This window comes from Castellaniella denitrificans (genome assembly GCF_042653765.1).
Lineage (GTDB): Bacteria > Pseudomonadota > Gammaproteobacteria > Burkholderiales > Burkholderiaceae_B > Castellaniella > Castellaniella denitrificans.
Genome location: NZ_JBHSEZ010000028.1, coordinates 1 through 115,343, shown reverse-complemented (window position 1 = coordinate 115,343; position 115,343 = coordinate 1). Strand labels below are relative to the sequence as shown.

96 protein-coding genes and 1 riboswitch (1 of these 97 running past the window's edge) are annotated in these 115,343 nt (G+C 67.8%); of the genes, 35 read left to right on the top strand and 61 right to left on the bottom strand.

The annotated features are described in order from the left end of the window. Positions 1–732 carry the 3' portion of an MFS transporter gene (locus tag ACFO27_RS12645; RefSeq protein WP_376817646.1) on the top strand. The gene continues 489 nt to the left of window position 1, outside the view, so only the last 732 of its 1,221 coding nucleotides appear in the window; its start codon lies off the left edge, out of view; the stop codon is at positions 730–732. Positions 733–755: 23 nt separating this feature from the next. Here the strand turns inward: ACFO27_RS12645 and yghU are convergent, their stop codons facing one another. Further along, entirely contained in the window at positions 756–1,622 is an 867-nt protein-coding gene (gene yghU, locus ACFO27_RS12640) for a glutathione-dependent disulfide-bond oxidoreductase (RefSeq protein WP_376817645.1), read from the bottom strand. Positions 1,623–1,808: 186 nt separating this feature from the next. Here yghU and ACFO27_RS12635 point away from each other — a divergent pair, with 186 nt between their 5' ends. Next, complete coding sequence (locus tag ACFO27_RS12635; RefSeq protein WP_376817644.1) at positions 1,809–2,057, top strand: GlsB/YeaQ/YmgE family stress response membrane protein; 249 nt, start codon at positions 1,809–1,811, stop codon at positions 2,055–2,057. A 77-nt stretch (positions 2,058–2,134) separates the two neighbouring features. On the opposite strand, the gene ACFO27_RS12630 is transcribed toward ACFO27_RS12635, so the two are convergent. The 5 genes from ACFO27_RS12630 to ACFO27_RS12610 form a co-directional block, all read right to left on the bottom strand. Further along, complete coding sequence (locus tag ACFO27_RS12630) at positions 2,135–2,365, bottom strand: SlyX family protein (protein ID WP_376817643.1); 231 nt, start codon at positions 2,363–2,365, stop codon at positions 2,135–2,137. 28 nt (positions 2,366–2,393) lie between these two features. Then, entirely contained in the window at positions 2,394–3,635 is a 1,242-nt protein-coding gene (locus tag ACFO27_RS12625) for a M20/M25/M40 family metallo-hydrolase (protein ID WP_376817642.1), read from the bottom strand. 2 nt (positions 3,636–3,637) lie between these two features. Then, complete coding sequence (gene alc, locus ACFO27_RS12620) at positions 3,638–4,678, bottom strand: allantoicase (RefSeq protein ID WP_376817641.1); 1,041 nt, start codon at positions 4,676–4,678, stop codon at positions 3,638–3,640. Between the two features lie 79 nt (positions 4,679–4,757). Then, the gene (gene puuE / locus ACFO27_RS12615) at positions 4,758–5,687 is read right to left on the bottom strand and encodes an allantoinase PuuE (RefSeq protein ID WP_376817640.1); all 930 of its coding nucleotides are present in this window, start codon (positions 5,685–5,687) and stop codon (positions 4,758–4,760) included. A gap of 24 nt (positions 5,688–5,711) precedes the next feature. Next, on the bottom strand, positions 5,712–6,488 hold the full coding sequence (locus ACFO27_RS12610) for a GntR family transcriptional regulator (protein WP_376817639.1): 777 nt from the start codon (positions 6,486–6,488) through the stop codon (positions 5,712–5,714). A gap of 227 nt (positions 6,489–6,715) precedes the next feature. On the opposite strand from ACFO27_RS12610, the gene uraH reads away from it, so the two are divergent. From uraH to ribB, 3 genes are all read left to right on the top strand, one after another. Beyond that, positions 6,716–7,069: a hydroxyisourate hydrolase gene (uraH, locus tag ACFO27_RS12605; protein WP_376817638.1), complete on the top strand. Its 354-nt coding sequence runs from the start codon at positions 6,716–6,718 to the stop codon at positions 7,067–7,069. Positions 7,070–7,124: 55 nt separating this feature from the next. Beyond that, positions 7,125–8,372 (top strand): urate hydroxylase PuuD, encoded by a 1,248-nt coding sequence (locus ACFO27_RS12600; protein ID WP_376817637.1) that lies wholly within the window; start codon positions 7,125–7,127, stop codon positions 8,370–8,372. Between the two features lie 99 nt (positions 8,373–8,471). Next, a riboswitch (FMN riboswitch) is annotated at positions 8,472–8,641 on the top strand. 104 nt (positions 8,642–8,745) lie between these two features. Beyond that, a complete protein-coding gene (gene ribB, locus ACFO27_RS12595) occupies positions 8,746–9,426 on the top strand; it encodes a 3,4-dihydroxy-2-butanone-4-phosphate synthase (protein WP_376817636.1) in 681 nt (226 codons plus the stop codon). Between the two features lie 32 nt (positions 9,427–9,458). Here the strand turns inward: ribB and prpF are convergent, their stop codons facing one another. From prpF to ACFO27_RS12525, 14 genes are all read right to left on the bottom strand, one after another. Then, complete coding sequence (prpF, locus tag ACFO27_RS12590) at positions 9,459–10,640, bottom strand: 2-methylaconitate cis-trans isomerase PrpF (RefSeq protein ID WP_376817635.1); 1,182 nt, start codon at positions 10,638–10,640, stop codon at positions 9,459–9,461. A 188-nt stretch (positions 10,641–10,828) separates the two neighbouring features. Beyond that, positions 10,829–11,848: a hypothetical protein gene (locus ACFO27_RS12585; protein ID WP_376817634.1), complete on the bottom strand. Its 1,020-nt coding sequence runs from the start codon at positions 11,846–11,848 to the stop codon at positions 10,829–10,831. 97 nt (positions 11,849–11,945) lie between these two features. After that, on the bottom strand, positions 11,946–12,521 hold the full coding sequence (locus tag ACFO27_RS12580) for a type 4 pilus major pilin (protein WP_376817633.1): 576 nt from the start codon (positions 12,519–12,521) through the stop codon (positions 11,946–11,948). 44 nt (positions 12,522–12,565) lie between these two features. Continuing rightward, positions 12,566–13,681, bottom strand: coding sequence for a hypothetical protein (locus tag ACFO27_RS12575; protein ID WP_376817632.1), 1,116 nt, complete (start codon positions 13,679–13,681; stop codon positions 12,566–12,568). Continuing rightward, entirely contained in the window at positions 13,678–15,372 is a 1,695-nt protein-coding gene (locus ACFO27_RS12570; RefSeq protein WP_376817631.1) for an ATPase, T2SS/T4P/T4SS family, read from the bottom strand. Before ACFO27_RS12570 ends, ACFO27_RS12575 begins: the two co-directional genes overlap by 4 nt. Continuing rightward, the gene (locus ACFO27_RS12565) at positions 15,369–15,749 is read right to left on the bottom strand and encodes a hypothetical protein (protein WP_376817630.1); all 381 of its coding nucleotides are present in this window, start codon (positions 15,747–15,749) and stop codon (positions 15,369–15,371) included. Before ACFO27_RS12565 ends, ACFO27_RS12570 begins: the two co-directional genes overlap by 4 nt. A gap of 184 nt (positions 15,750–15,933) precedes the next feature. Continuing rightward, positions 15,934–17,202, bottom strand: coding sequence for a hypothetical protein (locus ACFO27_RS12560; protein ID WP_376817629.1), 1,269 nt, complete (start codon positions 17,200–17,202; stop codon positions 15,934–15,936). Between the two features lies 1 nt (position 17,203). Then, positions 17,204–18,802, bottom strand: coding sequence for a hypothetical protein (locus ACFO27_RS12555; RefSeq protein WP_376817628.1), 1,599 nt, complete (start codon positions 18,800–18,802; stop codon positions 17,204–17,206). After that, entirely contained in the window at positions 18,799–19,761 is a 963-nt protein-coding gene (locus ACFO27_RS12550) for a TrbG/VirB9 family P-type conjugative transfer protein (RefSeq protein WP_376817627.1), read from the bottom strand. Before ACFO27_RS12550 ends, ACFO27_RS12555 begins: the two co-directional genes overlap by 4 nt. A 235-nt stretch (positions 19,762–19,996) precedes the next feature. Further along, positions 19,997–21,310 (bottom strand): extracellular solute-binding protein, encoded by a 1,314-nt coding sequence (locus ACFO27_RS12545; protein ID WP_376817626.1) that lies wholly within the window; start codon positions 21,308–21,310, stop codon positions 19,997–19,999. A gap of 6 nt (positions 21,311–21,316) precedes the next feature. Then, positions 21,317–22,570: a D-amino acid dehydrogenase gene (locus ACFO27_RS12540; RefSeq protein ID WP_376817625.1), complete on the bottom strand. Its 1,254-nt coding sequence runs from the start codon at positions 22,568–22,570 to the stop codon at positions 21,317–21,319. 31 nt (positions 22,571–22,601) lie between these two features. Further along, positions 22,602–23,648, bottom strand: coding sequence for a CDP-6-deoxy-delta-3,4-glucoseen reductase (locus tag ACFO27_RS12535; RefSeq protein ID WP_376817624.1), 1,047 nt, complete (start codon positions 23,646–23,648; stop codon positions 22,602–22,604). A gap of 42 nt (positions 23,649–23,690) precedes the next feature. Further along, complete coding sequence (gene parC / locus ACFO27_RS12530; protein WP_376817623.1) at positions 23,691–25,997, bottom strand: DNA topoisomerase IV subunit A; 2,307 nt, start codon at positions 25,995–25,997, stop codon at positions 23,691–23,693. A gap of 9 nt (positions 25,998–26,006) precedes the next feature. Beyond that, positions 26,007–27,968: a DNA topoisomerase IV subunit B gene (locus tag ACFO27_RS12525; protein WP_376817622.1), complete on the bottom strand. Its 1,962-nt coding sequence runs from the start codon at positions 27,966–27,968 to the stop codon at positions 26,007–26,009. A gap of 220 nt (positions 27,969–28,188) precedes the next feature. Between ACFO27_RS12525 and trxA the strand changes: the two genes are divergently transcribed. The 3 genes from trxA to gdhA all read left to right on the top strand — a co-directional run bounded on the left by trxA (position 28,189) and on the right by gdhA (position 31,231). Then, positions 28,189–28,515 carry a thioredoxin TrxA gene (gene trxA / locus ACFO27_RS12520; protein WP_376817621.1) on the top strand — a complete coding sequence of 109 codons (327 nt, stop codon included), beginning with the start codon at positions 28,189–28,191 and terminating at the stop codon, positions 28,513–28,515. A 99-nt stretch (positions 28,516–28,614) separates the two neighbouring features. Beyond that, positions 28,615–29,871, top strand: coding sequence for a transcription termination factor Rho (gene rho, locus ACFO27_RS12515; protein ID WP_323023794.1), 1,257 nt, complete (start codon positions 28,615–28,617; stop codon positions 29,869–29,871). A 19-nt stretch (positions 29,872–29,890) separates the two neighbouring features. Then, a complete protein-coding gene (gdhA, locus tag ACFO27_RS12510; RefSeq protein WP_376817620.1) occupies positions 29,891–31,231 on the top strand; it encodes an NADP-specific glutamate dehydrogenase in 1,341 nt (446 codons plus the stop codon). Positions 31,232–31,325: 94 nt separating this feature from the next. Here gdhA and ACFO27_RS12505 read toward each other — a convergent pair whose 3' ends face one another. Continuing rightward, complete coding sequence (locus ACFO27_RS12505) at positions 31,326–34,940, bottom strand: YhdP family protein (RefSeq protein ID WP_376817619.1); 3,615 nt, start codon at positions 34,938–34,940, stop codon at positions 31,326–31,328. Between the two features lie 89 nt (positions 34,941–35,029). On the opposite strand from ACFO27_RS12505, the gene glnE reads away from it, so the two are divergent. Then, entirely contained in the window at positions 35,030–37,789 is a 2,760-nt protein-coding gene (gene glnE, locus ACFO27_RS12500) for a bifunctional [glutamate--ammonia ligase]-adenylyl-L-tyrosine phosphorylase/[glutamate--ammonia-ligase] adenylyltransferase (protein WP_376817618.1), read from the top strand. Positions 37,790–37,850: 61 nt separating this feature from the next. On the opposite strand, the gene ACFO27_RS12495 is transcribed toward glnE, so the two are convergent. Then, a complete protein-coding gene (locus tag ACFO27_RS12495) occupies positions 37,851–39,191 on the bottom strand; it encodes an aminotransferase-like domain-containing protein (RefSeq protein ID WP_376817617.1) in 1,341 nt (446 codons plus the stop codon). A 126-nt stretch (positions 39,192–39,317) separates the two neighbouring features. On the opposite strand from ACFO27_RS12495, the gene ACFO27_RS12490 reads away from it, so the two are divergent. Then, positions 39,318–40,553, top strand: coding sequence for an MFS transporter (locus ACFO27_RS12490; protein ID WP_376817616.1), 1,236 nt, complete (start codon positions 39,318–39,320; stop codon positions 40,551–40,553). 35 nt (positions 40,554–40,588) lie between these two features. Here ACFO27_RS12490 and ACFO27_RS12485 read toward each other — a convergent pair whose 3' ends face one another. Beyond that, on the bottom strand, positions 40,589–41,437 hold the full coding sequence (locus tag ACFO27_RS12485; protein ID WP_376817615.1) for an SDR family oxidoreductase: 849 nt from the start codon (positions 41,435–41,437) through the stop codon (positions 40,589–40,591). Positions 41,438–41,533: 96 nt separating this feature from the next. Here ACFO27_RS12485 and ACFO27_RS12480 point away from each other — a divergent pair, with 96 nt between their 5' ends. The 3 genes from ACFO27_RS12480 (at position 41,534) to ACFO27_RS12470 (ending at position 43,527) form a co-directional block, all read left to right on the top strand. Then, a complete protein-coding gene (locus tag ACFO27_RS12480; RefSeq protein WP_376817614.1) occupies positions 41,534–41,941 on the top strand; it encodes a winged helix-turn-helix transcriptional regulator in 408 nt (135 codons plus the stop codon). Next, positions 41,938–42,789 (top strand): AraC family transcriptional regulator, encoded by an 852-nt coding sequence (locus ACFO27_RS12475; protein ID WP_376817613.1) that lies wholly within the window; start codon positions 41,938–41,940, stop codon positions 42,787–42,789. The genes ACFO27_RS12480 and ACFO27_RS12475 overlap by 4 nt, the downstream gene beginning before the upstream one ends. Positions 42,790–42,891: 102 nt before the next feature. Then, positions 42,892–43,527 carry a LysE family translocator gene (locus ACFO27_RS12470; protein ID WP_376817612.1) on the top strand — a complete coding sequence of 212 codons (636 nt, stop codon included), beginning with the start codon at positions 42,892–42,894 and terminating at the stop codon, positions 43,525–43,527. A gap of 130 nt (positions 43,528–43,657) precedes the next feature. On the opposite strand, the gene clpB is transcribed toward ACFO27_RS12470, so the two are convergent. The 18 genes from clpB to ACFO27_RS12380 form a co-directional block, all read right to left on the bottom strand. Further along, complete coding sequence (clpB, locus tag ACFO27_RS12465; protein ID WP_376817611.1) at positions 43,658–46,249, bottom strand: ATP-dependent chaperone ClpB; 2,592 nt, start codon at positions 46,247–46,249, stop codon at positions 43,658–43,660. Positions 46,250–46,322: 73 nt separating this feature from the next. Further along, the gene (locus ACFO27_RS12460) at positions 46,323–46,616 is read right to left on the bottom strand and encodes a HigA family addiction module antitoxin (protein ID WP_043681776.1); all 294 of its coding nucleotides are present in this window, start codon (positions 46,614–46,616) and stop codon (positions 46,323–46,325) included. Beyond that, positions 46,616–46,846 (bottom strand): type II toxin-antitoxin system RelE/ParE family toxin, encoded by a 231-nt coding sequence (locus ACFO27_RS12455; protein ID WP_376818052.1) that lies wholly within the window; start codon positions 46,844–46,846, stop codon positions 46,616–46,618. The genes ACFO27_RS12460 and ACFO27_RS12455 overlap by 1 nt, the downstream gene beginning before the upstream one ends. A gap of 52 nt (positions 46,847–46,898) precedes the next feature. Continuing rightward, positions 46,899–48,488 carry an LTA synthase family protein gene (locus tag ACFO27_RS12450; protein ID WP_376817610.1) on the bottom strand — a complete coding sequence of 530 codons (1,590 nt, stop codon included), beginning with the start codon at positions 48,486–48,488 and terminating at the stop codon, positions 46,899–46,901. After that, positions 48,478–49,227 carry an SDR family NAD(P)-dependent oxidoreductase gene (locus ACFO27_RS12445; protein WP_376817609.1) on the bottom strand — a complete coding sequence of 250 codons (750 nt, stop codon included), beginning with the start codon at positions 49,225–49,227 and terminating at the stop codon, positions 48,478–48,480. The genes ACFO27_RS12450 and ACFO27_RS12445 overlap by 11 nt, the downstream gene beginning before the upstream one ends. Then, positions 49,227–50,420, bottom strand: coding sequence for a capsule biosynthesis protein (locus ACFO27_RS12440; RefSeq protein ID WP_376817608.1), 1,194 nt, complete (start codon positions 50,418–50,420; stop codon positions 49,227–49,229). Before ACFO27_RS12440 ends, ACFO27_RS12445 begins: the two co-directional genes overlap by 1 nt. Positions 50,421–50,443: 23 nt before the next feature. Beyond that, on the bottom strand, positions 50,444–52,546 hold the full coding sequence (locus ACFO27_RS12435; RefSeq protein ID WP_376817607.1) for a capsular polysaccharide biosynthesis protein: 2,103 nt from the start codon (positions 52,544–52,546) through the stop codon (positions 50,444–50,446). Then, complete coding sequence (locus ACFO27_RS12430; RefSeq protein ID WP_376817606.1) at positions 52,533–53,657, bottom strand: hypothetical protein; 1,125 nt, start codon at positions 53,655–53,657, stop codon at positions 52,533–52,535. Before ACFO27_RS12430 ends, ACFO27_RS12435 begins: the two co-directional genes overlap by 14 nt. 2 nt (positions 53,658–53,659) lie before the next feature. Further along, entirely contained in the window at positions 53,660–55,033 is a 1,374-nt protein-coding gene (locus tag ACFO27_RS12425; protein ID WP_376817605.1) for a D-ribitol-5-phosphate cytidylyltransferase, read from the bottom strand. 20 nt (positions 55,034–55,053) lie between these two features. Further along, positions 55,054–56,280 carry a CDP-glycerol glycerophosphotransferase family protein gene (locus ACFO27_RS12420; protein WP_376817604.1) on the bottom strand — a complete coding sequence of 409 codons (1,227 nt, stop codon included), beginning with the start codon at positions 56,278–56,280 and terminating at the stop codon, positions 55,054–55,056. Between the two features lie 7 nt (positions 56,281–56,287). Next, entirely contained in the window at positions 56,288–56,926 is a 639-nt protein-coding gene (locus tag ACFO27_RS12415) for an acyltransferase (protein WP_376817603.1), read from the bottom strand. Between the two features lie 150 nt (positions 56,927–57,076). After that, on the bottom strand, positions 57,077–58,339 hold the full coding sequence (locus ACFO27_RS12410) for a polysaccharide pyruvyl transferase family protein (protein WP_376817602.1): 1,263 nt from the start codon (positions 58,337–58,339) through the stop codon (positions 57,077–57,079). Positions 58,340–58,408: 69 nt separating this feature from the next. Further along, a complete protein-coding gene (locus ACFO27_RS12405) occupies positions 58,409–59,071 on the bottom strand; it encodes an ABC transporter ATP-binding protein (RefSeq protein ID WP_376818051.1) in 663 nt (220 codons plus the stop codon). After that, entirely contained in the window at positions 59,071–59,865 is a 795-nt protein-coding gene (locus ACFO27_RS12400) for an ABC transporter permease (RefSeq protein ID WP_376817601.1), read from the bottom strand. Before ACFO27_RS12400 ends, ACFO27_RS12405 begins: the two co-directional genes overlap by 1 nt. Positions 59,866–59,868: 3 nt before the next feature. After that, positions 59,869–60,993: a polysaccharide biosynthesis/export family protein gene (locus ACFO27_RS12395; protein WP_376817600.1), complete on the bottom strand. Its 1,125-nt coding sequence runs from the start codon at positions 60,991–60,993 to the stop codon at positions 59,869–59,871. Further along, on the bottom strand, positions 60,986–62,122 hold the full coding sequence (locus ACFO27_RS12390; RefSeq protein ID WP_376817599.1) for a KpsE/RkpR family capsule polysaccharide export protein: 1,137 nt from the start codon (positions 62,120–62,122) through the stop codon (positions 60,986–60,988). The genes ACFO27_RS12395 and ACFO27_RS12390 overlap by 8 nt, the downstream gene beginning before the upstream one ends. Positions 62,123–62,223: 101 nt before the next feature. Next, a complete protein-coding gene (locus tag ACFO27_RS12385; RefSeq protein ID WP_376817598.1) occupies positions 62,224–63,549 on the bottom strand; it encodes an aminotransferase class I/II-fold pyridoxal phosphate-dependent enzyme in 1,326 nt (441 codons plus the stop codon). Beyond that, on the bottom strand, positions 63,546–71,219 hold the full coding sequence (locus ACFO27_RS12380; protein WP_376817597.1) for an SDR family NAD(P)-dependent oxidoreductase: 7,674 nt from the start codon (positions 71,217–71,219) through the stop codon (positions 63,546–63,548). The genes ACFO27_RS12385 and ACFO27_RS12380 overlap by 4 nt, the downstream gene beginning before the upstream one ends. 287 nt (positions 71,220–71,506) lie before the next feature. Between ACFO27_RS12380 and ACFO27_RS12375 the strand changes: the two genes are divergently transcribed. From ACFO27_RS12375 to ACFO27_RS12360, 4 genes are all read left to right on the top strand, one after another. Next, positions 71,507–72,661, top strand: a complete 1,155-nt coding sequence (locus tag ACFO27_RS12375) for a cytochrome P450 (RefSeq protein ID WP_376817596.1) — start codon at positions 71,507–71,509, stop codon at positions 72,659–72,661. Positions 72,662–72,851: 190 nt separating this feature from the next. Further along, complete coding sequence (locus tag ACFO27_RS12370) at positions 72,852–73,682, top strand: class II glutamine amidotransferase (protein WP_043681767.1); 831 nt, start codon at positions 72,852–72,854, stop codon at positions 73,680–73,682. Between the two features lie 10 nt (positions 73,683–73,692). Continuing rightward, the gene (locus ACFO27_RS12365; RefSeq protein ID WP_376817595.1) at positions 73,693–73,890 is read left to right on the top strand and encodes an oxidoreductase-like domain-containing protein; all 198 of its coding nucleotides are present in this window, start codon (positions 73,693–73,695) and stop codon (positions 73,888–73,890) included. Between the two features lie 185 nt (positions 73,891–74,075). After that, positions 74,076–74,315, top strand: coding sequence for a DUF2249 domain-containing protein (locus tag ACFO27_RS12360; protein ID WP_043681763.1), 240 nt, complete (start codon positions 74,076–74,078; stop codon positions 74,313–74,315). A 132-nt stretch (positions 74,316–74,447) separates the two neighbouring features. Here ACFO27_RS12360 and ACFO27_RS12355 read toward each other — a convergent pair whose 3' ends face one another. Beyond that, complete coding sequence (locus ACFO27_RS12355) at positions 74,448–75,134, bottom strand: hypothetical protein (RefSeq protein WP_376817594.1); 687 nt, start codon at positions 75,132–75,134, stop codon at positions 74,448–74,450. 244 nt (positions 75,135–75,378) lie between these two features. On the opposite strand from ACFO27_RS12355, the gene ACFO27_RS12350 reads away from it, so the two are divergent. The 4 genes from ACFO27_RS12350 to ACFO27_RS12335 are packed head-to-tail and all read left to right on the top strand — an operon-like array spanning position 75,379 to position 78,666. Next, the gene (locus ACFO27_RS12350) at positions 75,379–77,163 is read left to right on the top strand and encodes a ribonucleoside triphosphate reductase (protein WP_376817593.1); all 1,785 of its coding nucleotides are present in this window, start codon (positions 75,379–75,381) and stop codon (positions 77,161–77,163) included. A 52-nt stretch (positions 77,164–77,215) separates the two neighbouring features. Next, positions 77,216–77,398: an anaerobic ribonucleoside-triphosphate reductase gene (gene nrdD, locus ACFO27_RS12345; protein ID WP_323025828.1), complete on the top strand. Its 183-nt coding sequence runs from the start codon at positions 77,216–77,218 to the stop codon at positions 77,396–77,398. A 42-nt stretch (positions 77,399–77,440) separates the two neighbouring features. Next, a complete protein-coding gene (locus tag ACFO27_RS12340) occupies positions 77,441–78,214 on the top strand; it encodes an anaerobic ribonucleoside-triphosphate reductase activating protein (protein WP_376817592.1) in 774 nt (257 codons plus the stop codon). A 59-nt stretch (positions 78,215–78,273) separates the two neighbouring features. After that, positions 78,274–78,666 (top strand): type II toxin-antitoxin system HicB family antitoxin, encoded by a 393-nt coding sequence (locus tag ACFO27_RS12335; RefSeq protein WP_376817591.1) that lies wholly within the window; start codon positions 78,274–78,276, stop codon positions 78,664–78,666. Between the two features lie 102 nt (positions 78,667–78,768). Here the strand turns inward: ACFO27_RS12335 and ACFO27_RS12330 are convergent, their stop codons facing one another. The 5 genes from ACFO27_RS12330 to ACFO27_RS12310 all read right to left on the bottom strand — a co-directional run bounded on the left by ACFO27_RS12330 (position 78,769) and on the right by ACFO27_RS12310 (position 85,053). Beyond that, positions 78,769–79,362: a sarcosine oxidase subunit gamma gene (locus ACFO27_RS12330; RefSeq protein ID WP_376817590.1), complete on the bottom strand. Its 594-nt coding sequence runs from the start codon at positions 79,360–79,362 to the stop codon at positions 78,769–78,771. Then, positions 79,352–82,351: a sarcosine oxidase subunit alpha family protein gene (locus tag ACFO27_RS12325; RefSeq protein ID WP_376817589.1), complete on the bottom strand. Its 3,000-nt coding sequence runs from the start codon at positions 82,349–82,351 to the stop codon at positions 79,352–79,354. The genes ACFO27_RS12330 and ACFO27_RS12325 overlap by 11 nt, the downstream gene beginning before the upstream one ends. Continuing rightward, positions 82,348–82,623 (bottom strand): sarcosine oxidase subunit delta, encoded by a 276-nt coding sequence (locus tag ACFO27_RS12320; RefSeq protein ID WP_376817588.1) that lies wholly within the window; start codon positions 82,621–82,623, stop codon positions 82,348–82,350. Before ACFO27_RS12320 ends, ACFO27_RS12325 begins: the two co-directional genes overlap by 4 nt. 9 nt (positions 82,624–82,632) lie before the next feature. Further along, on the bottom strand, positions 82,633–83,880 hold the full coding sequence (locus ACFO27_RS12315) for a sarcosine oxidase subunit beta family protein (protein ID WP_376817587.1): 1,248 nt from the start codon (positions 83,878–83,880) through the stop codon (positions 82,633–82,635). A gap of 120 nt (positions 83,881–84,000) precedes the next feature. Continuing rightward, positions 84,001–85,053: a GlxA family transcriptional regulator gene (locus ACFO27_RS12310; RefSeq protein WP_376817586.1), complete on the bottom strand. Its 1,053-nt coding sequence runs from the start codon at positions 85,051–85,053 to the stop codon at positions 84,001–84,003. A 159-nt stretch (positions 85,054–85,212) separates the two neighbouring features. Between ACFO27_RS12310 and purU the strand changes: the two genes are divergently transcribed. Continuing rightward, entirely contained in the window at positions 85,213–86,100 is an 888-nt protein-coding gene (purU, locus tag ACFO27_RS12305) for a formyltetrahydrofolate deformylase (RefSeq protein WP_376817585.1), read from the top strand. A gap of 74 nt (positions 86,101–86,174) precedes the next feature. Here the strand turns inward: purU and ACFO27_RS12300 are convergent, their stop codons facing one another. From ACFO27_RS12300 to ACFO27_RS12275, 6 genes are all read right to left on the bottom strand, one after another. Continuing rightward, entirely contained in the window at positions 86,175–87,185 is a 1,011-nt protein-coding gene (locus tag ACFO27_RS12300; protein WP_376817584.1) for a YkvI family membrane protein, read from the bottom strand. A gap of 261 nt (positions 87,186–87,446) precedes the next feature. Then, positions 87,447–88,277, bottom strand: a complete 831-nt coding sequence (gene folE2, locus ACFO27_RS12295; protein ID WP_376817583.1) for a GTP cyclohydrolase FolE2 — start codon at positions 88,275–88,277, stop codon at positions 87,447–87,449. Between the two features lie 12 nt (positions 88,278–88,289). Beyond that, positions 88,290–89,603, bottom strand: coding sequence for an MFS transporter (locus tag ACFO27_RS12290; RefSeq protein ID WP_376817582.1), 1,314 nt, complete (start codon positions 89,601–89,603; stop codon positions 88,290–88,292). Between the two features lie 291 nt (positions 89,604–89,894). Continuing rightward, on the bottom strand, positions 89,895–90,662 hold the full coding sequence (locus ACFO27_RS12285; protein WP_376817581.1) for a creatininase: 768 nt from the start codon (positions 90,660–90,662) through the stop codon (positions 89,895–89,897). 106 nt (positions 90,663–90,768) lie between these two features. Further along, complete coding sequence (locus ACFO27_RS12280; RefSeq protein ID WP_376817580.1) at positions 90,769–92,139, bottom strand: purine-cytosine permease family protein; 1,371 nt, start codon at positions 92,137–92,139, stop codon at positions 90,769–90,771. A gap of 212 nt (positions 92,140–92,351) precedes the next feature. Beyond that, the gene (locus ACFO27_RS12275) at positions 92,352–93,605 is read right to left on the bottom strand and encodes a M24 family metallopeptidase (RefSeq protein ID WP_462936694.1); all 1,254 of its coding nucleotides are present in this window, start codon (positions 93,603–93,605) and stop codon (positions 92,352–92,354) included. Between the two features lie 214 nt (positions 93,606–93,819). On the opposite strand from ACFO27_RS12275, the gene ACFO27_RS12270 reads away from it, so the two are divergent. The 3 genes from ACFO27_RS12270 (at position 93,820) to ACFO27_RS12260 (ending at position 97,480) form a co-directional block, all read left to right on the top strand. After that, positions 93,820–94,827: a GlxA family transcriptional regulator gene (locus tag ACFO27_RS12270; protein ID WP_376817579.1), complete on the top strand. Its 1,008-nt coding sequence runs from the start codon at positions 93,820–93,822 to the stop codon at positions 94,825–94,827. Between the two features lie 99 nt (positions 94,828–94,926). Further along, the gene (glyA, locus tag ACFO27_RS12265; RefSeq protein WP_376817578.1) at positions 94,927–96,180 is read left to right on the top strand and encodes a serine hydroxymethyltransferase; all 1,254 of its coding nucleotides are present in this window, start codon (positions 94,927–94,929) and stop codon (positions 96,178–96,180) included. Positions 96,181–96,262: 82 nt separating this feature from the next. Further along, positions 96,263–97,480, top strand: a complete 1,218-nt coding sequence (locus ACFO27_RS12260) for an MFS transporter (protein ID WP_376817577.1) — start codon at positions 96,263–96,265, stop codon at positions 97,478–97,480. 84 nt (positions 97,481–97,564) lie between these two features. Here ACFO27_RS12260 and ubiT read toward each other — a convergent pair whose 3' ends face one another. The 3 genes from ubiT to ubiU all read right to left on the bottom strand — a co-directional run bounded on the left by ubiT (position 97,565) and on the right by ubiU (position 100,215). After that, on the bottom strand, positions 97,565–98,089 hold the full coding sequence (ubiT, locus tag ACFO27_RS12255; protein ID WP_376817576.1) for a ubiquinone anaerobic biosynthesis accessory factor UbiT: 525 nt from the start codon (positions 98,087–98,089) through the stop codon (positions 97,565–97,567). A 39-nt stretch (positions 98,090–98,128) separates the two neighbouring features. Then, entirely contained in the window at positions 98,129–99,082 is a 954-nt protein-coding gene (gene ubiV, locus ACFO27_RS12250; protein ID WP_376817575.1) for a ubiquinone anaerobic biosynthesis protein UbiV, read from the bottom strand. A gap of 77 nt (positions 99,083–99,159) precedes the next feature. After that, positions 99,160–100,215 (bottom strand): ubiquinone anaerobic biosynthesis protein UbiU, encoded by a 1,056-nt coding sequence (gene ubiU, locus ACFO27_RS12245; RefSeq protein ID WP_376817574.1) that lies wholly within the window; start codon positions 100,213–100,215, stop codon positions 99,160–99,162. Between the two features lie 266 nt (positions 100,216–100,481). Between ubiU and ACFO27_RS12240 the strand changes: the two genes are divergently transcribed. Together ACFO27_RS12240 and ACFO27_RS12235 are read left to right on the top strand one after the other, a co-directional pair. Continuing rightward, positions 100,482–100,709: a DUF2249 domain-containing protein gene (locus ACFO27_RS12240; protein ID WP_376817573.1), complete on the top strand. Its 228-nt coding sequence runs from the start codon at positions 100,482–100,484 to the stop codon at positions 100,707–100,709. 4 nt (positions 100,710–100,713) lie between these two features. Beyond that, on the top strand, positions 100,714–102,054 hold the full coding sequence (locus tag ACFO27_RS12235; RefSeq protein ID WP_376817572.1) for a hypothetical protein: 1,341 nt from the start codon (positions 100,714–100,716) through the stop codon (positions 102,052–102,054). Positions 102,055–102,137: 83 nt separating this feature from the next. Here the strand turns inward: ACFO27_RS12235 and ACFO27_RS12230 are convergent, their stop codons facing one another. After that, positions 102,138–102,797 (bottom strand): Crp/Fnr family transcriptional regulator, encoded by a 660-nt coding sequence (locus tag ACFO27_RS12230; protein ID WP_323025811.1) that lies wholly within the window; start codon positions 102,795–102,797, stop codon positions 102,138–102,140. Positions 102,798–102,866: 69 nt separating this feature from the next. On the opposite strand from ACFO27_RS12230, the gene ACFO27_RS12225 reads away from it, so the two are divergent. Further along, on the top strand, positions 102,867–103,292 hold the full coding sequence (locus ACFO27_RS12225; protein WP_376817571.1) for a YbaN family protein: 426 nt from the start codon (positions 102,867–102,869) through the stop codon (positions 103,290–103,292). Here ACFO27_RS12225 and hemN read toward each other — a convergent pair. Continuing rightward, complete coding sequence (gene hemN, locus ACFO27_RS12220; RefSeq protein ID WP_323025809.1) at positions 103,274–104,704, bottom strand: oxygen-independent coproporphyrinogen III oxidase; 1,431 nt, start codon at positions 104,702–104,704, stop codon at positions 103,274–103,276. The genes ACFO27_RS12225 and hemN overlap by 19 nt on opposite strands. A 248-nt stretch (positions 104,705–104,952) precedes the next feature. Here hemN and ACFO27_RS12215 point away from each other — a divergent pair, with 248 nt between their 5' ends. The 7 genes from ACFO27_RS12215 to ACFO27_RS12185 all read left to right on the top strand — a co-directional run bounded on the left by ACFO27_RS12215 (position 104,953) and on the right by ACFO27_RS12185 (position 111,476). Continuing rightward, a complete protein-coding gene (locus ACFO27_RS12215) occupies positions 104,953–107,850 on the top strand; it encodes a monovalent cation/H+ antiporter subunit A (RefSeq protein ID WP_376817570.1) in 2,898 nt (965 codons plus the stop codon). A 2-nt stretch (positions 107,851–107,852) separates the two neighbouring features. Beyond that, positions 107,853–108,194: a Na+/H+ antiporter subunit C gene (locus tag ACFO27_RS12210; RefSeq protein WP_323025807.1), complete on the top strand. Its 342-nt coding sequence runs from the start codon at positions 107,853–107,855 to the stop codon at positions 108,192–108,194. Continuing rightward, positions 108,191–109,840, top strand: coding sequence for a monovalent cation/H+ antiporter subunit D (locus tag ACFO27_RS12205; RefSeq protein WP_376817569.1), 1,650 nt, complete (start codon positions 108,191–108,193; stop codon positions 109,838–109,840). Before ACFO27_RS12210 ends, ACFO27_RS12205 begins: the two co-directional genes overlap by 4 nt. Continuing rightward, positions 109,837–110,325 carry a Na+/H+ antiporter subunit E gene (locus ACFO27_RS12200; protein ID WP_376817568.1) on the top strand — a complete coding sequence of 163 codons (489 nt, stop codon included), beginning with the start codon at positions 109,837–109,839 and terminating at the stop codon, positions 110,323–110,325. The genes ACFO27_RS12205 and ACFO27_RS12200 overlap by 4 nt, the downstream gene beginning before the upstream one ends. Continuing rightward, positions 110,322–110,606 (top strand): K+/H+ antiporter subunit F, encoded by a 285-nt coding sequence (locus tag ACFO27_RS12195; protein WP_323025804.1) that lies wholly within the window; start codon positions 110,322–110,324, stop codon positions 110,604–110,606. Before ACFO27_RS12200 ends, ACFO27_RS12195 begins: the two co-directional genes overlap by 4 nt. Next, positions 110,603–110,926, top strand: a complete 324-nt coding sequence (gene mnhG, locus ACFO27_RS12190; RefSeq protein WP_376817567.1) for a monovalent cation/H(+) antiporter subunit G — start codon at positions 110,603–110,605, stop codon at positions 110,924–110,926. Before ACFO27_RS12195 ends, mnhG begins: the two co-directional genes overlap by 4 nt. Positions 110,927–111,068: 142 nt before the next feature. Further along, on the top strand, positions 111,069–111,476 hold the full coding sequence (locus ACFO27_RS12185) for a hypothetical protein (protein WP_376817566.1): 408 nt from the start codon (positions 111,069–111,071) through the stop codon (positions 111,474–111,476). Here ACFO27_RS12185 and ACFO27_RS12180 read toward each other — a convergent pair whose 3' ends face one another. From ACFO27_RS12180 to ACFO27_RS12170, 3 genes are read right to left on the bottom strand one after another with little or no spacing between them, the layout of a single operon-like run. Then, the gene (locus tag ACFO27_RS12180; RefSeq protein ID WP_376817565.1) at positions 111,477–113,351 is read right to left on the bottom strand and encodes a potassium transporter Kup; all 1,875 of its coding nucleotides are present in this window, start codon (positions 113,349–113,351) and stop codon (positions 111,477–111,479) included. It abuts the gene before it with no gap. Positions 113,352–113,359: 8 nt separating this feature from the next. Beyond that, the gene (locus ACFO27_RS12175) at positions 113,360–114,466 is read right to left on the bottom strand and encodes a sensor histidine kinase (protein ID WP_376817564.1); all 1,107 of its coding nucleotides are present in this window, start codon (positions 114,464–114,466) and stop codon (positions 113,360–113,362) included. 7 nt (positions 114,467–114,473) lie between these two features. Continuing rightward, positions 114,474–115,148: a response regulator gene (locus ACFO27_RS12170; protein ID WP_376817563.1), complete on the bottom strand. Its 675-nt coding sequence runs from the start codon at positions 115,146–115,148 to the stop codon at positions 114,474–114,476. Positions 115,149–115,343 lie beyond the last annotated feature (195 nt).

The following is a 115,343-nucleotide window of genomic DNA, read 5'->3' as shown; positions in this document are numbered from 1 at the left end:
GGGCACGCGCTGGACTGGCGCTGGGGCTTCGGGCTGGTGAGCCTGTCCGGCCTGCTGACCATGGGACTGGTCGCCTGGCTGGCGCCCTACAGCCCGCCCGAGCCGGGCGCCAGCCCCTGGCGCGAACTGGGCGCCCTGCGCCACCTGCAGGTCTGGCTGACCCTGGCGGTCGGCGCCATCGGCTTCGGCGGCCTGTTCGCCGTCTACACCTACCTGGCCGACGTGCTGCTGGAAGTGACCGGCGTGTCCCCTTCCGTCGTTCCCCTGGTGCTGGCGGTCTTCGGCGTCGGCCTGACCGTGGGCAACATCCTGGTGCCCTGGCTGGCCGACCGCGCCCCGATGCCGACGGCGGCGGGGCTGCTGCTCTGGAGCGCGGCCATGACCGCGCTGTTCCCTCTGGCGGCCGGCAACGTCTGGGCGCTGTCGGCCAATGTGTTCTTCATCGGCTTCGGCGGCGCGCTGGGCACGATCCTGCAGACCCGGCTGATGGACGTGGCCCGGCACGCGCAGGGCCTGGCCGCCGCGCTGAACCATTCCGCCTTCAACTTCGCCAACGCCCTGGGACCCCTGCTGGGCGGCCTGGCCATCGCGCGCGGCTACGGCTGGACCTCGCCCGGCTGGGTCGGCACCGGTCTGGCGCTGGCCGGCCTGGCGGTCCTGGGGCTGTCGGTCCGAATCGACCGGCGGCGCGACCGGACGGGCGCGGCCGCGTCCCGGGCCCAGGAGTCCTGAGCCCCGGCGTCTTCAGCCCCGGCTCAGGCGATCTTGTCCTGGGTGCGGGTGTCGAAATCCGACGCGTCGTGGCGTTCCCAGAGCTGCTCGGACGGATCGCCGGACGTGCGGTTCACCATCCGCCCGCGCCGCACCGCCGGGCGCTCGCCGATGGCCCGGGCCCAGCGCAGCACGTGGCGGTAGTCGCCGGCCGACAGGAATTCCGCCGCCCCGTAGACCTGGTTCAGGACGAGCCCGCCGTACCAGGGCCAGATCGCCATGTCGGCGATGGTGTAGTCGTCCCCCGCCACGAATTCGTGATCGGCCAGGCGCTGGTCGAGCACGTCCAGCTGGCGCTTGGCCTCCATGGCGAAGCGGTTGATGGCGTATTCGATCTTGACGGGGGCGTAGGCGTAAAAATGGCCGAAGCCGCCGCCCACGTACGGCGCGCTGCCGACCTGCCAGAACAGCCAGGACAGGCATTCGGCCCGGGCGGCGGGTTCGGTCGGCAGGAAGGCGCCGAACTTTTCCGCCAGGTGCGTCAGGATCGCCCCGGACTCGAAGACCCGGATGGGCGACGGGCCGCTGCGGTCCACCAGCGCCGGGATCTTGGAGTTGGGATTGACGCCGACGAAGCCGCTGCCGAACTGGTCGCCCTCGCCGATGCGGATCAGCCAGGCGTCGTATTCCGCCCCCGAATGGCCCCGCGCCAGCAGTTCTTCCAGCAGGATCGTGACCTTGACCCCGTTGGGCGTGGCCTGGGAGTAGAGCTGCAGCGGATGCTTGCCGACCGGCAGCTCGCGCTCGTGCGTCGGCCCCGACACGGGGCGGTTGATGTTGGCGAACCGGCCGCCGCTGGGCTGGTCCCAGGTCCAGACCCTGGGCGGCTGGTATTCGGACGTCTGATTCATGCTGCATGCTCCTGGTGAGCCGCCTCCGGCAGGCGGTGCGGCGGCAAAAGCATCTACGGTACCAGCATCGGCCGATGCTGTGAACCGGATCCGATCACGGCGCGCGCCGGGCGCGCTTCCGCTGGACGAACCCCCCGCCTGGCCCTATGATGGACCGACTTCATTCAACCTTAAAAGGAGTAGCGGATGGGTATCATCAGCATGATTGTCGTCGGGTTCATCGTCGGCCTGATCGCGCGGGCGATCATGCCCGGCGAACAGAAGCTGGGCTGGATCCTGACCACGGTCCTGGGGATCGTCGGCTCCATCGTGGCCGGCTACCTGGGCGCCGCGCTGGGCTTCTACCAGGCAGGCCAAGGCGCGGGCTGGATCGGCTCCATCATCGGGGCCCTGATCGTGCTGGGCGTGTACGGGTTCATCGCCAAGCGATCCTGACGTCTCCGCGCACCGCCCGCGTGCGGCGCCGGGACCGGCGGCGGAAGCGGCCGGTCCCGGCGCCCCATGCGGAGCGCTCAGTAATGCGGCGGCCGCTCGTCACCGCCGCCGCCCGGGCCGGGCGCGCCGCCGACCGCGATCTGCTGGCGCAGGGCCAGCAATTCGCGCGCCAGGGATTCGATCTGCTGTTGCTGGCGGAACACCGTGCGGTTCAACTGGTCCAGGAGGTCGTCGGCATACGCCGCCTTGACCTCCAGGTCCACCAGGCGTTTTTCCAGGGCGGCGGGGTCGATATCGGCTTCGTTCATGTCTCTTGTCCTACCGGAATTCCAGGGTTCAGGCGGCGGGCGTCAAAAAATCGACCAGCAGGCTGGCCACGACCCGGGTGGCGCCGCGCAAGTCCTCCAGCATAACGTGTTCGTCGGCCTGCTTGGCGCGCGATTCCATGACGGTGCGCGGTCCCGCCCCGTACATGACGGTCGGCACACCGTGCTCCGCGTACAGGCGCGCGTCGGCGTACAGCGGCGTGCCCACGGCCGGGATGTCCTCGCCGAACACCGCGCGCGCATGCCGCCGCAGGCTGGCGACGAGCTTCTCGTGGCCGGGCAGCGGCCGCAGCGCCCGCGCCAGCAGGATGCGGCGCACCTCGACCGTGATCCCCGGCAGGCCGGCCACGGCGGCGGCGATGAAGGCGCGCACCCCGGCCTCGACCTCGGCGGGATCCTCTTCGGGAATCAGGCGGCGGTCCAGCTTCAGCACCACCTTGCCCGGCACCACGTTGGTGTGGGTGCCGCCGTCGATGCGGCCCACGATCATGGTGGGATGCGTGATGCCCTCGATCCGCGACTCGATGCCGTCGAGCGCGTCGGCCTGGCGGTAGATCTCGTCCAGAACGCGGCTGGCCGCCCGCAGGGCGTCGTGCCCGGTCTTCGGCGCGGACCCGTGCGTGGCCTTGCCGTGGACGGTGATCTCGAACTGCAGGCAACCGTTGTGCGCCGTGACCACGGCATGGCTGAAACTGGCGCAGACCGCGTAGTCCGGCTTCGTCAGGCCGCGCTCCAGCAGCCAGCCCGGCCCCTTGAGCCCGCCGAATTCCTCGTCGTAGGTGAAATGCAGCTCCACGGCGCCCTTCAGGGGCGCGCCGCTGGACTCCAGCGCGCGCACCGCGTGCAGATAGGTGGTGAAGTCGCTCTTGGACACGGCCGAGGCGCGGCCGTAGAGGCGCCCGTCCACGACTTCGCCGCCGTAGGGATCGTGGGTCCAGCCCTCGCCCGGCGGCACCACGTCGCCATGGGCGTTGAGCGCCAGCACGGGGCCGCCCGCGCCGTAGCGGCGGCGCACGATCAGGTTGGTGATGCTGCGCATGCCGTAGGCCCGCGTTTCCTCGTCGGGCACGCGGTGGCGCTCCACTTCCCAGCCCCAGCCTTCGAGGAGGGCGGCCACGACCTCGGCGTGCGGGGCGTTGTCGCCCGGCGGCGTGTCGGTGGGCACGGCCACCAGGCGCCGCAGCAGCGCCACCTGCTCGTCGAAATGGGCGTCCACCCAGGCGTGCAAGGCGGCGTGGAGGGTCTTTTCCATCGTCAGCGGACCAGGCGGCCCCAGATGCGCACGCGGCTGATGCCGCCATCGGGGAACATGTTCACGCGCACGTGGGACACGGGACCGACCTTGCGGATGACGTCGCCTTCGTAGAAGTGCTGCTTGTCCATCTCGGTCTTCTGCTCGCCCAGCAATTCGGGCCAGAACATGGCCTGGGTCACCAGGGACTGGTCGGTCGACTCGGCCACCAGCGCGCCCTGCACCGAGACGCGGTCGGGATAGTTGCCCTTGAAGTGCGCCGTGTCGATCTCGATCTTTTCCACTTCGACCGGGTGGCCCAGTTCCAGGATCAGCCAGTCGTTGCCCGGCTCGCGGCGGCGGCGGGTTTCCCAGCCGTCGCCCATGTTGACGCCGCGGCCCGCCTTGATCACGCTGGTGGGCATGCCGAAGTGGGCGTCGCTGTAGGCGACGACGCGCCCGCCGCTGGCCAGGGCCGACACTTCGACCAGGGCATCCGGGTCGCGCCGGTCCCAGTCGCAGGCCGGCTGGCCGTAGACGCGCAGGCGTGCCACGCCGCCGTCCGGGAAGATGTTCAGGCGCAGGTGGGTCCAGACGCGGCCGTCGCCGATCTCGACGAAATGGTGGGAATTGCCCTGCAGCGACTTGGCCGCGACGAGCTCGACCCACTCGGTCCCGGCGTCGGGCTCGCCTTCGCAGGACGCGGCCTGGACGGACGCGGCGGGCGGGAAATTGCCGGTGAAGTGGCTGGTGTTGATGTCCAGGCCCTTGATCGTGCCCGGCAGGCCCAGCTTGACGATGGCATGGTCGTTGCCGCCGTTGCGGCGGCGGCGGGTCTCCCAGCCGTCCATCCACTTGCCGTGGTCGTCGAACTTGCCGACGATGAAGACGGGCTCGGAATCCTGCAGCATGCGCTGCGCGCAGGCGAAGAACTCGTCCGAGCAGGACAGCACCCGGGCGCCCAGGCTTTCGCTGGCGAGGTTCGGGTGGCGGGTGGCGAAGGCGGGCAGATCGACCGCGGGGGCGTCGATGACGGTGCCGACGGGCAGATTGGGAGAAGCCATGGGATATGCTCCAAAGAGGCTGTGAGACCCGCCGGGGCTCTTCGGCGCCCGGTCCGGGAATGGGATGGAACCGCCGGAATCAGGCGGGTTTGTAGGGGTGTTCCTTCACCCAGTGGCGGGCGATGTCGGCGCGGGTGGCGATCCAGACGCGGTCGTGCTTCTGGATGTGGTCCAGGAAGCGCTGCAGGCCCGCGAACCGGCCCGGACGGCCGATCAGGCGGCAGTGCAGGCCGACCGACATCATCTTCGGCGCGGCCTCGCCTTCGGCGTAGAGCACGTCGAAGGCGTCGCGCAGGTAGGTGAAGAAATGATCAGCGGTGTTGAAGCCCTGCGGCGAGGCGAAGCGCATGTCGTTCGTGTCCAGGGTGTAGGGCACGATGAGCTGCGGATGGACCTTGCCGTTGCCCAGGTCCACCTCGGTCCAGAACGGCAGGTCGTCGCCGTAGTAGTCGGCGTCGTACAGGAACCGGCCTTCCTCGGCGACGATGCGCAGGGTGTTGGGGCTGTCGCGCCCGGTGTACCAGCCTTCGGGGTGGCGGCCGAGCAGCTTCGTGACGATTTCCACACAGCGCAGGAAGTGCTCGCGCTCGACGTCCTCGGGCACGTCCTGATAGTGGATCCAGCGGTAGCCGTGGCAGGCGACCTCGTGGCCCAGCTCGACGAAGGCGCGCGCGACCTCGGGATTGCGCTCCAGCGCCATGCCCACGCCGAAGACCGTCAGAGGCAGGCCGCGGCGCTCGAATTCGCGCAGGATGCGCCAGACGCCCGCGCGCGAACCGTATTCGTAGATGGATTCCATCGACAGGTGGCGGGCGGGATAGGCCGCCGCGCCGATGATCTCGGACAGGAACTGCTCCGACCCCGGATCGCCGTGCAGCACGCAGTTCTCGCCGCCCTCCTCGTAGTTGACGACGAACTGCACGGCCACGCGCGCCTGGCCCGGCCAGTTGGCGTGCGGGGGGGTGCGGCCATAGCCTGCCAGGTCGCGGGGGTAGTGCTTGTCTGTCATGGGAGGGTCTCCTGTTGAATGAGTTCAGGTCGATGGGGTCAGGGTCTGACGCTGGAGCGTGGACCAGGGATCGGCGCCGGAGCCGGGCGCCGCGTCCATCCGCTGTTCGCAGTCCTTGAGGTGATGGTCCATGGCGGCGCGCGCGCCCGGGGCGTCGCGCCGCGCGATGCGGTCCAGGATGTCCCTGTGCTCCAGGTACGAGCAGGTGCTGTCCTCGGGCGCGTCCCCCAGGGCGATGATCAGCGTGGTGCGGGCGCACAGGCCGGCCAGCATTTCCGTCAGCACCTGGTTGTCCAGCAGGCGGGCGAGCTCGACGTGGAAGGCGTTGGACAGGCGCAGCCAGCTGATGCGGTCGCCCTGCTCGAAGGCGCGCTGCTCGCGCTCGACCATTCCGTGCAGGGGCGCCAGCCGGTCGGCCACGTCGTCCAGCGCCGTCAGCATGTCGATCACGATGCATTCGAGCGCGCGGCGCATGGCGAACACGTCGCGCACTTCCTTGGGCTCGGCCTGCCAGACGTAGGCGCCGCGATTGGGCTCGATCGCCACGATCTTGTCGTGCGCCAGCCGCGCCAGCGCCGCCCGCACCGTGCCGCGCGAGCAGTCGAAGGCCGCGCACAGCGCGGATTCGGTCAGCTTGGCCCCTGGCAGCAGCCGGCGGTCCATGGCGGCGTCGAAGATTTCCCCATAGACGCGATCGACGTCCGACGGCTCGCCGGCCGGCTTGGGGTCGCGCAGGGTCGAGGCGCGCGGCGCCTTCAGGTCCTGGGCGGCGCGGGAGGGCTTCAGCTGGAGCATGGCCATAGGTGAAAACGACAGGATGGATTGACGACGAAAATTGTTGACAATTATTGTGTATCGGACCAGAATCGTCAACACAAATTGTTGACAATCATTCGTCTACAATCATTCGTACCCGTCCTGCCCCGAAATCCGCCGGCCCGCGCCGGCGCTTCGCGAACCGGCGAACCATTCGCCGGGTCCGGCCATACCGGGGGCCTATTGGCAGGATACTGACCGGCGTAAATCCCATGGGAAAACTCTCCACCCATGTCCTGGACACCGTGCACGGTGTGCCAGCCCAGGGCGTCGCCCTCGAACTCTATCGCCTCGACGGCGATTCCCGCACCCTGCTCGCACGGACGGCCACCAACCAGGACGGCCGCTGTGACGCGCCCCTGCTCAGCGGTCCCGCGCTGACCCGGGGCGTGTACGAGCTGGTCTTCCATGCCGGTGACTACTTCGCCCGCAAGGGAGTGCCGCTGCCCGAACCCCGTTTCGTCGACCAGGTCGTGCTGCGCTTCGGCGTGGCCAATCCGGACGAGAACTATCACGTCCCCCTGGTCGTGACGCCGTGGACCTGGTCCACCTATCGCGGCAGCTGAGCGCCACGCTCATCCCGGCAATCCCCACGAACGAAGAAACCAAGAGGAGACTCTCATGGAAGGCTTTTTCCTTGAGTACGGCAACCTGCTGCTGCGCTGGCTGCACGTCATCGCCGCCATCGCCTGGATCGGCGAATCCATTTATTTCGTCATGCTCGACCTGAGCCTGCACGCCCCCAGGGGCGAGCACGCCAGGAAGCTGGGCGTGTACGGCGAAATGTGGGCCGTGCACGGCGGCGGCTTCTACCACAACCAGAAATACCTGACCAACCCGGCCGAACTGCCCGACGACCTGCACTGGTCGTTCTGGAAGTCCTACACCACCTGGCTGTCGGGCTTCGGCCTGTTCATGCTGCTGTACCTGCTGCGCGCCGACATCTACCTGGTCAATCCGGCCAGCCCCTGGGAATGGGCGCGCAACATGAACGGCACCGAGGCCGGCATCCTGGCCGTGGCGTTCCTGGTGATCGGCTACAACGTCTATTCGCGCCTGTGCCGCATCATCAGCCCCACCGTCGAGCGCGACGGCCTGCTGAGCGTGGCCGTGGGCGTGATGATGGTGATCGTGTCCTGGTTGACCACGCAGATCTTCCCGGGCCGCGCCGCGTTCCTGATCACCGGCGCGCTGATGGCGACCTGCATGTCGGCCAGCGTGCTCTTCTGGATCATCCCCGGCCAGCGCCGCATGGTCAAGGCCCTGAAGGCCGGCGAAAAGCCGAATCCGCTGGACGGCCTGCTGGGCAAGCAGCGCTCGGTGCACAACACCTACTTCACCCTGCCGGTGATCTTCCTGATGCTCAGCAACCACTATTCGTTCACCTATACGAACGAATACGCCTGGGTCATCATGAGCCTGTTCATCTTCGCCGGCGCGGTGATCCGCCAGTACTTCGTGCTGCGCCACACCGGCAAGAACGACCTGCGCTACCCGCTGGCCGGCATCGCGATGCTGGCGATCATCGGCTGGATCGCCGCCCCGTCGCCCGCGCCGGCCGCGGCCTCCGCTCCCGCCGCCCAGGCCGGTCAGGCAAGCGGCGCGGCCGCCCCGTCGCAGGCCGCCGTCACGGTGGAACAGGTCCACGGCATCGTCATGGCCCGCTGCACGGAATGCCACTCGGCCAAGCCCACGCAGGCCGGCTTCGCCGCCGCGCCGGCCGGGATCATGCTGGACACCAACGAGCAGACCCTGCAGCACGCCGACCAGATCAAGCAGGTCGTCGCCAGCAAGTACATGCCGCTGGCCAACCTGACGCAGATGACGGACGAGGAACGCGCCGTGATCGCCGCCTGGAACGGCAAGTAGGACCTAGTGCGGACCGTCCCGCGCCCGCTGTCGGGAAACGCGGATTGATCGACAGCGCCGCCTTTCTATAAAATCCTTGTGCCGGCATCCCGCCGGCACAAGCGTCTTCAGGGCGGGGCGGAATTCCCCACCGGCGGTAGGCGAGGCTGCGGCGCAATGCCGCAAGGCCCTCGCGAGCCCGCGAGCGCCCGCCGCCCCGTGCGGCGGGGTCAGCAGACCTGGCAGCACACCAGGGCCGACGGTCACAGTCCGGATGGAAGAAGATGGGCAGACCCGCGTCTGCGGCATGCGTACGGCCTGCGGCCGTGCCGGTCGCGGGCGCGGCTGCGCGCCCCGAAAACGTCTTCTCAACTCTTGATCGAGGAGCGTTTGAATGTTTCAAACCCAACCCGCCGGACGCACCGCGCCGGCCACGCCTTTCCCCTCTTCCGCCACGCAGTCCGCGCGGCGCCGCGTGCTCGCGGCGCTGGACGCCGTGCGCCAGGGGATCCCGGTCCTGCTGACGGACGACAACGACCGCGAGGACGAGGCCGACCTGATCCTGGCCGCCGAACGCCTGACCGAGCGCACCATGGCCCAGCTGATCCGCGACGGCAGCGGCATCGTATGCCTGTGCCTGACGGACGAGGACATCGACCGCCTTCGTCTGCCGCCGATGGTGGAGGACAACCAGAGTCCGTACGGCACGGCCTTCACCGTGACGATCGAGGCCCGTTCGGGCGTGACCACCGGGGTCAGCGCGCGCGACCGGCTCACGACCATCCTGACCGCCATCGACCCCAAGGCCGGTCCGGGGGACCTGGTGCGGCCCGGCCACGTATTCCCGCTGCGCGCGCATCCCGGCGGCGTGCTGGCGCGCCGCGGCCATACGGAAGGATCGGTCTGCCTCGCCAGGCTGGCGGGCCTGCGGCCGATCGGCGTGCTGTGCGAACTGATGAATCCCGACGGGACCATGATGCGGGGGCGCGACATGCTCGATTACGCCGGCCGGCACGGCCTGCCCGTGCTTTCCATCGCCGACCTGGCGGCGTATGTCCTGGACCGGGACGCCTGACGCGGGAGCATGAGGCGCCCGGACGGGCGACCTCAGCCCGCGTCCGGCAGCGGCGCCGGATGCACCATGCCCGTCATCAGGCGGCGCGCGCTGCGGCTGGCGACGACCTTCGAGATCCGCCAGCCGCCTTCGGCGCGTTCCGCCTCGGCGCCGGCCGCCAGGATGCCGGAGGCATGCCCGATGCGGACGCGGCCGTCCGCGCCGGGCCGCCGCAGCCGCGCCACCAGGGTGCCGGGGATCGCGGCGGCCGACGCGATCGCAACCGCCCCGGTCCCGGTCATGGCGTGGTGCAGCCTGCCCATCGACAGGATCCGGGCCAGCAGGTCGATCTCGCCGGCGGCGATCCGCCGGCCGTCCGCCGCCGTGAAATCCGCGGGCGGCGCCAGGAAGGCCAGCTTGGGGGTGTGGGGCCGGTCGCGCGTGGCTTCCCGGACGCCGGCCGCCAGGCCCATGACCACCGCGCCATGCGCCCGGACGGCCTCCAGCCGGGCCAGCAGGCCGGTGTCGGCGTTGACCTCGGCCTGGGTCTCGTCGCCGCGCAGTCCCAGGCTGGCGGCCGTGACGAAGATCGAGGGAATCCCCGAATCGATCAGCGTGGCCTCGATCCGGCCGACGCCCGGCACGTCCAGTTCGTCCACGACGCGCCCGGTCGGCAGCAGCGCGTCGCCGGCGCCGGGATCGAGGAATTCGAGCCGGATCTCCGCGCCCGGAAACGCGACCCCGTCCAGCACGAACGAACCGGACTCGACGACCCGGCCGCGCGACACGGGCACGTGGGCGACGATCTTCTTGCCGATGTTGGCCTGCCAGATGCGCACCGCGACGACGCCGTCCGCCGGCGCGTCCACCAGGCCCCGGGCGATGGCGAACGGGCCGACGGCGGCGGTCAGGTTGCCGCAATTGCCGCTCCAGTCGATCACGGGCGTACCGATGGACACCGCGCCGTACAGGTAGTCGACGTCGCAATCGCCGCGCGCGCTGCGCGACACCAGCACCACCTTGCTGGTGCTGGACGTGCCGCCGCCCATGCCGTCGATCTGCTGGCCGTAGGGGTCGGGGCTGCCGATCACGCGCAGCAGCAGGCCGTCGCGCGCCGCGCCGGGCGCGCGCGCCGCCGGCGGCAGGTCGGCGGGCGTGAAGAACACGCCCTTGCTGGTGCCGCCGCGCATGTAGGTGGCCTGGATCGGCGCGTCGGGGTCGAAGGCATCGCTCATCACGGGTATCCCTGGAATCGGTTCGGGCACGCGCCCGGGCGCGCGGCCTTCGGCGTGGAACGGGGCGCGGCGCCGAAAGCCCGGCCGGGCGCCGGGCGCGGGCCGGGAGGCCATTCTACCGCTCTCCCCGGCCCGGCCGCCGAGGAACGCCGATCGCGCGCAGGCGCCGCATCCACGATCCGCCCGGCTCATTTCTGCGACAGGCACAGATACCCCACGGTCAGGCCCTCCGGAGCCGTGAGGGAGCCGCTTTCGGCCACCTGCGTCATGGCGTATCCGGTCGGGCACGAGCAGGCGCCGGTGACCGGATTGACCGAGGGGACGCCCATGGCGCTGAGGCAGCCCCGGCGGCTGTTCAGCATGTAGCCGCCGCCGGCCGGCCGCGCCGCCAGGGCCCAGTACCCTTGCCGGCAGGCCAGCACGCCCGCGCCCTCCCTGGGCCGTCCCAGCGCGCCCTCCGGCGCGCAGGGCTCGCCGACGCCCCAGCCCCGCTCCAGATGCAGGCTGTCGCGCGCGGCCAGGCGCGTCCCGCTGCGCACCACGCCCTGGACCGTGGCATCGCCCTGGAAATCCGGATCGCGGGCGTCCCGCACCCGGAGATAGGCTTCATCGTCACCCCCGGCCCCCGCACCGCCCCCCGGCCCCGCGGACGTACGGGCGGCGAGCGCCACGACCCCGGCCGCCCAGTCCGCGGCGCCCTCTTCCGGCACCGGAATGCGCAGGCCGGCGCCGCCCAGGAAGCCGGGCTGGCGCGGCCAGACCACCAGCCCGCGCCCCTCGGCGGCCTGGAGCCATTCCGCCACCAGCGCCTCGTCCACCCCGCCGGCGGCGGTCCGCAGGGCGGGCCGCGCATGCACCAGCGCCCACACGCGGCAGGCCGCCTCGGGACACTCGCCCTCGCGCGCCACCCGCAGTCCCAGGGTCCGGCGCAACGGCCCCGCGGCCTGCCAGCCGCCGGCGAGCAGGCCCGCCGCCCGCAGTTCTTCCCAGCGCGGCGCCGTCCAGTCGGCGTAGCCCTGCCCGGCCAGGGCATCGGCGGCCGCGGCGCCGGCGAGGTCGGCCGCGTGGCGCGCCAGGAAGGCTTCGGCCGCGTCGCGGGCGACGCCCATCCAGGCGGCCAGGGAACGGGCCTGCAGCGCCCGGGCGCGCTGCGCCCATTCCTGGCCGGCCCAGATCGCCAGGACCAGGCCCAGGACCGCGACGGCCATGAATTCCAGCAGCAGGGAACCCCGCTGGGCGCGCGGCGAAGGCCGCGGCCCCGCCTGGCCTCGTCCCGAAGGGCGAGGCGTGCGCCCGGACGCGCGATCAACTGACATGGAACACGAACTGGTTGACGTCCCCCTTGGCGCAGGCCGATTCCGCCGACAGCGCGTTGTAGGTCGTGGCCTCGTCCTTGACCGTGCGGGCGGCGGCGCCATCGGCCTCCACCGTGATGCGGTCGGCCACCCGCTGCAGCACCGACGCGATCGAGGGGCAGGCCACGTGGTTCACCCGCTTCAGGCGCAGCAGGAACGCCGCGCCGGCATCCGCCGATTCGATCTCGACCGTGCCGCCGCCCCCCAGCCCGTGCAGCACCGCGCCGTCGCTCGCCAGGGTCAGCACGGTGGAGTCCGCCACCATGGCCGCCAGGTTGGCCGTGCCGATGTCCTCATAAGGCGCGTCGCCGGAGGTCCCGGCGTTGACGCGCACGTGCATGACGAAGCGGGCCAGTTCCTGGCCGACCTTGGGCACCTTGTTCTCCATCACGTAGCCGCCGATCGCGGGAATGCCGATGACCGCGATCAGCAGCACGATGGCGGTGACGATCGAGACCTCGACCAGGGAAAAGCCCGCCTGTCCCGTCCGGCGGCGCGCGGCGCGCGATTGTTCCAACCCATGCATGAAGCCTCCTTTGCCGGATGCCCGGCGTGCGAATGAACCGGCTCTCAGGAGCCGGCATGAAACATCATCCAGCCGCGCCGCAGCTCGTCGAGCGCGGCGTAGTGCCACAGGCCGATCCCCAGCACGACCGCCGCCCCCAGCAGCAGCGCCGCCCAGCGCAATGCCAGGGCCTGGTTCCGGACGCGGTCCAGCCAGCGGCCGGCCATCCGCCGATGGGCCGCCTGCAACCCGGCCTGCAGGCCGCGCGCGGCGGCCATGTCCTCCAGGTACCAGTACAGGTCGCGGTCCAGCAGCCCCGTATCGAAGGCCGACGCGCCGGCCAGCCCCTGGTCGATGCGGTCGGCGATGCGTTCCAGGTGGCCGCCCAGCCAGGGGCCGGCGTCCTCCAGGAACAGCAGGATCATCGGCCGCAGCTGGGTCGAACCGCCCGCTCCCGGCTGCAGCAGGATCGAGACCAGGGCCAGCAGGCGCAAGGCCTGGACCTGGCGGTACAGGCGCCAGGGGCCATGGCGGTCCAGCCGCCGGCGCAGCGGCCCGCGCCAGCGCGGCAGGGAATGCAGGCCGGCGGCCAGCAGCGCGCAGATCCCGGCCGGCAGCCAGGCGCCCCAGGCGCGCAGCCAATCCGCACCGGCGAACAGCGCCCGCGACCAGTCGCCCAGATAAGCGGCCGGCAGGCCCTGGAAAGCCTGCCGCAAGGCCGGCACCGTCCACTGCGGCAAAGCCAGCAACAGCAGGCTGGCCACCAGCAGGGCCGCGGCGGCCGAGCCCAGCGTGGCCCAGAGCATGCGCCGCGCCTGGATCAGCAGCGCCAGATGGCCGGACAGAGCCTGGAAGCAGGCCAGCAGCCGGGCGTTGCCATAGGCCTGGGCCGCCCGCACCAGGGCCAGCTCGTCCGCCGGGAAGCAGCCCAGCCAGGTGGCGTGCAGATCGCCGCCGCTGGCCTCGCAGGCCCGCGCCCAGGCCCGCGACAGGCGCCCGCGCACCGTGCCGGGGCCATGGCGCGCGGCATCCCGGTCGAAGAGCTCGCGCACGGTCAGGCGGCCCTGCGCGCCCAGCAGCACCGCCTGGAGATAGTCGAAGTAGTCCGCCCGGACGCCGGCGAACCGCCAGGCATCCAGGCGCAGGCGCAGCCGCGCCAGCATCGCGCGCCCCCGCGTCATCGGCCCGCCCCCGTCCGGCGCGGCGCGGCGTCGCCGGATGGCAGCCGGCCCTGGCGCAGCAGCAGGGTTTCGAAGGCCATGAAACGCACCTCGACGTCGCGTGGATCCACCAGGCCGGCGACGGCTTTTTCCATGGCGTGCGCCATGGCGCTGGTCCGCGGGTCCGGCACGTGGCCGTTGCCGCCGTCCGCGCCGGGCAGGCCGGGTTCCAGGCATTCCGCGGCCACGGTCCGCCCGTCATAGCCGAAGAGTTCCGGCAGCACGGCCCGGCGGCAATGCGCGCAACCGTCCGGGTTGCGCAGGCGCAGCGCCGCCGGATCGACATCCCAGGCCAGTCCGATCCAGTCCAGCCAGCGCCGCCAGTGGCCGACGCCCCCGCCCGGCTGCTGGCGCACGAGTTCGGCGGGGCTGGCCGGCACCGCGCAATCCGGGCACAACCGGGGCAGCAGCGCCTGGTAGACGAGCAGTTTGAGGATGCCGGGCGTGGCCAGGAAATCGCGCGGCACGGCGATGAAATCGGAGGCCAGCCGGTCGACGATGGCACGCGCCGAGGGCGCGTGCACGGTGGTGTAGACATTGACGCCGGACCCCGCCAGGTCCATGAAGGCCAGCCCGCTTTCGGCATCGCGGATTTCCCCCAGCAGCACGTCGGTCATGGCCGAGCGCTTCAGGGTGCGCAGCTTGGCGGCGTAGCGGCCATGCGCCTGCTGGTCCAGGTCGCGGCCGATAGTGTTCTGCACCGCCCGGTCGATCCGGTATTCCACCGGTTCTTCCAGCGTGATGATCTTGCGGTGCGCCGGCAGCCCGCGGATCAGGGTCGCCAGCGTGGTCGACTTGCCCGAGCCCACGGTGCCCGCGAACACCAGGGCGCCACCCTCGGATTTCAGCACCCGCTCGAAACAGGCCACCTGGTCGGCCCGGTAGCCCAGACCGTCCAGCGTGGCGGGGCCGGACCCGGCGTCGCGCGCCAGGAAGCGCAGGCAGACGCTGGGCCCCCGGTCGGCGGCCAGCGAGGCCCAGCGCAAAACGTAGGCCCGGCCGTCCACGCGGCGCAGCAGGCTGCCCTGCTGCTCCAGCAGCGGATCGAAGACCGCTCCGTTGCCGCCCTGGATGTCCATCCAGGCCACCGCCAGCACGTCCCGCAGCAGCCCGGTCGGCATGTGGCGGAAGCGCTCCGGGGCGACATAGCGGCCGGACACGGTGTAGCGGACCTCGGATTCCGCCGCGTCGCGATGGATGTTCAGGTGCAGGTCCGTCGCCCCCTGGCGCACGCCCCATTCGACCAGATCCTGGAACACCCCGGCCAGGGCGGTCGGGGTGCGGTCCCCCGCCTGCGCCAGAACCGCCGCGCCGCCCTCGCGCGACAGGGCCAGCAGCAGGGCCGCCGGCAGGACGTAGCGGGACGGTTCGGACAGGGAACGCCCGTCGGCCCGCAGGCGCCGCTCCAGCGCGTCGGCCTGGTCGCTGCCGACGTATTCGGCCCGGGCCAGCAGCGTGACGCTGCCGTCGGCCCGCTCCACCGGGCAGATCCGGTCCGCCAGCGACTGGACGCCCAGGTCCCGCGCCAGCACGCGCCGCACCTCCGGCCGCAGCGCCGACAGCTGGCCGGGGTGGTCGATCACCCCGGCCCGGGCCGGATCGAAGGGCGGCTCGGGCTCGGCCAGCGGCAGGACGGACGACCAGGGTTTCATGGCCGCGCCTCGCCCAGCAGCATGCGCAGGCACAGGGAATGCCGGTCCTCGCCGCGTTCGAGCTGGACGCAGGCGCCATTCATGCCGCGCAGCTGATAGACGCCCCGGTCCCCGGCGTACCCCGCGGGCCAGGCCTGGCCGCGCACGTACAGATAGGCCCGGCGGCCCACCTGGATTTCGGCCATCAGGGCCTGGCCGACACCGTACAGCGCCACCAGGCGGGGTTCCAGCACGGGCCGCACGCCCGGCTCCCGGCTCCCCGGGCCGGCGCGGCCGGCGGGGCCGCCGGCCGGGGAAGCCAGCGCGTCCCGCAGATCCTGCTGCATCAGCTCGCGCACCGACTGGGTTTCCCAGCGGGCCTGGGGGTCTTCCGGCATGGAATCCGCCGGGGATGGCTCGCCGGCCCGCACGGTGCCGGCCGGCGGTTCCGCCCGGACCGGCGGCGGCGCGCCCCACGCCAGCGCCAGGCACAGTCCCGCGGCCCCCAGGAGGGCCCCGGATGATCCGGAGGAACCGGACGGACGGGGAACCGGGCCCGGAACGCCCGTTCCGCGCACGAATTCACGATCGGTTTTCATAGACGGTCCCTTCGAGATGCAGGATCAGGCGGCTGGCGCGCACGCCCGGCCGGGCGCTCGGCGCCAGGGTCAGGGCGGCCTTGTGCCAGGAGACGGCCCGGGCCAGCGGCGCCAGCAGCGCGCCCGAGCGCAGCGGTCCCTCGACCCGCAGGGCGCGCACGGCCAGGGCCGGAAAATCCCCGGGCAAGGGAAGCTCACGGCCCTGGGCGTCGTGCGGCGGCGGCACCGCCAGCGGGCGCGCCGCTTCGAGCCGCAGCACGGAGAAGGCCGGCAGCACCGCCTGGAGCGCGCTGGTCCAGTCGCGCGCCAGAAGCCCCGCGCGCGGCAGGCCGTCCGGCTCCGGGCGCCGGCCGGGCAGGGACAGGGTCCAGGCGGCACGGGCGACGTCCAGGGAGGGAAAGTCCAGCCGCCAGCCGGCGGGCGCGGCCCGCAGCAATGCGCGGTTGTCCGCCAGGAGGCCCTGGCGGCGGTATTCGCCCACGCATTGCCACACCGCGCCGTCCGGCCCGGGCTGGCAGCGCAGGTCGTGCAGGGACCAGCCCCCGAGCCGCGCGGGCTGGCGGTACAAGGCGTCCAGCAGGGCCCGGGTGCCCGCCTCGCCATGAAGCGGGCGCCGGGCCAGCGTGCGTTCCAGCGCCGCGTGCCAGCCGGCCCGCGCATCGGGATCGGGCGCGGCGGCCGCATCCGCGCCGCCGCCCCAGCGCAGCCAGCCGGCCGCCCCCAGGCCGGCCGCCAGGACCAGCAGCGCCAGCCGCAGGCCGCGCCGGCGCACCGGTTCCAGGGGAGGCCGGCCCGCCGCCTGGCCCGCCAGCGCTTCCAGCGGCCCCGCCGCGCCCACGCCGGCCTGCGCGGCGAGCAGCTCCAGTTTCGGGTGCGCCAGGCGCAGGGCCTCGATCGCCTCGCGGGCCAGGTCCGCGTCGGGGTAGCCCCGGTCGGCCCGCGCCAGGGCGACGCCTTCGTGGGCGGCCAGCACGTGCCAGATTCCCCCTTCGAGCGGCAGCACGCAGGCCACGGTGCCGCGCGGATGGCGGCGCGCCAGCAGGTCCGCCGCCGACCAGCAGGCCAGACCGGCGGGCAGGCCGCGCGCCAGGCCCAGCGCGGCGGGAGGGTCGCCCGACACCACCCGGTGGGAAGCCCCCAGGCGGCGCGCCCGCGCCCGGGCGGCCTCCGGGTCGCCCAGCAGCGGCACCCAGTCCAGCCCGAAGGCGAGCGGCACCCGATCCACCCAGACGAGACGAGCGGTGCGCGCCATGTCAGAGCCCCTCTTCGACCTGGGCGGTGATGATCAGCACCGTGGTCAGCCGCTGGGCGTTGAGCTGGTTGCCGCCGCCGAACAGCGCGGGCACCCCGGGGTTCAGGCGGCGCTCGGCGGACTCGGAGGTCTGCCGGTCGAACCCCGACACCACCAGCGGCTGCCCCGGCTGCAGGGCCAACTGCTGCACTGTCCCGTTGCCCTCGATGGTGAGCTGCTGCAGTTGCAGGGGATGGTCCTTGTCGCCGAAGGTGACGGTCTTGAGGGGCTGGGCCACGGTGTTGTCGTAGGCCAGGGACAGCAGGATCTGGCCGTCTTCCTGGGCGTCGGGCACCAGGGTCAGCAGGGATCCGACGGTCTCGGCCTTCTGGTTGACCGACACGGCCGGCACCGCCAGGCCGGTGGCGCCGGAGACCGGCGTGGTTTCGATCCGGTCGATGTACGAGAACGTCGTCCGGACCGCGTGCGAGATCGGCCGCCTGTTCAACCCCAGGATGGGCACGCTGCTGCGCCGCACCAGTTGGACGGACTCGCCCAGGGCGCGGATGACGGCCTCGCTGCCCGAAAACGGTCCCTGGACGATGTTCACCCCCAGTTGCCCTCCCGTGCCGCCGGCCAGGGCCGGCACCGCCAGCCCGGCGGCCAGGCGGGCGCCGGAAAAGATCAGGTTCCAGTCGATGCCGGCCTGGGCCTGCTCGCTCAGGGCCACGGTCAGCTCTTCGAAGACCAGGCGCACGCGCCGCGTCAGGGCCCGGTTTTCCCGGTCCAGGTAGCGGGCGATGCGGTCCAGGACGTCGGGCGTGTCGGTGACCACGACGGACGCGCCGGCGCCGGGTTCGGCCACCAGCACGCCGGCCCGGGACAGGAACGGCTCGATCCGGGCGCGGATGGTCTTCATCACGTCCTGGTCGCCGCCGCTCAGGCGGGTGCCGGAAGCGCTGACGAAGCCGCCGTCGGACGAATCCCTTCCCTGCCCCAGGGAAGCCTGGACGCGCGCATCGAGCGTGAGCGCCCGGACGTCGAAGACCCGGGTGTCGGTGCGGAAGAATTCGATGCGGTCCCGCTCGTAGCGCCAGCGCACCCCGAGATGCGCGCACAGGCGATCGAGGATCCGCGGCAAGGGCGCCGGGCCGGACGCCAGGTTGAAGGGCTCGGGCGGGTCGGCGGCCGGAGCGCCCTGCCCCGCGCCGCCCGCCAGGCGCGGCAGGAAAAGCCCGGACGGCAGCAGGGCATCGGGGCGCACGTGGACCGGGATCCCCGTGACGGCGGCGATGCGCCGCGCGATCCGGCGCAGGTCGTCGGTGCCGTCGGAAAACAGCAGGGTCGTGCGCACGCGGGCGCGCAGGGGCGCGGGCAGCGTCAGTTCGCGGGCCAGCGGCTGCGCCCGCCCGGCGACCCAGGGCCGGTCGATGTCCTGGGCGGCGCGGCGCGCGTCGGCATCGGTCGCGGCCCGGGAAAACCGGTCGTGCTCGCGGGACGCGGTGTCGCCCGCCAGGCGGAAGTCGCCCGCCGCCTGACGCAGGCGTTCGGAGAAGGCGCACCCGGACAGTCCCAGGCACAGGCACAGGATGGCCGGACCGAGCCGGCGGAGGGACGTCACGACTCGGCTCCCGGCGCCCGGGTCCGGTCGCAGCGCTGCGCCAGCGGCACGACGCGCAGGACCCGGTTGGCGTAGAAACAGGGCTGGACCGGCCGGTCCCCGAGTTCGGTCGCGGACAGCAGGCCGCGCACCGCCGCGCGGAACGAATCCCCGAAGACGGCGGAACCCGCCAGGGGAATGTCGGCGTCGACGTCCCAGTGCTCGGATTCGAAGGTCCAGCCCGCGGCATGCGCCCAGCGCCCCAGCGCCCGCCGGACGTTGCCGTCGGCCGGCGTGACCTCGAAGGACGTGGCGCGGGCCGCGGCCGGCGCCCGGACGGCGGCCGCGGCCGGACCGGCCGTGTCGCCGGAGGGCCGGTCCAGGCGCTCGGGCGGAGCCGGGGGCGCGGGCGGAACCGGAGGCGGCATCGGCCGGGGACGCGGCGCGGGCATCGGCAGGTGCGCGACCGCCGGCACGGCCGTGCGCGCCGGACCGGCCGCCCCGTCCGGGACGGCCCCCTGGGCCGCGACCATGGATTCCGCGTCGCGCGGCGCGGACGCGAATCCGGCGGCGGCCGAGGGCAAGGCCGGCAAGCCGGCCTCCGGCGCCGGCGTCGTCCCGGGCGCGCGCCAGGCCTCGGCCCGGGACAGCCCGCCGCGCAGGACGATGCGCTCCGGCACGCCGCGCAGGATCAGGTAGTCTCCCTCGCGCCGGGGCCGCAGCAGCCGGTCGCCCCCGGCGGCGCGCTCGAACACGGCGGGCACCGGCTGGCCGACGGGATACTGCAGCCAGGTTTCGCGCCCGTCGTCGAAGACCTGCAGCGGCGCCAGCGCCGGATCGCCCGCGATGCGCCAGTCGAAGCGGTAGGCGCTAGGCGCCGGCGGCAGCCCGGCCAGCTCGCGCCACCAGGCGCCGTCCGACGGGGCGGCGCAGCCCCCCAATCCCGCCAGCAACAGTCCCGCGCCCAACATCCTGATCATGTTTTCCCCCCGGCGACACCACGGTCGTGAATCATGGCGCCCATGGTGACGTGCCCGGGCGCGGGCCGCCAGACTGGGAAATACGAACGGATGAAAAGGTCCGCCCCCGGGGCCGCGCGATGGAATCGGCGCGGCCCCGGGGGCGGAGCACATCAGGAGGCGGAGGCCGCGGCGACCGCGCCGGAGCCGGAATCGCCGCGGCGGGGCGGGCCGTCGGTGCGGCCCGCCGCCGCGATCAGCGCTGGCGCACCAGCTTGTTGGCTTCGGCCGCCGCCACGTTCAGGGCGGTGACGGCCGGCTGCTGGCCGTTCAGGGCGGAATCCAGGATCTGCTGGAAGCGCGAGCGGATGGCCGGATAGTTGTGGATGCGGAAGCCTTGCGCCGTCAGGACGGCCTTGCCGCTGTAGACGGACACCAGGTCGCGCCACTGGCCCAGGCTGGCGTAGTAGCTGGCGGGCGTGGCGTCGAACGCGGCCTGGGTCAGCGGCAGGAAGCCGGTCTGCTGGTACCAGAGCGCCGCCTGTTCGGGCTGCGACAGCCAGCCCAGGAAGGCGGCCGTGGCGTCGGTGACCGGCTTGGCGGTCTTCATGACCCACAGGCCGGCGCCGCTGACGAAGGGGTTGCCGGGCTTGCGCGTGACTTCGGGATAGTACGGCAGGCCGGACACCGCGTAATGCAGCTTGCGCTGGCCGAGGAACTCGCCGATGTGGCCGGAGCTGGACATCAGCACGGCGCATTCGCCCTGGGCGAAACGGCTGATGGAATGCATGCCCGCGTCCGGACGCACCATGATCTCGGAACGCACCCAGCTGATCATCAGGGCCAGGTGGCGCACGTAGGTGGAGTCGAAGGAGAAGCTGGGCAGGCCCTTGGCCTTCAGGCCGTTGTCGGCGCTGGCATAGAGCTGGTTGTTGACCGCCGCCAGGTTTTCCAGGTTGATCGACACGGGCAGGTCGGAGGTCAGCGGACACTTGCGCGAACCGTTGTTGGCCAGGGTGACGAGCTGGCCCTGCAGGTCCATCCAGGTGCGCTGCGGCGCGGCGGGCGTCAGCTTGGCCTTCTTGAAGGCGTCCTGGTTGTAGTACATGACGGGGATTTCCAGCATGTACGGGAAGGCCATCAACTGGCCCTTGGCGTCATGGATGAAGGCATTGTCCGAGGACACGAACCAGCGCGTGCCCTTCAGCGCCGAGGACTTCTGCAGCGTGTGGAACGGCTGCACGTAGCTGCGCTGGGCGATGTCCTCCAGCGTGTGGCTGTCGCCGATCTGCGCCAGGGCGGGCAGGCTCTTGGACTGGGCGGCGGCGCCCAGCGCCTGGTCGAGCGCCTCGGGCGTGTCGAAGACGCGCGGCACGACCTTCACGTCGGACTGGCTGCGGTTGTAGGTCTTGACCAGATCCTGGAAGACTTCGGCGTTGTGGCCCTTGAGGGTGTGCCAGACCGGCACTTCGGTCGCCGCCCAGGCGGGCGCGGCCGCGACGGCGGCCACGAGCGTCCAGACAGCGCGCATCCCCGGACGCGACGTACCGGAGCCAAAAGGAAGATTCATGATGAGTCAATCCAAAAAAGGAAAGTCGATATCCGGCGTCCGTCCGGACACCAGGTCAGCCAGCACCCTGCCCGAACCCGCCCCCATGGTCCAGCCGAGGCTGCCATGACCCGTGTTCAGGTAGAGATTGCGTATGCGAGTACGGCCGATGAGGGGGACGTTGGAAGGCGTCGTGGGCCGCAGGCCGGACCAATATTGAACATTAGCAAAATCGAGGGCGCTTGGGAACAGGGCGCGGGCCTGCTCGACCAGCCGATTGCAACGTCCGGTATCCAGGGCGCGGGAATAGCCGCCGATCTCGGCCGTTCCGGCCATGCGCAGACGGTCGCCCAGCCGCGAAAAAACGATCTTGGCCTCCTGGTCGACCAGGCTGACCATGGGCGCGGCATCCGGGTCCCGCAGGCGGAAGGTCGCGGAATAGCCCTTGGCCGGCCAGACCGGGCAGGACAGGCCCAGCGGCGCGGCCAGTGCGGGGGTGAAGCTGCCCAGGGCCAGCACATAGGCGTCGGCCTGCAGGGGCCGGAAATAGCCGTCGGGCTCGATCAGCTCGGCCACCGAAATGCGCCCGTCCACGGGCACCAGCCGGTTCACCCGGGTGCCGTAGCGGAAGACCACGCCCGCGTCCCGCGCCCGTTCGGCCAGGGCGCGCGTGAACAGATGCACGTCGCCCGACTCGTCGTCCGCCGTGAAATCGCCGCCGACGATCGGATCTCGGGACGCCGCCAGGGCCGGCTCGATGCGCAGGACCTCGGCCGCGTCGACGATGCGCCGGTCCACGCCCAGTTCGCGCATCCGCGCGGCGCTGGCCCGGGCGTACTCGAATTCGCGCGGATCGCGGTAGAAGGCCAGGATGCCGCGTTCCAGGTGATCGTATTCGATGCCCAGATCCGCCCGCAGCTCGCGCAGCGTGGCGCGGCTGTACTGCGCCAGGGTCACCATGGCGCGCAGGTTCGCCGCGAAACGCGATTCACGGCATTCGGCCAGGAAACGCGCGCACCACAGCCATTGCCGGGGATCCAGGCGCGGCGACACGCGCAGCGGCGCGTCGGCCCGCCCGATCCAGCGCATGACCTTGCGCAGCGTGTGCGCGCTGGCCCAGGGCTCGGCGTAGCAGACGGAGATCTGGCCGCCGTTGGCCCGGCTGGTCTCCAGAGCCGCGCCCGGCCGGCGCTCGACGACCTCGACCTCGTGGCCGGCGCGCGCCAGCCACCACGCGCTGGACACCCCGATGATGCCCGCGCCGAAGACGGCGACTTTCATCGCAGGACCGCTCCAAGATGGAAAGCGCGCCTCATGCTTCGACCCTGGCCAGGTCCGCCGCCGAGGTGAAGGCATCGGCGTGGAAAGCGTCGGGCGCCAGCCCGCACCGCTCGACGAAGTCGCGGCGCGCGGCCTCGACCATGGCCGGCGCGCCGCAGGCGTAGACCTGGTGGCCGGACAAATCGGGCAGGTCGTCCATGACCGCCTGGTGCACCCAGCCGGTGCGCCCCGTCCAGCCGTCGCCCGGCCCGGCCTCGGACAGAACCGGCACGAAGCGGAAGCCCGGCAGGCGCCCGGTCCATTCGAGCGCCAGGTCCCGCCGGTACAGGTCGGCGGGGCGGCGCCCGCCCCAGTACAGCGTCGCCGGGCGCGCGTCGCCTCGGGCCAGCATGCCTTCGACCATGGCCTGGATCGGGGCGAAACCCGTGCCGCTGGCCAGGAAGACGATCGGCCGCGCGTCGTCGGGGTCCAGGAAAAAGGAGCCCAGCGGGCCTTCGATGCGCAGGATCTCGCGCGGCTTGAGCGGCTCGTCGCCCGCGCCGAAGACCCGGCTGGTGAACAGCCCGCCGGGCATGTGGCGCACGTGCAGGCGCACCCGATGGTCTTCGGCCTGGGCGCAGGCCATGGAATAACTGCGCCGGCTGCCGTCCTTGAAGATGAACTCCAGGTATTGCCCGGGCTGGAAGCGGAAGGCCTCCGCCGAGGGCAGCTGCAGGGTGATCTCCATCACGTCGGGCGCCAGGGGCTCCAGGGACAGCACCCGCACGGGCATCTTGCGCACCACGATGTCGTCGGCCATGCGGACCTCGCGGGCCTCGATCACCAGGTCGGAGGACGGGCGCGCCTGGCACAGCAGGGTATGCCCCCGGGCCAGATCGGCCGCATCCAGGATGCGGGCCGGCGCCGGCCCCGCGTCGTATTCGCCCGAGACCACCCGCCCCTCGCAGGTGGAGCAGGTGCCGTTGCGGCAGCTGTAGGGCAGGACGATGCCGGCCGCCAGGGCGGCGTCCAGGACCGTCTGCCCCGGCTCGACCGTGAATTCCCGGTTGGCCGGCAGCACCGTGACCTTGAAGCTCATGATGTGGATTCCATCGGCGTGTTGCAGTGCAGGAGCCCTATTCTAGTCCCCCGCCCCCGGCCAGAGGCTGGGCTGCTTGATCTTGACGTCCAGCAGCCGCCCCTTGCGGGCCCGCCGCCCGGCGTACTGGGCAAGTTCTTCGGGCGTCAGGACCAGTTCCGTGTCGCGCGCCCGGTAGACGCCGCGCAGCACCACGCCCGAGGCGCCCACGCCGGCCCACTGCGCGATGCGGTCGTCCTCGTCCAGCCCCATCAGGATGGTGCCGCGGCCGCCGCTCGCCAGGGTCTTCAATTCGTCGAGCGCCACCACCAGGAACTTGCCCTTGCGGCTGAGCAGGGCCACGGCCGTGTCGTCCGGCCGTAGCGGCAGCGGCTTGAGCAGCGTGTCGCCCTTGTCCAGGGTGATGAACTGCTTGCCGGCGTGCTGGCGGGTGGACAGGTCGCCGATCCGCGCCAGGAAGCCGTAGCCCGACGCCACGCCCAGCAGCACCCGCCGGTCGGGCTCGCCCGCCAGCATGTGGACGATGCGGCTGCCCGGCTCCAGGCCGATCATCGAGGTCACCGGCTGCCCGTCGCCGCGCGCCGACGGCAGGCTGGCCACCGCGACGCTGTAGGACCGGCCGGTGTTCGACAGGGCCATGAGCTCGTGCGTGCTGCGGCATTCGATGGCGTCGTACAGGGCGTCGCCGGTCTTGAAGCCGAACTGCGCCGGATCGTGGCCATGTCCCTGGCGGACGCGCAGCCAGCCCTTCTGGGACACCACCACCGTGACGGGCTCGTCCACCACCTGGGTTTCCAGGACGGCGCGCTCGGCTGTCTCGATCAGCGTGCGGCGGTCGTCGCCGTACTGCTTGGCGTCGGCCTCGATCTCGCGGATCATCAGGCGCTTGAAGGCGGCGGGATCGTCCAGCAGCTCCTGCAGCGCCAGTTGGTCCTCGCGCTTCTGCGCCAGTTCCTGCTCGATGCGGATGCCCTCCAGCCTGGCCAGCTGGCGCAGGCGCATTTCCAGGATGTCGTCGGCCTGGCGCTCGCTGAGGCGGAAGCGTTCCATCAGCGCCGCGCGGGGATCGTCCGCCTCGCGGATGGTGCGGATCACCTCGTCCACGTTCAGGTAGACGATGCTGCGGCCCTCCAGGATGTGGATGCGGTCCAGCACCTTGTCCAGGCGGTGGCGGGTGCGCCGCGTGACCGTCTGCGCGCGGAAGGCCAGCCAGGATTCCAGCACCTGGCGCAGGCTGCGCTGGCCCGGACGCCCGTCGGTGTCGATGCACACCAGGTTGACGGACACATTGCCTTCCAGGCCGGTGCGCACCAGCAGCATGTTGACGAACTCGTCGCGGTCGATGCGGCTGGTCTTGGGCTCGAAGACCAGCCGCACGGGATCCTGCTTGCCGGACTCGTCGCGCACCGAATCCAGCATGCCCAGCACCAGCGCCTTGGTCTGCTGCTGCTCGGCCGACAGGGATTTCTTGCCGGCGCGCGGCTTGGGATTGGTCAGTTCCTCGATGGTTTCCAGGATCTTCTGGGCCGAAGCGCCGGGTGGCAGCTCGGTGACCACCAGCTGCCACTGGCCGCGCGCCATGTCCTCGAAATGCCAGCGCGCGCGGGCCTTCAAGGTGCCCCGGCCGCTGGCGTAGACCTGGGCGATGTCCCCGGCCGGCGTGATGATCTGGCCGCCGCCGGGGAAATCCGGCCCAGGCACCAGGGAGAACAGTTCCGCGTCGGGCAGGCCCGGCTTGCGCAGCAGGGCCACGCAGGCGCGCGCGATCTCGCGCAGGTTGTGCGAGGGGATCTCCGTGGCCATGCCCACCGCGATGCCCGAGGCGCCGTTCAGCAGCATGATCGGCAGGCGCGCCGGCAGGCACACGGGCTCCTGCTGGCTGCCGTCGTAGTTGGGCGTGAAATCGACCGTGCCCTCGTCCAGCTCGTCGAGCAGCAGCCGGGAGAACGGCGTCAGGCGGGCCTCGGTGTAGCGCATGGCGGCGGCGTTGTCGCCGTCGCGCGAGCCGAAGTTGCCCTGCCCGTCGATCAGGGGATAGCGCAGCGCGAAGTCCTGCGCCATGCGCACCATGGCGTCGTACGCCGCCTGGTCGCCGTGCGGGTGGTACTTGCCCAGCACGTCGCCCACCACGCGGGCGGACTTCACGGGCCGGGCCTGCGGCCCCAGGCCCATGGCGTCCATGGCGTACAGGATGCGGCGCTGCACCGGCTTCTGGCCGTCGGACACCTCCGGCAGCGCGCGGCCGCGCACCACCGACACGGCGTAGTCCAGGTAGGCCTGCTCGGCGTAGCGCGCCAGCACCAGGCCGTCGTCGTCGCCGTCCCGCAATTCAGTCTGATTCAGATCCATCCTCGTTCCTCAAACGTCCACGTCGGCCAGATTGCCTTTTTCTTCCAGCCAGCCGCGCCGCTGGGCGGCCTCGCCGCGCGCCATCAGCATGTCGAACATGCGCGCCGAGGCCGTCAGGCCCTCGTCGCCATGGCGCACCCGCGCCAGGCGGCGGGTGTCCGGGTTCAGCGTCGTGTCCCAGAGCTGCTCGGCGTTCATCTCTCCCAGGCCCTTGAAGCGGCTGATGCGCCAGCCGCCTTCGCGCAGGCCTTCGCCGCGCAATTTGTCCAGCACCGCGTCCAGCTCCGCCTGGTCCAGGCAGTAGAGCTTGCGCGCCGGCCGCTTGCCGGCCGCCGGCACGTCCACGCGGAACAGCGGCGGACGGGCGATGTAGACGTGGCCGGCCTCGATCAGGCGCGGAAAATGGCGCAGGAACAGGGTCAGCAGCAGCACCTGGATGTGCGCGCCGTCCACGTCCGCGTCCGACAGGATGCAGATGCGGCCGTAGCGCAGACCCGACAGGTCGGCCTCCTGGCCCGGGCCGTGCGGATCGACGCCGATCGCCACGGAGATGTCGTGGATCTCCTGGTTGGCGAACAGCCGGTCGCGCTCGACTTCCCAGGCGTTCAGGATCTTGCCGCGCAGCGGCAGGATGGCCTGGAATTCCTTGTCGCGGCCCATCTTGGCCGAGCCGCCCGCCGAATCGCCCTCGACCAGGAAGACCTCGGTGCGGTTCACGTCCGTCGATTCGCAGTCGGTGAGCTTGCCCGGCAGCACGGCCACCCCCGAGCCCTTGCGCTTCTCGACCTTGCGCGCGGCGCGCGAACGGGCCTGCGCCTGGCCGATGGCCAGTTCGGCGATCTTGCGGCCGTATTCCACGTTGGCGTGCAGCCAGAGTTCCAGCGCGTTGCGCAGGAATCCGCCCACCAGGCGCACCGCGTCGCGGCTGTTCAGGCGCTCCTTGATCTGGCCCTGGAACTGCGGATCCAGGATCTTGGCCGACAGGATGAAGCTGGCGCGCGCGTACACGTCCTCGGGCAGCAGACGGATGCCCTTGGGCAGCAGGTTGTGCAGTTCCGCGAAGGATTTGACGGCGTTGAACAGGCCCTCGCGCAGGCCCGACTCGTGGGTGCCGCCGGCCGGCGTGGCGATCAGGTTGACGTAGGATTCGCGCACCACGGGCCCTTCCTCGGTCCAGGCCACGACCCACTGGGCGCCCTCGCCCGGCGCGTACTGCTCGTCGTCCCGGTCCGCGTACTGGCCGCCTTCGAACGGCGGCGCCAGGGTCTGCGCCCCCTCCAGGGCTTCGCTCAGGTAGCCGCGCAGGCCCGATTCGTAATGCCACTCGCGCCGCTGGCCGGTCTTTTCCAGCGTCAGCGTCACCCGCGTGCCCGGCAGCAGCACCGCCTTGCTGCGCAGCGCGTGCTCCAGGTCGCCCAGCGGCACCTGGGCATGGTCGAAATAGCGCGCGTCCGGCCAGACCCGCACCCGGGTCCCCGACCGCCGCCGCCCGACGCTGCCCACCCGGGCCAGCGGCTCGATCACGTTCCCGTCGGCGAAGACGATGCGCCATTCGCCGCCGTCGCGCCAGACGGTGACTTCCAGCCGCGTGGACAGGGCGTTGGTGACCGACACCCCCACCCCGTGCAGGCCACCGGAAAAGGCGTAGGCGCCGCCGTCGGCCTTGCTGAACTTGCCCCCCGCGTGCAGGCGCGTGAAGACCAGCTCGACCACGGGCGAGTGTTCCTCGGGGTGCTCGCCCACGGGAATGCCGCGCCCGTCGTCCTCGACCGTCAGGCTGCCGTCGGCGTGCAGCGAGACTTCGATGTTGCGGGCGTACCCGGCCAGCGCCTCGTCGGCGGCGTTGTCGACGACTTCCTGGATGATGTGCAGCGGATTGTCGGTGCGCGTGTACATCCCGGGCCGCTGGCGCACAGGCTCCAGCCCCTTGAGGACGCGGATCGACGATTCATCGTAGCGTGCGGTGCTCAATGTGTTCTGTCCATCGGAAGATTGAAAGGGGTCCCCGCGCCGCGCCTCCGGCTTGCGGCGCCCCGGAGGGCGCCTTCGCCTCGGGGCGGCCCGGCGGCAAAAAACGACTATTTTACGGAGATAATGGTATGCTTATCGCCATTGGACCGACGCGCCCTTCCTCAGGGCGGTTTCTTTCCGGTCCGCCGTCTTCTCTTATCCTCGCATCCGCGCACACGACATGAGTGACTCCATCAAGCACGTCAGCGACGCGTCCTTTTCGGGCGACGTGCTCCAATCCGATCTGCCCGTCCTGGTCGACTACTGGGCCGAATGGTGCGGCCCCTGCAAAATGGTCGCCCCCCTGCTCGACGAAGCCGCCGCCCAATACAAGGGCCGCGTCACCATCGCCAAGCTGAACGTCGACGAAAACCCCGACAGCGCGGCCAAGTACGGCATCCGCGGCATTCCCACCCTGATGCTGTTCAAGGGCGGCAAGGTCGCCGCCACCAAGGTCGGCGCCCTGTCCCGCACCCAGCTCCAGGCATTCCTCGACGAAGCCCTCTGACCTTCACCGTCCATCCGCTTTGATTCCGCGCGCGAACCCGGCTCCGGGTTCGCCAGCCATCCGACGACCCTCACTTTCCTTCCCTCTCCCCTCTTTCCCATGCACCTGAACGAACTCAAAGCGCTGCACGTTTCGCAGCTGCTCGAAATGGCCGCCGGTCTCGAGATCGAAAACGCCAATCGGCTGCGCAAACAGGAACTGATGTTTGCGATCATGAAACGGCGGGCCAAGCAGGGCGAACAGATCTTCGGCGACGGGGTCCTGGAAGTCCTGCCCGACGGCTTCGGTTTCCTGCGCTCGCCGGAAACGTCCTACCTGGCCAGCACCGACGACATCTACATCTCGCCCTCGCAGATCCGGCGCTTCAACCTGCACACCGGCGACTCCATCGAAGGCGAGGTCCGCACGCCGAAGGACGGCGAACGCTACTTCGCGCTGGTCAAGGTCGACAAGGTCAACGGCACGGTCCCGGAAGCGATCAAGCACCGGATCATGTTCGAGAACCTGACGCCGCTGCACCCGGACGAGCCGCTGGTGCTCGAGCGCGACATCAAGAGCAAGGAAAACATCACCGGGCGCATCATGGACATCTTCGCGCCCATCGGCAAGGGCCAGCGCGCGCTGATCGTCGCCAGCCCGAAGTCCGGCAAGACCGTGATCATGCAGCACATCGCGCATGCCATCACGGACAACTATCCCGATGCGGTGATGATCGTGCTGCTGGTCGACGAGCGCCCCGAGGAAGTCACCGAAATGCAGCGCACCGTGCGCGGCGAGGTCGTGGCCTCGACCTTCGACGAGCCGGCCACGCGCCACGTCCAGGTCGCCGAAATGGTCATCGAGAAGGCCAAGCGCCTGGTCGAGATGAAGAAGGACGTGGTCATCCTGCTGGACTCGATCACCCGCCTGGCGCGCGCCTACAACACCGTGGTGCCGGCCTCGGGCAAGGTCCTGACCGGCGGGGTGGACGCCAACGCCCTGCAGCGCCCCAAGCGCTTCTTCGGCGCCGCGCGCAACCTCGAGGAAGGCGGTTCCCTGACGATCATCGGCACGGCCCTGATCGAGACCGGCAGCCGCATGGACGAAGTGATCTACGAAGAATTCAAGGGCACCGGCAATTCCGAGGTGCACCTGGAACGCCGATTGGCCGAGAAGCGCATTTACCCGGCCATCAACCTGAACAAATCCGGCACGCGTCGCGAAGAGCTCCTGATCAAGCCCGAGCTTCTACAGAAGATCTGGGTACTGCGCAAGTTCATCCACGACATGGATGACGTCGAAGCGATGGAATTCATCCTGGACAAAATCCGGGCCACCAAAAACAACGCCGAATTTTTTGACATGATGAAGAAATAAGCATAAGCGAGCACCTTTGATGACACTTCCTTCCGTCGATCAGTTCCTAACCCGGATTCAGGCCCGGGACCCGCACCAACCCGAATTCATGCAGGCCGTGAAAGAAGTCATGCACAGCCTGTGGCCCTTCATCCAGCAGAACCCGCGCTACGCCAGCCAGGCCCTGCTCGAACGTCTCGTCGAGCCCGAACGCGCCCTGCAGTTCCGCATCAGCTGGATGGACGACACCGGCCAGATCCGGGTCAATCGCGGCTTCCGCATCCAGCACAGCTCGGCCATCGGCCCCTACAAGGGCGGCATGCGGTTCCACCCCTCGGTGAACCTCTCCATCCTCAAATTCCTGGCCTTCGAGCAGACCTTCAAGAACGCGCTGACCACCCTGCCCATGGGCGGCGGCAAGGGCGGTTCCGATTTCGATCCCAAAGGCAAGTCCGACGCCGAGGTCATGCGCTTCTGCCAGGCCCTGATGATCGAACTGCACCGCCACCTGGGCCCGGACACGGACGTGCCGGCCGGCGACATCGGCGTGGGCGCCCGCGAAGTCGGCTTCATGGCCGGCATGATGAAGAAGCTGTCCAACCAGGGCGCCTGCGTCTTCACCGGCAAGGGCCTGACCTTCGGCGGCAGCCTGATCCGCCCCGAGGCCACCGGCTACGGCACGGTCTATTTCGCGGAAGAAATGCTCCGGCACGCCGGCCAGTCGCTCGAAGGCTACACGGTCTCGGTTTCGGGCTCGGGCAACGTGGCGCAATACACCATCGAGAAATGCCTGCAGCTGGGCGCCAAGGTCGTCACGGTGTCGGACTCCCACGGCTGCGTGGTGGACCCGGCGGGCTTCACGACGGAAAAGCTGGCGGCCCTGATCGAGCTGAAGAACGAGAAGCGCGGCCGCGTCGAGGAATACGCCAGGCAATTCGGCCTGACCTATGAAGCCGGCAAGCGCCCCTGGCACGTGCCCGTGGACGTGGCCCTGCCCTGCGCGACGCAGAACGAGCTGGAGATCGAGGACGCCCGCACCCTGATCGCCAACGGCGTGCGCTGCGTGGCCGAAGGCGCCAACATGCCTTCCACCATCGAAGCGGCCGAGGCCTTCATCGCGGCCGGCGTGCTGTATGCGCCCGGCAAGGCCAGCAACGCCGGCGGCGTGGCCGTGTCCGGCCTGGAAATGAGCCAGAACGCCCAGCGCCTGCACTGGACCCGCGAAGAAGTCGACACCAAGCTGCACGCCATCATGCGCGACATCCACGAGAACTGCGTGCGCTATGGCGGCCAGGGCAAGTCCGTCAACTACCTGAACGGCGCCAACATCGCCGGCTTCGTGAAGGTGGCCGACGCCATGCTGGCCCAAGGGGTGTACTGATGACGCATCGGATGGCCCGCACCCACCCATGAAAAAAGCTCCTTCGGGAGCTTTTTTCATGGGCATCGCGCGGCCACGGCGCGGGGCGGTTCGTTCATTTCACCGCCGCCGCGCCGGGCTGCGCCTCGGGCTCCGCGGCCACCGGCATGTCCTCGATCCTGGGGTCGTCCCACGATCCCGTGATGCGGTAGCGCGCCGTCATGCTCTTGGCCAGCGGCGCCTTCAGCAGCCATTGCGTGACGAAGGCGCCCAGGCCAATCAGGGGATTGACGGCGATGCCCGCCGCGATCGCGGCGCCGCTGACGTCCAGGTTGGGCACGATGACGGCCTGCATGTCCAGGGTCTCGTCCACGATATTGGTGCTGCCTTCGAGCAGGATGGTGCCCACCGGGCCGATCACCTTGTAGTCGCGGATCTTCACATTTCCCCGGTCCATGTCCAGCGTGCTGCGCAGCTGGTCGAAGGGGAAGCCGTCCTTGGGCAGGCCGGCCAGCCCGCGATCCAGCTTCGTCAGCCGGGTGATGGACTGCAGGGACAGGAATTCGAGCAGCTTGGCCGTGTGGGAACCCAGCTTCTGGAAGCGCCCCTTGTCCAGTTCGATCCGCAGGCTGCCGCCCAGGTCCGCCTTTTCGCGCGTCCAGGGCAGGTTGCGCCACTGGAACCGCCCCTTGAGCGTGCCCTCGCCGCCGGACATCACGTTCTTCCAGCCGGCCCGGTCCATCCAGGCGCCCAGATTGCCCGCCTGGACCGAGGCATTCAGTTCCAGCCCGCGCTCGGGCCCGCGCAGACGCCAGGTGCCCGAGCCGCGCAGGCGGGCGTCCTCGTCGCCCAGGCGCAGGTTGTTCAGTTGCCAGACATGGAGGGAGCCGTCGCGCACGCCTTCCAGGGACAAGGCGCCCATGGAGTGCCCATACAGGCGCAGTTCGTCCGCCTGCAGCACGATGCCCGGAATCTCCAGGTCGTCGTCGAACGAGGCGTCCTCGTCGGGCTCGGCCTCGGGCAAGAGGGATCCGGCGTCGCGCGCGTCGTCGCCCAGGCTCAGGCGGGCGAAGCGGCCGGACATGCGCCCCAGCACCCGGCCGTCGCGCTCCTGCCACTTGAGGGTGCCGCTGGTCTGCTCCGAGCGCAGGTTCATCGACCACTGTTCCTCGGGGGAACGCAATACCCGCAGCACGGCCTGGTCCAGGCGCGTGCCCATCAGCCGCAGCTGGTCGGCCTGGACGCTCAGCAGGCTCAGGTCCGGCCACAGCGGCCGCACGGCGGGCCGCCGCGCGTCGGCGCCGCGCCGGGGGATGGAAAACTCGTCCACGATGCGGTTCCACAAGTCCAGGTCGAACAGCGGATAGGCGACCTCGATCCGCAAGCCGTCCTGCGCGCCGGCGTCGGCGGCGCGCCCGACCCCGACGGCCGCGCCCTGGAAATAAGGCCCGCTCCGGGTCTTGCGGTCGTGTCGCAGGGCCAGGCGCAGCGTGTCGCCGTACTGCGCGTCCAGCCGGTCCGACTTGGGATCGGCATCCGACCATTGCATGTGCAGGGACCGGGGCTGTTCGGCCGGCTTGGCCAGCGGCGCGGGGAAATCCAGCGCCAGGCCCCGGGTATCGGAATCCAGGACGAAGACCGTCTCGCGCCCCCGCATGCGCAGGGAGGCCCGATAATCCAGCGCGCCCGTGATCCGCCGCATCCCCGGCACGCCCACGTAGTCCGCCAGCGCCCGGGCGCCGATCCGGCCCTGGAATTCCAGGCCGGCGCCCTGCGGCCCGCCCAGGCTGCCGCCGATCTTCACGTCCCCTCCAAGCAGCCGGGCGGTGAGGGGCTGGGCGATGCGCACGCCCTGCTCGCTGAAATGCAGCTGCCCGTCGATGGACTGGAAGGCCGGCGCGTGCGGCAGGAACTGCAGGCTGCCCTGTCGCAGGTCCACGCGCCCCTGGACCCGGGTGTCCTCGCTGTGCAGCAGGGGGATGGTCAGGGACAGGGGCACTTCCCAATCCCCCCCGGCGCTCGCCTCGTCGAACACGCCGTCCAGCAGGGCGGCCAGCGGCGAACGCCGGATCAGCGCCATGTAGGCCTGGCCGGGGGCGGCGGTCCGGCCGGAGATTTCCAGGGTGGAATCGTGATCCAGGTCCGGAATCCGGGCCGTCAGCCCCGACAGGACGATCTCCTGGCCGGACTCCGGGCGCATCCGCGCCGTGGAGGCCGTCAGCCGCAGATCGGTGCGGTGCAGGTCGATCGTGCCCGTGACGTCTTCCAGCAGGGGCCAGGCGTCCTTGGCCGGCGCCCCGGGCACGAATTCGATGCGCGCGCCGCGAAACCCGCCCTGGATGCGGAAATCGCCCGCCTGCGGCTGCCCGCCGAAGGGAAATTCCGCCAGATCGCCTTGCAGCCGCCAGCGGGCGTCCACGGCCTCGCCCGCGTGCAGGCCGCCCGCCAGCCACTCCCGGGCATCCGGATTGACTTCGAGCGGCAGGTAGCGATGGATCGCGTCCAGGCGGACGCGGGCGATCGTGCCCTGGAAATCGGCCCGGCCGGCCGGGCCTCCGGACTGCCAGGTGCCCGCGCCCCGCAGGGCGATGTCGGGGTTGCGCCAATCCAGGTCGTCCAGCGCCAGGTTCCAGGTCCGGGCGTGCCGCAGCCGGCCCCGGACTTCCAGGAAGCCCAGGGACAGGGGCTGGGCGAACAGGGCCGGCACGCTTCCCCGCGCGCCCTGGGAGCGAACCTGGAAATCCAGGCCGTCGGGCATCGGGTCGCCCCGGCCCAGGGCCCGCCACTGGTCCACCGCGCCCGCGGCCCAGATTCCGGCCTGGGGCATGTCCAGGGACAGGCCCGAGTCCGCCTCCCAGCGCACGGCATCGGCCCCCAGCAGCACGGTCAGGCGGGGCCGGCCCTTCCGGGTCTGCACCCAGGCCTGCGCCTGCATGCCTCCCCGCAGCAAGGCCTCGGGCACGTCCACCCAGGCGCGCCAGGCCCGCGACCGGACCGGGCCGACCCGCAGCCAGGCCTGCCAGTCCGAGGGCAGGCGGCCCTGCGCCAGCCCCGCGGGATCGGCCAGCCGCGCGCGCAGTTCCAGCCGGGCGTCGGCCGCGTCCGGCACCCGGGCGCTCAGGGACACGCCAAGCGCCCCCCAGGCCTCGCGGGCCAGGACGGCCTCGACGCCCTCCAGGCGCAGTTCGGGCGCGGCGCGCACCTGGTCCACCCAGCGCAGGGTAGTGTCGTGGAAGGCGATCCGGGGCTGGGCCAGCAGCCATTCCAGGGCGGGCGCGCCCCCGAGATCCTGTGCGCCCCCCGGATCCAGGGTCTGGCCCAGCAGGCCGATGCGTCCGTCCGGCAGCCGGTCCAGCGTCAGGTCCATGCCGCGGACCCGCAGGTCCAGCAACCCCCGGCGCCCCGGCAGGACGGCCCGCCAGTCCAGCCGCGCGCGCGCCTCGGGAATGGTCAGCAGGTCGCGGCCGTCGGCGGCCCGCAGGTGCGTGCCCCGCACGTCGAATTCGGGATTCCAGCCATGCCAGCGGACCTGGATGGGGCCCAGTTCGACCTGGACGCCCAGCGCCTGGGACAACCGCGCGTCGATGCGGGGACGCCAGGCGTCGATCTGCGGCAGCACGGTGTACCGCAAGGCCAGCAGGGCGATCCCGATGCAGAAATACAGGCCGACGGCGACCACGAGCAGCCGGCGGCCCCAGGTGGAGCCATGGCGTGAAATGAATTGGCGCATGCCACCTTTTGCAGTATGTTAGGGGCCCTTTGGCAATCTCCGGGACCCGCGCCGCGCGCGGCGGGTCCCGCCCACCGCAGGCAGTCCCCATGTCCGAGACCATTATATTCAAGCCCGCCCTGCAATGGTCCGGCGCCCTGCGGCGTCATCTGACGGCGCATCCGGGCGAGGAATCCCGCCTGGCGGCCGACGCCGCCCAGCCCGTCACCCGCAGGACCCTGGCCGACTGGTACGGGGAACTGCTCGGCCCCGGCGCGGTCCGGCCGATCCCCCAGGCCGACCTGCGGCGCGCCCTGCGGCGGCTGCGCGCCCGGGTCTTCGCCACGCTGACGGTGCGCGACATCGCCGGGCTGGCGCCCCTGCACGAGGTCGTGGCGGCCATGTCTCACCTGGCCGACCTGGCGGTGGGCGAGGCCTATGCCTGCGCCATGCACACGCTGATGGAGACGCACGGGGTTCCCCGCCATCCCGACACCGGCGAGCCCCAGGACATGCTGATCCTGGGCATGGGCAAGCTGGGCGGCAAGGAACTGAACGTCTCCTCGGACATCGACCTGATCATGCTCTACGACGCGGAGGGCGAAACCGACGGCCGGCGGCGCATCAGCCACCACGAGTTCTACGGCAAGGTCTGCCGGCTGATGATGCCGATCCTGTCGGAGCCCGACGCCGACGGCATCGTCTTTCGCACCGACCTGCGCCTGCGCCCGGACGGCGACAGCGGGCCGCTGGCCTGGAGCCTGGCCGCGCTGGAGAACTACCTGGTGGTCCAGGGCCGGGAATGGGAACGCTACGCCTGGCTCAAGGCCCGCCTGATCCCCTGCCCGCTGTTCGACGAGGAGGCCTTCGCCGCCCAGGCGCGCGACGTCGAGTCCCTGCGGCGGCCCTTCGTGTACCGGAAATATTTCGACTTCGACGCGCTGTCGGCCCTGCGCGGCCTGCGCGAGCGCATCCGCATGGACTGGCAGCGCCGCGCTCAGGCCCGCAAGGGGCTGGACACCCGCCACAACATCAAGCTGGGCGAAGGCGGCATCCGCGAGATCGAGTTCGTCGTCCAGCTCAACCAGTTGATCCGGGGGGGACGCCAGCCATCCCTGCAGCAGCGCAACCTGCTGGCGGCCCTGCACAAGCAGCGCCGCGCCGGCCTCCTGGACGAGGCCCAGGCCGCCGGCCTGGAGGCCGCCTACGTCCACCTGCGGCGGGTCGAGCACATGCTGCAATACCGCGAGGACGAGCAGACCCACCTGCTGCCGCGCACGGACGAGGGCATGGCCGCCCTGGCCCGGGCCATGGGCCATGCGGACGCGGCCGGGTTCCTGGCCGAGCTGGACCGGCACCGCGCCCACGTCTCGCACTGCTTCCGCGACGCCTTCCGCATCGCCGGCATGGGCGGCGACACGCAGGAGCCGGAGACCCCGCGGGCCGAAGCGCCCGCCGCGCCACTGTCGGACGACCAGGCCGACGCCATGCAGGCCCGCATCGACGCCCTGCTCGACAGCCACCGGATCCGCAGCCTGCCGCGCGCCAGCCTGCAGCGCCTGCACGCCCTGCTGCCGGGCCTGACCCGGGCGGCGGCCCGCACCGACGATCCGCCCGTCGCGCTGCAGCGGCTGTTGAACCTGGTGGAGCATATCGCCCAGCGCAGCGCCTACCTGGCGCTGCTGGCCGAATATCCGGAAACCCTGGCCCGCGTGGCGCGCATCGTCCAGGCCAGCCCCTGGGCCTCGGAATACCTGACCCGCTACCCGCTGCTGCTCGACAGCCTGATCGAATGGCGCAGCCTGATGCAGGCGCCCGATTTTCCGGCCCTGGCCGAACAGTTGCGCAGCGACCTGGACGCCTGCCTGCTGCCCGACGGGCAGCCCGACGTGGAGCAGCAGATGAACCTGATGCGCGACGTCCAGCACCAGGTCACCTTCCAGCTATTGGCCCAGGACCTGGAAAACGTCATCAGCGTCGAAGGGCTGGCCGACCACCTGTCGGCCCTGGCCGACCTGATGCTGGCCGAGGCCATCCACCGGGTCTGGCCCCAGGTGCTGCCGCGCGAGCGCCGCGCCGACCCGGGCGAGCCGCGCTTCGCCATCATCGCCTACGGCAAGCTGGGCGGAAAGGAAATCGGCTACGCCTCGGACCTGGACCTGGTCTTCCTGTACGACGACCCGGACCAGGAGGCCGGCGAGCGCTACGCCAAGCTGGGACGCCGGGTGGCGTCCTGGCTGTCCACCCTGACCTCTTCGGGACGGCTGTACGAGATCGACCTGCGCCTGCGCCCGGACGGCGACGCCGGCCTGCTGGCCCTGCCCATCGACGCCTTCGAGCACTACCAGCTGACGCAGGCCTGGCCCTGGGAACACCAGGCCCTGACCCGGGCGCGCTTCGTGGCGGGCGACGCCGCCATCGGCGCCCGCTTCGAGGACATCCGCCGGCGCATCCTGCTGCTGCCGCGCGATCCCGAGGCCCTGCGCCGCGAGGTCCTCGCCATGCGCGACAAGATTTCCCAGGGACACCCCAACCGCAGCGGCGACTTCGACCTGAAGCACGACCGGGGCGGCATGGTGGACATCGAGTTCATCACCCAGTTCCTGGTGCTGAGCCAATCCGGCGCCCACCCCGAGCTGCTGGACAACCTGGGCAACATCGCCCTGCTGGGCCTGGCGGCGCGCGCCGGCCTGATCCCCGGGACGCTGGCGGCGGACGTCGCCGACGCCTACCGGGTCTTCCGCCGGCGCCAGCACGCGCTGCGCCTGCAGGGCGCCGACAAGGCGCGCGTGCCGCAGGCGGAATTCACGCGCGAGCGCGAGGCGGTGCGGCAGTTGTGGGCGCACGTGCTGGAGGAAAAGGGTTCGTAAAGCTCATCGGCGCGCCGATTGACGTCATGCGACGGGGGTTAAAACCTCTCTGCGCCGCCCCTTACACCCGGAACGCCCGCGCCATTTCGGGCGAAAAATGGGCGGCGTTGATGCGGGTCATGGCGCGGTAATCGGCCGTCACGGCGAACGCCGGGCCCGGCAGCAGCAGGATGCCCTTTTTCTCCAGGCCCTCGATGAACCCGGCCAGGTCCGGCAGATCCGGATGCCCGGCCCACAGGAACATGCCGCCGGCGGGCGCGACGTCGAACCGCCAGCCCCGCTTGCGCAGCGCCGCCTGCGTCAGTTGCTGCTGCGTGGCGAGCCGCCGCTGGATGGCGCGCACGTGCCGCAGGTAGGTGCCGTCGGCCAGGATGGTGTGCACGAAGCGCTCGCAGAATCCGGGCACCGCCACGCTCGTCAGCAGCTTCAGGCGGATGAGCGGCTCCACCAGGTCCTTCGGGCACGCCAGGTAGCCGATCCGCAGCGAGGCCGACAGGGACTTTGAAAAACTGCCGACATAGACGACGCGCTCCAGGCCGTCCAGTTCCGCGAAGGTCTGGCGGCCGCCGGGGTGGAAATCCCCGTACACGTCGTCCTCGACGATCAGGAAATCGTGCTCCATGGCCCGCTTCAGCACGCCGAAGGCCGCCTGGGGCGTCAGGCCCGCGCCCGTCGGATTGTGGAAGGTGCTGTTGCAGAAGAAGGCCCGGACGCGGTGCCGCGACAGGACCTCGTCCAGGAACCCCAGATCGGGGCCGTCCTCCCGGCGCGGCACGCCGACCGGTTCGCCGCCGCACAGGCGGATCAACCGCGCCAGGTTGCCGTTGCACGGTTCGTCCACCAGCACCCGGTCCCCGGGGGACAGCAGGTGCCGCGCCACCAGGTCCAGCGCCTGGGTGGCCCCCAGCGTCGTGATGATCCGGCCCGGCGCGGCTTCCAGCCGCACGGTCTGCCGCAGATGCGCGGACAGCAGCTGGCGCAGCGGCACGTAGCCCTGGATGTCGCCGTATTCCACCAGACCGCTCTGGCCGAGCCGCGCGGTCCGGCGGATGGCGCGCGCCAGCAGATCGGTGTCGCGCCAGGGCAGCGGCAGCCAGCCGCAGCCGAGCTTGACGTGGCGGCCGGCCGGCGCCTGCAGCAGCCTGAACAGCGGATCGTCCGGCAGGACCGGTTCCGCCGCGGGCGCGGCCGATGCGGCCGGGGGGACCTGGACCGCCACGAAATAGCCCCGGCCCTGCTGCGCTTCCAGCAGGCCGTCGCCCACCAGGCGGCCATAGGCGCTGATCACCGTGTGCAGGCTCGCCCGCCGCTGCGCGGCCATCGCCCGGATGGAAGGCAGCCGCCGGCCCCGTTCCCACCGGCCCGCCAGCAGGTCCGCCCGGATGTCGTCGTAGAAGCCCATCGCGGCCCGCCCAACTGTTAGAAAAAATACTCGAACAGTTTACGGGAAACCATCGCGGGTGTTTCCGGAAAAGCCGGGCCGGGATGACACAATGCCTGCCAGCGACAACCAACCGGACGGGATTCCATGCGCTCGAAGCTGCCCTTCGCCACCTACCTGTATTTCCTGGCGCAATCCATCAACCTGACCACCGCTGTCATGTCGGTGGCGATGGCGGCCATCGTGGGGGCGTCGCTGACGCCCAGCCTCTGGCTGTCCACCGTGCCCTACGGCTTCCAGTTCCTGTTCGTGATGCTGATGACGGTGCCCGCGTCCCGGCTGATGAAGCGCATCGGGCGCAAGCGGGCGTTCCTGCTGGCGGCCTTCCCCCTGGCGCTCTCGGGCGTTTCAGGCTACCTGGCCGTGGACCGGGGCTCGTTCGCGCTGCTGATCGTGGCGCATGCGCTGCTGGGCAGCTACATCGCCTTCGCCAACTTCAACCGCTTCGCGGCCACCGACGGCCTGGACGCGCGGCTCAAGCCCAGGGCCATCTCGCTGGTCGTGGCGGGCGGAGTCCTGGCGGCGCTGACCGGCCCCCTGCTGGCCGACCGGCTGAAGGACGCCGCCGGCTTCGCGCCCTTCGCCCTGTGCTACGCCGCCTTCACCGGCCTGGCGCTGCTGTCCTTCCTGGTCCACCTGGCGGTGCGGGAAGCGCCCGGCGCCGCGCGGCCCCCGGCGGCCGGGGATGGACACACGGCCGCGGGCGGGCAGGCGGGCGCGGCCTGGCGCGCCGTCCGGCGCACGCCCGCCCTGGCGGCGGCCATCGCCGTGGGCGCGCTGGGCTACGGCATCATGAACCTGCTGATGGTGCAGGCCTCGCTGCACATGGCCGGCCTGCACATGCATTTCTCGGCGGTCGGCACGGCCATCCAATGGCACGTGGTGGCGATGTTCGCGCCCTCCTTCTTCACCGGTGCGATCATCGGCCGCCTGGGGCTCAGGGCCGTCATCGCCGGCGGCATCGCCCTGCTGATCGCCGCCAGCGTCCTGAACCTGCTGTCCGACGACTACGTCATGCTGGTCGCGAGCCTGGTGGTCCTGGGCCTGGGCTGGAATTTCACCTACGTGGGCGGCAGCGCCCTGCTCGCCCGGGTCCTGGGGGAACAGCCCCACGCCATCGAGGTGCAGGGCCTGAACGATCTGGGGCTATCCGTGATGGCGACCGCCGGCGCCTTCCTGCCCGCCCTGCTGCTGCAGGGGCTGGGATGGGCCGGCACCAACCTGGCGTGCATCGGACTGTGCCTCGCACTGCTGGCCTGCGTCCATCGCAGCCTGCGGAACCATCCGGCGGCCGGCGCCGGCCCCGCGGCCGCAAGCGTCTGAACGGCCGGCGGGGCGGGCCGCGCGCCCCGGTCCCGTCAGGCCTTCAGCGCCGCCGCCACGGACGCGGACAGCGGGGTCGTCGGCCGGCCGATCAGACGCGAGAGCTGGCGGCCGTCGTCGAACAGCGCCCCCCGGGACGCGTCGGCGTCCCATCCGGCGATCGCCCGGGCGAGGTCCGGCGGCAGGCCATGGCCCGCCAGGATGGCGGCGTAATCGGCCTCGGGCAGGTCGCGGTAGGGGATCGACCGGCCCGTCTGGCGCGAGATCTCGGCGGCCAGTTCATCCAGCGTATAGGCGGTGTCGCCCGCCAGTTCGTAGGTCCGCCCTTCGTGGCCCGGGGCCGTCAGGACCACGGCGGCCGCCTCGGCGTAGTCCGCGCGCGCGGCCGAGGCGATCCGCCCCTGGCCGGCGCTGCCGACCAGCGCGCCGCCCGCCAGCGCGCCCGCCACCGCGCCCATGTAGTTCTCGGTGTACCAGCCGTTGCGCAGGATCGTCCAGGCCAGGCCGGATTCCTTCAGCATCCGTTCGGTCTGCCGGTGTTCGTCCGCCAGGCTGAGCGGCGAGACGTCGGCGCGCAGCAGGCTGGTGTAGACGATGCGCCGCACGCCCGCCGCCCGGGCCGCCTCGATCGCATGGCGGTGCTGTCCGGCGCGGCGGCCGACTTCGCTGGAGGAAATCAACAGCAGCGTGTCCGCGCCCGCCAGCGCCGGCGCCAGGGTCGGGGGCCGGTCGTAGTCGGCCTCGCGGACCGCGATGCCCAGGCCGGCCGCCTTGGCCGGCGTGCGCGCCAGCGCCCGCAGAAGGCCGGGATCGACGCGGGCCTTCAATTGTTCGACGACGAGGCGGCCGAGCTGGCCCGTGGCGCCGGTGATTGCGATGGTCATGACGGAGTGTCCTTGAAAGTAGAGGGTGACGCCACTCTACCTCACGAACAAACTTTTAGTAAGTACGCACAGAAATGTTAGTGTTAAGATAGCCTCATGAAACAGCCCGCTTCGCCGCCCGCCGCCAGCCCCGCCGCTCCCCTGTCCCTGTCGCAGCGCCTGCGTCCCGGCAATCTGCTGGCCGCCGACTGCCCTTCGCGCGAAGTGCTCAAGCACGTCACCAGCCGCTGGGGCGTGCTGGTGCTGATCGTCCTGGAAGGCCGGACGCACCGCTTCAGCGAACTGCGGCGCGCCATCGGCGGCGTCAGCGAACGCATGCTGGCGCAGACCCTGCAATGGCTCGAAGGCGACGGACTGGTGCTGCGCACCGCCCTGGAGATCGTGCCGCCCCACGTCGAATACAGCCTGACTCCGCTGGGCCGCGAAGCCGCCGAGAAAGTGCGGACCCTGGCCGACTGGATCGAGCTGAACCTGCCCAGGATCCAGCAGGCGGGCATGCAATGAGCGCATCGGAAACCGCCCACTCTCCCGCCGTGTCTCGCCGCGATGCCACCGCATCGTTCTGGCGCGATCCGGTCCTGCCCTTCGTCGAGAGCCGCCGGGCGTGCCGCAGCCGCGCCTGCTACGTGCCGCACCGCCATCCGACCTTTTCCATCGGCGCGGTGGACGAGGGCCGCAGCCTGTTCACCGGCGCCGCCGACGGCCCGGTCGCGCTGAGCCCCGGCACGCTGGTGTTCGTGCCGGCCGAACGCGTGCATGCCTGCAACCCGGTTCCCGACACCGCCTGGAGCTACCAGATGCTGCACCTGGACGCCGCCTGGCTGCGGGCCGTCCGGCGGGAATACGCCCAGGCCGCCCCGGACGAGGCCGAGCCAGTGCGCATCTCGACCGAGCCGGAGACCTATGAACGCTTCGGCCGGCTCAACGCGCTGCTGTTCTCCGACGCCGACCCGCGCGACAAGGAATCGGCGCTGATCGAATTCCTGGGGGACGCCGACGCCGGCGCGGGCCTGCGCATCGCGGCGCCAATCGCCCCGTCGAGGCTGGCCGGGAGGATCCGGCCGGCCCTGGACCGCCTGCGCGCCGCCCCGGACCGCAACGCGCCCCTGGACGAACTGGCGCGCCTGGCGGACATGAGCCGCTACCAGTTGATCCGCGCCTTCCGGGCCGTCACCGGCATGACGCCGCACGCCTGGCAATTGAACCAGCGCGTCAACCTGGCCCGCGAACGGATCCGGGCAGGCGCCGGCATTGCGGAAGTCGCCCTGCAGCTGGGCTTCGCGGACCAGGCGCATTTCCAGAGGGTCTTCAAGGCCTACGCGGGCGTGACGCCCGGCCGCTTCCGGGCCTGATGCCGGGCCGGGCCGCCCCGGAAGCGCGGCGCGGCCGCAATTTCCTTCAATACAGAACGCGCGCACGCCGGCACACTGCGGAAAAACACGCATGTGCTCCGAATGCAGCAATTCCTGATCATCGCCGCGGCGCATTTCCTGGCGCTGCTTTCCCCCGGCCCCGACTTCTTCCTGATCGCCAGGACGTCCCTGTCCGCCGGCTGGCGCGTCGCCAGCGGCGCCTGCGCGGGCATCGCGCTGGCCAACGGGGTGTTCATCGTCACCGCGTTCGCCGGCACCGCCGCGCTGCGGCCCAACGGCCCCCTGTTCATCGGCCTGCAAGCGGCCGGCTGCGCCTATCTGCTGTACCTGGGCGTCCTGTTCGTCCGCCACGCGGGCCGCGGCCGCCTGGACCTGCCGGACGGCCGGGCGGCCGGACCCGCCTGCTCGTCCGCCGCCTGGCGAAGATCCGCCGGCATGGGCTTTCTTTCCGGCATCCTCAACCCGAAGAACGCGCTGTTCTACGCCAGCCTGGCCGCGCTGCTGACCGGCCCGCACGCGAGCGCTGGCTGGAAGGCGGTCTACGGTGCCTGGATGTTCGGCGCGGTGCTGGGCTGGGACGTGCTGGTGGCCATCATGATCGGCAACCAGGCCGTGCTGCGGCGCTTCGCGCGGTCCCTGCCCTGGCTGGAACGCATTTCCGGCATCGTCCTGATCCTGCTCGCGCTGGGCGTCCTGGCGATCCTCCTGCTTCGCTGACAGCCGGGGACCGAGGCACCACCGCGGCGCGAAATGAAAACGCCGGACCGCTCCCCGGCCGCCGCGTCCCGGAATGGACGCGACGAACGGAGGGCGGTCCGGCGCTGCGCGGACCCCGATGCGCCGGCGCTTACTGCAAGGTGCGCTCGAACACGAACTTCTCGCCGTCCCAATCCACCGGCACGACGTCGTGCGGACCGAAGCGGCCTTCCAGGATCAGCCGCGCCACCGGATTTTCCACGTACTGCTGGATGGCGCGCTTCAGGGGCCGGGCGCCGAACACCGGGTCGTAGCCCGCGCGGGCCAGTTCCGTGACCGCCGCGTCGGAGACCTCCAGGCGCATTTCCTGCTGGGCCAGGCGCTCGGCCAGGCGCTTCAACTGGATGCGCGCGATCGGCTCGATGTGCGTGGCGTCCAGGCCGTGGAAGACCACGATCTCGTCGATCCGGTTCAGGAATTCCGGCCGGAACGCCGTCTTCAGCTCGTCGCGGATGACTTCCTTGACCACGTCGTAGGGCTGGTCGGCCAGGTTCTGGATATGCTGCGAACCGATGTTCGAGGTCATGATGATCACCGTGTTGCGGAAATCCACGGTGCGGCCCTGGCCGTCGGTGAGGCGGCCGTCGTCGAGCACCTGCAGCAGCACGTTGAACACGTCCGGATGGGCCTTCTCGACCTCGTCGAGCAGGATCACGCTGTACGGCTTGCGGCGCACGGCTTCCGTCAGGTAGCCGCCTTCCTCATAGCCCACGTAGCCCGGGGGCGCGCCGATCAGGCGGGCCACCGAATGCTTTTCCATGAACTCGCTCATGTCGATGCGCACCAGGTGGCTGTCCGAATCGAACAGGAAGCTGGCGAGCGCCTTGGTGAGCTCGGTCTTGCCCACGCCGGTCGGCCCCAGGAACAGGAACGAGCCGTACGGACGGTTCGGGTCCGACAGCCCGGCGCGCGAGCGGCGGATGGCCTCGGACACCAGGCGCACGGCCTCGTCCTGGCCCACCACGCGCTCGTGCAGCACCGCTTCCATGCCCAGCAGCTTGGCGCGTTCGCCCTGCATCATGCGCGACACGGGAATGCCGGTGGCGCGCGACACGACCTCGGCGATTTCCTCGGCCCCGACCTGGGTGCGCAGCAGGCGCGGCTTGCCGGCCTCTTCCGTCTTGGGCGCGGATTCCGCCGCCTTCAGGCGGGCTTCCAGTTCGGGCAGGCGGCCGTACTGCAGCTCGGCGAGCTTGTCGTACTGGCCCTTGCGCTGCAGCTCGGCCATTTCCGCGCGGACCTGGTCGATTTCCTCCTTCACGGCCTGCGAGCCCTGGACGGCGGCCTTTTCCGCCTTCCAGATTTCCTCGTAGTCGTTGTATTCGCGCTGCAGCGATTCCAGCTCGTCCTCGATCGCCTTCAGGCGGCGCTCGGAGGCTTCGTCCTTGTCCTTCTTGACGGCCTCGCGCTCGATCTTGAGCTGGATGATGCGCCGGTCGAGCCGGTCCATGACTTCCGGCTTGGAGTCGATTTCCATGCGGATGCGCGCCGCCGCCTCGTCGATCAGGTCGATGGCCTTGTCGGGCAGGAAGCGGTCGGTGATGTAGCGGTGCGACAATTCCGCCGCCGCGACGATGGCCGGGTCGGTGATCTGCACGCCATGGTGCAGCTCGTAGCGTTCCTGCAGGCCGCGCAGGATGGCGATGGTGGACTCCACGTCGGGCTCGTCCACCATCACCTTCTGGAAGCGGCGCTCCAGCGCGGCGTCCTTTTCGATGTACTGGCGGTATTCGTCCAGGGTGGTGGCGCCCACGCAGTGCAGCTCGCCGCGCGACAGCGCGGGCTTGAGCATGTTGCCGGCGTCCATGGCGCCCTCGGCCTTGCCGGCGCCCACCATGGTGTGCAGCTCGTCGATGAAGACGATGGTCTGGCCCGAATCCTGGGACAGTTCCTTCAGCACGGCCTTGAGGCGTTCCTCGAACTCGCCCCGGTACTTGGCGCCGGCCAGCAGCCCGGCCAGGTCCAGCGCCAGGATGCGCTTGCCCTTCAGGGTTTCCGGCACCTCGCCGTTGACGATGCGCTGGGCCAGGCCTTCCACGATGGCGGTCTTGCCCACGCCGGGCTCGCCGATCAGCACGGGGTTGTTCTTGGTGCGGCGCTGCAGGATCTGGATGGTGCGGCGGATTTCGTCGTCGCGGCCGATCACCGGGTCGAGCTTGCCTTCACGCGCCCGGGCGGTCAGGTCCAGAGTGTATTTCTTCAGCGCCTGGCGGTTGTCCTCGTCCTCGGCGCCCGTCACGGACGCGCCGCCGCGCACGGCCTCAATGGCGGTTTCGAGCGCCTTGCGCTGCAGGCCGGCCTCGCGCAGGGCGCGGCCGACCTCGCCCTTGTCGTCGGACAAGGCCAGCAGGTAGAGTTCGCTGGCGACGTAGGCGTCGCCGCGCTGGCCGGCTTCCTTGTCGGTGCGCGCCAGGGCGGCCTGCAGGTCGCGGCCGACCTGGACGTTGCCCTCGGCCCCCTGGACCATGGGCATGGCCTTGATCTGGCGGTCCAGTTCGGTCTGCAGCCGCGGCACCGCCACGCCCGCGCGGGCGAGCAGGCTGGCCGCGCCGCTGTCCGGATCGGCGAGCAGGGCCGACAGCAGGTGGGCGTTCTCGATGTAGGAATGGTCGTGGCGCACAGCCAGACTTTGAGCGTCGGCGAGCGCCTGCTGGAACTTCGTCGTGAGTTTGTCGAATCGCATGGGTGGAGCCCTTTAGGGGGAAGGGGCGCATACGCCCCGAGATGCGATATATATGCGGCTGGCGGGAGGATTTTCAAGACGCGGCAAAAGCCAGACGGCTGACGCCCTGCAGATCGACCCGCTGCCGTGCAAGCCACAAATCATGCGCATCCTGCATGGCCAGCCAGCTTTCCGGACTGCGCCCGACCGCCTTCGAGAGACGCAGCGCCATTTCGGGCGTCACTCGACTGGAGCCATTCAACACCCGGCTGAGCGTGGAAGCCGCCACGCCCAGACTTTCCGCCAATTCGCGGCCACTGACCCCATTGGGTTCCAGATAAACGGCCGAGATGAACTCGCCTGGATGGGGGGGATTATGCATTGTCATCAATGATAGTCTTCATAGTCCAATATGTAGGCATTGCCGTCCTTGAGACCTTTCAAGAGATGCAGATCAAACCCCGGAATATCCAGGTCGGACAGCCCCACGGCGGTATGGGGCGCAGCCAACTGCAGCCGAAGCCGCTTGCCATGACTTGCCTGGACGCCCGACATGGCCCCTGTCTCGAAGAAGCGCCTCAGCCTTTTGTGCCGGAAAGACTTATCATAACGTAGCACGTTGCGCACCAAGCAACACAGCCAGACCGAAAAATCCCGACGGACGAAACGGTCACAGCATCAGGCCGGCGCCCCGCAACCAGTGCCGCGACAGGTCTTCGGCGGCGAGGTCCAGCGACCGGCCCGGGCCGGATGCCCAGTTGTTCCAGCAGACATAGGGCACCCGGCCCGAGGGCAGACCATAGCGCCGATAGACTTCCGGCAGGATGGGCACGTGATCGCCATACCAGCACAGGCTGGCGGGCCGACCCAGGGATTCCAGTGTGTCGCGCAGGCTGGCGGCCATCTGGTCGGCATGGCGCAGATGGCGCAAATAGATCGTCAGGTCCTCGCAGCCGGGCGGCGGCGGCCGGGTATACAAGGCATCGGCCTCGTCCGGTCGAGCCGCTTCCAGATGCAGGGGGCCATGGTTTTCCATGGTGATGGCCATCACGAACAGGGGCTGCCCGGACTGCCGCAGCAGGCCGGCGACCTTGTCCGCCACGGCGCGGTCTTCCACATACGGCTCGGCCGTGGACACCCCGGCAAAGGCCTGAATATCCAGAAAAGCGTCGAAACCCAATCGCGGATAGACACGATTTCGCTGATAGAAACCGGCCGGATACGGATGCACGCAAACCGTGCGATACCCCAGATCCTTCAGCCAGGACGCCAGCGAGGCCAGCCGCCACCCCGCCACCAGCGCCCGGTAAGGATTGAAACGATGCACCCCCAGCCGCTCCGCCGCGATGCCTGACAGAAAGGCAAATTCGGTGCGGATGGTATTGGCGCCCCATGCAGGCACAGCCAGCCCGCCCTGCAGGACCGCATCCGCACACAAGCGATCGAACTGCGCCAGCACGTCGCCTCGTATGCCCGGCACCACCGCGCGCGGGTCAAAAAACGATTCGCTCTGGATGGCGACCATGTGCGGCAGATCTTGCCTGAACGCCCTGGCCCGCTGAGACGCCAGCCCCGTTGACAATGCCCGCCGGTCGGCCGACTGCACGCCAGAGCCCGGCCCGACCGCCGCCACAAAATCGAAGGGTGACCCCACGCACGGCAGGCGCCCCGCCGCGCAAGCATACCGCCATAGCGAGGCCATGAACCCCAACGCCGCCAGATCGCGCGCCGGCTGGAAGGTCGCCACCGGCAGGCGCCGCGCCCCACCCCACAGCAACAGTGCCCCCGACAGCGCCACCACGCTCAGCCCGCCCAGGTGCCCGGTCCAGTTCCAGCGGTCTTCCAGCGATTCCTCTGCCCACAGACCGACCGCCACGGCCAGCAGCACACCGATCGTCGCTCCCGAGAATTTCGCCCAGCCCAGAAACGGGATATACAGGCGCGGATGACGGACCGCGTCGGTAAAGTATTCGTAATCGTGGAAGACAAAGGGCTCGCGCAGGGATTTGTACTTGGCATTGTTCACCTGCACCAGCACCAGCCAGAAGGCGGACACCACCGCCGCCGCAAACCAGGGCCGCCCCAGCAGCAACGTCAGAGCCGCGTGCGCCAGGCACCAGATGCCCGCATGCACCGCCCAGGCCGCCGCCGGCCGGCTCAGCGGCGGGGGCGGCACCATCAGGCGCTCGATGGCGACGGACAGCGCGACACCCACCCCTGTCGCCGCCAGCATCGAGATCAGATCGGGGTCAAACCCCATAGCCCATCCAGCGCACGATCCGATGCGACAGCGCGGCCGGCAGCACGGCCAGCCACCAAGCACCCCAGTTCAGGGGGAAGGGAAAGCTGATACGCGCCCGATCCCGCGCCAGACCGCGCCGGATGGCGCGCGCGGCGCGGTCCGGTGTCCACAGAAAAGGCTTGGGACCGGGCATGGCGGCGCACATCGGCGATTCGACGTAGCCGGGCATGATCACGCTCACGCGGATGCCCTCGGGGGCCAGCCAGCCGCGCAGGGCCTCGCCATAGGCCTTGATGCCGGCCTTGCTGGCGCTGTAGGCCGGGGTGACCGGCAGACCGAAATATCCGGCCAGCGAACTCATCAAGGCGATCTGCCCTCTGCCCCGCGCCCGCATGGCCGGCAGCACCGCCTGGGCGATCCGCATGGAGGCCTTGAGGTTCACATCCAGCAGGGCGTCCACCTCGTCCCAGGACTCCGGTTCACCACCCGGCCCCACATGCGTGTTCATGCCGGCGTTGATGACGACCAGGTCCAGCGGCTCCAGCCCGGCCAGCCAGGCCTGAAGCGCCGGGCCGTCGCGCACGTCGAGACCATGACACCGCACCATCGCGCCGCGCGCCTCGCAGGCCTGGGCGACCCGCGCCAGTACGTCCTGACGGCGGCCATGCAGGATGAGAGTCACGCCTGGCGCCGCATATTCCCAGGCCAGCGCCGAACCGATGGCGCTGGTGGCGCCGGTGATGAGGATGCGTCGCATCAGGCCTCCAGCAAACGCGGCAAGCTGTTGCGCACCGCCAGGGCAATCCCCTGCGGGCAGTAAAAACCGCCGTTGACCGTCGCCTGGGACAGCACCCGCTGTCTCAAACGATGAAAACGCCCCCCGTCAGGCGTCGCGTCCGCTGTCCAGAAGCTGTCTAAGTCGCCCTGATGCACCAGCCCTGGCTGGGCATACAACGCACGCCCCAGCACCATCAGGGGCAAGCCGGCTTCCAGCGCCAGCGGCCCCACCGTGCTGTTGACGGTCACCACGCCGGCGGCCTGACGCAGCAATCTGGGCAGCTGTCCCGTTTCCATATAGAACACGCGGCCCCGCAGGCCGTGGTGCCGCACCAGGCGTCGCAACACGCGGCCATGTCTGGCCAGACCCGGGTCCAGCGGATGATTCTTGACCACCAGCACCGCATCGGCCGGTGCGCGCCTGGCAAAGGATGCCAGCACCCCGTCCATCAATTCCCGCATGTTGCCGTAGGGCGAATGCTGACGAATCTGGCTGTCCCCATCCAGTTGCAAGGGCAGCACGAAAAAGCGCCTGCGCTGGCGCAACAAGGTTCGGAGCATCCGGTCATCGCGCCCGCGATACCAACGCAACAGAGGCAGGCGCCACGCATAACCCAAGTATTCCAGCGGCGCGATGTAGCGCGCATGATTGCGATAAAACGGAAACAGCACGGGATTGGCCATACCGGCGACGTGGTACGCCACATCGTGCACCGCCCGGCGCCAGAACGGCGACTTGAAGGCGGTGGGGACGGTGGGTGGCGGAAAATCAGTCGCGGCATCCTGATGCAACACGGCCATCAGCGGCGAATGCGCATTGACTCCGCCGCGTTCCAGCGTGATGCGATGCGGACGAAAATAGCCTTCCTCGAACACATGCGCGCGCAATCCCAGGCGCCGGGCCAACGCCACCGCTGGCCGGTGCACGGGGCGGCAATCCCCGAACAGCACCAGGTCCGTCACCCCCCACTGCCGCACATGCTGTTCATAAAAAGACGGCAATTGCGACAAATGCCCTCGAAAAGACACGGCTTGTCCGAGGCGCCAGTACAGCAAATCGCCGGCTGTGAAATTCACCCGGCGCACGCAATGCCCCTGGCCGCGCAGCGCCCGTGCCAATTCACGAAAGAAAGGCGTGCAAGGCCCCTGCAAGAACAAAAACGTACGGCGCATGCCGTAATCCCCTCCAAAACCGGTCAGTCGGCGGTGCGCCACGCCCGCCAAATGGCGTGAAACTTGCGTTGATTGCGGGCCCACCACCCGCGATTGAGGCGTTCCAATGTGCCGTCTCGCGCGCGCCTATCGCGCTCTTCCACCAAGCGGTTCAAGACCGCTTCGCACGTCGTATAGCCCTTGAGCAGCGGATCCCAGTACATGGGATAGTCCAGCAATGTCCCGGCCACCAATTCCGCCAGGCTCAGGCGCCGCCGGCGCCGCGCAAAGGCCGCACCGCCCACGACGAGGTCTTCGGTCAGGCCCCAGCCCGCATAGAACGGCTGGCCGTAGGTCACCACCTTTTTATGCCGCAGCAGCGCATCGAAGCCCGTCAGCGACGTCATCGTGTGCACCGCATCGCAGGCCTCGATGCAACTGATCACGGAACACCGCGTCTCCACATGGTCCGCGTAGGCCAGTGCCTGTGCCTCGGACACCACGCCCTGGCGATTGCCCGAGGCCACATCCGGATGCGGCTTGTAGACGATGAACGCACCCGGATGCGCCTCGCGGGCGGCCCGCAACAGCGCCAGGTTGGTCCTGACGTCCGTACAACCGAAACGGATCGACGCGTCGTCTTCCACCTGGCCCGGCACCAGCACCACCGGACGGCCGCCAGACTGCCAGGACACCGGTGTGCGCGGCTCCAGGTTGTATTTGGTGATGCCATGCGTCACGATGAACTGGCGCACGGATTCCGCGCGCCGCAGATCGTCGGCCGACCAGGTGTGTTGGTTCAACAGATTTTCCAGATCGGATGGCCTGGTCGGATCGAAATACAGGCCGGTCTCATCCAGCACCAGGGACTGCGGCGGAATCATGTCCGACCCCAAGCCCACCGACCGGACAAAGCCATCCTCCATGCGCACCAGACGCGCGCCACTGGCGGCCGCCAATTCCGCGACACCCTTGGGCGGCTCACGCCCCCAGCACACTAGGCTGTCGTCCGGTCCCGGGCGTAGGCGGGCCGCCCGCCGGGCATCCGGCACAAACAGCGCCGGCCCCTGCCCCAAGGACAACAGAGGCCTCAGATTGGCGGCCTTCCAGCGGCGCAAACCCACACAGATCATTCGGCCGCGATACCGGCCATGCACACGCTTCTGCAGGACCAGCCAGTCAATCACATCGAATATCGTACCCGGCTGGTGCGTCGAGGGGTCCAGATAGCGGGTGTAGTGAAAATAGGCCGCCGCGAACAGCTCGTCGACGGACCTGCGGCGCGATCGGCGGCGGCAGATCTGGCGATCATCCGTCACTCCCCAACCGGCATACCAGGGCAGACCGAAGACGGTCACCGGCTTTCCGAGCAGCAAGGCCTCGAACCCCATGGTGGACGACACCACATAGACGCGATCCATTCGCTGGACCAGGTCGATCGGATTCACCGCCTGTCGCAGCAGCACGGTGCGCTCATCCTCGGCCGCATCCGACAAATAGCCGCGCTTTGCGCCCGCAGATACCTCGGGATGGGTCTTCACATAAATAGTAGCGCCGGGGTTCTCGCGGCGCGCCACGTCCAGCATCGACCGGAAGGTCCAGGCCGACGCCCCGCCCAGCGAGACGCTGACATCCCCCTCAGTCTGATCTACGACCAGCACGCGCGCCACATCACTCTGACGCAGCAAATCGGCCGACAGACCCGGAGCATGGTTGTACTTGCTCAAGCCATGCTCCCGTATCAGCGAGCGCGCTCGGGCGACTTCGACCTGAATTCCCAACAGCACATCCCGATCGGACTGCAACAAGGATTCCAGCGCCGATTCCTGGGTGCCGTCGTAATAAATGCCCTGTTCGTCGACGATCAGGGACAGTTGGGGGCAGCCGGAGCCGACGCCATAGGAACGCAGGAAGCCGTCTTCAAGGCGAAGAAACGGCAGGCCGCGCTCGCTGGCGTACCGAAAGGCGTGTCGAGTATTCTGCTTGCAGCCCCAGCCAGCTATTCGACCAACGTCTGGGCGGGCACGGCTCCCAGTTACCCGCACGAAAGAGCTTCGCAGCAAACACTCCGCCACCCGATTGCGCAGGATACCGTTCGAAAAAACACCAATAAACATCAGACTGCCGCACCCATCACGCTGCAACATACTCGAGGAAACCCCTCAGACGCTGCCCCGGTGACTGGTCCCGCCATGCGGGATCGCTGTAGGAAATCAATCGGGACCTGAAGTCCTCGGCCACGCCTCCACCCAAGCTATCCGGCAGCACCGAATCACTCCCGTCCATACGAACGGCTATCTGGCGATATAGCCGCCAATGTTCCGGTGCGGTGTACCGCTCGAGGGATTCCATGTTGCTCGACAGCACATGATAAGGAATGCGCTCATTGACACACTGCGTTTCCATGGCGGAGACATCGATCAAAGCATGCGCGGCCTGAAAGGCTTCCAGGCGATCCGCACTTTCCACACCTGTCGCAGCCAGGCGCATCCGTTGTAAAACTGAAAGCCGGATATTGTTCCTGTGCAGGAACACTTTAAAGCCCTCGCGCCGCAATCCATACGCCAGGGAAAGCAGATGCTCTGTATACATGCCCAGGCGGTGCCCCAGGTTCGGGTGCGGTTTAATCAAAACGTCCGACACACCAGCCAGACCGGCAAAATGCCGCAGCACAGAAAGTACCCGAGGACTGCCCAAGCTGGAGTAATTTTCTATGGGCACTCCGCCTTCCCAGGTAGGGGCATAGAACAGAACCCGACGCCCCGCTTTCTGTGCCAACCCGGTCCTGCCGATGAACGTGTCCCCCGTCATGATCAGTCGCTTTGCACCATAATCATGTGGCTCGAAATGGCCGGACCTGTAGTAGCGCTGCAGACTCAAATAGCCTGCCATCGCCACGTGGTCATAGATTCTCGTGATCGGCTTGATCGATGATACCTTATTGCTCTCACCATGCGTCACGAACACATGCTTAAGCCTACGATTAGCCACTAAGCGACAATTGGATTGTGCATTGAACAAGTAGAAAACCGTTTGATCTTCGAGACGGTCAAGATCGCTGGACTTCATGCACTGAAATGTCAGCCCCTGAGCCGAGAACAATCTTCTGAAAACCCCGAAGCTCCTTTTGTACTTCTTCAGATAAATGATCGTTCTGTCCGGATCGAACACGCCGGTTCTGAAGTACGTGGACAACTGAAAGCCCGCGCCATGAATCTTGCTATCGAGATATACAGCATAAGGATATGATGGCGACAAGCCTACCTCCCATCCTTTCGGACATCGACCACGACCCCCGTCAGATTGGAAAGCAAGGTACGCAACGCGGCCTGCGCAACAGTTCCGGCGTCCAATAGAAACTCGGCGGGCTCAATGCCAAAGTTGACGCGCCGCATGGGCGTGGCCGTCCGTTCCGGGTTGATGCAATTGACCCGGACTTGATCAGTCGCCCACTCCGATGCGAGGCCCTGGGTGAAATTCACAATCGCTGCATTTGACGATGAATACAGGGTATACAACGCACGGCCTCGGGTATACGAACTGGATGTGAAATTCAGCAGCATCCCAGAAGTCGCCTGCAGATACGGTTTGGCTGCAACTGCAACGTTCACAGCGCCTGTGTAGTTGACTCCAATCAGATCCGTGATCTCTTGCACAGACAGCAAATCAGTCGGCTTCTTGATCAGCAAACCGGCCGTGTTGACCACATAGTCGATATGGCCGAATTCCTTGGCGAATTTTTCCAGACAAGCGTGCACCTCATCCAAAGAGCGAATATCAACCCCATTGTGGCTGCGGCTGGCGACCCCGACCTTGGCCCCGTGCAGAAGTGCAATGTTGTGCATCTCCAGTCCAATGCCGCTGGAACCGCCAAAGATAACCAGATGCTTGCCTTTAAGCTGCGCCAACTCTTCAGCTCGGACAGAGCCGACATCGATCCCGGATTGAAGCAGTTTCTCAGCAATGAACAGGTCCACCGGTTGCGTGACTTTCATATTGCGCTCATTGCCCTTCACGGTTGCCACCTGGACGTGTGGCAGCATGGCCCGCACTACCCCGCAATCGCAAGTAAAGGTTCTCCGGCCAGCGTCCAGGGCCTTCTGATAGGCCAGTTGAATACATCCGAGCCGGAAGCCCTGAGGTGTCTGTCCGCGACGCATGAACGAGCGATTTGGAATGTTGTCGATACATTCGTTATCAAACACCTGGACCAGGGTATCAGCAGATGGAATCACCACATCCACCGCCTCGAACTGGGCCAATGCAGCAATGCAGTCAGCGATGATCCTGCCATCCACCAGCGGCCTGACCGCATCATGAAAGAGCACGCGGCTCTCCGGGTCCTCTTCCGACAGAGCATGAAGTGCAGAATGCGTGGAATCGAAGCGCTCTTTTCCACCAGTGATGACCTTGGTGACCTTGGTCCACTGGTTGCGCTTGATGATGTCCCAAGTTCGGCTGACATGCGCCGGTTGAGAGACAATATGGATCTCATCAATATCCGGGGATGCATCAAATACATCAACCGTATATTCAATGATGGCCCTTCCCGCCAACTTGGTAAATTGTTTTGGAAGTGATCCGCCAAAACGGGTCCCGCTACCACCAGACAGAATGACAGAAATATTTCTCATGGTATAAAAACAAGGTATTATCAAACAGCCAGGGAACCACTCTTGATGAGGTCTTTCATTCGCAGCCCCCTGGTCTCATCAAGACCAATAAAGTAATCCACAGCCGCCTTTCTGGAATCAGCTTTCGGATCGCCTTTCGAAATTATTTCCTGGATCTGAAGCTTCAGCTCTTCCACACTGGAGAAAACATAGCAATAATCATCAAAGCTCATTTTTGAACTAGCGAGCTCAATAACCTTATCCTTTGGAAAATACAATAATATTGGAGCATCCAGCGCCAAACACTCAGTGACAACGGAGGATATGTCGCATATGAAGATATCGTAATTCTCAATAATATCCAAAAGAGGGGTGGATATTGAAGTCACAGAAACCTGTTGATTACCCCTAAAAGCGGTAGTCGCCTGATCCCGGATATTCTTCAAACCAGCATCCCTGTGGCCAGTGAAGGGATGAAACTTCACATTAATCAGGGCCAGCTCCGACACGAAAGAAATAATCTCCCGCGATATTGCCACCGACGAATAATCATTTTTGTAATTGCTGCCCTCCCACGTAGGAAGATACAACACCTTACCCAAGGATTTATCGTTCCTCACCCTACCACCAGAATCAATAATTCTTTTAAGCGCAGGACGACCAATCTTCTTAAATTCAAGACCAGAAACATTGAAACTCTTATTCAAAAACCTGTCGATATGAGCTTGGCCGGCCACCCATATCTCGTCAAACATCCGTAACGCCTTGTGAGCGCTGGAAGCCTTATCGCTGTCACCATGCCCTATGAAACAATGTCGAATATCCTCAAACCTGACCAGGTGGATATTGTTTCCCAACGAAGATGGGTACAGCGCCATCCTGATATACGGGAACCGTTCCACCACCTTACCGACATCTCCAGCTCCCTTCGCATACACGACATCCACATTTTGGTATTCACGAATCACCCAGTAATATAATTTCTCGTTCCTGACGATCAATAGAAACGGAATACGAAAACCAAGCAGCAACGGCAGCCACAAATCCAGGTGATTAGCGCCAGCCTCCAAGGACTCCCCAGTATGTAGATAATAGGAAAATTCTCGGAATATATTTACGCCACTGAAATTGATGGTAGAAGAAACCTTACCAACCCCCTGCACGGAGGGGTTTACCACCTTCGATGTCCCAACTTTGGAAGATCTCTTTCTGAAATAATCCTTCCAGTAAAGCACTGGATGCCTAAAAAATTTTGTAAGCTTGCTCATATGACTCTTATTTATTCTTAAAATTCCTGCCGTTCAAATTACCTCGATCCCAAGTGACACCCTCTCTGATAATGCGAGCCGGGCACCCGGCAGCAACGGAATTTTCCGGGATGGCCGTTTTCACTACAGACCCAGCACCAATAACTGATCCCGCACCTATCATGGAACCACCCAACACCATTGACCGCTTTCCCAGCCAGACATGAGACCCGATACAAATGCTCTTGGCAGGATTTATGCGAACGCCACTCAGCTTGTCGTAGATCGGATGCGAATCATGTGTTCTGATATCGATGAAAGTTGAGAGCATGCAATCATCGCCCAGAATCAGCTCCGTGGCCTCCGCAGTGTTCAACATCACTGTATTGTTCGTGGTTACCTTATCTCCAATCCTCACGACGCAGCTGTCCCCGACACGGATATTGAAGCCACCAACCGCACTACCTATATGGCAATTGCCATTATTTCCCCAAAATCGGACACTGAGCGGGAACAAAGAAGCCTCTCCACTTATAAATAACCGATTATTTTTTCCTCGGAAAACCACAAGACCTGGAATTACACTCTTCCCCTCTTCTCCCAGAGTGATCTTATTTCCAAATCCATCCTCATAATTAGATATGCTGGATACCTTTATCTTCTTCAATGACCCTCTCCCAGAAGGCTCATAAGACAAAACATCCGGCACAACCAGCGCTCGCTCTCAATGTATACCTTCTCTGAAAATACGGTTCTTGAATTATATTGACCGTCAATATTCTAAAATAAGACACACCCGGGCCCGGCAACATAATCCTCAATTCATACCATTGGAATATATTGGGCCGATTCTTCTGGAAGCAGCAATCTTATCGTCAAAATCAACACCAGCATCGGGCTCGTCATATGCTGTGCTTAGATTATTCTCACGCAGAAAATCCAGGAATACATTAAATCTATCCTCCATCAAGTCATTGAATTTCTCATAACTGGTATCCCGGAACATATCCTCGGCGAGAAAATCAGAACCGCTATCATATTCTGTGTATGGAATTCCATGATAATTCGCGAGTTCGATTGTTCTGGAATCGTGCGCAATAAGATGCGCGGGAGTTCCTCCCAATATACCGGCTATATTTCCGTGCAAGCGGGTGCCAAATACAAAATCGTAAGTGGACAGATCATCGATCCAGCCCCAGGGGTTCGGATAATATAAAAGCCTTCCCAAGACGAACATGCCGTGCTTCTTGTGAACAGGCGCCCCGAGGTTAACTTTGCTGATATCATAATATTGCTTGTTGTCGAGGATCATTCTTGCGGACATGGAATCCTGACTCGGAGAAAACAGATTTTCATAAATCTGGAAATTCTTATATATCATCCGCTCAATTCCGGGCACTCTGTAGTCGATATTCATGGATATCTTCATGGAAGGATGAAATTCCCGACGCTTACCCGAATAGTCCTTACCGTCTCTGTCTACAATTCTGTGCGATGGCCCCCAGGTAAACAACGACGGACATCCAATAATTCGCACTCGTTCCTCAGGCAGACCAAGAGATAGCAGGTAATCTCGTGTATACGCGCCTCGCACACCAATGGAACGCGATTTTTCCAGCACCGCACTACAGAACTCATACACCACACGATCATGATCTGATCGCGCATCGGGGCTCTTCACGTCGCCCTTCCCCGTTCGGGCCATGCTGTAGGTTCCACTTTTTGCCGACAAGGCAGTTGCCTGAGCCCCTATCCCCACCACGGTGACTGGAATATCAAGATTTCGGACGATCTCGGTGAAACCAATCAAAATTTCGGTCATCCCTGACCTAAAGGCGTTTGATAGGGGCATGACATAGTGGTCATATTTTTCATTGATCGATTCCGCCCAAGACTTCCTATCATTACTTACATGAGCTTTGAAACCGCCGAAACTCAGTTTATTATTCTTTGCATATAACGCCCTAGCTACTGAATTTATATATAGAAGATTCCCGGAATTACCACCAATCTTCTTAGTAGATTCGTAGGCATCATATATTTTTAATGGATCCTGCGGAGATCTGATAAGAATTTTCATCCAGCCCTCTATCGGGAATTTTTATTTTAAAAAAATTGAAATATGTCTTTGAAAACAGCGACCATGAGGTCACAGTTTCCTATACGCTCGTATTCCTTCCCTTACATCATCATAGAAGTAAGTTTTCTGATTATGCAAAAGGACAACCATATCGCATAACGATACGACGTCCTTCATATTATGGGAAACCATCAATATGTTTGCCTTCCCGATTTTCTCTCTGAGAATTTCCTTGCATCTTCTCTTGAATTGGGCATCTCCCACCGACATTGCCTCATCTATAAGGTAATAATCGAAATCAAAGGCGAGGCTCAACCCGAACGCCACACGCCCTCTCATACCGGAAGAATATGCTTTCATGGGTTCGTCAAAATATTCCCCGATATCCGCGAACGACTCCACGTAGGAAACAGCCTTTTTTAGCTCTTCCCCGCGAGCCCCCTGGACTCTGGCAACAAATTTGACGTTCTCTCTTGCTGTCAACGAGCCTTGAAACCCACCCTTCAGCCCGACGGGCCACGATATTTTTTTGTTTGAGAATATCTTTCCGCGATCCGGCACATCAATCCCACCCAGCAAGCGCAGAAGTGTGCTTTTACCAGATCCGTTTCGTCCTAGAATCGCGACATTTCTTCCCTCTGGTATGGAGAATGAAAGGTTCTCGAAAACTCGATAGCGCTTTTGCTGACTGCGATCTCGATAGGATTTATATAAATTGCAGACTCGTATCATCAATTCGCCATCATGTGCAGTCGTCGGGCGCGGTACAGGCCAAACCCGACAAAAAGAGTAGCGCCCGCCCACATAGCTGGATATAGGATATTCAGTTGCGGCATCGAGGGGTACGACGGGCTCGCATGGATTCTGAATAGTTCTATGACATGCAGCCAAGGATTCAACGCCAGCCAGCTCAAGACACTAGGTGGTAGATTCCACACCGGGAATATTGCGCCGGACAGCAAGTACAAAGGGAAGTAGGACAGCTTTATGATGGTCTTTGATTCCGGCAATACTTCTCCGATAGCGCAATAAATCATGCCAAGACCGAAGGCCAATGCTAATCCAACGCCCCATGTCACACCCCATTCAAGAGGCGCATGAATACTGAGGTCATAACCGCCCCAAAAAGCCAGCACAAAGCCCATCAACATCAGCACACTGGCGGATATGCAGAAATTCACGATGAACCTTGCCACCCACGTGTCCATCAACTGGATCTGACGGTATGCAAACAACGCCCGATTTGCCTCCAAAGAATCCATCAGATTAAGTGATATGTTTTTGAATAACAGGAAGGGGAGCACACCAAACAGCAGAAATGCGGGCAACTCCATACCAGGCACGGTTTTGTCCTTCGCATAGGTATAGATCACCATCATCAGCACCAAGTGCAGAATCGGCTCCAGCAACGTCCACACCCCGCCCAGACGGCGTGAACTGAACCGTGTCTGCATTTCCCGCAGCACCATGGCGAACACCACGGCACGGGTAATGTCCAGGGAACTGCGGCGCGAAATCACAACCATGGCCTAACGCCCCAACGCGTCCGCCGTGCGGCCCAGCACCAGCACCTGCACGATGGGCGAAATGATCTTCTGCCATTCATAGACGCCGGCATTGGTCACGTAGATGGCGTCTTCCGGTTGCACCAGAAATTGCCGCGCCAGAAACAGCGCCGAAGGATCCTCCATATTCAGACGAAAGACCTGGGCGACGGGCTTGCCGGGCGCCGCCGCCGGGCTGGCCGATGCGGGATCGGTCAGACGGAACACGAAAACGCCGGTCGCATCGGAGGTGCTGTCGCGCAGGCCGCCCACCACACCCAACGCCTCGAGCAGGCTGGGATTCGGGGCCGGGAAATCATGCAGGCCGGGCTTGACCACGGCGCCCATGGCGACGAAACGCTGGCGGTTGCGATCCAGGATGATCTCGGAATCGGGGGGCACGATGCGATTCTGTCCCTCCAGGATGTCCTGGTAGTTGTAGATCTCGGCATGGTCGCCCGTGCGCAAGGTCACTCGCACCAGATAGGGCTCCAGCACGGCGCCGCCCGCCCGGTTGATGGCGTCCAGCAGGGTCAGTGGTCCATCCAGCGTGGATACGCGGCCCGGATGCTTGACGGCGCCGGCCACCAGGACCGCGCCTGACTGATCCCCCGTCAGGGCGACATGCACTTGCGGATCGACGGACACGCCCTTCAGCCGGCGCCGGATCAGTTGCTCCGTTTCATACGGCGTCAGGCCGGCCACCCGGATATGGCCCACATAGGGCAGCGACAAGCGGCCATCGGCCTCGACACGCAATTGCTGGAACACGGTGCCGCCGGCGCTCAGCGGAGCGAAAATCCCCCCATCGGCCACGGTATCGGCCACCATCAGGCGAATGACATCCCCAGGGGACAGGCGCAGCTGGGGCATGTGCTTGGCCGTCACGGTGGCTACGGGTTCCGGTTCGGGCGGCCGCATATAAGGCCCGATGGTGGCGGCGCTCAGATCGATCAACTGATAGGGCGGCGTGGCGTCGGGCTGGTCCGGTTCGGACTGATGCTGAATCTGCCGGATGGAAGGCCCCGCCGCGGACAGGAATGCGCCGGCGCAACCGGACAACGCGCCGCAGACCGCCAGGCAGGCCAGAAGACGCAGGGGCTTAATCACGATGATCCTCGATGCTGGCGATGATGAATCGGGTGATGCCATAGACCAGCAGCAGCACGATCATCAGGGTGAACAGGTTGTACAGGCGACGCGGATACAGGGCTTCGTCGGGCAGATTGGGGGACACCACGGTGACCAGGCTGCGGATTTTCTTGCTGGCCTCGATGCGGGCGTTCTGCAAGGCGACCACGGCCAGCTTGTAGGTCTCTTCGGCGATCTTGCCGTCGACCTCCAGCTTGCGGAATTGCGCGGCGACGACATTCAGGTTGTTCTGGCCCTGGTCGGACAGCAGCCGTTTGTTTTCCACGGCCAGTTGCTGTTCCAGCGCCCGGATCTCGGTCTGCTTCGTGCGCACCGCCGGTGCGTCGCTGGTCAGACGGGCCTTCAGGGCCTTCAGCTCCGCATGGGCGGTGACCAGCCGGGATTCCAGTTCGGCAATGATGGTGGCGCGGTTCCTGGCCGCCTCGCCGGCATCCAGAAACTGATTCTGGCGCTGGAAGTCCAGGATCCGGTCGCGCTGGCTTTCGTAATCGCGATGGGCGTTTGCCAGTTCGTCCTCGGCGAAGCGCACTTGCTCGCGTGCCATCCGGTGGGACAGTTCATTGACGAGCCCTTCGCTGGTTTTCAGGATGAAATCCAGACTGTCCTGGGCGAACGCGGGGTCCAGGGCTTCGACCGTGACATTCAGCAGGCCGGTTTCTTCGTCGAACCGGGCATTCACCAGCCTTTGATAGAACGTCAGTTGATCCTCGGCGCTCGCATCCCGTGACAACCAATACAGCGGATCGCGCCAGCGGCCAGCGAAATGCGCGGTCCAGTCCAGCCGGGCGTTCAGGGCGTCGAGCATGTCCTGGGACCGGATGTATTCCCGCAAGTACAGCGTTTCCTCGCGCGATGTCGGGTTGGTGCCGGTCAGCATCATGGCCAGGCCGGGCAATGCCTGGCTGGATTCGCCATTGGTCTGACGCACGGCCACCTGGGCCTGGCTGACATAGCGGCTGTCGGCCAGAAACACGTAATACACGAGGGCCAGCAACATGGGGATGACGACCATGCCCCAGAACAGGCGCCGTTGGCGCCGCCGCTGCGCGGCTTGCGCCTGGGAGTCCTCCAGCTCAAGATCGGTCACGGTGCCGGAAGGCCCGGCGGCAATGGGTACGGAAGGGGATGTAACGGGGGATTGAAGTGTGGGGTCGGACATCAACGATCAGAAAATGGGTTCTGGCCTTTTCAAGCCATCTGTTGGATCAGCCCGATCGTCTCGACGATCTGGGCCTCGGTATGTTCGCTGCTCAGGAAAAAACGCAGGCGGGCGGCTTTCTCCTCGACAGCGGGGTGGATGATGGGCTGCACGTTCACGCCGTGCTCGAACAGTTGGTTCGACAGCCGGACGGCCTTCAGGGAACTGCCCAGAATCACCGGGACGACGGAATAGCCCTGCGACAGACCGGTATCCAGCCCGGCCGCGCGGGCCTGCCGCAAAAAGAACTGTCCCCGCTGTTTCAGCCGGGCGACACGTTCCGGCTCGGCCCGCATCAGCGCCAGCGCCGCCAGTGAGGCCGCCGCCAGCGGCGGCGCGATGCCGACGCTGTAGACGAATCCGGGGGCCGCGTATTTCAACTGCTCGACCAGGGCGCGTTCGCCCGCGATGTAGCCGCCGCAACCCGACAGGGTTTTCGACAAGGTGCCCATCCAGATGTCCACCGCCCGCCCATCGATGCCGCAATGCTCGTGCAGGCCGTAGCCTTTTTCACCGAGCACGCCCAGGGCATGGGCCTCGTCCACCATCAGGAAGGCGTGGTGGCGGCGCTTCAGATCGATCAGCGCCGGCAGGTCGGGCATGTCGCCATCCATGCTGTAGATGCCTTCGACCACGATCAGCACGCGCTCGAACCGGCCACGCAGGTCGGCCAGCAGCCGGTCCAGGGCGTCCACATCGTTGTGGGGGAAGGCGCGTCGCGCCGCGCCTGAAAGCTGGATGCCCACCAGCACGCTGTTGTGGATCAGGCTGTCGTGCACGACCAGGTCTTTCGGGCCGAACAGGTGTCCGATGGCGCTGACGTTGGTGGCATGGCCGCTGACAAAGACCACGCAGTCCTCGGCGCCATACACCTGGGCCAGCGCCTGCTCGAGATCGCGCTGGACGGGGCGTTCGCCCGCGACCAGACGGCTGGCCGACACGGTGGTGCCATAGCGGTCGATGGCGTCCTTGGCCGCCTGATCGACCAGAGGATGCCCGGCCAGGCCCAGGTAGTTGTAGCTGGCGAAATTGAGGTAGTCGCGCCCATCGATCCGCGTCATGGCCCCGGCCCGGCCGTCGTGCACCCGGAAAAACGGATTGTCCAGCCCCAGGCGCTGTGACGCGGCCTTGGAGACCAGCATGCTTTCGTACGCCGGGTGGCGGTCGAAACGGGTCCAGGCATCGGGAATCCTGCGCGCGCCGGAGGCGCGGCGGACCGGAGCCGTCGCGGCCGATCCGCTGTCCCCGGCCTTCTTGCCCAGGATGCGGTCGATCAATTGAAGTCTGCCGACAGGGGCAGGTTCGAGTTTGCTCATCGGATCAGGGAAGTTCCAGTTTCAGCCAGCCTTCGGGTCTCGTCCTCCAGGCCGCGCAATTCATCGGCGTTCAGGCCGGACTCATGCCGGCCCACCACGCTGGCAATCAGATCGGCGGAGCCCGCCGTCACGCCCGGGTCATCATCCGCATCCCCCGTCAGCCGCTCGATGATGCGGGCGGTCACGCCCGCCACGGTCGGCGCATCGTTGAGCATCATCACCGGCAACTGGATGCTGAAACGCTGCTCCAGGCCCAGGGCCAGCTCCACCGCCATCAGGGAATCCATGCCCAGATCGTGCAGGGACTTGTGCGCTTCGATACGTTCGGGGGCGATGGACAGGGTCTGGGCCACTTCGCCGATCACCCGTTCCTGCACGATGCGGATGATGGTGTCCGCGTCCTTGCCCTGGATCAGGCTGCGGATGTCCTGGGTGTCGGCGGCGATGTCCTGGCGGTTGCGGTTCAGCACGGAAAACCGGACGCCATCGGCTGAAGGCAGCAGACGCGACAGGACGTTCCAGTCGAAGTCCGCCACGATGGCATGGGAGCTGTCCTGCGCCAGGAGGCGGCCCAGCGCATCCAGCGCCCGGGCCGCGGTCAGCGGCGGGCGGCCAAGGCGTTGCTCCAGGCTGCCGCGCACGGCCTCATGGCGGGTCAGATATCCGGCATCGCCAATCGGCCCCCAGGCGATGCAGGTGGCGGGCAGCCCCTGGCGCTGACGCAGCGCGGCCAGGCTTTCCAGGCCGGCGTTGGCTGCGACATAATTGCCTTGACCAGGGTTGCCGATGGTGGTGGTGATCGAGCCATACAGCACGAAATGCCGGATCGGGTCGGCCTGCGTGGCCTGGTGCAGATTCCAGGCGCCGGACAGCTTGGTCTCCAGCACGGCGCGCATGCTGTCCTCGTCCAGCCGGCTGATCAGACGGTCATCGAACACGGCGGCCGCGTGCACCACGCCCCGCAAGGGCGGCAGCGTCCGGCGCATTTCGCCGATCAGGACCTGCACGGCTTCGGCATCACGGATGTCGCAGGCGCGCGCATGGGCCTGGACGCCCAGGGCGGCCAGGCTCTGGATCGCCTCGGCGGCGCCCGGGGTGTCCGCCCCGCGCCGGCCCAGCAGCACCAGATGACGCGCGCCGCGCGCCGCCAGCCAGCGGGCGGTTTCCAGGCCGAAACCCGACAGCCCGCCGGTGATCAGCCAGGTCCCGTCGGCGGGGAACGAGGCGACGGACTCGTCGGTCATGGGCGACTCGACCCTGGGCCGGGCGTCGGCCAGGGACACCACGATCTTGCCGATATGGCGGGCCTGCTGCATGACGCGGAAGGCATCCACCACGCGATCGGCCATGAAGCGGCGATAGGGCAAGGGCGCGAGCGTCCCGTCCTCGAACAGCGCGATGACTTCGGCGAACAATCGCGCCGCCAGGGCGGGCCGACCGGTCATCAACTGGTCGGCGTCGATGCCGAAATAGCTGATGTTGTTGCGCAACGGCCGCAGACCCAGGGGCGTGTTTTCAAAGAAATCCCGCTTGCCCAGCTCAAGGAACCGGCCAAATGGCTTGAGCACGTCCAGGCTGCGGCGCATCGCCTCGCCCGCCAGGGAATTCAGGACCACGTCCACGCCCTCGCCCCGCGTGACGGCGCGGATCTGATCGGCGAAGTCCAGGCTGCGGGAATCAAACACATGGTCGGCGCCCAGCAGCCGGACGAAATCGCGCTTTTCATCCGTGCCCGCTGTCGCGAAGATCTCGGCGCCCAGATGGCGGGCGAGCTGAATGGCGGCGATCCCGACCCCGCCGGCCGCGCCATGGATCAGCACACGTTCACCGGGCTGCAGATCGGCCAGCTGTTTCAGGGCGTAGTACACGGTCAGAAACACCGTGGGCACGGTGGCGGCCGCCTCGAAAGACCAGCCATCGGGCAGGCGGGCCACGGCATCGGCCCGCGTCACGACATGGCTGGCGAAACAGGATGACCCGAACCCCATGACCGCATCGCCCGGTGCCAGATCGCGCACCCCGGAACCCACCCGGCTGATCACGCCGGAAAACTCCAGGCCCAGACTGGCACCGGCAAAACCGTTCTCCACGGCCTCGTCGGGCAACAGCCCCATCAAATACATCACATCCCGGAAATTCAGGCCGGCCGCGCGGGTCTGGACTTCGACAGCCTGATCATCCAGCGCGCGCGCCTCGTCCCGCAGCCAGACCAGGTTGCGCAACTTGCCCGGCACATGGAAATCAAGGCGGAAACGGTCCGCATGATTTAACGGCCCAGCCGGCTCTGGGCGGGCTTCGCGCATCACCAGCACCTGGCGGCAATCGCCCCGCCAGAGGACCTCGTCGGCTCCGTCGGGGTGGCGCAACTCACGGATCAGACGCGCCGCATCGCCGCCGCCCAGGTCGATCAAGGTGCAGTTCAGGGCGGGCGCCTCGTTCATCAGGACGCGGCCGAATCCCCACAGGGCGGCCTGGGCCGGGCTGGGGTCGGGGCCTTGCGCCGGATCACCGCCCGGCGCCCCGCCCTGGGTGACGATCCACAGGCGTGGCGCAGTCTCATGGCGAATCCAGCCCTGGACGCGCCTCAGAAGGAAGATCGCGGGATCGGCCGCCTGGTCAGCGGTGTCTCCCCAGCCGATCAAGGATACGCAATGCGTCCAGGCACCGTCCTCTCCGGACGCCTGAGACGCGACATCCCGCAACGTGGCTGAAGATCCCAGCACGGCCAGACGCTCCGACAGCACCTGGCCGAACGCCTGGCTGGCCTCGTCGACCAGCAGCAGCCAGTCGCCGCCGGCTTCGGCCGGGAGAGCCACTGGCGCATCCGTATCCGGGCATTGCGCCAGCACCAGGTACGCGCCTTCGGCCAGGTCTTCGGCGGCGGGCTCGCGCCAGACCGTGCCGTGCATCAGCCCGGCATCGTCCAGCAGCCGGCGCCAGGCATCGGGCTGCCACAGCGGCGCCGCCGGGACGGGCATGGGGCCGGGCCCGGACACACCGTCATCGGTCCGGGTGTCCACCCACCAGTCGGGATTCAGGCCCTCCACCAGATGGGCGCTCCAGTCGGGATGGCGCTCGGCGATCACCAGCAGGCCACCACCTGCCAGTTGCCGGCGCGCCCGGTCCACCTCGGTGTGCGGATCGGCGAACAGATGCAGGCTATGGCGATAAATGATCAGATCGAATCGTCCGGCGCCCAGGCTGTCCCGAAGCGCCTGTTCGTCTTCACCCGTCCGCAGGACACGCACGGCCGGCTGATCCTGACATTCGGCCGCCTGCCGGTCGGCCAGTTCGGGATCCGTGACCGCCAGGACATAATCCACCTGCTCCTCGGGCAGAACGTCCAGCAGCGTTTTGAACAGCCCGCTGGGAGCGGCGGTCCATTCCAGCACCCGCAGGCGGCGCGCGGCGGGCAGCGCCGCCGCGAGAGACCGCAGCAGGGACTCCAGCGCCAGGCGCACGCCCAGGTAGGTGGGGTCGTCCTGGTAGCGGCTTTCGGCCACGGCGGAACGGCGCAGACGATCATGCAGCGACAGGGGATCCAGTTCACCGCGCAGCAAGGCCGGCAACTGGCGGCCCCAATGACCCATCAAAGTGAGTTGCGGCAGATAGGCCGGGTGGTCGCGCAGCAGGTTTTGCCACACGTCCGCCGCCTGTGACCAGTCGGCATCCCGGGCCAAGGCCCAGCCGGTCCCTTCCGGGACCAGCAAGCCCTCATCCCGAAGGCGCACGCCCAGCCAGCGGATCAGGGGGCTGACGTGCGGCGCGTCGAACAAGGCGTACCAATCGGGCGCGCGGGGCGGCTGCGCCAGTTGCCGGCAAGCCTCGAACGCAAAGGACAACACCAGGATTTCGCTCAAGGGCAAGGTTTCGCGGAACCACCGCCGCCGCGCCTCCGATGCCGGCAGGCACCCGGACAAGGACGCGATCAGTCCGGAGAGTGCCGGAATCGCGGCCCGCCGCTCGTCATGTGGGTGGACTTGCAGGAGCGGCACGATCCGCCAATGGCCCGCCGCCTTGCCCGCGTTCGGATTCAAGACTGCGGCGCGAAAGCGGCAGGCCTCGGCCACGGCCAGCGTCCCGCCTTCCCCGTCCAGCAGTTCGCAATCCGCCAGCACGGAGCGCTGACCGCGCCGCAGCAGCCGCACCCGCAGGCGCTGCGCCTGTCCGGATCGACACACGGCCAGCCGACCGACACGCACCGGCAGCATGGCCATGCCCCGTCCCGAAGGAGCCGCATCCTGGAGAAAAGCGATCAGCGCCTGGAAGCAAAGATCCAGCGCGCCCGGGTGCAGCACATAGTCCGTCGAGCAGGCCTGCGTCGGCAGATCGAGCGTGGCGTCCAGACGGTCGTCCTCGACCCGGATGGATCGCAAGCCCCGAAAGACGGGACCATAGTCGAGCCCCAGGCCGGCCGCCAGTGCGTAATGCGTGTCGTAATCGATCACGCGGCGCGCTTCGCCGGGCGCGGCCGGGTCCGTTCCGGCCCACGCCCCGGTACTTTCCAGCAAACGTCCGACCGCATGCGGCGTCCATTCATCGTGGCTCAGGCGCTGACGGCTCTGGATCATGAATCCGCCATCGCGCGGCTGAATCGTCAACCGCAGGCTGCGGGCATGGTCGCCGTCGAAGACCATCGGCGCCAGGATTTCCAGCGATTCCACCACAGGCGTTCCGCCCCGCCAGGCCCGGCCGGCGGCCAGCGCCATTTCGGCATAGGCCGCGCCTGGGAACACGATGGCGCCTCCCACCCGATGATCGGCCAGCCAGGGAAGCACCAGCGTATCCAGTACGTTTTCCCAGGCCGCCTCGGCATCGGGCAGACGCCAGCCCAGCAGCGGATGTTCGCGACGCCGCTGGATGGCCAGCAGGCTCTCGCTGGTCTGAGGATGCCAGTGCCGTTCGCGCTGCCAGGGATAATTCGGCAACCGTACGCGCGGGCGGACCGCTTGAAAACGGGATTGCAGCAACGCCGGGCCGGACAGCAGCAGGCACCGTCCGATGGCGTGCCGGATCGACTGCATGCCATCGTCCTGGCGGCGCAGCACGCCAAGCACCCGGCCCTGGATCGAGAGTGAGGTCAGTGTTTCGGTGACATAGCGCTGCAGGATCGCGTGCGGGCCGATTTCAAGAAAAATCCGGCAACCCTGATCGGCCAGACGGCCGACGGCGGCCTGGAAACGGACCGGCTCGCGGATGTTGCGCCACCAGTAGTGCGCATCCAGGCGCTCGTCAGCCAGGGCATCCCCCGTGACGGTGGAGACAAAGACCGCGGATCGCGGCGCGCGGGGTTCCAGGCCTTGCAACTTGCGCAATACCGGATCGCGGATGGCATCCATCCAAGGGCTGTGGAACGCGTAATCCAGATCCAGCAAACGGAAAAACACGCCCGGCGGCAGATGCGACTCCAAATGCTGCAGGCTTTCCAGATCGCCCGACAGGGTCAGGTTGGCCGGACTGTTGTAGCCTGCGATGGTCACGCGGCCGGTCAGATCGAGATCGGCCAGCAAGTCCGACAGCGCACCGGCCGACAGGGCCACCGCGGCCATACGACCTTGGCCCCGCGTCAGGCCCTGGGCCTGACTGCGGGCGCTGATCACCTGGGCGGCCTGATCCAGGCTGAGCGCGCCGCAAGCCCAGGCCGCCGCGATTTCTCCCACGCTGTGTCCGGCGACGGCGGCCGGCTCGATGCCCTGTTCGCGCAGCAGCAGCGTGACGGCCACCTGAACGGCGAACAGCAGGGGCTGCGCGATCGTGGTGTCGTCCAGGCGCGATGCTTCGGCGGGCGCGCGCAGTTCGTCCAGCATGGAAAAACCGGCCAGCGGCCGCAACAGCGCATCCAGCTCGGCCAGGATGGCGGCGAACCGGGGGGATTCTTCCAGCAGCCGGCAACCCATGCCCTGCCATTGGGCGCCATTGCCCGAATACACGAACGCAATGCTGCCGGGTTCGGGCAGCGTGTCTTCCGTCAGGACCGCATCGGGATCATCGCCTTCCGCAAAAGCCTGCAGCCGATCCACCGCATCGGCGAACGACTCGGGCTGCAGGATCAGGGCTTTGTCCAGCCGGTCGCGCTGGAAAGCCGCGCCCCGGGCGATCGCCTCGTAGGCATCCGGCCCCTGAAGGATCAGTTGGCGCGCATAGGCGTCCGCGAGCGCCGCCAGGGCCGGGACGCTGCGCGCCGACAGCACCAGAGGCGACAGGCCGGAAGCGGCGGCATCCTGTGAACTTTGCCGGGGAGAGACCGCCCCGACGGCCGCCGGCCGGACCGCGGCCGATGCAGGCCCCTGCAGCAGAACATGCGCGTTCGCGCCGCCGAAGCCGAAGGAATTGACCCCCGCGATCAAGGGCCGGCCCGTTTCCGGAAAAGCGCGCCGCGCCGTGGGCACTTCCAGATTCAAGGCCTGGAAATCGATCCGCGGGTTGGGTTTTTCCAGATGCAGGGTTCCGGGCAGGGCGCGATGTTTCAAGGCCAGCACGGCCTTGATCAGCCCCGCCATCCCAGACGCCGCCTCCAGATGCCCCATATTGGATTTCACCGAACCGATGGGCAGCGGCCCGGTATGTGCTTGGCCATAGACTTGGCCAATGGCCTCGGCCTCGATGGGATCGCCCACGACGGTTCCAGTGCCGTGCGCCTCGATAAAATCCACATCGCCAGCCGCCAGACCGCTGCGCGACAGCACGTCGTGCATCAATTCGGCTTGCCCAAGCGCGCTGGGAATGGTGATGCCGGTCTTGCGCGATCCATCCGCGTTCACGCCGCTGGCCAGGATGACGGCCTGAATGTCGTCTCCGTCGGCCAGCGCCTGTTCATAAGGCTTCAACAGCAGGACCGCGCCTCCTTCAGCCCGGACATAGCCGTCCCCTGACGCATCGAAGGGGCGGCAGCGCCCCGTGGCGGACAGCATCGACGCCTTGGTGAAGCCCACGAAGGGATACGGGTGCAGCAGCAGATTGACCCCGCCCACCAGCGCGCAGGACGCTTCGCCCGTCTGGATGGCGCGGCAGGCATGATGCAGGGCCACCAGCGATGAAGAGCACGCTGTATCCACCGCCAATGACGGGCCATGCAGATCGTAGAGATAGGACAGGCGGTTGGCGGCCACGCTGAGCGTATTGCCGGTCATGGAGTTCGAGGACAGGCTGGCCAGATCGTCCAGGCCCCGGGTGCCATAGTCCAGGGCGGCGATGCCGACATAGACGGCGCAATCCGAGCCGGCCAGAGAGGACGGTGGAATGCCCGCGTTTTCCATGGCCTCCCAGGACAGCTCCAGCAGCAAGCGCTGCTGAGGGTCGAGCCAGGCGGCCTCGCGCGGAGAAATGCCGAAGAACGCGGCATCGAACGCATCGATGCGCGACAGCACCCCGGCCGAGAAGGTGATGCTGCGGCCGGGCTCGGCACGCCTGGCGTGCCGCAGCTCGGCGGTGGCCCAACGATCCGGCGGAATCTCGGTGACCAGATCGCGCCCATTCATCAGCGCGGACCAGAATCCGGTCTCGTCGCGGCAATCGCCCGGGAAACGGAACGCCATCCCGACCAGGGCGATGGCGCCCGGTGCCGGGCAGGCCTGTGCGCAGCCGGCTTTCCGCAGGTTTTTTTTCTGACTTTTCTGGACTGGCAAACAGCTTCCCCAACAGCTTTTGTTGTGTTTGTTACTTTTTGGCACGCTACCGCCGTGCCGTGACACGATCGGCAAGCGCTGGCCGGCATTGTATTACATCAGTAATATCATCAACCACGATCAAGGTAAGATGTTTATGGGGCAAAAGACAGGAATCACCACATCGCGGACGATGCGGACCCACGCAAAAAACCCCGCAGATTGAGAAAAGTCAAAGCCATGGGAGATAAAGCCAGGTTTCACGGACGGACGGCGACACCCAGGGTTTACCCGGTGCTACAGTTTTCGGCATCTGATATCAAGCCGCCCGTGCGGCCCTCAAAAGAACCACCATGAACGCTCCCCAGGACTGGGACCCCCGCGCCCCGGAAGTGCTCGCCGACCCGATCGCCGCCTACGACCACATGCGCCGCCGCTGCCCGGTGGCCCACAGCGACTACCTGCATCATTCCGTATTCCGCCACGCCGACGTCATGCGGATCCTGCTGGACCACGAGACCTTCAGCAGCCAGGCGTCGCGCCACGTCTCCGTGCCCAACAGCATGGATCCGCCCGAGCACACGGCCTATCGCCAGTTGATCGAGCCCTACTTCGGCCCGGACCGCATGGCGGCCTTCGAGCCGGTCTGCCGCCGCCTGTGCGCCGACCTGGTCGCCGCGCTGCCGCGCAACGAGCGCATCGAGATCATGTTCGGCCTGGCGCACCCCTTCGCCCTGCGCATGCAGTGCGCCTTCCTGGGCTGGCCCGACAGCCTGCACGAGCCGCTGCGGCAGTGGATCCACAAGAAGAACGTCGCCACGCTCTCGGGCGACACCCACGCGATCGCGGCCGTGGCCACCGAATTCGACGAGACCATCCGCGCCCTGCTGAAAGTCCGCCGCGACGCCGGTGACCAGGCGCCGGACGACGCCACCACGCGCCTGCTGCGCGAGACCGTGAACGGCCGCCCGCTGACCGAGGACGAGATCGTCAGCATCCTGCGCAACTGGACCGTCGGCGAACTGGGCACCATGGCCTCCAGCGTCGGCATCATCGCCCATTACCTGGCGACCCATCCGGACCTGCAGGACCGCCTGCGCAGCCAGCCGGAGCTCGTCCGTCCCGCCAACGACGAAATCCTGCGCATCCACGCGCCGCTGATCGCCAACCGCCGCGCGACCACCTGTCCGGTGCGCCTGGGCGGCGCGCAGATCCCGGCCGGCGAGCGGGTCACGCTGATCTGGGCCTCGGCCAACCGCGACGAAGCCGTCTTCGGCGACCCGGACGAGTTCCGCCTGGACCGCGACCCGTCCCTGAACCTGCTCTACGGCGCCGGCATCCACGCCTGTCCGGGAGCGCCCCTGGCGCGCCTGGAAATCGAAGCCATGATCCAGGCTCTGCTGGCGGGCACCCGCGCCCTGGAACCCGTCGCCGGCCAGCCGCCCATGCCGGCGATCTACCCGGCCAGCGGCTACCGCCAGGCGATGCTGCAATTGCGCCACGACTGAACCGGGACCGGCCGGGGCGCCGCGTCAGCCCCCCCGGCCGGTCGCGTTTCGTGGCGAAGAAAGGACACTGCATAAGCTCATCGCCGATTCTCATACCAAGCGACGGTTATATCCGTTCCGGCAAGACTACAATTCAGGCATGAACCATTCGGGGCGGCATCCGCCCCGGTTTGCTTGGAATCTGCCTGCCATGTGTCAGTTATTGGGCATGAATTGCGCCACGCCCACGGACATCACGTTTTCCTTTGCGGGGTTCGCCGCGCGCGGCGGCGGCACCGACCACCACGCCGACGGTTTCGGCATCGCCTTCTACGAAAACCGGGGGTCGCGCTGCTTCCTGGACAACGCGCCCTGCTGCCGGTCGCCGGTCGCCGAACTGATCAAGCGCTACCCGATCAAGTCCCGCAACGTCATCGCCCACATCCGCAAGGCCACCCAGGGCGCCCTGGAACTGGAAAACTGCCACCCGTTCGTGCGCGAACTGTGGGGCCGGCACTGGCTGTTCGCCCACAACGGCGACCTGAAGGACTTCGAGCCCGACCTGCGCGGCGACCACCTGCCGATCGGCCAGACCGACAGCGAACGGGCCTTCTGCACCATGATGGAAGGGCTGCGCGCCCGTTTCGGCACCCGCGAGCCGGAAGACACGGAACTGTTCGCCGCCGTGGCCGACATGACGGCCGACCTGACGCGCCACGGCGTGTTCAATTTCCTGATGTCCAACGGCCGCTGCATGCTGGCGCACTGCTCCACGAACCTGTACTACATCGTGCGCGCCTGGCCTTTCCAGGTGGCGCACCTGGTGGACACCGACATGTCGGTGGACTTTTCCCAGACCAACGCGCGCGGCGACTGCGTCTCGGTCATCACGACCAAGCCCCTGACCGACAACGAGACCTGGACCGCCTTCCAGCCGGGCGAACTGGTGATGTTCGTCGACGGCCGGCCCCAGTCCGGCCGGACCATCGAGATCCCCGAGGACGTCCGGCGCAGCAATCAGGCCAACCTGGCCTGCGTCTGAGAACGACCCCATGAGCATGCCGGACGGCCCCGCCGACGATCCCCGCCCCGAGGAGCCCGTCGAACCCGATCTCAACGAATGCTGCGGCAACGGCTGCGAACCCTGCGTGTTCGACACCTACGCCGAGGAAAGGCGCGCCTGGCAGCAAGCGGTGAAAGACTGGGAAGCACGCCATCGGGACCGGGCCGGCGCCGCGCCGGAATCCTGAGCAGGATCCGCAGCGGGGCACGGCGCCCACGGCGATGCCGGAAAGCCTCGATTCCCTTCGCCCGCCATGCCGACAACCTTGCTGGGCATAGGGTTCCCGCCGGTTTTTCCCGGGGGCGTTCCTATAATCGGAAGCTCGATCCACCTCTCCAGGAATGACGCACCGTGGCTTCCGACGCTATCCCCATGTTCGCAGAAAACACCTACCCCCTCGATGCGCGCGGCATTGCCAAGCGCTTCCGCCACGCGGCCATCTTCGGCGCGCTGTCGGCGCTGCAGCCGGGGGAAACCATGCGCTTCTGCAACGACCACGATCCCCTGCCGCTGCTGCAGCAGCTGAAGAACCACTTCGGCGAAAACATCCAGTTCGAATACCTGGCCCGCAACCCCGGCGAGATCGTCATCGATTTCCACATCGTGCCCTGAGCGCGCCGGGCGCCTCCGGGCGCGGCCGCCCGCGGCGAGTCCGCCAAGCGACGGCAGGAAAGCCACCCCTGCGACCGCCCCGCTTCCGGGGACCTGTTCACCGGGGTGGCTTTTTCCGTTCCGGAAGCCCGCTCACCGCCGGCCCAGCCCCTGCAGCAGCTGGCCCAGTTCCGGCGGCAGCTGCGTCGGCGGCGCCGGCAGGTCCAGGCTCCCCGGCGCGGGCGGCGTGGCCGCCAGCCGCTCCACGCGGAACTGCTTTTCATAGGCCAGCAGGCCCAGGCCCTTTTCTTCCAGCGTGTCCAGCACCTGCCGCGCGCCGTCCGCCGGCTGCCCGGCGGCGGCCTGCAGCAGGACGGCCATCCGGCCCAGGGCGCGCGTCAGTTCCCGCACTTCGGGCTGCTTGCCCAGGACTCCCTGCCCGGCGCGCTCGCGCCCTTGCTCGTCCCGGTAGGACACGGCGTAGACGGCGCCCGCGCGGCCGGCCACCGTCTCGCGGGCGCCGGTCGGCTCGATCCGGGTCAGCGAGAGGATCATGTCGGGGGCCGCCTGGAGGGAGCCGCCGCCCAGCAACCGCGCCATGGCGCCCCCGTCCATGACCAGCGGCCGGCCTCCGGCCCGCATGACGGAATACAGCTTGCCATCGCGCATCAGCAGGTAGCCCTGCCCGATGCCGCCGACATCGACCCGCGCGTCCGGTCCGTCGAAGGACACCGTCAGCGTCCGGTCGCCCGCCTGCACGGTCGCCACGCCCGCCGCCAGGACACCGGCCGGGACGATCCAGCCCCAGGCCGCCAGCAGCCATCCGATCCAGCGCATCATGTTTCCGTCTCTCCATGGAATCCATACGAATGGGTCCCACGATAGCGGGTTTGCCGGCCGGCGAACAGGCGCGAAGATGGTTCATGTGTGTCAGGATCTTGCCCGCCCGCGGCCTCCGGCAATCTTCGCCCGGCACCCGTTCTTGACCCTCATCAAGGCTATCCAAAAAAGCCCAAGAAATCCTTGATGACACTATATATTGTGTTTACCATTCACGAATACACAATATATAGAGGAACACAGGATGACTCCATCCGCACTCCAGCGCACGGCCGAGACGCAGGCCGACCGCCCCGTCCCGCACGTGGACGTGATCCGTTCCATCGACGAATACCTGCGGCAGCAGGACTGGCGCGTCAACGCCAACGCCAACCAGGGCTACTCGCTGGGCGGCCTGATCCTGAACACCTCGGGCAAGATGATCGCCAACTACTGGCTCAGCCACGTCTACCCCGAAGCCATCGGCCAGGCGCACCGCCAGGCCGACCTGCACATCCACGACCTGGACATGCTGTCGGGCTACTGCGCCGGCTGGTCGCTGCGCACGCTGCTCAACGAAGGGCTCAACGGCGTCCCCGGCAAGGTCGAGGCCATCGCCCCGCGCCACATGTCCAGCGCGGTCGGCCAGATCGTCAACTTCCTGGGCACGCTGCAGAACGAATGGGCCGGCGCCCAGGCCTTCAGCTCCTTCGACACCTACATGGCCCCCTTCATCCGCAAGGACGCCATGTCCTACGCCGAAGTGCGCCAGAGCATCCAGGAACTGATCTACAACCTGAACGTGCCCTCGCGCTGGGGCACGCAGACCCCCTTCACCAACCTGACCTTCGATTGGGTCTGCCCCGAGGACCTGCGCGACCAGGTGCCGCTGATCGGCGGCGAGGAAATGCCCTTCACCTACGGCGAGCTGCAGGCCGAGATGGACATGATCAACCGCGCCTACATCGAGGTCATGATGGCCGGCGACGCGCGCGGGCGGGCCTTCACCTTCCCCATCCCGACCTACAACATCACCCCCGACTTCGACTGGCACAGCCCGAATTCGGAACTGCTGTTCGAAATGACGGCGAAGTACGGCCTGCCCTACTTCCAGAACTTCATCAATTCCGAGCTCAAGCCGAACATGATCCGGTCCATGTGCTGCCGCCTGCAGCTGGACCTGCGCGAACTGCTCAAGCGCGGCAACGGCCTGTTCGGCTCGGCCGAGCAGACCGGCTCCCTGGGAGTGGTCACCATCAACTGCGCGCGCCTGGGCTACCTGTACCGGGGCGACGAGGCGGGCCTGTTCGCGCGGCTCGACGAACTGCTCGAACTGGGCCGCGACAGCCTGGAAATCAAGCGCCGCGTCATCCAGCAGCACATGGACGACGGCCTGTTCCCCTACACGCGCCGCTACCTGGGGACCCTGCGCAACCACTTCTCCACGCTGGGGGTCAACGGCATCAACGAAATGATCCGCAACTTCACCGCGGACGAGCACGACCTGACGAGCCCCTGGGGCCACGCCTTCGCCGTGCGCCTGCTGGACCACGTGCGCGCCCGCATGGTCGAGTTCCAGGAGGCCACCGGCCACATGTACAACCTGGAAGCCACACCCGCCGAGGGCACGACCTACCGCTTCGCCAAGGAAGACCGCGCCCGCTGGCCCGACATCCTGCAGGCCGGCACGGACGACATGCCCTACTACACCAACTCGTCGCAATTGCCGGTCGGCTTCACCGACGACCCCTTCGAGGCCCTGGAACGCCAGGACGAACTGCAGCGCAAGTACACCGGCGGCACCGTGCTGCACCTGTACATGACCGAACCGCTGTCCTCGGCCGACGCCTGCCGCGAGCTGGTGCGCCGCACGCTGGGCCGCTTCTCGCTGCCCTACATCACGGTCACGCCGACGTTTTCCATCTGCCCCAGGCACGGCTACCTGCCGGGCCGGCACGATTTCTGCCCGCACTGCGACGACGAACTGATCGCCCGCAAGCGGCAGGCGGCGTCCCTGCCGGACGCGGCCCCGCACGAAGCGGCGGCCTGATCCGCAGCGCGCCGATTGCCCTTTTTCCACCCACTCTCAACAGGAGCACTCCATGAACCAGACCCCCGTCACCCTGAACGACGCCGAACGCCAGCCCTGCGAAATCTGGACCCGCGTCATGGGCTACCACCGCCCCATGTCGTCCTTCAACATCGGCAAGAAGGGCGAATTCCACGAACGCCGCTTCTTCGTCGAACGCCACGCCGGCCAGGCGCCCGTCCGGCAGGCCGCCTGACGCAGGCACGCGGCGCCCCCGCCCGGGGGCGCCCCGCCCGACATGCACACCGAGCTTCTCCCCCAGCAGCCCGCCGCCCCGGTCCGCATCCGGGCCGGACACGCCCCCGCTCCCCGCCTGAAGGCCGGCGGGCTCGTCCCCTTCACCGCCACGGACTACCCCGGCCTGCTGGCGGCCGTCGTCTTCGTGCAGGGCTGCCCCTGGCGCTGCGGCTACTGCCACAATCCGCACCTGCAGCCGCGCACGGCCGGCAGTCCGCTGGACTGGGACGACATCATGGCCTTCCTGCAACGGCGGGTGGGATTGATCGACGGCGTGGTCTTCAGCGGCGGCGAACCCACCATGGACCCGGGCCTGGGCGCGGCCATCTCCCAGGCGCGGGCGCTGGGCTACAAGATCGGCCTGCACACCGGCGGCACCCATCCGCGCCGCCTGGCGCAGGTGCTGCCGGACGTGGACTGGGTCGGCCTGGACATCAAGGCGGATTTCGACGACTACGCCCGCGTCACCCGGGTGGCCGGCAGCGGCGCGCCCGCCCTGGCCAGCCTGCGAGCGCTGCTCGACGGCGGCGCGGATTTCGAATGCCGCACCACCGCCCATCCCGACCTGATCGACCCCGACGGCCTGCTGGCGCTGGGCCGGCGGCTGGCGGACATGGGGGTGCGGCGCTACGCGGTGCAGGTGTTCCGCCCGCGGGGCTGCGCGGACGAGGCCCTGAACGCCCGCGGCCAATCCCTGCGGGACTGGCCGGGCGCGGCGGTCGCCGATACGTTGGCGGCGCTGTTCGATTCATTCGAGCTTCGGCGCGACGCGTGACATTTCCAGCTCTGGGGACTTGTCCGATCTGTCCAGGCCTCAAGTAAGGAGACATGCGCATGAAATACCCCATCGCAATCGAACCGGGCAACGAAACCACGGCCTGGAGCGTGGTCGTGCCCGATCTGCCCGGGTGCTTTTCCGCAGCAGACGAGGGGATCGACGAAGCTGTCGAAAACGCCAGGGAAGCCATTGCCTTGTGGATCGAGGACTCCATCGAACACAACGAGCCGATTCCGCAACCGTCCCGCATCACCGATCTGCAAAAACTGAAGGTCTACGAAGGGTGGATATGGGCCATCGTCGAGGTCGATCCCGCGCTGATGGACGATACGACGGAACGGGTGAACATCACGCTGCCCCGGCGCATCCTGAAACGGCTCGACGACCGCGCGCGCGCCGCTGGCGAGAGCCGCAGCGGCTACATCGCTCATCTGGCCCTCCTCCACTAGCCGCACCGCCCGACGGGCGCGGTGCCCGGCCGGGGACTCATGCCACCGGCCGGGTTCACCGGACGACAGAGCGCCCGCGAGAGACTCCCCGGAGGCCAGGATTCACTCCCGCATGGCATCGAGCAGCATGCGCACGGTGTAATCGGCGAAACTGCGCCGCACGATCAGCTCCCAGCCATCCCCTTTCTCGTCCAGGGGGCGCAGCAGCACGCTCGCCTTGAAGAAATGGGACTGGGCGCACTGGCCGAGCGTGAGGACGCCAGGGTGCAGGTCCAGCGGGCATCCCGCGTTCAGCACGTCGCGCGTCCCGGGTCCGTGCAGCCGCACCACGGAATAGCCGCTGGTCTGGTCGGTGACGGCGAACCAGTGGCCCGCCAGGGCGGCCTCCACGTGCGCGGCCAGATCGGCCGGACCATCGGACGACGCCCGCAGCAGCCATTCGTCGGGAGCCAGCCACAACGCCATCGCGTCCCGGCCCTGCGCCACGGTGTTGGGCGCGACCGGCAATTCCAGCCCCAGGCCGGCGCGCAAGGCGTCCAGGATCGCCCCGGAGCCCGGATCGACGCGCAGGTTCGCCAGGCCGACCAGGGGCAGTTCGCTCAGGAGGACCCGCCCCGAGGTGCGGTGCCGCAGCGGCTGGCCATAATCGGCCTGCAGGCTCGCCAGCGGGGTCTGCTGTTTGATTTCACTCGACATTCTGACGGGCTCCTTCGGGATCATAGAACACGGGACTGCAGACGCGCGCCGGCATGAACCGGCCGTCGGCGGTGGCGACGGTGACTGACTGGCCCATCCGCTCCTGGCCATCCTTCAGCAGGGCCAGGGCGATCGAGCGGCCCAGGACCGGGCTCATGTAGCTGGACGTCACGTGGCCGAACATGGGGGCGATGGCGGCCTGGGTGGGCCCTTGCAGGATCTGGCCGCCTTCGGGCAGGACGCAGGCCGGGTCGTCGGCCAGCAGGCCGACGAACTGCTTGCGTCCGGCGCCGTTCGTATGGCTGCGCATGAGCGAACGCTTGCCCAGGCAGTCCTTGTTCTTGGCGACCATTCCGCCCATGCCCAGGTCCATGGGCGTGACGGAACCGTCGGTGTCCTGCCCGACGATGATGTAGCCCTTCTCGCCGCGCAGCACGTGCATGGTCTCGGTGCCGTAGGGCGTGATGCCATAGGGCTCGCCGGCCCGCATCAGCCGCTCGACGACATGGCGGCCCATGTTGGCCGGCGTGTAGATTTCATACGACAGTTCGCCGGAGAAACTGACCCGCAGCACGCGGGCGAACACGCCGTCGATGGTGCCTTCCCTGAAGCTCATGAAGGGGAAGGCCTCGTTGCCGAAATCGATGCCGTCGCACACGGCACTCAGCACCTTGCGCGCCTGCGGTCCGGCCACGGTGGCAACGGCGTACTGGTCGGTCACCGAGGTCAGGTAGACCCGCAGGTCGGGCCATTCCGTCTGCAGCCAGCGCTCCATCCAGCTCATGATGCGCGCGGCGCCGCTAGTGGTGGTGGTGAGCAGGAAATGGTCCTCGGCCAGCCGGATGCTGACGCCGTCGTCCATCACCATCCCGTTCTCGTCGAGCAGCAGACCGTAGCGGCAGCGGCCGGGCTGCAGCTTGGTCCAGGAATTGATGTACAGGCGGTTGAGGAATTCCACCGCGTCCGGGCCGCGCACGTCGATCTTGCCCAGCGTGCTGTAGTCCAGGATGCCGACGGCGTTGCGCACGGCCAGGCATTCGCGCCGCACGGCGGCGTGCATGTCCTCGCCCGGCTTCGGATAGTAGTGGGCGCGCTTCCAGTTGCCCACGTCCTCGAACACCGCGCCGTGCTCCACGTTCCAGTCGTGCAGGCAGGTCTTGCGGATCGGATCGAAGCAATCGCCCAGCTCGCGCCCGGCGATGGCGCCGAAACTCACCGGCGTGTAGTTGGGACGGAAGGTGGTCGTGCCGGTCTCGGGGATGCTCTGCTTGAGCGCCTCGGCCAGCACCGCCATGCCGTTGATGTTGCCCAGCTTGCCCTGGTCGGTGCCGAAGCCCATCGCCGTGTAGCGCTTGACGTGCTCCACCGAATGGTAGCCTTCGCGCACCGCGAGCAGGATGTCGGACACCGAGACGTCGTTCTGGTAGTCGATGAACTGCTTGGGGCCGCGGCTGGCCTGCGTGCCCTTGCCGACCGACCACAGGGGCATCAGGGGCGAAGTCTCGACGGGACGGGCCGTCCAGGCCGGCGCGTCGACCCGGCGGGCCGAGGCGAGCCCGGCGACCGCCTCCAGGCCGGCCCGCACGCCGCCGTCCAGCGCCTCCTGCAGGCCGAAATCACCGTTGGCCGCGCCGGCGCTGCCTTGCGGCTGGGCCGGTTCGCCGGGCACGAAGCACGCCCGCCCGTCGCACCAGCGCGGCTTGCCGCGCGATTGCGCGTACAGGTGGACCACCGGATTCCAGCCGCCGGACATCGCCAGCAGATCGCAGGCGAGCGTGTCCGCGCCGTCGGGCAGGCGCGCACCCAGGCCGCGCAGCCGCACTCCGGAGACGTGCTTGCCGCCGCGCGCCTCGGCGACCACGGCCTGGTGGATCACGGGGATCCCCAGCCGGACCGCCTCGCCCGGCAGGGTGCCCTCGCTCATGACGCGCGGATCGACGATGGTGACCTCGGCGCCCTGGCGCTTGAGGTCGATCGCACACTGGTAGGCGCTGTCGTTGTTGGTGAACACCACGGCGCGGCGGCCGGGCAGCACGCCGAACCGATGGATGTAGGCGGACACGGCGCCGGCCAGCATGATGCCAGGGATGTCGTTGTTGCCGAAAACCAGCGGACGCTCGTGGGCGCCGGTGGCCAGCACGACGTGGCGCGCGCGGATCTTCCAGACGCGCTCGCGCGTGCCGGCGCGCTGCCGGATCGGCAGGTGGTCGTGCAGCCGCTCGCAGGCGGTGACCAGGTTGTGGTCCTGGTAGCCGAAGGCGGTCGTGCGCATCAGCACCCGCGCGTCCGGCAGCGCGGACAGCTCGGCCACGCGCTCGGCCACCCATTCGGCCGCCGGCTTGCCGTCGATGATCTCCTCGGTCCACAGCAGGCTGCCGCCGGCCTCGCCGCGGTCGTCCACCAGCATGACGCGCGCGCCGCTGCGCGCGGCCGCGCAGGCCGCGGCCAGGCCCGCCGGCCCGGCGCCCACGACCAGCACGTCGCAATGGGCGTAGCGCTTCTCGTAGCGGTCGGGGTCCGGCGTCTCGGGCACCGAGCCCAGGCCGGCGGCGTCGCGGATGCGTTCCTCGTACTTGCCCCACCAGCTGCGCGGCCACATGAAGGTCTTGTAGTAGAAGCCGGCCGGAATGAAGCGCGCGAACCGCTGCATGACGGCCATGCGGTCGTGCTCGATGTCGGGCTTGGCGTTCACGCTGGTGGCGCGCAGGCCTTCGTAGAGCTCGACCTCGGTGGCGCGCGCGTTGGGCACGGTGTAGGGGCCGCTTTCCAGCTGCACGATGGCGTTCGGCTCCTCGACGCCGGCGGTCAGGATGCCGCGCGGGCGGTGGTACTTGAAGCTGCGCGCCACGAAGTGCACGCCGTTGGCGAGCAGCGCCGAGGCCAGGGTGTCGCCCTCGAAGCCCGCGTAGGCCTTGCCATTGAAGGTGAAATTCACCGGGACGCCGCGGCGCACTCGCCCCCCCTGGGGCAGACGGCAGGGCTGGTTCATGTTGTCTCCTTGTTCTGGCCGAAGGTTTCGTAGCGCTGGAACTCATAGGAACGCGTGTCGCGCTCGGCGATGAACCAGCGGCGGCAGCCGTGGGCGTGCACCCACTGCTCGCGGAACGGTCCGAAGGTGTTGCGGCGCATGAAGACGTAGTCGCCCCATTGCCGGTCGTCCATCGATTCGTTGTCCACGGGCCGGACGATGCCGGCCTCGCCGCCATAGCTGAATTCGCTCTCGGCGCGGTCGCCGCACCAGGGGCATTTGATCTGCAGCATGATGTCTCCTCAGTGGGCCACGGCCGCGGCGCCGTGCTCGTCGATCAGGTGGCCGCTGTAGAAGCGGTCGATGGAGAACGCCTTGTTCAGGGGATGCGGCTCGTCGCGCGCCACCGTGTGGGCGAACACCCAGCCCGAGCCCGGCGTCGCCTTGAAGCCGCCCGTGCCCCAGCCGCAGTTGAAATACAGGCCCTTGATGTCGGTCTTGCTGATGATCGGGCAGGCGTCGGGCGAGACGTCGACGATCCCGCCCCACTGGCGGTTCATGCGCACGCGGCTGAGCGACGGGAACATCTCGACGATGGCCTGCAGCGTGTGCTCGATGCTCTGGAAGCTGCCGCGCTGGCCGTAGCCCAGGTACTGGTCGATGCCGGCGCCGATCACCAGGTCGCCCTTGTCGGACTGGCTGATGTAGGCGTGCACGGCATTGGACATGATGACGGTGTGGATGCAGGGCTTGACCGGTTCGGACACCAGCGCCTGCAGCGGATGGCTTTCGATCGGCAGGCGGATGCCGGCCATGTCGGCCAGCACGCTGGAATGGCCGGCCACCACCACGGCGACCTTCTTCGCCCTGATGAAGCCCTTGCCGGTATCCACCCCCTCGACCGCGCCGTCCTTCCTGCGGATGTTGGTGACGGGGCAGTTCTGGATGATGTGCACGCCCAGCCGGTCGGCGGCGCGGGCGAAGCCCCAGGCCACGGCGTCGTGGCGCGCCACGCCGCCGCGCCGCTGGAACGAGCCGCCCAGCACGGGATAGCGGCTGTCCAGGTTGATGTTGGGGACGATTTCCTTGACCTGGGCCGGGGTCAGCCATTCGCCGTCCACGCCGTTGTAGCGGTTGGCATTGATGCGCCGCTGGGTGTCGCGCACTTCCTGCAGGGTGTGGGCCAGGTTCATGACCCCGCGCTGGCTGAACATGACGTTGTAGTTCAGGTCCTGGGACAGGCCTTCCCAGAGCTGCATGGCCTTCTCGTAGAGCTGCGCAGACTCGTCCCAGAGATAATTGGAACGCACGATGGTCGTGTTGCGCGCGGTGTTGCCGCCGCCCAGCCAGCCCTTTTCCAGGACGGCCACGTTGCGCACGCCGTGGACCTTGGCCAGGTAGTACGCGGTGGCCAGCCCGTGGCCGCCGGCGCCGACGATGACGACGTCGTATTCTTTCCTGGGCTCCGGGCTGTGCCATGCCCGGCCCCAGTTTTCGTGATGGCTCAGCCCGTTGCGTATCAGGCTGAAAATCGAGTAGCGGTTGCTCATGGTCTCCTCGCTTGGATGTCTCCGTCCCCCATGCAGGCGGGTCGCATGAGGCGCAGTACATCAAAAGCGAAGCGGCCGAGCTAGAACTTTTCCGCCAACCCGTTGGAAGAATCCGGCGGTTCAGAAGAACTCGCGGCGATCGGGAAAGACTTCGCTGACGTAATCGGCCTCGCCGCCCCGAGGCGGCAGCAGGGCGTCGGGCAGTTGCGCGCGGTCGCGCCAGGCGCTGGGCGACATGAGGAAGGCGGTGCGAAACTCGCGGCCCAGGTGCGAGGCGTCGGAAAACCCGCACTCCGAGGCGATGGCGGAAATGGTCTTCTTGGTGTGCGTCAGCATCCAGGCCGCCAGGCGCAGGCGGATGCCGCGGGCATAGGCCTGCGGGCTCTGGCCGGTGGCTTCCTTGAAGAGCCGCTCCAGGTGGCGCACGGAGATCCCCAGCCGGCCGGCCAGCTCGCCCAGGCCCAGCGCCCGGCCGACGTGCTGTTCCATGAGCAGCACCGCGCGGCGCACCACCGGATGCGTGGCGGGCTGGGCGCCCGGCGGCAGGGGCTGGGCGGCGTTGGCCCGGCCGGCGTCGTCGACCTGGAGGATGCGCAGGGCCTTCTGCACGATCGGCCGGTCGACGTGCCGGCCCAGGATCTCGGCGGCCACGTCGATCGAGGCGCGCCCGCCCGAGCAGGTGATGCGCCGCCGGTCGAAGACGTACAGCCGGTCGGCGCACACCTGGCCGGGATCGGTCGCCGGAAAGCGCTCCAGGAAATCCCAGTAATGGAACCAGCTGATGCAGATGCGGTGCCCGGCGAGCACGCCGGCCTGCATCAGGGTGAACACGCCGGTGCACAGGCCCACCAGGGTGACGTCCGCGCGCGCGGCCTGGCGGATGAATTCCAGCAGGCCGGGATTGACGGGCGGACGCTTCAGCAGGCCGCCGACCACCACCAGGTAATCGAAACGGGACGGATCGCCCAGCGTTTCCGAGGGCACGACCTGGATGCCGCTGCTGGATCGGACCGGCGTCAGGGTCTCGTCGATCACCTGCCAGGAACAGCGCAGGGGACGGCTGTGATCGCCCTCGTCGCCGGCCAGGCGCAGCACGTCCAGCATGCCTGAAAAGGCCGTCAACGTGAAATGCGGCAGCAGGATGAAGCCGAAGCGCACCGGTCCCTTGTCCATTCGATCCTTCCTCCTGCCAATCGGTTCAAGCGCCATGACGCTTCCATTCTAGTCAGGCGCGCGGCTCGATGGTGTAGTGGGTCCATCCGCCATACCGGCGGACGCCCGGGGGCGGCACGCATGGCGGCCCCCCGCGCGCATACCAAAGGAGACCTCTCGATGCACACTTCCCCGATCCCCGCGGGCGCGCACGCCCATCCCCCCCGCTTCTGCCTGACCGTCTCCTGCCCCAGCGCGGCGGGCCAGGTCGCGGCCATCGCATCGTTCCTGGACCAGCGGCAATGCTACATCGACGAGTTCGCCGTCTTCGACGAAAAGAGCACGCGGCAATTCTTCGTGCGCGGCGTCTTCCATGCCGAAGGCCAGGCGCTGGAACGCGCATCCCTGGAGCGGGACTTCGCGGATCTCGCGCGGCGCTTCTCGATGCGCTGGAACATTCACGACCTGTCCCTGCGCCCCAAAGTGCTGATCCTGGTGTCGAAGCTGGAACACTGCCTGGCGGACCTGCTGTTCCGCACCCGCATGGGCGAACTGCGCATGGAGGTCGCGGCGATCGCGTCCAACCACGACGCCCTGCGCGGCCACGCCCAGGCCGCCGGCGTCGCCTTCCACCACCTGCCGGTCGGCAACGACAACCGCCGGCAGCAGGAAGCGGCCATCCTGGAACTGGCGGACGCGACCGGCGCGGAACTGGTCGTCCTCGCCCGCTACATGCAGATCCTGGGACCGGACACCAGCAAGGCGCTGGCCGGCCGTGCGATCAACATCCATCATTCCTTCCTCCCGGGCTTCAAGGGCGCGCGGCCCTACCACCAGGCCTACGAACGGGGCGTCAAGGTGATCGGCGCCACGGCGCACTTCGTCACCGACGACCTGGACGAGGGCCCCATCATCGAGCAGGTGGTCGAACCCGTGGACCACACGCAGGATCCCGACCAGTTGCTGGCCATCGGCCGCCACCTGGAATGCCAGGCGCTCGCCCGCGCCGTCAAGATCTACACCGAGCGGCGCGTGTTCATCAGCGGGCACCGCACCATCGTGCTCTGAGCCCGCGGCGCGCGGCACGTGCCGGGCCATGCGGCCCGGCGCCGTCCCCGGCAAGCCGGGGCGAAAGCCGCTCATCATGCGGGCAACAGGCGGCGCAGCAGGCCGGGCAAGGCCGTGCCCGTAATGTCCTTGATCAGCATGAACGCGAGCAGGCAGATACCCACATAGCCGTTCAGCACATACACGATATTGATGAGCCGGTCGAACGGCACCTGCAGGGCGATGAGGGTGCCCGCCGCGGCCAGCAGGACCGTCGCGGTCTTGAACGCCCGGCTCTTGTCGTCCGGAACGACCCGCGCGACCACGAGCCAGAGCAGGGGCACGGCCGTCGTGTAGATCGCGGCATAGACGGCCAGGGAAAACAGGGTGCCGATGAGCGGATGGAGCTTGCCGGCCAGCGCCAGGGAAGGCACCAGGCTGCCCGCGACCAGATCGATGTTGGCCATCAGGCCCAACGTGATGACGACGACCGCCAGAGAAAAGCCGAAGGCCCCCAGGACGGCGCCCAGACGGGCCTCGCGGCCGGTCCGGGCGTTCTTCCCGATCTGCGACATGAAGGCGGCCAGCCACAGCATGCAGAATCCGACATAGGACATGGCAGCCGACAGCCAGTGGGGCGAGGCCCGGAGCAGGTCCATCCCGGCAATGGCCTCGTCGGCCGAGGCCAGGCCCGAGGGATTCAGCAGCATGCCGGCGACTCCCAGCAGAATCGTCCCGACACAGATCACCGGCGCGATGGCGCCGATGACGTTGACAATGTTCGACAGGCCGAACAGCACGGTGACGCCGGCGACGACGGCGATCCCGATACCTCCGTAATGAACCGGGAGATCATATTGCTGATGCAGGGTCGCCCCGGCGCCACCCACCATGACCATGAAGGACATGTAGATGAACACGACCGAGAAATAGTCGTAGAACCTGCCGACATATTTGCCGCAATAATGGGCATAGACGTCGTTGCCCTTCTGGAATTGCTGGTGATGGCCGGCCGACACGAAGCTCAACCCCACATACACGAAGACCGCGAACACGATCCCCGCGCCAAGAACGCCGGCGTACCCATAGCCGACGAAGTACTGCATGATTTCCTGACCGGTTGCGAAGCCGGACCCGACCAGAAAGGCAATGAACGCCCCCGCGATGAGCAAGGCGCTCCTCACGCTCGATACCTGAGCCATATTTTGTCTCCAATCTTTCTTATATATAGAGGCACTGAATCGGGCTCCGCCCGACGGATCGAATGATTCCTTCAGCCCCTGCGGACGATTCTATAGAGTGGAAGAAGCGAGGCTTGTATGGTTCCGACATTTGCCTGGGACACGCATGCCACGGTCCGCGCGCAATCACTCGAACGCATGCCTCCGCCCACCGGACACCCGCGCATAGGCGGAGTGGTTGTGGATCGACTCGAAGTTCTCGGCCTCGATTTCGTAGGCGGCCAGGCCCGGCAGCCGTTCCAGCGTCAGCGCCACGTCGCGCACCAGGTCTTCGACGAATTTCGGATTCTCGTAGGCGCGCTCGGTGACGAACTTCTCGTCGGTGCGTTTCAGCAGGCCCCACAGTTCGCACGAGGCCTGGGCCTCGACGCGCCGGATCAGCCCCTCCAGGTCGGCCGCGCCGGGCGCCTCGTACGCCACGCGGACCAGGATGTGCGACCGCTGGTTGTGCGCGCCGTAATCGGAAATGGCCTTGGAGCAAGGGCACAGGCTGGTCACAGGGACCTGGACACTCTGGGAGAAGCGCGCGGGCTCGCCGCGCCGGGCCCGCGCGCTCCAGCGCACCCGATAATCCATGAGGCTGCGCACACCCGACGCGGGCGCCGCCTTTTCCACGAAATACGGAAACTCGGCGGCCACGTCGCCCGCCCCGGCTCCCAGCCGCTCCAGCAGCGCATCCGCCAGGCCGCACAAGCCCTTCGGCGTCATGGCCTCGCCGCGCCGCGTTTCCAGCAGGGCGATGAAGCGCGACATGTGCGTGCCCTTTTCCTCGGCCGGCAGCGCCACGGTCATTTCCCATCGGGCGACGGTCGCCTGGGGCTGGCCGGCGCCAGCGGCCACCAGCAAGGGATGGCGCACCCCGCGCACCCCCACCCGCTGGATGGCGATCCCGCGCATGTCCAGCCCGCCCTGCACATCCGGCAAGGCGCAAACCAGCGGGTCGGCGGGAATGTTCATGCGTTGCCCCCTCTAGTCCTGCAGGGGCTGGCGGGACGTTTCCTTGCTCAGGATCATGGCGATCAGCGCAACGCCCGCGGCCACCACCAGGTACCAGGCCGGCGCGAGCTTGTTGTCCGTCAGCTGGATCAGCCAGGTGGCGACGAACGGGGCCGTGCCGCCGAAAATCGCGTTGGCCACGTTGAAGCTCAGGGCAAAGCCGCTGTAGCGCACCCGGGTCGGGAAGATCTCCGACAGGAAACTGGGCAAGGTGCCGTCGTTCATGGTCAGCATGGCGCCAAAGGCGATCTGGATCAGCACGATGCCCATGAAACTGGCCGAGGCCAGGCCGCTGAACAGCGGCACGGTCAGCCAGACGAAGGCCAGCGACGCAAGGATCAGCATGGTCTTGCGCCCGAGCAGGTCCGACAGCACGCCCATCAGGAAGATCAGGCCGATGTAGGCGGTCAGGGCCACCGTGGTCGCCAGGAAGGACTCGGATTCGCTCACGCCGAGCTCGACGGACATGTAGGTGGGCATGTAGCTCAGGATGATGTAGAAGCCCACGGCGTTGAGCATCGTCACGCCGACGGCGATGATCAGGGCATGGCGGTGGCGCGACAGCAGCAGGCCGATGGGCGCCTGGGGCACCTGATGCGATTCTTCCAGCTCGCGAAACTTGGGCGAATCTTCGAGATTCATGCGGATGTAGCGGCCGATGTAGCCCAGGGGCGCCGCCAGCAGGAACGGCAGGCGCCAGCCGAAGGACTGCATCTGCTCGGGACTGAGGAACAGGTGCATACCGGACACCAGCAGGGACCCCAGCAGCAGGCCCGAGGCCGTGCTGGCCGGCACGATGCTGGCGTACAGCCCGCGCTTGTGAGGCGGTGCATACTCGACCAGAAAGGCCGACGCGCCCGCATACTCTCCCGACGCCGAAAAACCCTGGACCAGCCGCAGGACCAGGAGCAGCACGGGCGCCCAGATGCCGATCTGGCCGAAATCGGGCAGCAGGGCGATGGCGAAGGTCGCCAGGGACATGATGATGATCGACAGCGACAGGGCCTGCTTGCGGCCGATCCTGTCGCCGTAGTGGCCCCAGAACACGCCGCCGATGGGGCGGACGACGAAGGACAGGGCGAACACCCCGAAGGTGGCCATCAGGCCCGCCGTCGGCGAGGCCTCGGGGAAGAACACATGGGCGATGATGGTCGCCAGATAGGCGTACGACGCATAGTCGAACCATTCGACGAAATTGCCGATGAAGCTGGCGGCCGCGACTTTCCTGATGACGCGGCGCTCGCCATTGCCCGGCATGGCACTGGCCTGAATGACGGCAGAGTTCATTGTCTTGTCTCCATATGCCCTCTGTACGACCAGCCTTTCGCGGGCCATACCTATCGGAAGTGCAATTTTTCTAGTGAGGGTGATCGTGCAGCCTTCCGCTGCCCGTGCGAATCATCTTAGAGACCCGGGGCTGCCCGTCCTTTTTCAAAAGCGACCCGTAATTTCCTGAAAGCGAAGGTCCTCGCAGCATGGACGGGCGCGACCGCCGGCAAACAACACATCCGCCAACACCAAAACACTGGATGAGAATTTCATTCTCATCCGGAAGGACCGATCCGCGCATCCGGCAGATCAATCAAACGCTGTTTGCAATGCCCCCGATATCCCCTGCACGCAAACACGCAAAATCAGCTCGCCATGTTCCGCCCTGGCCCGTTTGGCCGAGGACAGGCATCCCGATGCCGGAGTCCACTCAGGTTTGATCGGGAAGAAATCGTAGGGAGGGAAGGCCGCGGGCGGATGGTCATGAACCAGACTCATATCGACCAGATCCGGATGCAGATGCAGCATCAGAGAAGTCTCCAGGACCCCGCCATGCTCGACCGCCCAGCCAGGGAAATCACCCTGATAGATCTCGTCGATCGTGGCCTGATCGATGAAATCCCAGTAAGACAGGATGATGCAACGAAAATCCGCAATACCGTCCCAGCGTAATTCACGCAATGCCAGGTCGACCCCCTCGGTGATGAATGCGGAATTCTCGTAATGGCCATTGATCAGAACCGCCTTGCGCACACCATGGCGTGCCAGTTCCCTGAGCACGTCGCGGATGATGCTGGTAACCGTTGAACCATCCAGGCTGGTCGTACCGGGCATGTGGTTGCCGCCGCCACTTTTTTGCTGGGACTTGTATCCATAGGCAATGGCCGGCGCCACCAGCCCGTCGATATCGGCCGCCACGCGCTCGGCGATTGCGGTCGGCAGCAGCACGTCCGGATTCATGCTCATATGTGGGCCGTGCTGCTCCAGGGCCCCGACCGGAATCAATACCGGCGCCCCGCTTCCGACTTTCTCCGCATAGACCGGCCAAGACAGTTCAGCGATACGGACTTGATTCATGAATTACCTCGTTCCATCGATGAATTTCATTGATGGCCAGCACCCCGCAAATTCCGTAAAGGGCTGCCGGCCACATTCGATCCGCTCAAAGACGCCGCAAGACGCGCTAGACAAGACGGGTGCGTCCCATGTTGAAACCCAGCGTCATAACCAGATAGCTGGCCGCGGTCATCGCTATTGCGGGAAAGGACGCGGTCCAAACCGCCGCGACATCCGGCAGGCCATAATGCAGCAGATAAAACACGCCCAGGCCCAGCGCCATCGCGATCCACCCGGAGGAATTCCAGTCCCCCAGCCGGCTCTTGGTGGATCCATCGGCATTGGTTCCCGCGAACATATCCTCATCCTGAACACGACATTTACGGACGATGAAGTAATCGATCACCACCAGGGTCCACAACGGAACAAAGATGCCGCCGACAATTCCGAGGAAGAATTCGAAATATTCGATGAATTTTTCAAAGGCCAACGGCAGAAAGCACATGGCGAACTGCAGAATGGCGATGAACAGCAGGTAGCGCTTGGGAGAGTGGCTGCGAGTGGCGCCGACCAGGCCCATGCCAGCGCCATACAGCACGGTCACATTCGTGCTGACAGTCGCAAAGAAAACCACCAGGAAAGCGATGGTGCCCAGCCCCAGGGAAGCAATCGTGGAACTTGGATCGGAATTATTAGGGTCGAATACACCGGTATCCAGCACAACGCCGATCACGCCGATGGCCCCCACGATCATGAACCAGCCCTGGCCCAGGTTGACTCCCAGCCAGCTGCCGGCCGTGGCAGCACCTGGCCCTTTGGCCAGACGGGCGAAGTCTCCGATCATCGCCCAGCCCCAACAAAACCCGAACGCCAGATCAAAATAGAACGCTGGAGTATGCTGAGCCTCCGGCAAGGTCAGATTGGCAATCCTGGCATAGTCCCAGTGTTGCAGCACCACAATGGTTTCCCAGATCCCCAACACGATCAGAAGAACCACCGAGATCCATTCCAGGTATTTGATCGCGCGATGCCCTATCACCACGACCAGGCCCTGAACGACGGCGGTCACCAGAATCCCCAGGATAAGCGGCATGGTGGAACCAGGCTGACCGTACGTCGCCCACCCCCACATTTCATGAAAGACATAGGTCAGTGAAATGGCGGCGATAAAGGTATTGATGCTTGGCCAGCCAATCATGCCCAGGAATTCACCGACACCGGCCCAGCGCGAGCCTTTCACCCCCAGGGCAGGCACTGTGCAGGAGACAGTCGATGCGCCATGCTTCCATGCGATCCACCCGATCATGGCCCAGGGGATCATCATCAGAGGCAGATAGATGAATGCGTACTGCCAGACGAAGCTCATGCCAATGGCAGCCGCCATTCCACCAAAGTACCAGGACCCGGTATTGACACCGGAACCGAACCAAGTCACAACCTGATCGAAAAATCCATATTCGCGTTTATCATGCGGAATTCTGGCTGTGCCGTATTCCATGGTGTTGTCTCCTCGAAATATGCCGACCTCCCGTTATAGATCGAGAGTGTGGCAGCATGAATTGGATATCCCTCGTGATGGCGCCGCAACAGCGCCACCGAATTTTGAATCCGATCTCCGACAACCTTTTTTCCATACGAAGAAGGGGCAAGGCATGGACCTGCGGAGCGCCTCCCGGAAATGGACCGGGATCAGGCGCCCCGCAGTATCGATCAGCGCTTCACGATGTTGTGCTCGGGGCCATACGGGAATTTGGTGATGTTCTCGGCCCCGTCCGCGGTCACGACCAGGATGTCGTGCTCGCGGTAGCCGCCGGCGCCCGGCAAACCCTCGGGCAGCATCAGCATCGGCTCCATCGACACCACCATGTTCGGTTCCAGCACGGTTTCGATGTCCTCGCGCAGTTCCAGCCCCGCCTCGCGGCCGTAGTAATGCGACAGCACGCCGAACGAATGGCCGTAGCCGAAGGTGCGGTATTTCAGGACGCCGTGGCGGTGGAAGATCTCGTTCAGTTCGGCCGCGATGTCGCAGCAGCGCGCGCCCGGGCGGATCAGCTTCTGCCCCGCCTCGTGCACCTCGACGTTGATCTCCCAGATCTTCCGATGCGCGTCCGAGCACTCTTCGGCGAACAGGGTGCGTTCCAGCGCCGTGTAGTAGCCCGCGATCATGGGGAAGCAGTTCAGGCTCAGGATGTCGCCCCGCTCGATGCGCCGCGAAGTCACCGGATTGTGCGCCCCGTCGGTGTTGATCCCCGACTGGAACCAGGTCCAGGTGTCCATCAGCTCCGCATCCGGAAAGGTGCGCGCGATCTCGCGCACCATCGCCTGCGTCGAGGCGAGCGCCACCTCGTATTCCGGCACGCCCACGGCGATCGCGTCGCGGCAGGCCGCGCCGCCGATGTCGGCGATGCGGGCGCCCTGCTTGATGAGCGCGATTTCCTCGTCGGACTTGATCATGCGCATGCGCATGCAGGCCTTGCCGATGTCCACCAGTTCGGCGCCCGGCAGCGCGTCGCGCAGCTTCTGCAGGTTCTCGGCCGTGATGTGGTCCATTTCCACGCCGACCCGCTTGCTGCCCTTCAGCAGGGTCTGCACGGCATGGAAGTAGTTGTCGCGCTGCCAGTCCGTATAGACGATGTTGTCGCCGAAGCTGCGGCGCGCCGGCTGGCCGGCATCGATGTTGGCGCTGATGGTGGTGTGCTTGTCCTGGGTCAGCGCCAGGCCATAGAAGCGCCCGAAGTGGCAGAACAGGAAGTCGGCGTAATAATTGATGTTGTGGTACGACGTGAACAGCACGCCATCGATGCCGTTGCCGGCCATGTACTTGCGCACGGCATCGACGCGCCGCTGCATTTCGGCGGCGGAAAAGGTCGGCTTCGCATGGGGGCCGTTCGGGATCTGCAGCAGGCGCGTCTCGCGCATTTGCTGGGCGGCCGAGGCGGCATTGGAAAATTGCAGGTTGCTCATCGCTGTCTCCTGTGGGTTTCGTGATCTGGTTGCGGTCGTGCAGCTTTCCGCTGTCTGTGCGAATCATCTTAGAGACCCGATGCCCCCCGGCCTTCTTCAAAAGCGACCCATAATTGCCTGAAAGCGAAGAACCGCACAGAATGCACGAGCGGAACGCGCGGGCGATCCCGCATCATCCACGGACACGAATCATTTCCAGAAGGAGACAAGCAGGATGGTCACATCCGCGCCGTCGGCCGGGCCCCACGCGCCTCCGGCCCCACCCTTGCGGCACTACGGGTTCCTGCTGGTGCCGGGATTCACGCTGATCGGCTTCGCCTCGGCCATCGAGCCCCTGCGCATGGCGAACCGGGCCGGCGACGCCCCCCTGTTCCGCTGGAACACGATCAGCCAGGACGGGGCGACCGTCATGGCCAGCAACGGGGTTCCGGTCCAGCCGGACTGGTCCCTGGATCAGGCGCCCATCCTGGATGCGGTGTTCATCTGCGGCTCCAACCCCATCCCCGCCCGGATCGATCCCCATTGCCTGAACTGGCTGCGCCGCCAGGCACGGCTGGGGGTCGCCCTGGGCGGCATCGATACCGGCAGCTACTGGCTGGCCAGGGCCGGCCTGCTCAATGGCTACCGCTGCACCTCGCACTGGGAAGACACCGAACAGCTCCTGACCGACTTTCCGGACATCATCGTATCCAGGCGGGTCTTCGAGATCGACCGGGACCGCTACACCTGCAGCGGCGGCATCGCTCCCGTCGACCTGATGATCGCCCTGATCGGCCAGCAGGCCGGCTGCCACGAAATCGCCCCCAAGGTCTCCGAACTGATGGTCTGCGAACGGGTCCGTTCGACCCACGATCCCCAGCGCATTCCGCTGCGCCAGCGGATCGGCACCAGCCAGCCCAAACTCACGGAAGTCGTGACGCTGATGGAAAACAACCTGGAGGAACCCCTGACCAAGGAAGAACTCGCCCAGTGCATCCAGGTGTCGGTGCGCCAGCTCGAACGGCTGTTCCAGGAACATCTGAAATGCACGCCCAACGCCTATTACCTGGAGCTGCGGCTGCGGCGGGCCCGGCAACTGCTGCTGGGCACGGCGCAGCCCATCATCGACGTGGCGGCGGCCTGCGGTTTCGTCTCCGTCACGCATTTCACGCATCGCTACCGGGAATTTTTCGGCGTGCCCCCCGGCCGCGAACGCCGCGCCACACCCTCGCCGGCCCCCTGACGGCCTGTCCATCCCTGCACTATGGCGCGAACGTACAAGCCGAAAATCCCGCCCTCCCTAGAATGGAGCCCATAAAAAACCATTCTGACAGGAGACATCATGTTTTCAGGCAACGAACGCATCCAGGGTTTCGATGACGCGCTGTGGGCCGTCATCGAGGCGGAAGGCCGCCGCCAGGAGCAGCACATCGAGCTGATCGCGTCGGAGAACTACGCCAGCCCGCGGGTCATGCAGGCCCAGGGCACCAAGCTGACCAACAAGTACGCCGAGGGCTATCCCGGCAAGCGCTACTACGGCGGCTGCGAGCACGTGGACGTCGTGGAGCAGATGGCCATCGACCGCACCTGCGAACTGTTCGGCGCGGACTGGGCCAACGTCCAGCCCCATTCCGGCTCCCAGGCCAACGCGGCCGTCTACCTCGCCCTGATGCAGCCCGGCGACACCCTGCTGGGCATGAGCCTGGCCCACGGCGGCCACCTGACCCACGGCGCCAAGGTCAGTTCCTCGGGCCGGCTCTACCACGCCGTCCAGTACGGCCTGGACGCGGACGACCTGATCGACTACGACGAAGTCGAACGCCTGGCCATGGAACACAGGCCGAAGATGATCGTCGCCGGCTTCTCCGCCTATTCGCAGGTGCTCGATTTCCCGCGCTTTCGCGCCATCGCCGACAAGGCGGGCGCGCTGTTCATGGTGGACATGGCCCACTTCGCCGGCCTGGTGGCGGCGGGCCTCTACCCCAACCCGGTGCCTCATGCCGACGTGGTGACGACCACGACGCACAAGACCCTGCGCGGCCCGCGCGGCGGCCTGATCATGGGCCGCGCCAACCCCGAGATCCAGAAGAAGATCCAGTCGGCCGTGTTCCCGGGCGCGCAGGGCGGCCCGCTGATGCACGTCATCGCGGCCAAGGCCGTGGCCCTGAAGGAGGCCATGCAGCCGGAATTCCGCGCCTATCAGCAGCAGGTCCTGGACAACGCCCGGGCCATGGCCGAGGTCTTCGTCGAAAACGGGCTGCGCATCGTTTCGGGCGGCACGCACGACCACCTGTTCCTGGTGGACCTGACGGCCAAGGGCATCACCGGCAAGGCCGCCGACGCGGCGCTGGGCGCCGCCCACATCACGGTCAACAAGAACGCGGTGCCCAACGACCCCCAGCCCCCCTTCGTGACCAGCGGCATCCGCATCGGCTCGCCGGCCATCACGACGCGCGGTTTCAAAACCGAAGAGGCGCGCCTGCTGGCCGGCTGGATCTGCGAGATCCTCGACGATCCGGAGAACGCGGACACCATCGCCCGCATTCGCGCGCAGGTGATCGACCTGTGCGCCCGCTTCCCGGTCTACCGCGGCTGACGGCGATCCCCGCCACCCGGCCCCGCCTCGCCGGCGGCGGCCGGGCCATGCCCGGGCACCGGGACCCCGCAAAGGGGATTCCATGACGCACCACGACTCGCAAGCCATCGGACAACGGCTGACGCTGTGCGCGGCGCTGTTCGCGGTGGCCTACGCCGCGCAGACCGTCTCGCCGGTCATGCTGTTCTATACGTTCGACCTGCGCCTGTCGACCACCGACCTGACGCTGTTCTTCACCGTCTACGCCGCCGGCCTGATGGCGGCCTTCCTGGCCGGCGGACCGCTGTCGGACCGGTATGGCCGCAAGGCCATCGTGGCGCCATCCACAGGGGTGCTGGCGCTGACGGTGGTGGCGCTGCTGGGCGCGGCCCTGTGGGGCAAGCCGATGATCCTGGCGGCGCGATTCCTGCAAGGACTGGCCAGCGGCGCGGTCTTCACGGTCGGCACGGTCTGGCTGCGCGAGCTGGCGGGCGAGGTCGGCGCCCGGCGCGCATCGATGCTGGCCAGCGGCGTGATGGCGTCGGGATTCGCGGTCGGCCCGTTCGTCTCCGGCATCCTCGTCCAGTGGCTGCCCTGGCCCCGCATCCTCTCCTTCCTGATCGCGCTCGTCCTGGTATCGGGCGCCGCCGCGGCCGTGCGGACACTGCCCGAGACAGTGGCCGGACACGGGGCCGCCCGCATCCGCATCGGGCTGCCCCCCGGCACGGCGGCCGGCTTCCTCTGGTTTCTGGCGCCCTGCGGGCTGCTGGTCTACACCTTCACGATGCTGTCGCTGGTCGCATTCCCGATCCAGCTCGGCAAGGCCGGCTTCGGCCAGGTCTATTTCATCCTCGGGCTGAGCGCGATGCTGGTCCAGGGATTCGCCGCATTCGCGGCGCTGCAGGCGTTTCGCCTCGGTCCGGCCGGCGCCGGCTGCCTGGCCGGCCTGTGCGGGGCGGCCGGTTGCGCGCTGGGCTACCTGGCGGTGCAACCCGGCGGCTGGCCCTGGGTGATCCCGGCCTCGGCGGCGATCGGCCTGGCCAACGGCCTGTCGCTGGCCGCCGGCGTGGCCGTGTCGGACACGCTCGCGCCGCCCGACCGCCGCGGCGCCCTGATCTCGATGTTCTATCTCGTCGTCTACGCCGGCTACTCCAGCCCGACGGCGCTGTCGCTCCTCTGGGGCCGGCAGACGATGGAGCGCAGCGGCACCCTCATCGCCCTGGGTGTCTTCGCCCTCGCGGTCACGGCGGTCCTGGCCACCGGGGGGCGCATGGCCGTGCGCCGCCATGGCGCGCGGCGGGCGGCGCCGGAAAACGGCTGACAGGATCGGACGCGCGGACCGCCTGCCGCGCTCCGGGCAGCCGGCGGACTCCGGAGCCGCCCCGGCCGCGCGGATCGGGGCCGGTTACCGGTCCCGGGCGATCCCGGCCCCGGCCGCGATCGGCCTGGCGCGCGGCACCAGCCGCTGCCGCAGCGCCAGCGCGACGTCGCGCAGCACGGTGCGCGGCTGGAATACAGCCATGTCGATGGAGTCCAGCGTGTTCTTCACCATCAGGCCCAGTTCCGTGTCGCCCTCGATCACCAGGCGGCGGCTGAAGAACAGCGTGTCCGGGTCTTCCCGGCGCTGCAGCAGGCAATGGAAATCCCAGGCGTCGGCGCGGAAGGTCAGGTCGGGTTCGGCCACGTCGTGCCGGGCCGCCCGGAAGGCGCCGTCGCGCCAGGTGTAGTCGAAGCGCAGCCCGGCATCCGCCACGTGGATGCGCAGGGAGCGGCCTTCCAGCATGTGCAGGGTGTCGGGATGCAGGTGGCGGGCCAGCACCAGGTTCAGCCCGGTGACGAAGAGCACCGAGCCCGGATAGCGGGGCAGGTGCCCGAGCACCCGCGCAAGGGGTTCGGGAATGCGGTAGGCGGGGGTCGAGGGATTTTGCATGGTCGGGCTCATGGGAGGAAATCGGAAAATGGCGGGGCGTCAGGCGGCGCTGCGCGCCTTGACCCCCGGCGTGCGCGCATCCGGGGCCTGCGACACGACGACTTCGCCGGGCAGGACCATGTCCAGGCCCGCGCGGCCATGCCAGTAGCCGTTGCAGGGGCCGGCCGGCATCAGCGGCACCAGGCGCCGGTGCGCCTCGTCGGCCGTCTCGCGGCCGTCGAGCACGGCGCGGAAGGCCGCGACGACCTGGTCCATGTGCTGCGACTGGGGACTCAGCCGCACCACGTCCACGCCCAGGCCGCGCAGTTCGTCCAGCGCGTGGATCAGCGTATGGACCAGCGCCGACTGGGTCTGGATGCCGTTGATCGTCAGGAAGGCCTGGGATTCCTTGGTTTCGAGCAGCAGGCCGTCCGGGTGGTCCATGCAGACGTACTGGCAGTTGTCCTTGGGGAAATTGCGGTTGCGGGCCGTGAAGCAGCGGGCGGAGAAGGCCAGGGGCATGCGGCCGTAGGCGAAGACCTCGGTCTGCAGGCCGGCGGGCCGGTCCCGCTGCAGCTGCTCCAGGCCGGCGCGGCCCATTTCCAGCGGCATGACCCAGCGGATCGCGCCCTGGCCGGCGATCACGTCCAGGGTCGGCTTGCTGTAGATGTTCAGGAACGGGCCGGCGACGAAGGGCCTGCCCTTCATCTGCTGCACCGCCCCCATGTCGTTGGCCTCGACGCCGTAGCGTTCGTTCTCGGTGATCTTGCGCAGGGTGTTCAGGTCGTTGCCCGATTCCAGCAGGACCTGGGTGGACAGCACGGGCGTCTTGCCGGCCTCGGCCAGCATGTCGGCGATCTCGATCCAGTCGGGCAGGCGCAGTTCATGACGGCGCGAACAGACGGTTTCCCCCAGGTAGACGATGTCCACCGGCCAGTCGCACACGGCGGCGTAGAACTCCAGGGTGGTGACGCGGGGCCAGTAGTATTGCAAGGGGCCCAGGGCGATTTTCATGACGGTTTCCTTGTGCGCAATGGGCGGGGCGGCCCGCGCCTCCGACGAGGGAGCCGGGCGCGGCGCCCCGCGCGGAATCATTTCCAGGGCCGGTGGTAGGCGCCCAGCGTGTGCTGCTGGCCTTCGGCGACCTTGTTCAGTTCGGCCATCCAGGACGGATGCACCGAATAGCGGGATGGGCTGTTGCGGGCCTGGTCGATGGCCTGGCGCCAGACCCGGGTGACCTGGGCGGTGTAGGCCGGGCTGCGCTGGCGGCCTTCGATCTTGATCGCCCGCACCCCCATGGCCATCAGCCGGGGCAGCAGTTCCAGGGTGTTGAGGCTGGTGGGTTCTTCCAGCGCGTAGTAGTTTTCGCCCGCCACGTCGAAGCGGCCTTTGCACAGGGTGGGATAGCCGGCGTTCTCGCCGTCGTCGTAGCGGTCGATCAGCACGCCGTTCAGGCGCGATTCCAGGCCCCGTTCCGTCTGCTGCCAGCGCACGTGCTTGGCCGGCGAACAGACGCCGTGCGTGTTGGGCGATTCGCCCGTGGCATAGGACGACAGGGCGCAACGGCCCTCGGCCATGACGCACAGGCTGCCGAAGCCGAAGACCTCGATCTCGACCGGGGTGTTTTCGCACACCTGCTGGACCTGGGCCACCGACAGCACGCGCGGCAGCACGGCGCGCGCCACCCCGAAGCGTTCGTGGTAGAAGCGGATGGCCTCGTAGTTGGTGGCGGAGCCCTGCACCGACAGGTGCAGCCGCAGGCCGGGATGACGCTCGCGGGCATAGGCCATCAGTCCGGGATCGGCCATGATGACGGCGTCCACGCCGGCGCCGGCCGCACGGTCCACGGCGTCCCGCCACAGTTGCCAGGCATCGGGCTGCGGATAGGTGTTCAGGGCCAGGAGGACCTTGCGCTTGCGGTCGTGGGCGTAGCGGATACCTTCGGCGATGGCGGCGGCGTCGAAGTTCAGGCCGGCGAAGTTGCGCGCGTTGGTGGCATCGCGAAAGCCCAGGTAGACGGCGTCGGCGCCTTCGTCCACGGCGGCCTTGAGGGCGGGCAGGCTGCCCGCGGGACAGACGAGTTCGAAGTCCGACTGATCGTGGCGCGGCACCACGCCGGGACGGTGAGATTCGGGGAGGGCTGACATGGGGGACATCCAGGGGATTTCGTGGCGGGGCGCACCGCCGGGCCCCGCTTCGGCAATACCGGAAACTATGCACTGTCGGACGGCATCGGACCTTAATCCGGATCAAGAAGCGTGCATCCTGACCCTGGCGCAGGGTCTTTCCCCTCCCCCGCCTCCGGACCCGGCGCCAAGGGGAAACAGCACCTCGGACACGGTCTTGGCCCACACCGGGCCGGGGATCGTGTAAGGTAACGGCACCGATGCCGCGCGCCCATTCCCGGACCCTCATGGCCCCTCCCGACCTGACCCTCGACGTACGCTCGCTGCCCGCCCCCGAGCCGCTGGAGCACTGCCTGGAAGCCCTGGCCGACCTGGCCCCCGGCCAGCGCCTGCACATGCTCATCGACCGCGAGCCGTATCCGCTGTACACCATCCTGGACCGCGACGGCTTCCGGCATTGCTGCACCTTCGAGGACACGCACTTCCAGGTCACGATCTGGTACGACGCAAAATAAAACCATGCAGCGCGCCCTGGATTTCGACAAGACGCCCGCCCTGGGCGTGCCCCTGCCGTTCTTCCTGAATGTGCCGCTGTTCGCCCTGTTGGCCGGCCTGCTGGCCGCCTGGGCCGGGCCGCAGGCCTTCGCCTCGCGCTGGAACGGCGCCGCCCTGGCCCTCACCCACCTGTGGACCCTGGGTGTCCTGGGCAGCGCCATGCTGGGCGCCCTGCTGCAGATCCTGGCGGTGGCCTGCAACGTCCCGGTGGGCGCCGCCCGCGTGGTCGCCGGCCTGACGCACGCGCTGCTGACGGCGGGCACGCTGCTGCTGGCGGCGGGATTCCTGGGCTGGTGGCCGGCGGCCTGGATCGGCGCCGCCGCCCTGCTCGGCCCGGCCTTCGCGCTATACCTGGCGGCCGTGGCGCGGGCGCTCTGGCGGCATCGGCGCCAGGTCTACAAGGGCGCCCGCGAAATCCTCGTCCCGGTGCGCGGGGCGCTGATCGCCCTGTCCTGTACGGTGCTGATCGGCCTGGTCCTGGCGCTGTCCCTGGGCCTGGGATGGGCCCCGCCCGACTGGATCGACGGCCACGTGCTGTGGGGGCTGGCCGGATGGGGCGGCCTGCTGCTGATGGGCATGTCGTTCCAGCTGCTGCCCATCTTCCAGGTGACGGAACTCTATCCCAGGCCCCTCTCGCGCTGGCTGCCGCTGCTCGTCCCCGGCCTGCTGCTGGCCTGGACGGCGCTGGACGCCTCCACCGGCCTGCCCCGGCTGATGCGGGAGACGGCGGAACTGCTGCTGGTCGGCGCCTACGCGCTCTGGGCCGGCGTCACGCTGCGGCTGCTGTGGACCCGCAAGCGGCCGGCCCCGGAGGCCACGACCCTGTTCTGGTACGCGGGCATGCTCAGCCTGCTGGCCTGCGCACCGCTCTGGGTCTGGATGACGCACGGGCAGTCCCCCCGGGCGGGCCTGGTGCTGGGCGTGGTGATGATCGCGGGCGTGCTGGGCTCGGTGGTGAACGGGATGCTGTACAAGATCGTGCCCTTCCTGCTCTGGAAGCACGCCCAGGACGCGATGGTCGTGCCGGACCGGGATCCGGCCCAGGCCCGCGTCTACCTGAAGGTCCTGCCCAAGATGGCCGCCTACATCGGCGAGCGTCCGGCCCGGTGGCAATGGGCCGCCCACGTCGCCGTCATCGTGTGCTGGGCGCTGGCGGCGGCCGGCTGGACGCCGGCGGCCCTGGCGGCCGGCCCGCTGCAGATCGTCTCGGCGGCGGGCCTGGCCTGGAACATCGGCCGGGCGCTGCGGCTCTACCGCAAGACGCTGCGGGCGATGGCGGCGGCGGCTCTGTCCGTCTCCGCTTGAAGCAGCTCTCCACCTCGCGGCTTGCACGCCGCTCGGATTCGTCAGGCACGAAATGATCCGCAGGGATCATTTCGTGTCCTGCCTCATCCCTTGTAATTCCTCAGCCCGTCGGGGTCCAGGATGGTGTATTCGCGGCCCCGGACGCGGATCAGGCCGCGGTCGCTCAGCTCGCGCAGGATGCGGGAGAAGTGTTCCGGGGTCAGGTTCAGGCGCGAAGCGACGATGGCCTTGCTGATCTCGATGCGGAAGGGCTCGCCGGCCTCGCCGCGCCACTCGCGCAGCAGGTAGGAGATCAGGCGCTGGGCGCCGGTATGCAGGGTGTAGGCCTCGACGTCGCCCATCAGGCTGTACAGGCGCCGGCTCAGGCCGGCCAGCATCTTGCGCGCCACGCCCGGGTTGCGGTCCAGCTGGTCGAACAGGGCGTCGCGCCCCACGTGCAGCAGCAGGGTGTCGCGCAGGGCCTCGGCGGTGACGATGTAGTCCTGGCCCATGAACATCAGGGCCTCGCCGAACCCGTCGCCCGGTCCGATCAGGCGCACGACGCGCTCCACCCCCGAATTCGAGACGAACAGCAGCTTCACCTGTCCGTAGACCACCACGTGGAATCCCACGCACGGGTCGCCGCGGCGGAAGATGATGTCCCCGCGCACGGCGCTGATCTCGCTGGTGCCCCGGGCGATGGGGTCCAGGTCCTGCGGCGGCAGTTCGTTGAACAGCGGCACCTGGGACAGCAGGTCGCGCATCCTAGCGTGGCGCGAGCGGTCGTCCCCGCCGCCCCGCAGGCGCCACGGATTGATAGAATCCCCGGTACGATGATCCGCGCCCTCTTTACCCTCCTGGGGTTCGTGGCCCTGGCCCTGGGCGTGCTGGGCATCTTCCTGCCCCTGCTGCCCACCACCCCGTTCCTGCTGCTGGCGGCTTTCTGCTTCCTGCGCGGCTCTGCGCGCATGCATGCCTGGTTGATGTCCCATCGCATCCTCGGTCCGTACATCCGCGACTTTCAGGCGGGGCGCGGGATCCCCTTGCGCAGCAAATGCATCGCGCTGGCCCTGATGTGGCCCTCGCTGGCCCTGTCGGCATGGATCATGCCGGTGCCCTGGGCGCGCTGGCTCCTGCTGATCCCGGGCATCGGCGTCACGATCTACCTGTGGCGCCTGCCCACCCGGCCGGGCGGCGAAGCCGGCGGCACGCCGGCCGGCCCCGACCGGCCCGGCCCCGATCAGATCAGCCGGGAATAGGTCGCCACCCGGGGGCGGCGCACATACTGGTCGAACACCATCGCCAGGGCGCGCACGAACACGCGGCCCTTGGGCAGCACCCGCAGTCCGCGGGCATCCAGTTCCAGCAAGCCGGCGTCCGCATACGGGCGCAGGCGGTCCAGTTCCTCCTGGAAACAGGACTCGAAGGAGCGGCCGTGGCGCGCCTGGAAGGCGGCGAAATCCAGCGGCATGCTGCACATGACGGTCATGATGACTTCCCGGCGCAGGGCGTCTTCCGGGCTCAGGTCGAAACCCTTGGCCGTGGGCAGTTCGCCGCGCTCGAGACGGTCGCGGTAGGCGTTCAGGGAATGGTGGTTCTGGATGTAGGCGTCGCCGATCTTGCCGATCGCGGAAATGCCGAAGCCCACCAGGTCGCATTCCGCGCGGGTGGTGTAGCCCTGGAAATTGCGGTGCAGGCTCTGGTTCAGGCGCGCCTGGTTCAGCTCGTCGTCGGGCTTGGCGAAATGGTCCAGCCCGATGTAGACGTAGCCGGCCGCCAGGAGGCGGCGCACCGACATCAGGAAGATCCCCATGCGCGTGTCGGCGCTGGGCAGGTCTTCCGCGTGGATCAGGCGCTGGGCCTTGAAGCGGTCGGGCAGGTGGGCGTAGTTGTAGAGGGCGATGCGGTCGGGGGACAGTTCGATCAGTTGATCCAGGGTGCGGCTGAAGCTGTCCAGCGTCTGCTTGGGCAGGCCGTAGATCAGGTCGGCGTTGATGGACTGGAAGCCGTTGTCCCGGCTGGCCTGCAGGGCCGTGCGCACCATGTCGTAGGGCTGGATGCGGTTGACCGCCGCCTGGACCAGCGGATCGAAGTCCTGGACGCCGAAGCTGGTGCGGTTGAAGCCCAGCCCCGCCAGCATGGCGAGCGACGCGGGCCGGACGGTACGCGGATCGATTTCCACGCCCAGTTCGGCGTCGGGGGCGAACTCGACGTGGCGCCGGATCCGGTCCATGAGCGCGGTCAGCTCGTCCGCGCTCAGGAAGGTGGGCGTGCCGCCCCCCAGGTGCAGTTGCACCGCGCGGTTGTGGCGGCCCAGGAGCGGGCCGACCTGGTCCATTTCCCGGTACAGGATGTCCAGGTATTCGGCCGAGCGGCTGTGATCCTGGGTGATGATCTTGTTGCAGGCGCAGAAATAGCACAGCGATTCGCAGAACGGCAGGTGCACGTAGACCGACAGGGGCGGCGCCTGCTCGGCCGCGGCCCGCGCCTGCAGGCGCGCGATGTAGGCCGAGGCCGGGTAATCCTGCTGGAAGCGGTCGGCGGTCGGGTATGAGGTGTAGCGCGGGCCGGACTGGTCGAAGCGGCGGATCAGCGCTTCCGAGATCTCCAGGTCGGGAAAGGCGATGGTCTCCGGATCGGAGACCATCGCGGGCGTTTCTTGGGTCGTCATGCGGCAAGCTCCTGCGACAAGGCCGCGCCGGAAACCGAGGGGACCGGTGCTTCAGGCGGCATTGTTCTACATTTCAACATAGTCTCCGGCAAAAATCGCCCATCCGGCTTGACTCAAGTCAAGCCCTCGTCTTCGCGTATCATTGAGGGACTTCCAGGCGGATGCGCCCGGCCGGTCGCACGCGCCGGCCATCCCGCCCGGAAAGGCCCGGCGGGCCGCGCTTCCCCGATTCCCGTATCATCCACTCCATGCTCCTGACCCTGATCCTCGCGATCCCGTTTGCCGGCAGCCTGTGCGCCTCGCTGCTGCCCGCGACCGCGCGCCGCACGGGGGCCTGGCTGGCGGGCGGCAGCGCGCTGGCCTGCCTGATCCTGACGCTGTGGCTCACTCCCGAGGTCGCCGCTTCGGGCGTCGTCAAGCTCAGCCTGCCCTGGATCCCGACCCTGGGGGTGGACCTGACCCTGCGCATGGACGGCTACGCGTGGCTGTTCTCCGTGATCATCTCGGCCATGGGCGCCCTGATCGCCCTGTACGCCCACTACTACCTGTCGGCCCAGGATCCGGTCCCCCGGTTCTTCACCTTCCTGCTCAGTTTCATGGGCGCCATGCTGGGCGTGGTGCTGGCCGGCAATCTGATCCAGCTGCTGGTGTTCTGGGAACTGACCAGCCTGTCCTCGTTCATGCTGATCGGCTACTGGCATCACCGCATGGACGCCCGCCGCGGCGCGCGCATGGCCCTGCTGGTGACCGGCACCGGCGGCTTCTGCCTGCTGGCCAGCATGCTCATCATCGGCCACATCGTCGGCAGCTACGACCTGGACGCGGTGCTCGCGGCCGCCACGGCGATCCGGGGCCACCGCTGGTATCCGATCCTGCTGGTGCTACTGGCCCTGGGCGCCCTGACCAAGAGCGCCCAGTTCCCCTTCCATTTCTGGCTGCCCAACGCCATGGCGGCGCCCACGCCGGTGTCGGCCTACCTGCACTCGGCCACCATGGTGAAGGCGGGCGTCTTCCTGCTGGCGCGCTTCTGGCCGATCTTCTCGGGCACCGACTGGTGGACCTGGATCATCGGCGGCGCGGGCCTGTGCTCGCTGCTGCTGGGCGCCTACGCCGCCACCTTCCAGCGCGACATGAAGGGCGTGCTGGCCTATTCCACCATCAGCCACCTGGGCCTGATCACGCTGCTGCTGGGCATGAACAGCCGCCTGGCCCTGGTGGCCGCCGTCTTCCACATCATCAATCACGCCACCTTCAAGGCGTCCCTCTTCATGGCCGCCGGGATCGTCGACCACGAAAGCGGCACCCGCGACCTGACCCGCCTGTCCGGCCTGCGGACCCTGATGCCGCTGACCGCGACGCTGGCCATGGTGTCGGCCGCCGCCATGGCGGGCGTGCCCCTGCTCAACGGCTTCATCTCGAAGGAAATGTTCTTCGCGGAAACCGTCTTCGTCACCGGCCATTGGGCCAGCCGCTGGGGCCTGCCGACCGCCGCCGTGGTGGCCGGCGCCTTCAGCGTGGCGTATTCGCTGCGCTTCATCCTGCAGGTATTCTTCGGCCCGCCGGCGACGGACCTGCCGCGCACGCCGCACGATCCGCCCCGCATGATGCTGATCCCCTGCGCGGTGCTGGTGCTGTTCTGCCTGGCCGTGGGCATCCTGCCCGGCCTGTTCCTGGAACCCGTCCTGACGATGGTCATGCGCGCCCTGCTGGGCGACCGCGTCCCGGCCTACGACCTGCAGCTCTGGCACGGCCTGAACCTGCCCTTGCTCATGAGCCTGGTCGCCATGGTCGCTGGCATCGGCCTGTACCTGGCGCTGCGCGAGCGCGACCGCCGCACGCCGGGCCAGGTGCCGCTGATCTACCGCCTGGACGGACGCCAGTCGTTCGAGGCCCTCCTCGAGGCCATCGACGCCGGCTCGGCCCTGCTGCTGGCCCGGCTGCAGACCCAGCGGCTGCAGCCCCAGGCGCTGCTGCTGGTGGTGGCCACCGGCGCGGTGGCGCTGCTGCCGCTGCTGCCGGGCGGCTGGTGGCCGCGCGCCGCCGCCGCCACCCCGGCGCAATGGTCCTTCGGGCTGATGTGGCTGGCGGGCGGCGCCTGCGCCCTGGCCGCGGCCTACCAGGCCAAATACCACCGCGCCGCCTCGCTGATGCTGGCCGGCGCGGCCGGCCTGGTCACCTGCGTCACCTTCGCCTGGCTGTCGGCCCCCGACCTGGCCCTGACCCAGCTCGCGGTCGAGGTCGTCACCACCGTGCTCATCCTGCTGGGACTGCGCTGGCTGCCGCCCCGGATCGAGGAATTCCCCGGCCCCACCCCCAGGACGACGCGCTGGCGCCGGCGGCGCGACTTCCTGGTGGCCCTGTCCGCGGGCGCCATGATGGCGGTCCTGGCCTACGTCATGATGACGCGGCCCTCGGCGCACGACAGCATCTCCGCCTATTTCGTCCAGCAGGCCTGGCCCCTGGGCGGCGGCGCCAACGTGGTCAACGTGATCCTGGTCGACTTCCGCGCCTTCGACACCTTCGGCGAAATCACCGTGCTGGGGGTGGTGGCCCTCAGCGTCTACGCGCTGCTGCGGCGCTTCCGCCCGCCGGCCGAGACCATCGCCGCGCCGCTGCGCCACCGCGGCGGCGCGCCCGCCGCCTTCGAGGAACCCGACCTGCAGGCGCCGCTGCCCGAAGGCACGATGCGCGTCCCCGCCGTCCTGGTGCGGCTGCTGCTGCCGGTCTCCACCCTGATCTCGCTGTACTTCCTGCTGCGCGGCCACAACCTGCCGGGCGGCGGCTTCATCGGCGGACTGATCATGGCCACCGGCATCATCCTGCAATACCTGGTGGGCGGCATCCTCTGGGTCGAGGCCCGGCCCCTGATCCGCCCGCAGGCCTGGATCGCCCTGGGCCTGCTGGTGGCCGGCGCCGCCGCCATGGCGGTGTGGTGGGCCGGCAAGCCCCTGCTCGCCGCCCATGCGCTGGACCTGGCCCTGCCCCTGGTCGGCACCCTGCACCTGTCCAGCGTGCTGCTGTTCGACCTGGGCGTGTACATGCTGGTGGTGGGCGCGACGGTCCTGATGATCATCGCCCTGGCGCACCAATCCCTGCGCTTCTACCGCAAGCTCACCGAGGCGGCGGACACCGCCCTGGAGACCTGACCATGGAATGGATACTGGCGCTGGCGATCGGCGTGCTCGCGGGTTCGGGGGTCTGGCTGCTGCTGCGGCCGCGCACCTTCCAGTTCATCATGGGCCTGGCGCTGCTGGGCTACGCGGTCAACCTGTTCATCTTCGCCATGGGGCGGCTGCGGGTGGACGCCCCGCCGGTCATCGACCCCGCCTGGGCCGATCCGGCGCGCTACGCCGACCCCCTGCCCCAGGCGCTGGTGCTGACCGCCATCGTCATCGGCTTCGCCACCACGGCGCTGTTCCTGGTGGTGCTGCTGGCCTCGCGCGGGATGAGCGACACCGACCACGTGGACGGCGAGGAACACCGCCCATGAATTTCTGGCTGCAGCACCTGCCGGTCCTGCCGGTCCTGATCCCCCTGCTCGCGGCGGCGCTGATGCTGCTCACCCGCGACAGCCAGCGGCGGCTGCGCGTGGCCCTGGGCGCGGTCGCGCTCGGCCTGATGGCGCTGGCCGCCCTGATGCTGGTGCGCGCCACCCAGGGCATCGGCGCGCCGCACTGGCCCGACGGCATCGGCGTCTACCTGCTGGGCAACTGGCCCGCGCCCTTCGGCATCGTGCTGGTGGCCGACCGCCTGGCCGCGCTGATGCTGGGCCTGACGGCGGTGCTGGGCCTGTGCGCCTGGATCTACGCCACGGCCCGCTGGGACCGGGCCGGCAGCCACTTCCATCCCCTGTTCCTGCTGATCATGATGGGCCTGAACGGCGCCTTCCTGGCCGGCGACCTGTTCAACCTGTTCGTCTTCTTCGAGATCCTGCTGACCGCGTCCTACGGCCTGATGCTGCACGGCTCGGGCAAGCGCCGGGTCGGCGCCGCCCTGCACTACATCGCCGTCAACCTGATCGCGTCCTTCCTGCTGCTGGTGGCCATCGCCCTGATCTACGGCCTCACCGGCACGCTGAACCTGGCCGACCTGTCGGTGCGCGCCCTGGCCCTGCACGGCGCGGACCGGCAGCTCTTCGACAGCGCGGCGGCGATCCTGGGGGTCGCCTTCCTGATCAAGGCCGCCGCCTGGCCGCTGAACTTCTGGCTGCCGAACACCTATTCCGAGGCCGCCGCCCCGGTGGCCGCGCTGTTCGCCATCATGACCAAGGTCGGCATCTACGCCCTGCTGCGCATCGGCTCCCTGCTGCTGCCGGCCGGCGCCCCGGCCGCCTTCGGCGGCGCCTGGATGTTCCCCGCCGGGATCGCCACCCTGGCCTTCGGCACCCTGGGCATGCTGGCCAGCACCCAGGCGCGGCGCATCGCCGCCTACGCCATCATCACGTCCTCGGGCACGCTGTTCGCCGCCCTGGGCATGCCCGGCGCCACCCTCACCGGCCCGGCCCTGTACTACCTGCTCAGCTCGGTCCTGGCGCTGGGCGCCCTGTTCCTGCTGCTGGAACTGACCGAACGCAGCCAGACCTTCGGCGCGGACATGCTGGCCATCACCCAGGAAGCCTTCGAAAGCGACGACCCCGACGCCGCCGACCTGAGCGGCCAGGCGGTGGGCGTGCCGCTGCCAGCCACCATGGCCTTCCTGGGCCTGAGCTTCTTCGCCTGCGCCCTGCTGATCATCGGCCTGCCGCCGCTGTCGGGCTTCGTGGCGAAATTCTCGCTGCTGTCGGCCGCGCTGCGCACCGCCGAGTACGGCGCCCCCACCGTCAACGTCTGGCTGCTGGTGGCGGCCATGCTGTCTTCCGGCGTGGCCGGCCTGATCGCCCTGGGACGCTGCGGCGTGCGCCTGTTCTGGGTGCCGGAGGACCTGCACGTTCCGACCCTGCGGCTGAACGAGGCCATCCCCATCCTGGTGCTGCTGTCGGCCTGCGTCCTGCTGACGGCGCGGGCCGGATCCGTGATGGCCTACCTGGAGGACACCGCCTGGTACCTGGATCAGCCGGGCCGCTACGTCGAGGCGGTGCTGGGCCGGGGCCCGCACGCATTCCCCGCCCCGGCCGCCGGGCACGGAGGCCCGCGATGAAGCGCCTGCTCCAGTCCCTGCCGCTGGCCTGCCTGCTGCTGATCCTCTGGCTGGTGCTGAACGACAGCCTGTCGGCGGGCCATCTGGTCCTGGGCTCGGCCATCGCCCTGACGCTCGCCCTGCTGGCGCCGATCCTGCGCCCGGTGCGCGCGCGCCTGTCGCATCCCCTCGTCGCCCTGCGCCTGGCCGGGCACGTGGCCGCCGACATCGCCCGCTCGAACCGCGACGTCGGGCGGATCATCCTGCTCGGCCCCCGGGCCGGCGCCCGTCCGGGCTTCCTGGACATCCCGCTGCGCATCCGCGACCCGCACGGCCTGGCGGCGCTCGCCTGCATCGTCACCTTCACGCCCGGCACCGTCTGGTCCGGGCACGACACCGAGCGCAACGTGCTGACCCTGCACGTGCTGGACCTGAGCGATCCCCAGGGCCTGACCCGCATCATCCAGGACCGCTACGAACGCCCCCTGATGGAGATCTTCGAATGAGCGCAACGATACTGTACTGGGCCGGCGGCTTCGCCCTGCTGTGCTTCACCCTGGGGCTGGGCTGCGCCGCCGTCCGCCTGATCCGGGGCCCCGGCGCCGAGGACCGCGTCCTGGCCCTGGACACCCTCTACATCAACGGCATGCTGATCCTGCTGGTGCTGGGCCTGCGCTTCGAGGCCGGCCTGTATTTCGACGTGGCCCTGCTGATCGCGCTGTTCGGCTTCGTCGGCTCGTCCGCCCTGGCCAAGTTCCTGCTGCGCGGCGAGGTGATCGAACCATGACCGAACTGCCCCTGTGGGCCGCCGTGCCGGTGGCCCTGCTGCTCGTCCTGGCGGGAATCGTGACCCTGGTCGGATCCCTCGGCCTGCTGCGCCTGCGCAGCTTCCGCGAGCGCATGCACGCCCCGACCATGGGCATGACGATGGGCGCCTTCTGCGTCGCCCTGGCGGCCACCGTGGTCGCCAGCCTGCTGCAGCACCGGCCGATCGTCCACGAATGGCTGATCTGCCTGTTCCTGTTCATGACGGCGCCGGTCACGGCCATCCTGCTGATGCAAAGCGCCCGCCGCCGCCAGCGCAAGCGCGCCGACGAGCCTGAATGATTTGGTCACACTTGACGCTAGGGGAAACCCGTACACTGATTCAAGGCCCGTTCGCGCGGATCGAGCAGACCGCATGAACGGCACGCGAATCCCTGGACCGGGCCGGGAAACGCCCGGGATCCACTCTCAAGGAGTGTTCACCATGCATCGAGCCATACATACACCGCTGCGCACCGCGCTGCTGGCCGCCGGACTGGGCTGCGCGGCCCTGTTCGCCTCCGGGGCGCAAGCCGCCGGTCCGCAGGCGCAAACCCAGTACCAGCAGGACGTGGCGCGCTGTCACAGCACTCCGGGCATCGACGTGCAGGCCTGCCTGAGGGAAGCCGGCGCCGCGGCCCAGGCCGCCCGCCAGGACACGCTGACCCAGCCCTCGGCCCAGGCCGAGATGCGCAACCGCAGCGAACGCTGCGACCGCCTGCCCGCCGACCAGCGCCAGGACTGCATGACCCTGATGAACGACGCCAACGCGCGCATGCAGGGCTCGGTCCAGTCGGGCGGCGTGCTGCGCGAAACCACGATCACGATCCCGGCGCCCGCGGCCGGATCCTGATCAAAGCTCCATCTGCATGCCCATCTCCACCACGCGATTGGGCGGAATCTTGTAGAACCGGGTGCTGCGGCTGGCATTGCGCGCCATGAAGGCGAACAGATGCCGCCGCCAGCTCTGGTACCACGGCAGCCGGCGCACCACGATCACGGTCTGGCGCGACAGGAAATACGAGGTCTGCATGGGATCCAGGTTCAGCTCCGGGACTTCCTGGCCGATCTGTTCCACGACCTGGGGCACGTTCGGTTCCTGCTTGAAGCCCCAGCGGGCCACGGCCTGCCAGCTGCTGCGGCTGACCCGCTCGACCCGCAGCCGCTCGCCGAAGGGCACGTAGGGCACGTCGGCGACCTCGATCGTCAGGAACAGCGCCTGTTCGTGCAGCACCTTGTTGTGTTTCAAATTGTGCAGCAGCGCGGGCGGCACCGTGCCGACGATCATGCTCATGAACACCGCCGTGCCCGGCACGCGGGTCGGCGGATAGGCCTCCAGTGATTCCATGAAGCTGGCCAGCGGCTGCTGGTCCCCCGCCAGGGTGTCGTGCACCCGCTGGCGCCCCTGCTTCCAGGTCACCATCAGCGTCAGCAGGCCGATGCCCACCACCAGCGGCAGCCAGCCGCCCTCATGCAGCTTGAGGGTGTTCGAGGCGAACAGCAGCACGTCGATCAGCAGGAACAGGGCGATCAGGACCAGCCAGGCCAGGCGGCGCGTACCCCGCGCATCCCGGGGCAGCACGGCGAACGCCAGCAGCGAAGTCATCAGCATCGTGCCGGTGACGGCGAAGCCGTAGGCGTGCGCCAGGCGGTCGGACGAGCCGAACGCCAGCACCAGCACCAGCACCGCGATCAGCAGCAGCCAGTTCACGCGCGGCAGGTAGATCTGCCCTTCCTCGCGGGCGGACGTGTGCTGGATCACCATGCGCGGCCAGTAGCCCAGCTGCACGGCCTGGCGCGTCACCGAAAACGCGCCGGAGATCACCGACTGCGAGGCGATCACCGTGGCCAGCGTGGCCATCGCCACCAGCGGGATCAGGCCCCAGTCGGGCGCCAGCAGGAAGAAGGGATTGCGGATGGCCTCCGGGTCGCTGAGCAGCAGCGCCCCCTGGCCGAAATAGCACAGGAACAGCGCCGGCAGCACCACGGCGAACCAGGCGCGGCGGATGACCGAGCCGCCGAAATGCCCCATGTCGGCGTACAGCGCCTCGGCCCCGGTCAGCGCCAGGACCAGCGCGCCCAGAGCCAGGAAGGTCTCCCAGGGGGCGTCGCCGATGAAGCGCAGGGCCCAGACCGGGTTGACGGCCCGCAGGACCTCGGGCTGGCCGAGGATCCGCCAGGCGCCCAGCCCGCCCAGCACCAGGAACCAGCACAGCATCACCGGGCCGAAGAGCTTGCCCACGGTGCCGGTGCCGCGCGACTGGAACATGAACAGGGCCAGCAGCACGACCACCGCGATCGGCACCACCCAGGCATCCAGCCGGTGCGAGACGATGCCGATGCCTTCGACCGCGGACAGGACGGAGATCGCGGGGGTGATCATGCTGTCGCCGTAGAACAGGCTGGCGCCGATCAGCCCCAGCAGGGCCAGGCGCCAGCGGGCCGCGCCGGAGCGGCCGCGCAGGGCGAGCTCCATCAGCGCCAGCGTGCCGCCCTCGCCCCGGTTGTCGGCGCGCAGGATGCAGGTCACGTACTTCAGCGACACCACCAGGATCAGCATCCAGAACAGGATCGACAGCACCCCGAGGATGTGCTCGACGTCCGGCCGGCCCGCGCCCGACAGCGCGACCTTCATGGTGTACAGCGGGCTGGTGCCGATGTCCCCGTAGACGACGCCCAGGGCGCCGATCAGCAAAGCCGCCCGCGGATTGTCTTTCTGCATGTCCATACCATGTGCTATTCAGCCCGCGTGAGGCAGGCGCCCAGCCGGGGGCCGGGGAAAACGAGGGAAACCCGCGTGCCGGGAAACGCGGGCCGGCTGGCGACCTTCCACCAGGCGCCGTGGGCGCGCGCGATCTCGCGCACGATGGCCAGCCCCAGGCCGGAGCCGCCCTGGCCCGCGTCGGCCGCGCGGTAGAACGCTTCGAAGACGCGGTCCAGGTCTTCGGCCCGGATGCCGGCGCCGTCGTCCTCGACGGAAAACGAGGGAGGATTGGCCATGACGCGCAACACGATGCGGCTCGCCCCCTGGCCGTAGCGCAGGGCGTTGTCGATCAGGTTGCCCAGCAGTTCCCCCAGCAGCACCGGATCGCCGTCCACCCAGACCGCGGCGTCGGGCGCCACCAGTTGCAGGTCGACGGACCGGTCGCGCGCGCGGCCCAGCCATTCCGCGCCCGCCTGGCGCATCCATTCGCACAGGTCCAGGCGCACGAAGCCGTCCCGGGGCCGGGCCGCGTGCTCGGCGCGCGCCAGCACCAGCAACTGCTGGCCCATGCGGATCATGTGGTCGGTCACGGACTTGATGCGCCCGGCGCGCACGCGGATGTCCTCGGGCAGATCCTGGCCGAGCATGAGCTCGGATTCGACCTTCAGGCCGGCCAGGGGGGTGCGCAGCTGGTGCGCCGCATGGCCGATGAAGCGGCGCTGGGCCTGGACGGAATCGTCCAGCCGCACGAGCAGGTCGTTGAAATGCAGGACCAGGGGCGCGATCTCGCTGGGCAGGCCGGCCAGGTCGAGCGGCTGCAGGTCCTCGATGGAACGCTGGCGGATGTCGTCGGCCAGGCGGTTGATGGAGGCCAGTTCGGAGCGGATGCCGGAAATCAGCACCCAGACGAACAGCGCCACCAGCAGGCCCTGGGTCAGCATCATGGCCCAGAACAGATCGCGCAGCAGCCAGGGCTGGGGACGGATCACGCCGGTCATGAACCAGGTGGCCAGCAGGTCGATGGCCACCAGGATGAAAAAGGCCGGCAACAGCCGGCGCACCAGGCGGCGGGCGAGCGAATCCCGGGGCACCAGGCGCTCGACCAGGCCCGGCGCGCGATCGGAGCGCGGGCCGGACATGGGAGACTCAGGCGGCACGGTCGACGTCGAGCAGGTAGCCGAAGCCGCGCACCGTCTGGATGCTGGTCCCGGTGCCGTCGAGCCGCTTGCGCAGGCGGTAGACATAGACTTCGACCGCGTTCTCGCTGAAATCGGCGTCCCAGGCGGACAGGGAATTGACGATCTGCTGCTTGGTCACCACCCGGCCGGGCCGGGCCATCAGCATTTCCAGCACGGACAGTTCGCGCACGGACAGCGCCAGGCGCTTGCCGTCCACCCGGATCTGGCGGCCCACGGTGTCGAAGGACAGGGGGCCGCATTCCAGGATGGTCTGGGCCTGGCCCGCGCGCCGGCGGGCGAGCGCCCGCACCCGGGCGGCCAGTTCGGGCAGTTCGAAGGGCTTGGTGACGTAGTCGTCGGCGCCGGCGTCCAGGCCCGCGACCCGGTCGTCCAGACCGTCGCGCGCCGTGAGGATCAGCACCGGCACCTGGGAACCGCCTTCGCGCAGCCGCCGCAGGACTTCCAGGCCGCTCAGGCCGGGCAGGTTCAGGTCCAGCAGCAGCAAATCGTAGATCTGGCCGGCGAGCGCGCCTTCGACGCGGTCGCCGGACTGCAACCAATCGACGGCATAGCCCTGGCCGCCCAGGAATTCCTGCAGGGCGTGGCCGAGGGTGGCGTCGTCTTCGATGACCAGGACTCTCATGACGGTGATTCTAGCCTGAAGCGGTCACGCCGCGTCACCGCTGAAGAGCCTGTGTTACATAGTTGACGATTGCTTGAACGCCCTCAACCGCCGTTCGCGGCGGCGGGCGGCGCGGCGGGCGACGGTGCGGACGGCTGCGCGGACGCGGCGGGAGCCGGCGACGGCGCGGCGGGCGCGGGCGAGGCGGGCGACGGC

Coding starts and splice junctions, on each gene's coding strand:
- yghU (WP_376817645.1), bottom strand. CDS start 1,622: ATGAATCAGACGTCCGAATACCAGCCGCCCAGGGTCTGGACCTGGGAC.
- ACFO27_RS12635 (WP_376817644.1), top strand. CDS start 1,809: ATGGGTATCATCAGCATGATTGTCGTCGGGTTCATCGTCGGCCTGATC.
- ACFO27_RS12630 (WP_376817643.1), bottom strand. CDS start 2,365: ATGAACGAAGCCGATATCGACCCCGCCGCCCTGGAAAAACGCCTGGTG.
- ACFO27_RS12625 (WP_376817642.1), bottom strand. CDS start 3,635: ATGGAAAAGACCCTCCACGCCGCCTTGCACGCCTGGGTGGACGCCCAT.
- alc (WP_376817641.1), bottom strand. CDS start 4,678: ATGGCTTCTCCCAATCTGCCCGTCGGCACCGTCATCGACGCCCCCGCG.
- puuE (WP_376817640.1), bottom strand. CDS start 5,687: ATGACAGACAAGCACTACCCCCGCGACCTGGCAGGCTATGGCCGCACC.
- ACFO27_RS12610 (WP_376817639.1), bottom strand. CDS start 6,488: ATGGCCATGCTCCAGCTGAAGCCCTCCCGCGCCGCCCAGGACCTGAAG.
- uraH (WP_376817638.1), top strand. CDS start 6,716: ATGGGAAAACTCTCCACCCATGTCCTGGACACCGTGCACGGTGTGCCA.
- ACFO27_RS12600 (WP_376817637.1), top strand. CDS start 7,125: ATGGAAGGCTTTTTCCTTGAGTACGGCAACCTGCTGCTGCGCTGGCTG.
- ribB (WP_376817636.1), top strand. CDS start 8,746: ATGTTTCAAACCCAACCCGCCGGACGCACCGCGCCGGCCACGCCTTTC.
- prpF (WP_376817635.1), bottom strand. CDS start 10,640: ATGAGCGATGCCTTCGACCCCGACGCGCCGATCCAGGCCACCTACATG.
- ACFO27_RS12585 (WP_376817634.1), bottom strand. CDS start 11,848: ATGGCCGTCGCGGTCCTGGGCCTGGTCCTGGCGATCTGGGCCGGCCAG.
- ACFO27_RS12580 (WP_376817633.1), bottom strand. CDS start 12,521: ATGCATGGGTTGGAACAATCGCGCGCCGCGCGCCGCCGGACGGGACAG.
- ACFO27_RS12575 (WP_376817632.1), bottom strand. CDS start 13,681: ATGACGCGGGGGCGCGCGATGCTGGCGCGGCTGCGCCTGCGCCTGGAT.
- ACFO27_RS12570 (WP_376817631.1), bottom strand. CDS start 15,372: ATGAAACCCTGGTCGTCCGTCCTGCCGCTGGCCGAGCCCGAGCCGCCC.
- ACFO27_RS12565 (WP_376817630.1), bottom strand. CDS start 15,749: ATGCCGGAAGACCCCCAGGCCCGCTGGGAAACCCAGTCGGTGCGCGAG.
- ACFO27_RS12560 (WP_376817629.1), bottom strand. CDS start 17,202: ATGGCGCGCACCGCTCGTCTCGTCTGGGTGGATCGGGTGCCGCTCGCC.
- ACFO27_RS12550 (WP_376817627.1), bottom strand. CDS start 19,761: ATGATCAGGATGTTGGGCGCGGGACTGTTGCTGGCGGGATTGGGGGGC.
- ACFO27_RS12545 (WP_376817626.1), bottom strand. CDS start 21,310: ATGAATCTTCCTTTTGGCTCCGGTACGTCGCGTCCGGGGATGCGCGCT.
- ACFO27_RS12540 (WP_376817625.1), bottom strand. CDS start 22,570: ATGAAAGTCGCCGTCTTCGGCGCGGGCATCATCGGGGTGTCCAGCGCG.
- ACFO27_RS12535 (WP_376817624.1), bottom strand. CDS start 23,648: ATGAGCTTCAAGGTCACGGTGCTGCCGGCCAACCGGGAATTCACGGTC.
- parC (WP_376817623.1), bottom strand. CDS start 25,997: ATGGATCTGAATCAGACTGAATTGCGGGACGGCGACGACGACGGCCTG.
- trxA (WP_376817621.1), top strand. CDS start 28,189: ATGAGTGACTCCATCAAGCACGTCAGCGACGCGTCCTTTTCGGGCGAC.
- rho (WP_323023794.1), top strand. CDS start 28,615: ATGCACCTGAACGAACTCAAAGCGCTGCACGTTTCGCAGCTGCTCGAA.
- gdhA (WP_376817620.1), top strand. CDS start 29,891: ATGACACTTCCTTCCGTCGATCAGTTCCTAACCCGGATTCAGGCCCGG.
- ACFO27_RS12505 (WP_376817619.1), bottom strand. CDS start 34,940: ATGCGCCAATTCATTTCACGCCATGGCTCCACCTGGGGCCGCCGGCTG.
- glnE (WP_376817618.1), top strand. CDS start 35,030: ATGTCCGAGACCATTATATTCAAGCCCGCCCTGCAATGGTCCGGCGCC.
- ACFO27_RS12495 (WP_376817617.1), bottom strand. CDS start 39,191: ATGGGCTTCTACGACGACATCCGGGCGGACCTGCTGGCGGGCCGGTGG.
- ACFO27_RS12490 (WP_376817616.1), top strand. CDS start 39,318: ATGCGCTCGAAGCTGCCCTTCGCCACCTACCTGTATTTCCTGGCGCAA.
- ACFO27_RS12485 (WP_376817615.1), bottom strand. CDS start 41,437: ATGACCATCGCAATCACCGGCGCCACGGGCCAGCTCGGCCGCCTCGTC.
- ACFO27_RS12480 (WP_376817614.1), top strand. CDS start 41,534: ATGAAACAGCCCGCTTCGCCGCCCGCCGCCAGCCCCGCCGCTCCCCTG.
- ACFO27_RS12475 (WP_376817613.1), top strand. CDS start 41,938: ATGAGCGCATCGGAAACCGCCCACTCTCCCGCCGTGTCTCGCCGCGAT.
- ACFO27_RS12470 (WP_376817612.1), top strand. CDS start 42,892: ATGCAGCAATTCCTGATCATCGCCGCGGCGCATTTCCTGGCGCTGCTT.
- clpB (WP_376817611.1), bottom strand. CDS start 46,249: ATGCGATTCGACAAACTCACGACGAAGTTCCAGCAGGCGCTCGCCGAC.
- ACFO27_RS12460 (WP_043681776.1), bottom strand. CDS start 46,616: ATGACAATGCATAATCCCCCCCATCCAGGCGAGTTCATCTCGGCCGTT.
- ACFO27_RS12450 (WP_376817610.1), bottom strand. CDS start 48,488: ATGGGGTTTGACCCCGATCTGATCTCGATGCTGGCGGCGACAGGGGTG.
- ACFO27_RS12445 (WP_376817609.1), bottom strand. CDS start 49,227: ATGCGACGCATCCTCATCACCGGCGCCACCAGCGCCATCGGTTCGGCG.
- ACFO27_RS12440 (WP_376817608.1), bottom strand. CDS start 50,420: ATGCGCCGTACGTTTTTGTTCTTGCAGGGGCCTTGCACGCCTTTCTTT.
- ACFO27_RS12435 (WP_376817607.1), bottom strand. CDS start 52,546: ATGTTGCAGCGTGATGGGTGCGGCAGTCTGATGTTTATTGGTGTTTTT.
- ACFO27_RS12425 (WP_376817605.1), bottom strand. CDS start 55,033: ATGAGAAATATTTCTGTCATTCTGTCTGGTGGTAGCGGGACCCGTTTT.
- ACFO27_RS12420 (WP_376817604.1), bottom strand. CDS start 56,280: ATGAGCAAGCTTACAAAATTTTTTAGGCATCCAGTGCTTTACTGGAAG.
- ACFO27_RS12410 (WP_376817602.1), bottom strand. CDS start 58,339: ATGAAAATTCTTATCAGATCTCCGCAGGATCCATTAAAAATATATGAT.
- ACFO27_RS12405 (WP_376818051.1), bottom strand. CDS start 59,071: ATGATACGAGTCTGCAATTTATATAAATCCTATCGAGATCGCAGTCAG.
- ACFO27_RS12400 (WP_376817601.1), bottom strand. CDS start 59,865: ATGGTTGTGATTTCGCGCCGCAGTTCCCTGGACATTACCCGTGCCGTG.
- ACFO27_RS12385 (WP_376817598.1), bottom strand. CDS start 63,549: ATGAGCAAACTCGAACCTGCCCCTGTCGGCAGACTTCAATTGATCGAC.
- ACFO27_RS12375 (WP_376817596.1), top strand. CDS start 71,507: ATGAACGCTCCCCAGGACTGGGACCCCCGCGCCCCGGAAGTGCTCGCC.
- ACFO27_RS12370 (WP_043681767.1), top strand. CDS start 72,852: ATGTGTCAGTTATTGGGCATGAATTGCGCCACGCCCACGGACATCACG.
- ACFO27_RS12365 (WP_376817595.1), top strand. CDS start 73,693: ATGAGCATGCCGGACGGCCCCGCCGACGATCCCCGCCCCGAGGAGCCC.
- ACFO27_RS12360 (WP_043681763.1), top strand. CDS start 74,076: ATGTTCGCAGAAAACACCTACCCCCTCGATGCGCGCGGCATTGCCAAG.
- ACFO27_RS12355 (WP_376817594.1), bottom strand. CDS start 75,134: ATGATGCGCTGGATCGGATGGCTGCTGGCGGCCTGGGGCTGGATCGTC.
- ACFO27_RS12350 (WP_376817593.1), top strand. CDS start 75,379: ATGACTCCATCCGCACTCCAGCGCACGGCCGAGACGCAGGCCGACCGC.
- nrdD (WP_323025828.1), top strand. CDS start 77,216: ATGAACCAGACCCCCGTCACCCTGAACGACGCCGAACGCCAGCCCTGC.
- ACFO27_RS12340 (WP_376817592.1), top strand. CDS start 77,441: ATGCACACCGAGCTTCTCCCCCAGCAGCCCGCCGCCCCGGTCCGCATC.
- ACFO27_RS12335 (WP_376817591.1), top strand. CDS start 78,274: ATGAAATACCCCATCGCAATCGAACCGGGCAACGAAACCACGGCCTGG.
- ACFO27_RS12330 (WP_376817590.1), bottom strand. CDS start 79,362: ATGTCGAGTGAAATCAAACAGCAGACCCCGCTGGCGAGCCTGCAGGCC.
- ACFO27_RS12325 (WP_376817589.1), bottom strand. CDS start 82,351: ATGAACCAGCCCTGCCGTCTGCCCCAGGGGGGGCGAGTGCGCCGCGGC.
- ACFO27_RS12320 (WP_376817588.1), bottom strand. CDS start 82,623: ATGCTGCAGATCAAATGCCCCTGGTGCGGCGACCGCGCCGAGAGCGAA.
- ACFO27_RS12315 (WP_376817587.1), bottom strand. CDS start 83,880: ATGAGCAACCGCTACTCGATTTTCAGCCTGATACGCAACGGGCTGAGC.
- ACFO27_RS12310 (WP_376817586.1), bottom strand. CDS start 85,053: ATGGACAAGGGACCGGTGCGCTTCGGCTTCATCCTGCTGCCGCATTTC.
- purU (WP_376817585.1), top strand. CDS start 85,213: ATGCACACTTCCCCGATCCCCGCGGGCGCGCACGCCCATCCCCCCCGC.
- ACFO27_RS12300 (WP_376817584.1), bottom strand. CDS start 87,185: ATGCAGTACTTCGTCGGCTATGGGTACGCCGGCGTTCTTGGCGCGGGG.
- folE2 (WP_376817583.1), bottom strand. CDS start 88,277: ATGAACATTCCCGCCGACCCGCTGGTTTGCGCCTTGCCGGATGTGCAG.
- ACFO27_RS12290 (WP_376817582.1), bottom strand. CDS start 89,603: ATGAACTCTGCCGTCATTCAGGCCAGTGCCATGCCGGGCAATGGCGAG.
- ACFO27_RS12285 (WP_376817581.1), bottom strand. CDS start 90,662: ATGAATCAAGTCCGTATCGCTGAACTGTCTTGGCCGGTCTATGCGGAG.
- ACFO27_RS12280 (WP_376817580.1), bottom strand. CDS start 92,139: ATGGAATACGGCACAGCCAGAATTCCGCATGATAAACGCGAATATGGA.
- ACFO27_RS12275 (WP_462936694.1), bottom strand. CDS start 93,605: ATGAGCAACCTGCAATTTTCCAATGCCGCCTCGGCCGCCCAGCAAATG.
- ACFO27_RS12270 (WP_376817579.1), top strand. CDS start 93,820: ATGGTCACATCCGCGCCGTCGGCCGGGCCCCACGCGCCTCCGGCCCCA.
- glyA (WP_376817578.1), top strand. CDS start 94,927: ATGTTTTCAGGCAACGAACGCATCCAGGGTTTCGATGACGCGCTGTGG.
- ACFO27_RS12260 (WP_376817577.1), top strand. CDS start 96,263: ATGACGCACCACGACTCGCAAGCCATCGGACAACGGCTGACGCTGTGC.
- ubiT (WP_376817576.1), bottom strand. CDS start 98,089: ATGCAAAATCCCTCGACCCCCGCCTACCGCATTCCCGAACCCCTTGCG.
- ubiV (WP_376817575.1), bottom strand. CDS start 99,082: ATGAAAATCGCCCTGGGCCCCTTGCAATACTACTGGCCCCGCGTCACC.
- ubiU (WP_376817574.1), bottom strand. CDS start 100,215: ATGTCAGCCCTCCCCGAATCTCACCGTCCCGGCGTGGTGCCGCGCCAC.
- ACFO27_RS12240 (WP_376817573.1), top strand. CDS start 100,482: ATGGCCCCTCCCGACCTGACCCTCGACGTACGCTCGCTGCCCGCCCCC.
- ACFO27_RS12235 (WP_376817572.1), top strand. CDS start 100,714: ATGCAGCGCGCCCTGGATTTCGACAAGACGCCCGCCCTGGGCGTGCCC.
- ACFO27_RS12230 (WP_323025811.1), bottom strand. CDS start 102,797: ATGCGCGACCTGCTGTCCCAGGTGCCGCTGTTCAACGAACTGCCGCCG.
- ACFO27_RS12225 (WP_376817571.1), top strand. CDS start 102,867: ATGATCCGCGCCCTCTTTACCCTCCTGGGGTTCGTGGCCCTGGCCCTG.
- hemN (WP_323025809.1), bottom strand. CDS start 104,704: ATGACGACCCAAGAAACGCCCGCGATGGTCTCCGATCCGGAGACCATC.
- ACFO27_RS12215 (WP_376817570.1), top strand. CDS start 104,953: ATGCTCCTGACCCTGATCCTCGCGATCCCGTTTGCCGGCAGCCTGTGC.
- ACFO27_RS12210 (WP_323025807.1), top strand. CDS start 107,853: ATGGAATGGATACTGGCGCTGGCGATCGGCGTGCTCGCGGGTTCGGGG.
- ACFO27_RS12205 (WP_376817569.1), top strand. CDS start 108,191: ATGAATTTCTGGCTGCAGCACCTGCCGGTCCTGCCGGTCCTGATCCCC.
- ACFO27_RS12200 (WP_376817568.1), top strand. CDS start 109,837: ATGAAGCGCCTGCTCCAGTCCCTGCCGCTGGCCTGCCTGCTGCTGATC.
- ACFO27_RS12195 (WP_323025804.1), top strand. CDS start 110,322: ATGAGCGCAACGATACTGTACTGGGCCGGCGGCTTCGCCCTGCTGTGC.
- mnhG (WP_376817567.1), top strand. CDS start 110,603: ATGACCGAACTGCCCCTGTGGGCCGCCGTGCCGGTGGCCCTGCTGCTC.
- ACFO27_RS12185 (WP_376817566.1), top strand. CDS start 111,069: ATGCATCGAGCCATACATACACCGCTGCGCACCGCGCTGCTGGCCGCC.
- ACFO27_RS12180 (WP_376817565.1), bottom strand. CDS start 113,351: ATGGACATGCAGAAAGACAATCCGCGGGCGGCTTTGCTGATCGGCGCC.
- ACFO27_RS12175 (WP_376817564.1), bottom strand. CDS start 114,466: ATGTCCGGCCCGCGCTCCGATCGCGCGCCGGGCCTGGTCGAGCGCCTG.
- ACFO27_RS12170 (WP_376817563.1), bottom strand. CDS start 115,148: ATGAGAGTCCTGGTCATCGAAGACGACGCCACCCTCGGCCACGCCCTG.